The following is a 115,343-nucleotide window of genomic DNA, read 5'->3' as shown; positions in this document are numbered from 1 at the left end:
TTTTATTATACGGCGGTTTACAATTCGGTGAAGGTGCACCACAAGGGGTTGCGGTAACACAATCAGCATTGAACGAACATTTAGGCAGTGCAGGCGGTATTTTCTTATCTGTCGCAATTACATTGTTCGCATTCTCATCTGTTATCGGTAACTACTATTATGGTCAATCTAACATTGAATTCTTATCTTACAATAAAACGGTGTTATTTATTTTCAGATGTTTAGTTGTATTATTAGTCTTCTTTGGTGCAGTCGTGAAAACAGAAACAGTATGGAGTACTGCGGATGTCTTCATGGGCTTAATGGCAATCGTCAATATTATTTCTATCATTGCCTTGTCTAACATTGCACTGGCTGTGATGAAAGATTACCATGACCAACGTAAAGCTGGTAAGAAACCGATCTTCAAGCCAGAGAACTTGGAAATCAATTTATTTGGTATTGAATGTTGGGGCGATCCAGCTAAACAATTATCACGTAAAAAATAATAAATAGAGTATGAGTTGAATAAGAGATTCAACCATTTGCTTCCCTTATCACACACATCATGTGTTGTTGATAAGGGATTTTATTTTTTTAGAAGTATAAAAAATGACAAATTATTGTATTTCTAGAGAAGAAAAACATGAAATAATAAAAAATAATCCAAGTATGTACAAGGATATGGTAAAATAATTTCTAATTCAGCGCTATCAATAGTGAAATGGGCTATAATGAATAGGATAGAGTATTGAGGAGAAAAGGTGATCTTCATGAGCAGCTACGTGATAGAGAAAGCATTAAATAATAACGTCATCATCTGTAAAGATGAAACACAACAGCACGAAGTCGTTCTTATCGGAAAAGGTATCGGTTTTAATAAGAAAAAAGGGATGCGCTTATCTGACAAAGCAATGATTGATAAAGTTTATAAATTAGAACATAAATCTGAACAAGAACATTATAAAGCATTAGTAGAGATGGCTGATGATGATGTTTTACAATCAATTATTGAAGCGATTGATATCATCACGAAAGCGGATCGCTCAGTTGATGATAATGATTTAGTCGTCGCGTTAACGGATCATATCTTGTTTGCGTATAAACGTATCAAACAGCAGCAATTTATTAAAAATCCATTCTTAATTGAAACGAAACAGCTATACCCTGAATCATATCAAATTGCAGTTCAAGTGATAGAGCATTTAAACGGCTTGTTAGATATTGATTTTCCAGATGATGAAATCGGCTTTATCGCGTTACATATCGCAAGCAGTAAAGATGATTTAACTTTAAGCGAAGTAAGATTGACGAATGAGATTATCAATAAAAGTGTTCAAATTATGGAACATGATTTAGGTTATACAATTGATACAAGTTCGATTATCTATCAACGCTTTATCCGTCATATCCAATTCTTAATCAGACGCTTACAAAAAGGTGAAACTATTCAAGTCAATGAAGATTTCGGAAACATGTTGAAAGCGCATTATCCCGTGTGCTATAATATAGCTGTTAAAATCATTAAAATGATGCAGCAGCATCTTGAAGTTCCTGTCTATGAAGCGGAACTCTCGTATCTGACGTTGCATATTTATCATTTTGCGAATAAAAATCAAAATCATAACGTGTAACTAATTCGATTAGGCATGAGTCATGAAAGTTGGTCGTACTTCCAGCTTTTATTACTCATGCCTTTTTTCTTTGCTGCTATGTCGCTAGGTGATGTTTACAACTTTATAAATTTAGGAGGAAACTTTTATGTGGAAAAAGTTTTTCGGTCAATTGCAACGTATTGGTAAAGCGTTAATGCTTCCTGTTGCGATCTTACCGGCAGCGGGTTTACTTTTAGCATTAGGGAACGCCTTTCAAGGCGATGCGCTTCAAAGTTTACTGCCTTTTATTAAAGTAGAAGGTGTTCAAAACGTTGCGAAAATGATGGAAGGTGCCGGTGGGATTATCTTTGATAACTTGGCCATTATCTTCGCATTAGGTGTCGCAATCGGGTTGGCCGGCGGAGATGGTGTTGCAGCTATCGCAGCATTCGTCGGTTTTATTGTATTAAACAAAACAATGGGAATGTTCTTAAATGTAACACCTGAAAAAGCAGCAGATGCTGCAAAAGGTTTTGCGACAGTATTAGGAATTCCGACACTCCAAACGGGTGTGTTCGGCGGTATCATTATCGGGGCTTTAGCGGCCTGGTGTTATAACAAGTTCTATAATATCTCGCTGCCAAGTTATTTAGGATTCTTCGCAGGGAAACGTTTCGTACCAATTATGATGGCGACGTTATCATTTATTTTAGCGTTTCCAATGGCGATTGTTTGGCCATTTATCCAAGGCGGCTTAAACGCATTCAGTGAAGGTTTATTAGCATCAAATACAGGATTAGCTGTATTCTTATTCGGTTTCATTAAACGTTTATTGATTCCGTTTGGTCTACACCATATTTTCCATGCACCGTTCTGGTTTGAATTCGGTTCATATAAAAACTTAGCTGGTCAAATCATTCATGGTGACCAACGTATCTTTATCGAACAAATTCGTGATAACGTACCTTTAACTGCAGGTAAATTCATGCAAGGTGAATTCCCAGTTATGATGTTCGGTTTACCAGCAGCAGCACTTGCGATTTATCAAACAGCGAAAAAAGAAAATAAAAAAGTGGTTGCTGGTTTAATGTTATCTGGTGCTTTGACATCATTCTTAACAGGTATCACTGAACCTTTAGAATTCTCATTCTTATTCGTAGCACCATTATTATTCTTCATTCATGCAGTATTAGATGGTTTATCATTCTTAATTCTTTACTTATTAGATGTGCACTTAGGTTACACATTCTCTGGTGGATTTATTGACTTCTTCTTACTCGGTATCTTGCCGAATAAGACACAATGGTGGTTAGTTATTCCAGTTGGATTAATTTATGCGGTTATTTACTATGTTATCTTCCGCTTCGTCATCCAAAAAATGAACTACAAAACACCAGGTCGTGAAGACAAAGAGATGCAGACATCTACAGTTTCAACAAATGAATTGCCATTCAAAGTGTTAGACGCGATGGGCGGCGAATCTAACATCAAACACTTAGATGCATGTATTACACGTCTACGTGTAGAAGTAAATGATAAAGCAAAAGTAGATGTACAAGGTTTGAAAGATTTAGGTGCTTCAGGTGTGCTTGAAGTCGGTAACAACATGCAAGCGATCTTTGGTCCGAAATCAGATCAAATCAAACATAATATGCAACAGATTATGGATGGTAAAATCACATCTCCTGAAGAAACTACAGTGATTGATGAAGGCGATGCAACAACGAAAGTAGCGCAAACAGGTGACGCAGTGATTTATGCACCGATTACAGGTGAATTAGTAGATATTACAGAAGTACCAGATAAAGTATTCTCTGAAAAAATGATGGGCGACGGTATCGCAATCAAACCAGATAATGGTGATGTTTATGCACCATTCGACGGTACTGTGAAAATGGTCTTCCCAACAAAACATGCGATTGGTATCGAATCAGAAGATGGCGTAGAATTATTGATTCACTTCGGTTTAGAAACTGTTAAACTTGAAGGTCAAGGTTTCGACATCTTAGTTAAAGAAAACGATAAGTTCGTTTTAGGCCAACCTTTAATGAAAGTCGACTTAGATTACATTAAAGAACATGCTGAAAGTACGATTACACCAATCGTCGTTACAAATTTAAATGATCGCACATTAGAAGTGTTACAACATGGCCATGTTAACCATGGTGATAAAGCAGTCTTAATTAAATAGAAACAGCTACACAGAAACAACACCTCAGACACTTTAATCGATGCGTCATGCACATTGAGCACGAGCTATGAAACTCAAGGAGGTTTCTAGTTCGTGCTTTTTTTATACAAGGAGGTTATCTATGAAACAGTTATTCAAATTCTTTTTTGGACAATTACAACGTATTGGTAAAGCCTTAATGCTGCCAGTGGCGATTTTACCTGCAGCTGGGATCTTACTGGCGTTCGGTAATGCGATGCACAACGAACAAATCTTACACTACGCACCTTGGATGGAAAATCATTATATTCAGATGGTCAGTCAGATTATGGAAGTATCTGGTCAGGTCATCTTTGATAACTTGCCATTACTCTTTGCGATGGGAACAGCACTTGGTTTAGCAGGTGGTGATGGTGTTGCTGGTATTGCGGCACTAGTCGGTTATTTAATTATGAATGCGACCATGGGTAAAGTCGTAGGTATTACAATTGATGATATTTATTCTTATGCTGAAGGGGCTAAAACGTTAGGACAATCAGCAAAAGACCCGGCACATGCTTTGATATTAGGCATACCGACCTTACAAACAGGTGTATTCGGCGGGATTATTATCGGGGCTTTAGCAGCAATATGTTATAACCGCTTCTACAACATTCAACTTCCTCAATTTTTAGGATTCTTTGCTGGGAAGCGATTTGTACCGATTATTACATCATTAGTCGCAATCGTGACAGGGATTGTTTTAAGTTTTGTATGGCCACCTGTTCAAGATGGCTTAAATAACTTATCTAATTTCTTATTAGGTAAAAACTTAGCTTTAACGACATTTATTTTCGGGATTATTGAACGTTCACTTATTCCATTTGGTTTACATCATATTTTCTATGCACCATTTTGGTTTGAGTTCGGACATTATACAAATGAAGCGGGTAACTTAATTCGTGGTGACCAACGTATTTGGATGGCACAATACCAAGATGGTGTACCGTTTACGGCAGGGGCTTTTACCACAGGTAAATATCCATTTATGATGTTCGGTTTGCCAGCAGCAGCGTTCGCGATTTATCGTCAAGCGAAACCAGAACGTAAAAAAGTAGTCGCAGGTTTAATGTTATCAGCAGGGCTTACAGCATTCTTAACAGGGATTACAGAACCATTAGAATTCTCATTCTTATTTGTAGCGCCGATTCTTTATGTTGCACATGTCATTTTAGCAGGTTCTTCATTCTTAATTATGCATTTATTAGGCGTTAAAATCGGTATGACCTTCTCAGGCGGTTTTATTGATTATATTTTATATGGCTTATTATCATGGGATCGTTCCAATGCGTTATTAGTGATTCCAGTCGGTATTTGTTATGCAGTTGTGTACTACTTCTTATTCACATTCTTAATTAAGAAAATGAACTTGAAAACACCAGGTCGAGAAGATCAAGAAGTGACACAAACGAACGTGTCAGTGAGTGAATTACCATTTAAAGTATTAGATGCGATGGGTGGTAAAAACAACATTAAACATTTAGATGCATGTATTACACGCTTACGTGTAGAAGTGAATGATAAGTCTCAAGTGGATGTTCAAGAATTAAAAGATTTAGGAGCATCAGGTGTCCTTGAAGTCGGCAATAATATGCAGGCGATTTTCGGACCGAAGTCAGATCAAATCAAACATGATATGCAACAGATTATGGATGGCAAGATTACGTCTCCGTTAGAAACGACAGTAACAGAAGATGGAGATACAGAAACAGCAGAAGTTGTAGCTGAGGGCGGTGCAGTAATTTATGCGCCGATTACAGGTAAAGTCGTTTCGCTTTCAGAGGTACCTGACCAAGTATTCTCTGGCAAAATGATGGGAGATGGTTTTGCGATTCAACCATCTAAAGGTGAAGTCTACGCACCATTTGATGGTACAGTGAAGATGATCTTCCCAACCAAACATGCACTGGGTTTAGAATCTAAAGACGGCGTAGAATTATTAATTCATTTCGGTTTAGAAACCGTTAAATTGGAAGGTCAAGGCTTTGATATTTTAGTTGAAGCAGGGGATAAAATTGTACTGGGCCAACCGTTGATGAAAGTAGATTTAGATTATATTGAGAAACATGCGGATAGTACTATCACACCGATTATCGTCACAAATCAAGAACAACCAGAAATAGAGTTGGTTCATGAAGGTGAAGTGACACATGGGGATAAAATCGCTATAGTCAAACCATAGTAAAACAAACACAAACTGGTGTCTAAATTCTTTTAGGCATCAGTTTTTATTTTTAGGGTTAGGGGTAAAGAGTAGCGTTGAAGGGAATGATAAATAAAAAGTTTCTTTTTTTACAAAATAGCGATAAAATATGATTAATCAATAGCAAGGAATGGTGAAGTACATGGAAAATAATGATAAACCGAAGCGTTTTTCGCTGAGTGAAACACGGTTTATGAGATTTATCGGAGGCAAGAACTTGATGTTCGGTCTTCTGATGTTGATTATGATTGGATTAACAATATTTATATTTGATAAAGTATCGTACATATTCCACCCGTTTGTGATCATATTCAATACGATTGCAGCGCCGGTTATTTTAGGTTTGATCTTATTCTACTTGTTAAATCCAGTTATTCAATTTATGGAACGTTATAATATCCCAAGACTATGGGGGATTATTATTCTGTTTTGTTTCGCTGCAGCGGTGATTGCGTTAGTAGTTAATTTACTAATTCCAGTCATTAGCGACCAAATCAAAACGTTCGCGCATAACTTCCCACGTTATGTAGATAAATTTAATGAAATGGTTGATCAAGTAACCAGCTGGTCGCATTTTGCGGGTATGTCTGATTTCTATACGCAAATTCAAGATCAGCTTGATAAAATAGCGAAGAAAGTACCGACAATGGTTTCAGATTTCTTTGATGGTTTCGGAACGAAGATTATGTCAATCGCTGAAGCGGTTGTGAATATTGGTGTGGTTATCGTCACAACACCATTCGTACTCTTCTTCTTCTTAAAAGATGGTCATCGCTTCAAAGCAGGTTTAACAAAAGTGATGCCACCGAAATATCGTCAAGATGTGCATGAAGTAATTGAAAGCATGAGCTTACAAGTAGGTTCATATATCCAAGGTCAAATCATTGTATCATTTTGTATCGGTATCTTACTCTTTATCGGTTATTCGATTATCGGTTTAGATTACAGCTTAGTTTTAGCGAGTATTGCGGCAGTCACTAGTGTGGTTCCTTATTTAGGACCAACCATCGCAATTTCTCCAGCTATTATTATGGCATTGATTACATCACCGATTATGTTAGTAAAATTAATTGTTGTGTGGACAGCAGTTCAATTTATTGAAGGTCACTTTATTTCACCTAACGTCATGGGTAAAACATTAAAGATTCATCCTTTGACAATTATCTTTGTATTATTATGTGCAGGTAATTTACTTGGTATTGTGGGTGTCATTCTCGCAATTCCTGGTTATGCGGTCATTAAAGTGTTAGTCACACACTTATTCGGTATGTATAAACGTCGTTATAACCGTTATTATGGTCAAGATTCAGGACCTTATGAAGTTGCTGATGATGAGTGGGCAGATAATCCGAATAATCAATTGAAGTAAAGTAACGTATAAGGCATGACACTTTTGTTAGGTGTCATGTCTTATTTTTTTGGTGCTTTGACATATAGTTATGTGGTAACATTTTGGTATATTATAAATCATTTCATGAATTGCTTGAAATGGTGTGAGGAATTGAGGGAAACAATGTCAAAACAATTAAAAGGTCGATTAATCACCGGTGCGAAAATTGTGTTTGCGACTGTTCTTTTTATCTTAGTTGTGACGACTTTATACAAAGAACTCTCAACCATGAACTTTAAAAAATTATTTGTACTGTTTGAAAAATTGAATCGTGTTGAATTAACGAGTCTGTTAGTTGCTGGTGGCTTATCTATATTATTATTAAGCCTGTATGATGTGACGATGGTACGGACTTTAAAATTGAAAATGTCTTTATTTAAAGTATTACGTGTCAGCTATATTATCAATGCGTTGAATTCTATTATCGGATTTGGAGGCTTTATCGGTGCGGGTGCACGTCTATCAGTCTATAAACCTTACGTGAAAGATACGAAAACGTTATTGCATTATATTTCATTGGTTTTATTATCGATGTTGACTGGTTTAAGCATGCTGTCGATTCTAGTCGTGACCCATGTCTTTAATGCGAAACATTTACTGAATGATTATCCAGTAGTACATGTTTTACTCTATGTGGTCGCATGTTTCTTGCCTGTATTTATCTTTATCACAATTAAAAAACCAGTAGAACCGTCTCGCCGTTTTACAGGTGTCTATTTAACACTAGTGTCAGGTGTGGAATGGTTAGCCGCAAGTTTTGTACTCTATTTTGCATTACGAATTGTCAACTTAGATGTGTCATTCACATCATTTGTCGGTATCTTTATTATTGCGGCGATTGCCGGGTTAATCAGTTTTATTCCTGGTGGTTTCGGGGCTTTTGATGTCGTGATTTTAGTCGGCTTGAAGCACTTGAATTTACCAGAAGAAAAAATTGTCTTAGCGTTGATGTTATATCGTTTTGCGTATTATATCATTCCAGTGATTATTGCGTTAATCTTATCAATGTTTGAATTCGGTACTTCAGCTAAACGTTATATTGAACAATCGAAGTACTATACACCAGCAAAAGAAGTGACTTCATTTTTATTTTCATATCAAAAATCCATCACTTCTAAAATTCCATCGCTTTCTTTAGCGGTACTGGTCATGTTTACGAGTTTAGTCTTTATCTTAAATAACGTCAGTATTATTTATGAAGGCTTATATGATCCGAACCATATGTTTTATTATATTGTGGTGACGATTCATACGAGTGCTTGTTTAATTCTGATGTTGAATGTTCGCGGTATCTTTAAACAAAGCCGCAGAGCCATATTATTTGCGATGGTTTCTATCGTGTTGATCTTTGTGATTACAGTGTATACGAATACCTCATTTTTATTAATTACGTGGTTGCTTGTGGTATTTGGTTTATTGATTTATGCCTTTATGAAAGCACAAGTCCTAAAACGTCCGATTCGTTTACGCCATATAGTTTCAATGCTGATTATTAGTGTTGTTATGTTGACACTGAATCACTATATGATTGTCTTTGTATTAGATGCGGTAGATGCTTACCGTATTGAAGTAGATAACTCAATGTTACGTTATTACTTATGGTTGACCATTCTTGTGGTTATTATTATCGTGACGTTTATTGTCTGGTTATTTGAAAATGCGTATCGTAAAGATTATCCAGCCAATGATATCGAACAGTGTGAAGCGATTATCGAAAAATTCGGCGGCAACTATTTAAGCCATTTGCTTCATAGTGGAGATAAAACTGTGTATATGGATGAATCGAAAGAAGCGTTTGTGATGTATCGCTTTAAACTTAATTGTATTGTGGTATTAGGTGATCCGATTGGTAATCCTAAACGATTTAATGATTTGTTTGAATCGTTGTACCATTATGCTAGAGATTTGGGTTATGAAGTGATTTTCTATCAAGCGACAAATCGTCATATGCCGCTATATCATGATTTTGGTAACCAGTTCTTTAAATTGGGTGAAGAAGCGGTCATTGATTTAACAACATTTACAACTTCTGGTAAAAAACGCAGAGGATTCAGAGCAACGTTAAATAAACTAGAAGACCAAAATGTTCACTTTGAGATTATAGAACCGCCATATACAGATGAATTCCTTAAGGAGTTGGAAGATATTAGTGATCAATGGTTAGACGGCAAAAATGAAATGCATTTCTCAGTCGGCCGTTTCACACATGACTATTTATCAAAAGCACCGATTGGAATTCTAAAAGAAGAAAATGGCCGTGTCATCGCATTCTGCAGTTTAATGCCGACGTATTACAATGATTCCATTTCAGTAGATTTAATTCGTTGGTTGCCAGATGTAGATTTACCGTTGATGGATGCGCTCTATCTGCATATGTTGTTATGGAGCCAAGAAAAAGGCTACAAAGCATTTAACATGGGTATGGCGACCTTATCCAATGTCGGTCAAAATGAATACTCATATTGGAATGAACGTGTCGCAGGTAAAATCTTTGATAACTTTAATACGTTATATCGCTTCAGCGGTTTAAGACGTTATAAAGATAAATTCAAACCAGAGTGGGAACCACGATATTTAGTTTACTCAAGACACAGTTCCTTATGGCAAAGTATGATTAAAGTGTTGTTAGTGATTCGCTCTAAACACTAGTTGAACCGTTTCATACTGCAAGGTGCATATAAAGATCGAGGCCAAAAAAGGTCTCGGTCTTTTTTTAATGGTTTACGATTAAACGTATGTAAACTTTGTTATCCAAATATTTTATTTTAATCCAAAATTCAGAAAACTAAGAAAAGTCTATTGACATTGTCTGAATTTCAGTCTATACTCTGAATAAATTAATAAAAAAACTTATCAAGAATGGTGGAGGGACTGGCCCTACGATACCAGGCAACCTATTTAAGTTAGGTGCTAATTCCAGCAGGTGAAGACCTGAAAGATAAGCCCGTAGCGAGTCTATCTTTTTCAGGTAGGCTCGTTTTTTACATTTAAGGAGGAAATGAACATGACAAATGATTTTAAATTCGAAACGTTACAATTACACGCAGGACAAGAGGTAGATGAAGCATCGCATTCGAGAGCGGTACCGATTTATCAAACAACATCTTTCACATTTGATGATACACAACATGCGGCGAACTTATTCGGCTTAAAAGAATTAGGTAATATTTACTCACGTTTAACAAACCCGACAGTAGCAGTGTTTGAAACACGTGTAGCAGAACTTGAAGGCGGTGTCGCTGGGGTTGCGGTAGCTTCAGGTATGGCTGCAATCACATATGCGATTCAAACTGTTGCAGATGCAGGTGATCACATTGTCGCAAGCTCTACGTTATACGGTGGTACACATACATTATTTGCACATACGTTACCTAAATTCGGTATTGATGTTTCAATCGTAGACAGCAAAAACTTTGATGAAGTTAAAAATGCGATTAAAGAGAATACAAAAGCACTATATATCGAAACAATCGGTAACCCTGAAGGTAATGTTGAAGATATCGAAAAGTTAGCAGAAATTGCACATGAAGCGGGTATTCCATTAATTGTTGATAATACATTTGCTTCTCCATACTTAATCCAACCAATCAAATACGGTGCGAACATTGTGGTACATTCAGCGACTAAATTTATTGGTGGTCATGGTACTTCAATGGGTGGTGTTGTCGTTGATGGCGGTAACTTCGATTGGACACAAAACGATAAATTCCCAAGCTTAACAGAACCTGATCCATCTTATCATGATTTAGTGTTCACTGAAGCGTTCGGACCAGCTGCTTTAGCATTCAAAGTCAGAACAACATTATTACGTGATACAGGTGCAGCACTTTCTCCATTTAATGCTTTCTTATTACTACAAGGTTTAGAAACATTATCATTACGTGTTGAACGTCATGTTGAAAACGCAGAAAAAGTTGCGAAATTCTTAGAAAACCATGACAAAGTTGAATGGGTTAAATATGCAGGCTTACCATCAAGCGAATACTATGATTTAAAAGAAAAATATTTACCTAAAGGTGCAAGCTCTATTTTCACTTTCGGTGTCAAAGGCGGTTATGACGCAGGCATTAAATTTATCGAATCTTTAGAACTCTTCTCTTTACTTGCGAACGTCGGCGATGCGAAATCATTAGTGATTCATCCGGCTTCTACAACACACGCACAATTAAATGAAGAAGATCAATTGAAAGCAGGTATTACACCTGAAACAATCCGTGTGTCTATCGGTCTTGAACATATTGATGATATTATCGCTGACTTAGAAAAAGGATTAGACGCGATTTAAGATGTTGTTTATTGATAGCGTTCCGATTCTGCCTGTACTAAAAACAGAGCAAATCGAATTTAAAGAGAAGCGTATACCTGAAGGTTTGAATTTATTGATTGTTAATTTGATGCCGGTGAAACAAGATGCTGAAAGACAGTTGCTGAGACTGCTTGGTTTGACGAGCCACGCAATTAATGTTGACTTCATCTATCCGGTTACTCAAAAATCGCAGTCTGCTTCTTATAATCATGCAGAACAGTATTATAAAACGTTTGAAGCTGTCAAACATCGCCATTACGATGGCATGATTATGACAGGGGCTCCTGTAGAACATCTTGATTTCTCTGAAGTCTATTACATCGAGGAATTAAGAAAGATTTTTGATTGGTCGAATACACATGTGAAACAACGTTTGTTTATTTGCTGGGGTGCGCAATTTGCTTTGAATTATCGCTACGGTATTCATAAGCGAATGTTTAAAAAGAAACTCACTGGAATTTATCGCTATCATATTTTACAAGCACATCCTGCGTTATCTGAAATACCAGAATACATTATTCCACAATCTAGAGGTTCTTATATGGATCCAGGAGAAGTCATGGAAGAAGAAGACTTAAATGTGATTACGTATAGTCCGTATACGGGTATAGACTTTATCTCTAATCGCAATCAAACAGATTTATTTATCGGCGGTCATTTTGAATATGAGAATGATACGTTGTTAAATGAATTTAAACGTGATAGTGATAAGTCTAAAGAAACCGCAGTTAAACCTAAAAACTACTTCAGAGGAGATTCTCTAGACTTGTTGCCAGCCCATTGGATTTCTTATGCGCAACAATTATTCCAAAACTGGACGGATATGATGTATGCATCGCGTTGGTCAAATGCAGAGCAAACAGCAGAATCAATTCTAAAACAAAATAAAGCATAGAAAAAATGCGCAAGTCTGTCATCAATCACTATGATGAGCTTGCGCATTTTTATATGATAATCAGCTTATGAGTCTTTTCGTTGTTGTTTGATGGCTTCACGTTGTGCTTGTTCTTCTTGATAACGTTCTGGATTCTTTTTATAGAAGTCTTGATGATATGTTTCTGCTTCATAGAATGTCGCAACAGGTAAAACCTTCGTCGCAACAGCTTTATCTTTGTTGATAGTTGATTTTAATGACTCGATATATTGTTCAGCGGTTTCTTGTTGGTCTTCATTAGTATAGAATATAGCTGTACGGTACTGTGAGCCTCGATCTTGATATTGACCTTCAGCGTCGGTAGGATCGATGACTGAAAAGAAAATCTCAAGTAATTTATTGTATGAAATTAAGGCAACGTCGTACTCTATTTTAACGGTTTCTAAATGACCGGTTTGACCTGTTTTAACTTGTTCATACGTGGGATGATCAACAGTGCCTCCCATGTAGCCGGATGTAACTTTTTCAACACCATCAAAGGTATCGAAAGGTTTAGTCATGCACCAAAAGCATCCCCCGGCAAAATAAGCTGTATTGATATTCATTCAATCTATCCTTTCTTTTTATGGGACCTTAGTACCATTTGCTTAGAAAATACTTGATTTTTAAAAGAAAATTATATAACTTTAGTATGTATTAATTATATTACATAGGCTGTTAATTTTGAAGTATAAGGTTGGTTAAAATGACAAATGAAACGAATAATGACAATTATAAACGAAGCAGTGGCGAACAACCGCTTCCGAAACGCACCAAGAAACGCATGCGCAAACTTCCGTTTGTGATTTTAGGTATCTTAATTGTATTTATTATTATGGTTGTATATGCGGTGTCTGGGTATAGAAGCGGTATTAATTATGCGAAAAAACATAATTCAAATATGAAAGTAGAGAAGTTTAACGGTCCTGTTAAAAACGACGGTAAGATTTCTATTTTACTCTTAGGGGCAGACAAATCAGATGGCGGTAAATCTAGAACAGACTCTATCATGGTAGCACAATATGACTATATTCATAAAAAAATGAAAGTGGTCTCTGTGATGCGTGATACATACGCAAAAATTCCAGGATATAGAGACTATAAAATTAATGCAGCCTATTCATTAGGTGGTGCTGAGCTTTTAAGAAAAGCTTTGGTTGAAAACTATGGTATTAACCCTGAATACTATGCGGTCGTGGATTTCGAAGGTTTCGAGAAAATGGTCGATGAGTTAGCTCCTGATGGTGTTCCGATTGATGTAGAGAAAGATATGTCAGAATTAATTGGTGTCTCACTGAAAAAAGGGCATCATAATTTAAATGGTAAAGAGCTATTAGGTTATGCACGTTTTCGTCATGACCCTGAAGGTGACTTTGGTCGTGTCAGACGACAACAACAAGTGATTCAAGCGTTAAAACAAGAAATGACAAAACCAGGTGCGATTTTTAAATTACCTAAAGTCGCAGGTATTTTACGTGGTTATTTGAATACAGATATTCCAGACTCTGCGTTAATTCAAACGGGTATGAACTTCGGTATCCGCGGTGATAAAGACGTGAAGACATTAACGGTTCCGATGAAAGGGACTTATCAAGATATTCAAACACCTGAAAGCGGCAGTGCGTTAGAAGTAGATAAGCCTGCGAATAAAAAGGCAATTGAAGAATTTTTAAATGACAACAGCAATGATAACAGCAACAAGAAAAAAGAAGGACAAAATTAACAGCGCAGTACTTTGGTTCATATTGATGGAATATATGGATTGAGTAGAAAGCAGTCGGCATATAGATGTCGGCTGTTTTTTACGTTTAAAGCGGTGTGGGTGGTCTGTATGTGTATGTAAAGTGGATAGAGATGTGAAACGAAGGAAGTTAAGGTGAAGGAGAGGTAAGTAGTAAAGAGGATAGAAATAGATGAGAGGTAAAGGTGAAAGAGGAGATAGAGAGGTAAAATAAGAAAGGTGAGAAGCGGTTAGTGTTAATGATTAACTGCTGCTCACCTTTTTTTATTATTGGTCTGATTTTCTAACGCCGCCGACACCGTAATGTGTTGGTTTCATTTCTTCTAATACTACACTGATAGCGTTGCGATCAGCATTTGTAGTTTTTTCTACAGCATCTGTTACTTCTTTAACTAATGCTTTTAATTGTTCGTCTGTACGACCTTCGATTAATTTAATGTTTACTAATGGCATGAGAACGCCTCCCTTGTTTGATGTAAGTTTATTATACCACTAATGTATCGAAGAGATTAGGAATATAATAATTTTTAAAACAGAACATTTGTTCTCTTTAGTATTGAATAAGAACAAATGTTCGTATATACTAAAAGTATCAGAAGCGGGGGTGTTACAATGTATGATTACCATTTATTAGAGGATAGAGATATTTTATGTATTGACCAAAAAAGCTTCTTTGCGAGTGTATCGTGTATCTCAAAAGGTTTAGATCCTTTAAAGACAAAGCTTGCGGTGGTCGCTGATACAAAACGACAAGGTTCTGTTGTATTAGCAGCAACACCACCATTAAAAGCCATCGGTATAACCACAGGTTCAAGATTGTTTGAAATTCCGCACCGCAATGATATTTATATTATTAATCCCAGTATGCGTAAGTATCTGGACGTTTCGATTATGATTTCTAAAATTGCTTTGCAGTATGTACCACCTGAAGATTTGCATCAGTATAGTATTGATGAATTTTTTATGGATGTGACAGACAGTTATCATCGCTTCAGTAGTACCGTCCATTCATTTTGTATCAAATTGATGAAAGAAATTTATGAACAGACACAGATATACTGTACAATCGGTATCGGTTCAAATATGTTGCTGAGTAAACTTGCGATGGATATTGAAGCAAAACATAATGATAACCGTATTGTGGAATGGCGCTATCAAAATGTGCCAGAGAAGTTATGGAATATCCAACCCTTGCATAAGTTTTGGGGGATCAATACACGTACCGAAAAGAAATTGAATAAGCGTGGGATATTTACGATTGGTGATTTAGCACATTATCCTTATCAATACTTAAAACGAGATTTCGGAATTAAAGGGATTGATTTACATCTGCATGCACATGGGATTGATCAAAGTAAAATACGGGAGAAACATAAAATTACCAATCCATCGATTTGTAAGAGTCAGATATTAATGCACGACTATACGTATGAAGATGCGAAAGTCGTCATGCAAGAGTTAATTGAAGATGTAGCAATGCGCGTTAGATTACGTAAAATGCGTGCACGTACTATTCATTTTTCTTTTGGTTATAAAGATGGTGGAGGCGTGCATAAACAGTTCACATTAGACGAACCGACAAATTTGGAAAAAGAGATTTGGAAAGGCGTAGAAAAGTGGGCAAATCAATTATGCGAAAAAGAGCTGCTTTATCGCACGCTCAGTGTTTCATTAACACAATTTGTGCCTGAAGGTATTCAACAATTAAATCTATTTGTAGATGAGTATGAAAGAAAACGAAGTGAAGCTTTAGCGAAAGCAATTGATCAACTACAAGAAAAATATGGTAAAGGTATTGTTTCAAAAGCCATATCTTATACAGATGCTGGTACGAAATACGGACGCTTAGGTCTTATGGCAGGCCATAAAATGTAAAGAAAGCTCCCTATAAAGCTTGATGTATGCTTTGAAGGGAGCTTTTAATGATTTATAGACTGTAAGTATCGAATTCATTTAAGGCATTAATGCCAAGTTCACGATCTTCAGGTGTTTTAAAACTGATGCGTAATGCACCATAGATATCTTCTCTGACTTCCACAATATTAATGTTACTTATAGAAATATTATGTAAACTTAGTATAGATGTTACTTTGCTGATCATACCAGGTTCGTCAGGGATGTCGACGTATAATTCGTAAGAACTAGACACAGCACCTGGTTTTTTCGCTGGTAACTGATTACGGTACTCACGTGCTTGCTCGAAAAATTGATAAATACCTTCGTTATCGTCATTTTTGATTTGTGAAGCGAGTAGGGCGAGTTGTGTTTGCCATTCTTCGATACCAGATAAGATATATGCTTTATTCTCATGCATAATATCGCTCCACATTTCAGGACTGCTGCTGGCAATACGTGTGATATCTCGGAAACCACCAGCTGCTAACTGTTTAATTAATGGGGAATCTTGATCATGATTTAAACTTAAATTGACTAAAGATGCTGCAGCGATATGAGGAATATGACTGACAATACTCGTCACAAAATCATGTTCTTCAGGTGATGTAGCAATGACTTTTGCGCGTGTGGCTTGGAGTAACTGTTTAATTTCTTCTGAAGCTGCATCGTTGTCTTTTTCTGAATGCACCAGCATGTAGTAAGCATTTTCGAATAAATTCTTTTTAGCGTTTAAGATGCCTGATTTGTGGCTGCCGGCCATTGGATGTCCTCCGATCAAGTGAATGTTCTCTGCTAGTAATTGTTTTTCAAAGGCTTGAATTGTCCCTTTAGTGCTTCCGGTATCTGTAATGATCAACCCAGGTTTTGTAGACAAATTTGTAAGAGTCTTTAGATATTGAACGGTTTGTTGGACAGGTGTTGCATAAATGATAATGTCTGCTTTTGCTACTGCTGCTTCATAATCTAATACTTTTTCATCAATAATCCCAATAGATAGGGCTTTATCAAGTTGACTTGGATTAGAATCATAGGCGATGATATTGACATCATCATGAAAGTACTTGAAATTAGTAGCTAAACTGCCTCCGATTAAACCTAAACCAACAAATAAAATATTTTTAGTCAAAAGACTCACCTCTGTCTAAATTTTCAGAATAGCGATATTATAGTGTATATTTTCAAATGGTGCAAGGTCTTTCACTTATCTATTTCAATTTCTATTTGGAAAATTAATCGGTACAATAAGAGTAAGGAGGGGTCTTTTATGTCAAAAAATATTTTTGAAACTATTAAAACATTAACTGAAATTCCAAGCCCATCAGGTGATGCTTATCAAGCTATAGAGTATGTGCAATCTTTTGCGGAGGATTTAGGGTATCCGACTTATGTGACAAATAAAGGTGCATTGATGATTACAGTTAAAGGTGAAAATGATGTAGATCATCGTTGTATTACTGCACATGTAGATACTTTAGGCGCAATGGTCAAAGAAATTAAAGAAGATGGTCGCTTAGGTATTGAGTTGATTGGCGGTTATGCGTTCAACGCAATTGAAGGTGAATACTGTACGATTCATACAGATTCAGGTAAAAACTATACAGGCACGATTTGTTTACATGAAACTTCAGTTCATGTTTATAAAGACAACCATAATATTCCACGAGATAAAGAACATATGGAAATCAGAATTGATGCGGTAACACATAATGAAGAAGATACACGCCAATTAGGTATTGAAGTAGGGGACTTTGTAAGTTTAGATCCTAGAACAATCATTACAGAGAATGATTTTATTAAATCTCGTCATTTAGATGACAAGGCAAGTGTTGCGATGATTATGGATTTCTTAGAAGACTATAGCAAGAATGATAAAACATTGCCTTATACGACACACTTCTTTATTTCAAATAATGAAGAAATTGGTTATGGTGCGAATGCGTCAATTCCAGGTAAAGTGAATGAATACATCGCATTTGATATGGGTGCGTTAGGTGATGGTCAAACGTCAGACGAATATACAGTGTCGATTTGTGCTAAAGATGCATCAGGACCATATCATAAAAAATTACGCCAACATCTTACACAATTGGCGAAAGAAAATAATATTCCATACAAAGTTGATATTTATCCTTACTATGGCTCAGACGCTTCAGCTGCGTTACGCGCAGGAGCAGATATAAAACACGGTTTATTTGGTGCGGGTATCGAATCTTCACATGCGTTAGAGCGTACGCATCTTGATTCAATCAAAGCGACACAACGTTTACTTGAAGTCTATCTTTATTCAGAAATGGTTGGAGATTAATTCGAAATAGTTAGAAATTTTGAATTTATGTGTTGACATCTTAAAAAAGAGCGTGTATTATTCAAAGTACATTGCAAACGACGTTAGAAGTAAACGTAGCTTATATGATTTGTAGCACACAGAAAACTGATGGTTGATGTAAATCAGTACAACATATAATGTGAATTGGGCTTTTAATGTGCAAGATCAACAATTTAAATAATGAATAAGAACATGAAAATGTTGAACTAAGGTGGCACCACGGTAACGCGTCCTTATCGGAAGAGCGTTATTGTGGTGTTTTTATATTGAGTTAAAAAGAAAAAGAGAAATACAGTGAAGAGATAAAATGAAGTAGTTAAGCAGTTAGAGTAAATTCAGAAAGTTAGTGGTTGATGCAAACTAACCTCGCTGCCTAATGAATTGGGTTTTGTTGGAAGCTGACAATTCAATCAAGTATGAGTGGGTCATCAAACTGATGGCTAATAAAGGTGGTACCGCGCCAAAAGCGTCCTTGTTACAACAAACAAGGACGCTTTTTATTATGGGAGGAGAATTAACATAATGGATGTAGTATACAAGAGATTAAATGCTGATATTACCCCTGAAGCATTAGCACAATTAGCAAAGCGAAAAATTATTTTAGAAAGTGCAAGTCAAAATAAAACTAAAGGTCGTTATTCAGTCGTTGCCTTTGATATATACGGTGAGGTGATATTGACTGAAGATGAACTTACAATAAAAACACCAGAACAAACAATCACAGAGACGAAACAACCTTATCAAAGACTTAAAGAATATGTTCAAAGTTATTACGCAGAGATTGAAGAGGACTTATTAAAAGATCTACCATTTATTTCAGGATTTATCGGCTCATGTAGTTTTGATTTAGTCAGACATGAATTTCCAGTACTAAAGAAAAGACAAGTTGCTGATAAACCAAATCAAACTGACGTTCATTTATACATGATTGAAAATGTATATGTATTTGATCATTATAAAGAATACTTGTATGTGATATCTACAAACTTATTCTCGAATGAGCCGCCTGAAGCGATTGAAAAAAGAGTAAACCAACAAATAGATGCTTTACAAAATGTTAAATTGTATCAGCCGGATACTTCTTTTGTGCCAAGTCAAAAAGATATTATTCCGAATATTCAGGATAATCAATTTATTCGAAATATTTCAAAATTTAAACAGTTAATTACTGAGGGAGATATGTTCCAAGTTGTCCCTTCAAGAATTTATCGTTATAAACATGAGTTCGGCGATAAATTACATGACTTATCTTATCAACTGTATCGTAAGTTGAAACGTCAAAATCCAAGTCCATATATGTATTACTTAAATATCGATGAACCGATTATCGTCGGAAGTTCACCTGAAAGTTTCGTCAAAGTTAAAGGTAATGAAGTTGTTACTAATCCAATTGCCGGAACAATCAAAAGAGGACAAACACCTGAAGAAGACGAAGCTAATGCACAGCAATTGTTAAGTGATGAAAAAGAGTTAAGTGAACATCGTATGTTAGTAGATTTAGGAAGAAATGATATTCATCGTGTCAGTAAGACAGGAACATCTAAAATTGAACGTTTAATGGAAATTGAAAAATATGAACACGTGATGCATATCGTTAGTGTCGTAACTGGGCAGCTTAATGAAAAAATGTCACCTATGGACATTATCGCAAGCTTATTACCAACAGGCACGGTATCGGGTGCACCAAAACTCAGAGCAATTGAACGTATCTATGAAGCACATCCGTATAAACGTGGCGTTTACAGCGGTGGTGTCGGTTATATCAACTGCAATCACGATTTAGATTTCGCTTTAGCGATTCGTACGATGTTAATTGATGAGACGTATGTAGATGTAGAGGCAGGATGTGGTGTTGTATATGATTCAATACCTGAAAAAGAATTAGAAGAAACGAAACTTAAAGCGAAAAGCTTATTGGAGGTTACACCATGATATTAATCGTAGATAATTATGACTCATTTACTTATAACTTAGTGAATATCGTAGCAGGTTACACAGATGTCGTGGTGAAATACCCTGATGATCCGACAGTCTTTGACTTACAACCAGATGCGGTGATTATTTCACCGGGACCTGGTCATCCTGAAGATACAGACGACTTAAATCGTATTATTAAACATTTTGAAGACTTGCCGATTTTAGGTATCTGCTTAGGTGCACAGGCTTTGACATGTTACTACAAAGGCCATGTTATCCAAGGTGCCAGTGTCTTACATGGCAAGATTGATACGATGCACCAATTAAAACCGACAGTCTTATACGAAGGGTTGCCTGAAGCATTTAAAATCATGCGTTACCACTCGCTCATCAGCGATCCAGAAACATTCCCAGAATCATTAGTTATTACAGGAGAAACAACGGATTGTATTCAATCTTTCGAACATCAAGATAAACCACATTATGGTATCCAGTATCATCCAGAATCTTTTGCGACTGAACATGGTACTGAGATTATTCATAACTTTATTAAACTCGTTGAGAAAGGGGCTAGCAGCCATGACACTTATTCAAAAAATCCAAACACAACCGAACTTAACGCAACAAGACATTAATACATTTATCCAAACGTTAATAAACCCGGATATTGATAATGAAACAAAAGCAGAATTGTTACGTGATTATACTGCTCGCCCATTAAATCAAACAGAAGTCACTTATTTAGTAGCAGCAATGATTCAAACGATGTATCCTGTACAACCGGTTTACCCTGGTGCTATGTGTGTATGTGGTACAGGTGGCGATAAATCAAATAGCTTCAATATTTCAACAACCGCTTCTTTCATCGTCGCTGCAGCAGGTGTCAACGTACTAAAACACGGCAACCGCAGTATCACATCCGCTTCAGGCAGCAGTGACTTACTCAATAAAATGGGAATCGCTAGTTCGCAAGTCGCTGATGTTGAAACAAGAATGCAAGAAACAGGTTTAGCCTTTTTAAATGCGACAGACACGTATCCGGTCATGAAATATATCCAACCGATTCGCAAAATGTTAGAAGGTCCAACCATCTTTAACATCTTAGGACCTATGATTCATCCATACAAATTAGAGTATCAAGTCGTAGGGGTTTACAATCCAGAGTTTGTGAAACCAATGGCTGAAACACTCTATGACTTAGGTCGAAAACGTGCCATCGTGTTACACGGCGCAAACGGAATGGACGAAGCGACATTGTCTGGAGAAAACATTATTTATGAAGTGAACCAAGAAACAGGTATTACGTCTTATCATTTAAATGCTGAAGATGTGGGCTTAACACCAGCAAGTAATGAAACATTAAAAGGCGGGACACCTGCAGAAAACTTAGAAATTACCTTAAATATTTTAACTGGCAAAGATCATTCAAGTAAACGTGATGTCGTGGTATTAAATGCTGGTATCGCATTGTATGTCGCAGAAAAAGCAGATTCGATTCAAGAAGGTGTGACATTAGCACAACAATTAATCGATGAAGGTAAAGCTTTTGCTCAATATAAAAAAACAGGAGGGCAAGTGTATGACTATATTGGATGACATTGTTGAATATAAAAAATCGTTATTAGAAGAAGGGTACTATGATCGTTTATTACGTACACTTCCAGTAACCAATGTTAAATATAAAAAGAAATTAAGTGAACGTTTAAAAGAACGGAGTCATTTATCAGTCATCGCAGAAATTAAATCTAAAAGTCCTTCAGTTAAGAAATTACCTGATCGAGATTTGACACAACAAGTTAAAGATTATGAAGCATACGGTGCACAAGCAATTTCTATCCTGACTGATGAATATTATTTCGGCGGCAGTTATGAACGCTTAAATAAACTTACAAAAGAAACGACATTACCTGTATTATGTAAAGACTTTATGATAGAACCGATTCAAATTGATGTGGCATATCGTGCAGGTGCATCCATCATTTTACTCATCGTCAATATTTTAGATGATCAACAAATGCATGAACTTTATCAATATGCGAAGTCTTTAGATTTAGATGTGTTAGTAGAAGTACACAGTAAGCAAGAATTAGCGAGAGCTTATCAACTTGCGCCAGATATTATTGGTGTAAACAACCGTGATTTAACACGTTTTGTGACGAATGTCGAACATACTAATGAAATACTAGAGAATAAAAAAGATGGTTATTACTATATTTCAGAAAGTGGCATTCATACACAAGAAGACGTCGAAAAAATTGTGGGTTCAGGTATAGATGGCATCTTAGTTGGTGAATCACTTATGAAGTGTGATGATTTATCCCAATTCTTACCAAGCTTACAGCTAAAAAAGGAGCAGTAAGATGTTCTTAAAATATTGCGGCTTTCAATCAGAAGACGATGTTACACGAGCCATAGAGAATGATATAGATGCGATAGGCTTTATCCACTATCCCAAAAGTAAACGTCATCAAAGTATAGAAGACATTGCACAATTAACAAAACTTGTACCAGAAAAGATTCATAAAGTAGTAGTGGTCGTTAATCCAACAAAGGAAATTGTTGCAAAACTTATAGAAGAAACAAATATTGATACGATTCAATTTCACGGACATGAAGATGTTGCACTCTTACGATGGTGCAACTCACAATATCCTGACATTCAAATATACAAAGCACTTCCAGCAAGTTCTGAACTAGTTGAAGCCATTGAAACTTATCGAAACGAAGTAGATTTATTTATTATCGATACACCTTCCATCCATTATGGCGGCACTGGCCAATCATTTGATTGGCAATTACTGAAACAACTGTCAGATGTTCCATATATAGTGGCAGGCGGTATGGATTTAGAGAAGATTCAACAATTCGAACAACTCGATATTCAAACAACAGGATTCGACATCGCAAGTGGCATTGAAGTAGAAGGTCGAAAAGATCCACAAGCAATGAAACAAATTTCAAATTATATTAAGGAGAGAGATAAAAATGACGAACGAAACAACACAACCCATTCAAACTGAAGTAGATGAACTTGGATTCTTTGGTAATTATGGCGGACGCTATGTCCCAGAGACATTAATGCCAGCGATTCAAGAATTAAGACAGGCTTATGATGAAGCTAAAAATGATCCCGAATTCCAACAAGAATTAGATTACTATTTAAAAGATTATGTAGGACGTGAAACACCTTTAACTTATGCGAAATCCTATACAGAAGAGTTAGGTGGCGCAAAAATTTATTTAAAACGTGAAGACTTAAACCATACAGGCGCACATAAAATTAATAATGCTTTAGGTCAAGCCTTACTAGCTAAACGTATGGGCAAACGTAAATTGGTTGCTGAAACAGGTGCAGGCCAACATGGTGTAGCCAGTGCAACCGTAGCAGCACTCTTTGATATGGAACTTGTGGTTTTCATGGGTGAAGAAGATATCCAACGTCAAGCATTGAACGTATTCAGAATGGAATTATTAGGTGCCAAAGTAGTGTCTGTGACAGATGGTCAAGGTACATTATCGGATGCGGTGAACAAGGCGTTACAATATTGGGTCAGCCACGTTGACGATACACACTATTTATTAGGTTCAGCATTAGGACCAGATCCGTTCCCAACAATGGTTCGTGATTTCCAAAGTGTTATCGGCAATGAAATCAAATCACAAATTTTAAAAAAAGAAGGTCGTTTACCTGACGCAGTAGTTGCATGTGTAGGCGGCGGTTCTAACTCAATTGGTACGTTCTATCCTTTTGTACAAGATAAAGACGTAAAATTGTATGGTGTAGAAGCTGCAGGTGAAGGTGAAGACACAGAAAAACATGCTTTAGCAATCGGTAAAGGCTCTGTTGGTGTCTTACATGGTACGAAAATGTATCTATTACAAGATGACAACGGTCAAATCGGTTTAGCACACTCTATTTCAGCGGGTCTAGATTATCCAGGTATTGGACCTGAGCATAGTTACTATCATGATATTGGTCGTGCGGAATATCCAAGTGCATCAGATGAAGAAGCGATGGAAGCTTTAATCAGATTTACGAAAGCAGAAGGCATTATTCCAGCAATTGAAAGTGCACATGCCTTAAGTTATGTAGAAAAATTAGCACCGACAATGGGCAAAGATGAAATTATTGTTGTTACTGTTTCAGGTCGAGGAGATAAAGACATGGATACAATTCGTAAATATACACAAGAACGAGGTGAAGGTCATGAGTAAACTATTTATTCCTTATATTATGGGTAACAAAAAATTTATTGATAATTTAAAAGTCTTACAAGAAGAAGGGGCAGATATTGTTGAAATCGGCCTACCATTCTCAGATCCTGTCGCAGATGGTCCAACAATTATGGATGCAGGCAGTAAGGCAATTAAAGAAGGTATGAGTGCACGCGTGATTTTAGATGAGCTTAAAGCACATAAAGATGAATTACAAGGGTCTAAATATGTCTTAATGACTTACTATAATGTAATTTTACATTATGGAGAAGCAGCATTTTTAGAAGACTGTGAGGCAGCAGGTGTATACGGTTTAATTATTCCGGATTTACCATTTGAACTTGCAGAACAACTCAAAGCACGTTTCCCTGATCGCAAAGTCAATATCATCTCATTAATTGCTATGACCGCTTCAAACGAACGTATTGAACACATCGCAGCACATGCTGAAGGATTCATCTATACTGTAACAATGAATGCGACAACTGGAGATAATGGAGCGTTCCACCCAGAATTACAACAAAAAATTGCATTCATTCAAGAAAAAGCAAATGTACCTGTTGTAGCAGGATTCGGTATCAGAACACCAGAACAAGTCGCAGAAGTGACACGTTTCGCTGATGGTGCAGTCATTGGCAGTGAAATCGTCAAACGTTTCGCAAATGACGAAGAAGCAACAACAAGAGGCTACTTACAAAGTATTCGTAAAGCATTAGATGAAAATAAAACAACTGCACAATCATAAAATGTTTTTTTAAATCAGGGTCTGTCTCAGACTCTGATTTTCGCTTTATATATAGTGGTTTTGATAACGGTTTGACACGTGTGCGTGTTATGATAGATAAGCAAGGTTATTACACAAGGTACTTACTTAAAGGCGAACCAGAATAGTTGTAAGAAGTTGAATTCTTGCTTAACATACATAATAAAACAACAGAAATGAAAGGTTTCAATTTTAGTTTTCCTTTTGGGTATTGTATAATAATGAAGATTGAAAATTGATACCAATAAGAAATTAAAAGATAGAGAATACGAATTAGGAGTTATTGAAATTATGAAGTTTACCAATTTAACTACAGCTGAATTTGGAGATTTTACAGATAAAATGCCGTATAGCCATTTTACACAAATGGTAGGCAACTATGAGTTGAAAGTTGCAGAAGGTACAGAAACACATCTTGTCGGGGTGAAAGACAAAGATGACAATGTCATTGCAGCATGTTTACTTACAGCTGTGCCAGTAATGAAATTCTTTAAATATTTCTATTCAAACCGTGGGCCGGTCATTGACTATGATAATAAAGAATTAGTCCATTACTTCTTTAGAGAATTAAAGGCATATGTTAAACAATACAATGCATTATACTTAAGAGTAGATCCATATTTACCATATCAATACCGTAACCATGATGGTGAGATTATAGGAAATGCAGGTCATGATTGGATATTTGATAAAATGGAACAATTGGGTTATATCCATCAAGGCTTTACAACTGGCTTTGATCCGATTATTCAAATTCGTTTCCATTCTGTATTAGATTTAAAAAATAAAACACCACAAGATGTTTTAAAAGGTATGGATAGTCTACGTAAACGTAATACGAAAAAAGTAAAACGTAATGGTGTAAAAGTCCGCTTCTTAGGTGAAGATGAAATGCATATTTTCCGTAAATTTATGGAAGATACTGCAGAAGCGAAAGACTTTGATGATCGTGAAGACGACTTCTATTATTACAGACTAAAACACTATAAAGATCGTGTCTTAGTACCGATGGCTTACATTGATTTTGAAGAGTATATTAATGAATTGAACGCTGAACAAAAGAATTTAGAAAAAGAAATCAATAAAGCTGAGAAAGACTTGAATAAGAATCCTGAGAACCAAAAAGCTGCACGCAAAAAAGAAAACCTTGAACAACAATTAGAAGCACATCATCAAAAAGTTGCTGAAGCGCGCGACTTACAACAAAAACATGGTAATGAACTACCGATTTCAGCTGGATTCTTTATTATTAATCCATTTGAAGTTGTTTATTATGCAGGTGGTACTGCGAATGAATACCGTCACTTTGCGGGAAGTTATGCAGTGCAATGGGAAATGATCAACTATGCGATCAACCATGGTATCGATCGTTATAACTTCTATGGTATCAGCGGCCACTTTACTGAAGACGCTGAGGATGCAGGCGTTGTGAAGTTCAAAAAAGGATTTAACGCAGATGTAATTGAATATGTTGGAGACTTTATTGCACCGATTAATAAGCCGATGTATAAACTTTATACAACGCTTAAGAAAATCAAAGATAGATAAACATAAGGTAGAAGGGAAATAAAGAAATGAAATTTACAGAGTTGACAGTTAAAGAATATGACAATTTTGTGCAGAATCCATCGCTAGAAAGCCATTATTTTCAAACGAAAGAAAATATCGGCACAAGAGAAGCAGACGGTTTTGAAGTTGTATTATTAGGGATTAAAGACATCGACAACCGTGTGATTGCAGCAAGTTTATTCTCTAAAATTCCTACAATGGGAAGTTATGTTTATTATTCAAACCGTGGTCCGGTGATGGACTATAGCGATTTAGGTCTTGTAGAGTTTTATTTACGTGAGTTAGAGAAATACTTACGTCAGCATAATTGCTTATATGTGAAATTAGATCCATATTGGATTTACCAAATTTATGATAAAGACGTAAACCCATTCCCAAGTCGTGAACAAAATGATGCACTTGTGAACTTATTTAAATCACACGGTTACCATCACCACGGCTTCACAACAAAATACGACACTTCAAGCCAAGTGCGTTGGATGGGTGTCTTAGATCTTAAAGACGAAACACCAGCCTCTCTTAAAAAACAATTTGATAGCCAACGTAAACGTAATATCAATAAGTCAATTAATTATGGGGTAAAAGTTCGTTTCTTAGGTGAAGACGAACTAGATAAATTCTTCAAGTTATACCGTGAAACTGAAGAACGTGCTGGTTTCGTTTCAAAAACAGATGAGTACTTCAAAAACTTCATTGAGCACTATGGTGATAAAGTATTAATCCCATTAGCTTATATTGATTTAGATGAGTACATCACATCGCTACAAGAGTCATTAAATGATAAAGAAGGCCGTCGTGATCAAATGATGGCGAAAGAAAATAAATCTGATAAACAATTGAAGAAAATCTCAGAGTTGGATAAACAAATTGAACATGACCAAAAAGAATTGCTGAAAGCGAGCGAATTGCGACAAACAGATGGTTCAATTCTAGATTTAGCTGCAGGTGTTTATTTCGCAAATGCCTATGAAGTGAACTACTTCTCTGGTGGTTCTTCAGAGAAATATAATCAATATATGGGACCATATATGATGCATTGGTTCATGATTAACTATTGCTTCGAACATGGTTATGATCGTTATAATTTCTATGGTTTATCAGGTGATTTCACTGAAGATAGTGAAGACTACGGTGTGTACCGCTTCAAACGCGGCTTCAATGTACAAATTGAAGAATTAATCGGAGATTTCTATAAACCAATTCAAAAAGTGAAATATTGGATTTTCAATACGTTGAATAACATCCGTCAAAAAGTAAAAAAATAAAGGTTATGCTTTTAAGAAGTAACCTAACATAATAAAAAACGTGCTTTCCTCATCAAATTTTGAAGAAAGCACGTTTTTTTGATTTAATTAGTGCGCAAATGCGTCAAATACATAGTTTAAACCGATTAAAAGGAAAGTGAAACCAACAAAGAAAGCGATTAAAAATGCACCTATTAATGGATTGAACAATAAAATGATACCTGCGATAATACCAATGATATTAACGAGTAATGAGAAAAAGTGATATACCTTATTCGTACGCTCTACTGGTGTCACAGTAAAGACACCTAATGCAGATGAAAAGATAAACCAAAATGCAAGCATATAAATAATTGCGACTTGACCTACATTAGTAAAAACAATAAATAAAATACCGAAAATAATATTAAGAATACCAAGTATCATTAACCAGCCGCTAGCAATACCTACAAAAGCTTTTGTTAAACGTCTGAAGAATAATTCAGCAATACCATTAAATATGAAGAAAATCCCGAATAACCAAGTGATGACTGTTAAGTTTTCGACAGGGAAGCTCACGCTTAAAATTCCAATCAATGCGAATAATAAACCGATGATTAAACTTGACCATCTAATGTGATTAGTAGACAATTTTAACACCTCTTTCATGAATTATATACATTAGTATATACCCTTAAACGAAAAAATACATGTTAAAAAATTCATAAATAGTTAAAATAAGATGATAATCAACAAAAGAAGTAAATTGTATAATTAAATGGTATTTAAAGTGAAGTTAAATAGAATACTCCTTACTTAAATTGGTAAGAAGGTATGCAAATATACATAGATGCACATAGAGAGAAGGGATAAATAAGCGATACTAGGGAGGTTAAGTGACTTAAAATAAGCCTCAAAATATAAAAAAACGTTATATAAAGTAAGTCAATACACCAAGAACTATTAGAATCATGCTAAGCATAGTTGTCATTAACCATTTGAACTGAGTATTTGAGCTTTTTTGGAAATCGTCAAACTTTGTATCAAGTTTAACAATTCTACCATCTAATGCATTAAATTTATCATCAATTTTTTGATCCAGCATGTTAAAACGTTCATCGATTTTAGCATCAAGTGATTAATGTATACAGTTATTTAGCGATAAATAGCTAAAAATTAAGAGGTTTAGTTGTTTGGAAAGCTAAATGACTGTAAAAGATAGAATTAAATATATTTATGTTATGTAAACTAGTTAGTGTTATTGTATTTAAAATATTGCATATAAGGATTGACTGAGTATGTTTAGATATTGGTGTTTAAGCATTATAAATACTGTTATTAGAAAATTTGAATGCTGAGAGAGCTTCTGTATTGCATCGAGAATTAACATTACGGATAATCATACAGATGACGCAAAGTAGTTATAATTAAAATGGTATGATTAACGATGTTTAAACTGGATTGATTTAAGTAATGTCAAAGATGGATATTGTGAACATAAATAAGGTATTTATCATAAAATAAGATGCTGAGAGACGCTCTGAGCTGCAATGAGAATTAGATATGATGGATAAATACCAATGGCGTTTCATAATAGCAATTAGAAATGACTAAGCTGATTTATAATAATGAGATATGCGATTTGAACTTAGATTTGTAGTTTGAATAAATTAATATGAAGATCCACGGTAATTAAGATAAGTCAGTTCAGCTGACTGTATGCAGAAAATAACATAAGTTAGCAAAACTGAATATATGGTAAATATGACCATAAAAGCGAGGTAGCTGTATGTAACTATTCTTTTTGTTCTTTTAGTTTACATAATATATATTATAGGAAGTTATGTATTGAGCAGAAGAAGTGGTTTTACCTATACTCTATTGTGTATGTATTGATACTTTTGTTGTTATGTTTATGTTGCTTGGTCATGATTTGTAACTTGTGTTTGAGTCTTTGTTTGCTTTAGTTTGAACTTCCTCAAATTCTAAACCAAAAAAGCTGTTTTTATGTATTTTAATTTAGGTAAATTCGTACATATAGCAAGTTATGGATTTAAGTATGTAAAAAGCTTTGATTAAGGATTGGCCATTAATTGAATCAGCTGATCTGTCTCTAGTTTACATAATCTAAGATATTGCATAAATAGTATCCAGATACCTTTTTGTACCTGGATACTATATGAGTAATTTAATCTTCATTATAAGCAGCTATGAGTTCTTTAGTATATGAATGACGTGATTCATCAAATAATTGTTTTGTTTTGAAGTCATCTACAATTTGACCGTTTTGAATGACAATCATTCGTTCAACAATTTGATTTAACATTGCTATATCATGAGAAATAATGATCATTGTTGTTTGTTGTTGATTATGGATGGCTTTAAGCTTTTCGACTAATTTTTGTTCAGCAACAACATCTAAACTTGATGTGATTTCATCGCAAATTAAAACATCAGGCTGCAACATAACCGTTCTTAATACATTAAATCGTTGTAATTGCCCCCCACTGACTTGATCTGGATAACGCGTTAAGAGTTGGCTATCTAAGTCTAATTGTGACATTAAAGGTAATACAACTTGGTCAAATGAGTGTTCAGCATTCGCATAGTATTTTAAAGGTTCTTTTAGTGATGCTTTAATCGTTAACTTTGGATTAAAACTCTGTGTCGCTTGTTGAAAAATTGGTAAGATACGAGGCGAATTAATATCTATTGTGCCTTGAACAGGTGTTAATTCACCTAAAATCAAGTTCATTAATGTCGTTTTACCAGAGCCTGATTCACCGATAATCCCTACTAATTCGCCCTTTTGAATATTGAGGTTAATGTTATGAAGAATATCTGCTTTGTCATACGCAAAACTGAGATGTTTAATTTTAATCATGCGTATCTTCCTTTCGTATTAAGCGACTTCTCGCATTTAGCAAGTGCTTTGTATATCCAGCAATATTACCTTCTTTAAATTGCGATATAGGTCCACTTTCAATGATGGTTCCATCTTTAATAACATTGATTTCATCCGCATATTGAATCACATGTGTTAAGTTATGTGTGATTAACAGTAAAGTTGTATTGTGAGTTTCAGCTAAGTGCTTAATCAGCTTCATAATACGTTGGCCATTTAATACATCTAACGATGCGACAGGTTCATCCGCAATAATTAAATCGGGTTCTAACATTAAAACACTCGCGATGTACAATCGTTCTAACTGTCCACCTGATAACATGAAACGATATTTAGATAAGATATTATTGCTGTCTAAATTCACCCAATTCAAGGCGCGTTCAATAAATTCTAATGCTTCTTGTTTAGAAACAGCATAATGCGTACGATATATGGCACTTAATTGTTTGCCAAGACGGGTGTGATTATTAAAACTATGCGCATAATCTTGTGAGATATACCCAATTTGTTTACCTAATAATGGTTTAATAGATTGAATGGGTTGGTTCTCATAAAAGAATTGATCATATGATACTTTTAATTCTCTAGGGGTTTGACCGATTAATGTACTTGCGGTTAAGCTTTTGCCTGAACCACTTTCACCGATTAATACATTCACTTTACCTTCTATAATAGACAAGTTTAAATGCTGTATTAAGGGACGTTGCTGTTGATCGGTGATATTCAAATTATTCAATTGCATCAAGGTTTTAGTCATGAATATCCCTTCTTTCTGAGATACGGTCTCGCAATGCATCCCCTGCCAAATTAAAGAGCAAAATAGTAATGGAAATCAATGTTGCAGGTGCTAATAACATAATCGGATGTTCAGTAAAGAAATCTCTACCAGCCGCTAACATAGCACCCCATTCTGGTGAAGGTGGTTGTGCGCCCAATCCTAAGAATGAAAGTGATGAAATATATAGGATGATTTTACCAATATCTACAATCATCAAGACGATTAATGAAGGAAGCACTTGCGGTAATAAGTGTTTAAAGATAATTACATAGCCTGGCACATGGAAATAACGGGCTAGTTTAATATAATTTTTGTCCATCTCTGTATTCCCAATCGTACGCGTTACTCTCGTATAAGTCATCCAGTTAATGATTGTAATGGCAATGACTAAATTCCAAATACTTGGTTTAAAGAAACTCGCAAAAGCAATCATTAAGACAAAGTCAGGGATACCTAAACCAATATCAATGATTCTCATAATAATGGTGTCTAAGATACCCTTGCGATAACCCGCAATCAAACCTAGCGGTACACCTATTATTACGATTAAAGCAATTGTTAGCAGTGTAATCGCAAGTGTATAACGTGCGCCTATCACGAGTCGCGCAAATAAATCTCTGCCATAATCATCAGTCCCAAGCCAGTGTTGAGGACTTGGAGTTTGTAATGCATCGTTTAAATGTACCGTTAATGCTTGGTTACTTGTTACTGTAAATTGAAGAAGAATGAGTAAAAGCAAATAGATAGCGAAAATATAAAAAATGATATTATGTTTCGTCAGTTTCATCATTGTTTCACTCGCCCTTCTCTTCTGCGTGACCATAAAGATTTAGGTTTCAAATGTTTATAGCGTTGTGTCGGGTCTAAGAATAAGATAATGATATCCGCAATCGCATTTCCAATCACCACAAAGGCGCCTATCATTAATACAGCGCCTTGAACGACAGGATAATCTCTCGAACGAATGCTTTCAACTAAGAAATAACCGATACCCGGTATATCGAATAAATTCTCGATTACAACAGTACTTTCGATTAAACCGCCAATAGACATACCGATAATAGAAATCACGGGTATCAAAGCAGGTTTGAAGATGTCTTTAAATAGAATATAACTTTCTGACATGCCACGTGCACGTGACGCTTTCACTTCCCTGCTTCGATATAAATCGATTAAAGTCGAACGCATTAAGCGAATGTGATACGCACTTAAACCGATACTTAACGCGATAATAGGCAAAATATAACCAGCAGGCGTATCAATACCAGCTGCTGGTAATAGCTCTAATTTTTGTGCTACGAAATAAATCAGTAATATTCCTAAAAAGAATGAAGGAATTGAAACAAAAGCTGAAGTTAACACACGAATGGTACGATCAATCCAAGTGTGATAATAAACAGCAGCTAACGTTCCAAGTGTTAAAGATAATAACAACGTAATCAATAATGTACCAAATGCGATAGTGAGTGTGGATGGTGTGAAGAATAATAGTTCATTCAGTACTGGCTCCTGTGTTTGAATACTCGTGCCGAAGTCCAAACGTAAGATATGTGTAAACCACTCCCACCACTGCACAATTATCGGTTGATTTAATCCTAATTGTGCTCTGGCTTGTTCAATTTTGTCATGAGATACATTCGCAACATCTAAATGCAGCATTTTATTGACTGGATCACCAGGCGAAAGTTTCATCAATATAAATGTAATAGTAGAAAGGACAAATAATACTAAGATCATTTGTCCTATTCTAGAGAGTAAGTGTTTAATTATCATTTTCGTTTATCTACCTTTTCATCAATCAGGTAAATACCTTCTGGTGTCGTTTGAACATTTTCGACTTTTTGGTTCATCGCATTGATTTGGTCATTATAAAGGATATAACTATTTGGAATATCTTGCTTTGATACTTCTAATATTTCATTTGTTAAGTGATGACGCTCATTTTTATCTACAGTATGATTCAATTGTTCAATCAATTGATCTACTTTGTGATTATGATAAGCGCCCTTATTCACTGCACCATCTTTTTTATATGCCATATTAAAGAAGTAACCTGTATCTCCTCTAGGAATCGTACCGAAACTATACATAGAGGCATCCCAATCTTTTTTGTTTTTCAAGAAGCCTTCAATATCATCTACGTTTTGAATTTTAATTTGAATATGTGCTTTTTTCGCATCAGATTGAATGACTTGTAAGATTTTAGTCAGTTCAGGTCTGCCTGAATAAGATGAAACATTCAATTTTAATGGATGTTTCTCTGAATAGCCTGCTTTTTCCATTAGTGCTTTGGCTTTAGAGATATCTTGTTTCGGAATGGCTTTATCTTTAATAAAATCTAGTTTTGTATTGAACGGACCATTGGCTGGTGCTGCATAATGATCAGCGACTTTATCACTGATTTGTTGGCGATTAATCACAGCATCTAATGCTTCTCGCACGTCTTTAGTCATTTTAGGACTTGTGTGGTTGTAAAGTAATAGTGATGTTCTGAAACCTGAAGTATTTTCTAGTTTTGCTTTATCTGATTTTTTGACGCTGTTGATTTTATCTACAGGTACATTAGTAGTGACATCCGTACGGCCAGAGAGTACATGTTCTGTTCTTGAACTGCCATCTTCATTAAAGGTAACTTTCATAGATTTTAATTCTGGTTCACCATGCCAATAATCTTTATTTTGACTTAAATTGATTTGTTGTGTTCGTTTGAAATCTTTAATGGCATATGGGCCTGTGCCGACAGGTGTTTGTTTGATATCTGTTTTGGATTTTGTATCATAAATAGCGGTAAAAGGACTCGCAAGTTCGGAAATCAACTCTGGATACGCACCTTTAGTCTTAATCGTTACTTTTTGGCCTTCAGCTTTAATAGATTCAATAGGTAATGTTGCTTTCAGCAGGTCACTTTTTTTCAAACCTTGCTCTAAGCTATCTTTGACAGCTTGTCCTGTTAAGGCATGTCCATTTTGGAATTTAATGCCATCTTTTAAGGTGAAAGTTAATGTATCATCAGATGGTTGGTCGTATGATTTAACGAGGTGTGGTTTAATTTCACCTTTCGTTGTTGTTTTAAATAATGTTTCAGCCGCTCCAATTGTAACAGGAACATCTGTATCATACGGTGCAAGTGTTGTCGTTTTTAGAGGGAGTTCGACTTTTAATTGGTCATCAGCTGATGAGGAACCTCCGCTATTACTGCATCCAGCAAGTATGACTGCACCTGCAGCAAGTGATGTAAGTAATCGTTTCATGAAAGACATCTCAGTTAAAGTTATGTTATGTAAGTTTAAACATCATCTTTTGAGATGCTGTTCACTTCCTTTCTATCTATAGGCATTATTGTTTAATTATAATACGTAAATATTCATTTTAAAAGAAGAGTGCGTTGGCGCTATAGTATAAACAAAATAAAACAAGACTGCTTAGAAAACAGCCTTGTTTGTTATAAATATATTTATTTATTTCTGCGGAATCCATGTATGCGTGAACGTCTGCCTTCATGTTCATGCAGCTCTTTTTGAAGACGTTTTTCTAAACGGCGACGTCTGAAGTCGCGTGTGAAATACCAGACTAAGAAACTTTCAATTAAACTGATAATTGCCATAAACGCAGCATACCCTAATAATGGCTGATATGTGATATCAAAAAAGTTTGGCAAGAAGAATGCAAGCACGCCCAGTACTACAAATGTTAATACTGCAGGTGCTACCCATTTACTTAAAGCGAGTCCGAAAAAGACAGTTACGATTAATACTGCTACAATCGTAATCCATAAATAATTCGGCATATCAAAAATCGTCATATACTTACTCCTCTCATTTCTATGAGAATTTAATCGTTTGCTTTATACATATTGTACAGTAAAGTGATTAAAACATGAAATAAATCAAAGCTTGTGCTAGATGCTTTCGTGAATCGCTTGATGTATAATTTACTCATAACAATTATTAAGATTGCAGGAGGAATTCTATATGAGCCAAGGATTACCATTAAGAAAAGATATTCCTAAGCAAGAGAAATGGGACTTATCGGATTTATTTGAAAGTGATGAAGCATTTTATCAAACATTAGAAGAAGTACTAAGTGATACACTTGCATTCAATAAGACGTTTGAAAATCATTTAGATTCAGTAGAACAAGTGAAAGCAGCATTACCTCGATTTGTAGATTTATTAGTTCAAATTGATCGTTTAGGTAATTACGCGGAAATGTATCACAGCGTAGATACTACTGACCCAAACCGTCAAAAATTGAGTGCTAAACTTAGTACATCATACGGAAAAATTGCGAGTCAACTTGCTTTTGTTGAGTCAGAAATTCTCGCATTATCTGATGCGCAAATCGACGAATTGATTGCTGATACACCTTATCCGCATTATTTAAAACAATTGAAACGTCGTAAACCACACCAACTGTCATTCGAGGTGGAAAAAACATTAGCAGCTTTATCACCGACATTCAGTGCGGCTTATGATATGTACGGTATCACTAAAATGTTGGATATTCATTTTGAGCCATTTGAAGTAGATGGTAAAACATATCCATTAGACTACCCTACTTTCGAAAATGAATATGAAGATAATCCTGATACAACATTCAGACGTAAAAGCTTTAAACATTTCAGTGAAGCTTTACGTAAATATCAACATACGACAGCTGCGATTTATAATACGCATGTACAACAAGAGAAGATTGAAGCGGATTTAAGAGGCTATGATTCAGTCATTGACTACTTGTTGGAAGAACAAGAAGTGACAAGAGAAATGTATGACCGTCAAATTGATGTCATTATGAGTGAATTAGCACCTGTCATGCAACGATATGCGAAATTACTTCAAAAAGTACATGGTTTTGACCATATGAAATTTGAAGACTTGAAAGTCTCTATTGATCCATCATACGATCCAGAAATCTCAATTGAAGATTCTAAAAACTATATCTATAATGCATTAGGTATTTTAGGCGATGACTACTTGAACATGGTACAAGCTGCTTATGATGATCGTTGGATAGATTTTGCGCAAAATAAAGGTAAAGAAACAGGTGCTTATTGCGCAAGTCCATATGCTTCTCATAGCTATGTCTTTATTTCATGGACTGGTAAAATGAATGAAGCTTTTGTATTAGCACATGAATTAGGACATGCAGGTCATTTCAATCTTGCACAAAGTCATCAAAACTTCTTAGAATCAGAAGCGTCTATGTACTTTGTAGAAGCACCATCTACTACCAATGAAATGTTAATGTCGAACTATCTCTTTGAAAGCAGTAATGACCCTAAATTTAAACGTTGGGTAATCGGTTCTATTATTTCAAGAACATACTATCACAATATGGTGACGCACTTATTAGAAGCAACGTATCAAAGAGAAGTTTATCGCTTAGTAGATGCAGGTGAAACATTAACAGCCTCTACACTTAATGATATTACACGCAAAGTTTATCAAGACTTCTTTGGTGATGCAGTTGAAATTTCTGAAGGAGCAGAGTTGACTTGGATGCGTCAACCACACTACTATATGGGACTCTATTCTTATACGTATTCTGCTGGTTTAACAATAGGTACAGTGATGTCACAACGTATTAAAAACGAAGGACAACCTGCAGTAGAAGATTGGTTGAATACCTTGAAAGCTGGCGGCAGTTTATCACCTGTAGACTTAGCAAAAACAGCAGGTATTGATATTACAACAGATGCCCCACTGCGTGAGACAATCAGTTATATCAGCAGTCTTGTAGATGAACTTGAAGAATTAACAGAAGAAATTAACCAACAATCATAAGAAAAGTTCATATCAAGCTTTATATATTGTTGAAATACACAAATAAAACAGGGAGAACGCTCGCATTGAGTGTTCTCCCTGTTTTTATATTTTTAGACCATTGATTCGTAAGCTTCGCCAGTAATATAGTAGTAAATATTTTCAGCGATATTTGCGATATGGTCTCCCATACGTTCTAAATGTCTTGCGGCTAAATGGGCTTGCCCTGCCACAAATGGATCATTATCGATTAAATAAGTTGTATTTACGATGTCTTTATATAAATCGTCAATATCTTTATCTCGTTCGATAATTTCAAGAATTAAAGTTACGTCTTTATTTTTAAATGCTGTATCTAAATCTTTCAGCATAAGCAACCCTAAATCACCCATTGTTTTTAAACGCGTTAAAATGTAATGATCAGTGATTTTTACACGTTTACGGATTTTCGCAATGCTTGCGGCATTATCACCGATTCGTTCAAATTCTGATGCGATTTTTAATGCAGCAATCATCATACGTAAATCTGTCGCAATCGGTTGTTGTTTTGTGATTAACATCACAACTTTTTCATTGATTTCATCTTCTAATTGGTTAATATCCAAATCACCTTTAATGATTTGGCGAGCGAAATTTCGATCTTCTTTATTTAAAGATTGAACCGCTTTTTCGATACTGAAGTAGACTTTAATTCCCAAAGCACGTAAATCTTTGATTAAGTCTTTTAGTTGCTCTTCATAATGCTGACGGATAACAGTCATTAACCGAAACGTCCTGAAATGTAGTCTTCTGTTTGTTTGTCAGAAGGATTAGAGAAGAGCTTATCAGTATCATCGTACTCGTTTACGTAACCATTTAAGAAGAATGCTGTTTTGTCTGAAATACGTGCTGCCTGTTGCATGTTATGCGTTACCATGATGATAGAATATTTTTGTTTTAATTCTTGAACCAATTCTTCAACTTTTAATGTTGAAATCGGGTCAAGTGCTGATGTAGGTTCATCCATTAAGATTACATCAGGTTCGATTGCTAAACATCTAGCGATACATACACGCTGTTGCTGTCCACCTGATAAACCATATGCGTTTTGGTTTAATCTGTCTTTTAATTCATCCCAGATTGCTGCGCCGCGTAATGATTTTTCAACGATTTCATCTAAGACTTTCTTGTCTTTGATGCCGTGGATTTTTGGACCATATGTGATGTTATCATAAATTGATTTTGGGAATGGGTTCGGTTGTTGGAACACCATACCTACGTTTGTACGTAATTTTTCAACAGATTGTTTATTGCTGAAAATATCGTTGCCGCGGTAAAGAATTTTACCTGCTGTTTTAACACTTGGTACAAGTTCTACCATTCTGTTTAATGTTTTGATATACGTTGATTTACCGCAACCTGAAGGTCCGATAATCGCTGTGACATTGTTTTTTAAAATATCTAAGTTAATATTTTTTAATGCGTGGTTTTCACCGTACCATAAGTCTAAATTTTGAGTTGAGTAAACAATTTCTTTATTTGTATCTGTTTCAATTTTAGACGATTCATTAGAGTATGATTCTACTTTAATTGTACGTTCTGACGCGTGGCTTTGTAACTCTTCATTTAGCTTTGCCTTGTCTTGTCCTTGTTTTCTGTCTTGAACTTTTTCCATTCTGTCAAAACTCCTTTGATCAATTATTATTCGTGAGCTTCAATTTATCAATTAGTATTTTTTACTGAATTTATTTCTTAAGAATATCGCTAAACCATTCATCGCTAGTAACAATACAAGTAAAACGATGATGCCGGCTGATGCGACATGTTGGAATGCTTCTTGCGGCATTTTTGCCCAGTTGTAAATTTGAATCGGCATTGCTTGAAACATATCGAAGATACCAGTTGGTAAGCGTAATAAGATTGTTGGGATACCGATTAAGATTAATGGTGCTGTTTCACCTAATGCACGTGATAACGATAAGATGAATCCTGTTAAGATACCAGGTAATGCAGCTGGTAAAACAATTTTGTAAATTGTTTGCCATTTGTTGCCGCCTAATCCATAACTTGCTTCTCGTACTGATTTAGGTACAGCACGAATTGCTTCTTGGCTTGATACAATGATTACTGGCAAAATCAGTAATGACATTGTTAAAGCGGCTGCAATGACTGATTTACCTAGTGATAAAGATTCACTTCCCATACCACGAACGAAAATCGTAAGTCCTAATAAACCGAATACAACTGAAGGTACACCAGCTAAGTTTGAAATACTGATTTTAACGAAACTTGTGAATGCATTATCTTTCGCATATTCTTCAAGATAAATCGCTGTACCTACACCTAAAATAATTGAGATAGGAATGATTGTAATCATTAACCATAATGTACCAACTAATGCACCTTTAATCCCTGCCATTGAAGGCATTGAAGATGAGAAGTTCGTAAAGAATGATGGTTTTAAATAAGGAACCCCTTTGATTAATGTATCGATTAATAATGCTGCTAGCACAATAAGTCCGATTAAAGTACAAGCGAAGAATACCCACTTCAACACTTTGTTTTTAGTTAAACGAGATGATAATTTCTTTTCAACTTGTTGTTGGTTAACCAGCGCTCTGCTGCTGCCACTTTGGTTTGTAGTTGTTGTAGTCGCCATCTTAATACTCCTCTCTGAAACGTTTTGCAATCCATTGAGAGATTAAATTCATTACAAGTGTGAAAAGGAAAAGCGTAAATCCTACAGCGTAAATACTGTAATACGCATCAGATCCGAATGTTGCATCACCTGTTGCAACTTGTACGATATAACCTGTCATAGTCTGAATTGAACCAGTTAAATTAAATGTTGCATCTGGTGTACTACCTGCTGCTAAAGATACAATCATTGTTTCACCGATGGCTCTTGAGATTGCTAAAACAATTGAAGCAACAATCCCTGAAATGGCTGCTGGTAAAACAACTTTTGTCGCAACTTCAAATTTTGTTGCGCCTAATCCTAATGCACCTTCACGAATTTTGTTCGGTACTGATGCCATCGCATCTTCACTTAAACTTGTGATTAATGGGATGATCATAACCCCTACGACTAAACCTGGTGAAATTGAGTTGAAGCTTCCTAATTCAGGGAAGATACTACGTAACATTGGTGTTACGAATGTTAATGCGAAGAAACCAAACACAATTGTTGGGATCCCTGCTAAAATTTCAAGTACAGGTTTAATAATTTTACGCATTCTGTCTGATGCATATTCGCTCAAATAAATCGCTGCGCCTAATCCGATAGGTACCGCAAAGAGTGTCGCAATGACAGTAACTTTCAACGTACCAAATATTAATGCCCAAATACCGTATTTCGGGTCGCTAGAGAATGGGTTCCACTCTCTTGTAAACAAGAATTCTACGATAGATACACGTGTGAAGAATGTAATAGTTTCTGTTAATAGAGTAAATAAGATACCAATTGTTGTAAGAATCGATATCACTGCGATAACCGCTAGAACAATAGGAACAAGTTTGTCACTGACACCTTTTTTGTTTCTTTGGTTATGAGCAATCATTTCTCTAACGTTGTGTTGAGATTTCATAATTCCCTTCTTCCTTCCCTTGGAAAAATAATAAGTGTTAAACAATTTGATTGTGTGAATAAGTCTTAAAACAAGCGCACCCGAGACACAGCTCGGGTGGACAAGTGCTTATGAGATGCGAAACTTAAGTTGAAAGTTTCATTGCTAATGGAAGTTTAACTTGAGTACTGCTGTGATTATTTAGTTGAATCTTCTAGTTTTTTAAGTTGATCTTTGTAGTCTTTTTCAGGTAATGCTACATAGCCAGCTTTTTCTGCTGATTTACCTTTATCTTCTAAGATAAATTTGATGAATGTGTTAAAACCTTTATTGTCTTTAAGTTTTTTGTCGTTAGTGTATACATATAAGTCACGGCTTAATGCGTAAGAACCATCTTGGATAGATTTCTTAGTTGGTTCGATTGCTTTACCGTCTTTACCTTTGATTTTAACTTCTTTTAATGAATCTTTGTTTTGCTCGTAGAAGTTGTAACCAAAGTAACCTACACCGTTTTTGTTATTTTTAACTGATTGTACGATAACGTTTGTATCTGCGTTTTTCTCAGCTTTGATATCTTCTTTGTTCATAACTTCTTCACTGAAGAAATCGTAAGTACCATGTGATTGGTCTGGTGAGAATGCTTTGATTTCTTTAGCTGGGAATTTAGGGTTAACATCTTTCCAAGTTTTAGCTTGACCAGAGTAGATTTTTTTCAACTCATCAACTGTTAACTCTTTAACGAAATCGTTGTCTTTGTTGACTGCGATTGTTACACCGTCTTTAGCGATCTTCCATTCAGAGTATTTGATGCCTTTTTCTTCTAATTTCTTTTTCTCTTCATCTTTGATTGGACGTGAAGCGTTTGAGAAATCAGTTTCGTTATTGATGAATTTTTCAAAACCGCCACCTGTACCAGAAGTACCTGATGAAACCGTAACGTTCGGATATTTTTGAGCAAATTTCTCATTTAAAATTTCAATAATTGGTCCTACAGTTGAAGAACCGTCACCTTTAACTTCGCCTTTGACTTCTTTATCCTTGCTATCTCCGCTGTCGCTGCTACCGCCGCCGCTGTTTCCACATGCGCCTAATAATAATGAAGCACCAATTACTGTAGTTCCTAAAACTTGCCATTTTTTCATGATAAGAAATCCTCCTAAAATAAACATTTGAGCGTTATGATTTTTTTGTTTGCTCAAGCTGTATGTAATCACTTTCAACACCTATATTACAGACGGATTGTTAATTACAAATAGAGGAATTGTAAATATACAGTGAATGAGAAATCAGATTAAATTTACAATCTTTACAAAGTTTACAATCGCACAATAAACCGCGTCATATCAACGTTTTAATATTGTGTTAATATGATCTTCATAATTGCTCAATGGAAATTAGATTGAAAATTTCTGTAAAAAAATTTGAAAAAAGGAGAAATAAATTGCGTGGCTTTGATTTTGAATGTAAAAATCGCTCTTTTAGGTGCTTATTTTACAGTGAGATTACAAAAAATAGAAAAAACTAGGATGCAGTGCACCCTAGTTTCAATGTTTTTCATATTATTAAGATTGGTTTTCTGATTCAGCAATCGCTTCCCCTTTTTTGGTTAAGCTGATTTTGCCTGTTTCAATGTTAATGATTTTCTTCTTATATAAATGACCGATTGCACGTTTGAATGACCCTTTACTCATATTGAACACTTCTTTGATTGCTTCTGGACTTGATTTATCCCAAAACGGCAGTTCTCCATCATATTCTACAAGTAAATCAAAAATCACTTGGCCATCATCATCAAGACGTTCATGAGCCAATGGTAAGAATGAACCATTCAACTCGCCTTTTTCATTATGACCAATAATTCTCACATTGACTGCTTCCCCTAGTCTAGGTTCTGATTTTCTTTCGCTTTCATGTACAAAGATTTTATAACCATCTTTAGATAGTAAGAAACTTCCAATCTTTAATACACGATAGGCACGTGCTTCGATAATATTGTTTTGAAGTGAATCATCATGTACAGGTGTGTACATTTGACTGACGATTGTTTCTGAAGCGAGACGCGCAAACATTTGTCTCTCACTATCGATTCTTAATGTCGCAAGCACTTCATCGCCGTTTTGCGGCCATAATGATTTAACTTTTGGTAAATCTTCCCATGGGATTAAAACTTCACGAGGAAGTCCTGCATCTACTTTCGCACCATCGCGATCTGTTTTTAGTACTTTAACATAGTCATATTTGGTTGTTGTGATGTCTGGCATGTTTTGAGTCGCAAATAATTCGCCAGAACGGTTTGGGTAAATAAAGAAACTATATTCTTCACCTATTTCCAGGTCATCCTCTTCATTTACTTCTGATTGATTGAGTTTCACTTCTTCGCCATTTGGGCCTGCTAATTGGTATGTTGAACCATTCAAACCGACTACTTTGAGAAATTCAATTGTACCGATAATATCGTTATCTTTTAAGGCCATAATAACTCCTTCCACTTTCTGTATTAGGCATATTATAACACGGTTAACATTTTTATAGACAGAACTTCTATTGATTCTTTCTATAATATAGGTGAATTATGTTTGTTTAACCGCCATATATCGAAAGAAACGTATTTGTGTGGTATAATTCATGCGTTAGAAATATCAATTAATGGAGGAAATTCATGTTACAAGTTACTGATGTAAGTTTGCGATTTGGCGATCGTAAATTGTTTGAAGATGTAAATATCAAATTTACAGAAGGTAATTGCTATGGTTTGATTGGCGCAAACGGTGCAGGTAAATCTACTTTCTTAAAAATACTTTCTGGTGAATTAGATTCACAAACAGGTCATGTTTCAATGGGTAAAAACGAAAGACTTGCGATTTTAAAACAGGATCACTTTGCTTATGAAGACGAGCGCGTATTAGATGTTGTGATTCAAGGTCACGAGCGTTTATATGAAGTGATGAAAGAAAAAGACGAAATCTATATGAAACCAGACTTCAGTGATGAAGATGGTATTCGTGCTGCAGAATTAGAAGGCGAATTCGCAGAAATGAATGGTTGGAATGCTGAAGCAGATGCAGCAACATTATTATCAGGTCTAGGCATCCCTACTGATTTACATGATAAAAAGATGTCTGAATTAGAAAACAACCAAAAAGTAAAAGTATTATTAGCTCAAAGTTTATTCGGTGAACCTGATGTTCTTTTACTTGATGAGCCTACCAACGGTTTAGATATCCCTGCAATCAGCTGGTTAGAAGATTTCTTAATCAACTTTGAAAATACAGTTATTGTAGTTTCCCATGACCGTCACTTCTTAAATAACGTATGTACACATATTGCTGATTTAGACTTCGGTAAAATCAAAGTGTATGTCGGAAACTATGACTTCTGGTATCAATCAAGTCAACTTGCTCAAAAAATGGCGCAAGAACAAAACAAGAAAAAAGAAGAAAAAATTAAAGAATTACAAGACTTCATTGCACGTTTCTCTGCGAACGCTTCTAAATCTAAACAAGCAACAAGCCGTAAGAAACAATTGGAAAAAATCGAGTTAGATGATATTCAACCATCATCTCGTCGTTATCCTTTCGTGAAGTTTTCACCAGAACGTGAAATCGGTAATGACTTATTATTTGTAGAAAACGTATCAAAAACAATTGACGGTGAAAAAGTCTTAGATAACATTTCATTTACAATGTTCCCTAACGATAAAGCTGTACTTGTTGGAGATAGCGAAATTGCGAAAACAACATTACTTAAAATTTTAGCTGGAGAAATGGAACCAGATGAAGGTACAGTTAAATGGGGTGTGACAACTTCACGTACGTACTTCCCTAAAGATAACTCAGAATTCTTCGATGGTGTGAATATGACATTAGTCGACTGGTTAAGACAATATGCACCTGAAGATGAACAAACTGAGACATTCTTACGTGGTTTCTTAGGTCGTATGTTATTCAGCGGTGAAGAAGTGAAGAAGAAAGCAAGTGTCCTTTCAGGTGGAGAGAAAGTACGTTGCATGTTAAGTAAAATGATGCTTTCAAGTGCGAATGTTCTCTTAATGGATGAACCAACAAACCACTTAGACTTAGAAAGTATTACTGCAGTCAACGATGGATTGAAATCATTCAAAGGTTCAATCATCTTCACATCACATGACTTTGAGTTTATTAACACAATCGCAAACCGTGTGATCGACTTAAACCCACAAGGTGCCCTTTCTAAAGAAATCAGTTACGAAGAGTACCTAAAAGAAACTGGTGTATTAAGCTAGAAATTATGCAGAGGTTAGGTGAAAAATCCTAACCTCTTTTTCTATGTTTAATCCCTACAGTTCCGTCTATATAGAGTATATAGCTAAAAAATTGATAATAGACGATGAAAAAAACAAAGTATAAATTACACTTAATTAGTAAATACTTTCGGAATTTAGGCTTTTTTCAGTAAATTTCCAAAAATCATATATTTCTGGTTTACATCTCAATGGTAACTATGTATAATGTGATACATACTAATTAATTGAATAGTTTTTTTGATGAGGCGCATCAATCATAAGTACTTGCCACGCCTACTGTCTGTTGCAGTTGGTAAGGAAAGGGTGAGATGCCGAAATAATCATAAATGCAGAGTTATGATTGTTGGACTTTCAGGTTAAGAGCTAAGGGTCTGTCATTATTATCAAATAATGGAGTGCATCACTTGTATATAAATTTACGAGCAAGTTCGCATTCCGGACTTGCTCTTTTTATATATGTGATTCTCCCCTACTATCGAGGAGGATATGTAAAGCAATGAAGAGAAGTGTTTTAAAATTCGGCGGTTCGTCTGTCAGCGATTTTACGAAAATTAGGAATATTGCTGAAATGCTAAAAATAGAATTGAAAATGACGAACAACTTATTGTCGTGGTCAGTGCAATGGGAAAAACAACTGACCAATTAATGGAAAATGTAGCTGCGCTGACCAGCGAACCAAAACAACAAGAGCTTGCCCTCTTATTAACAACTGGTGAACAGCAAACTGTTTCCTACTTGTCTATGGTGCTAAACGATATAGGCGTTCAAGCAAGAGCCATGACAGGATATCAAGCCGGAATTAAAACAGTTGGACATCATCTCAAAAGCAGGATTGCAGAAATCAACCCTGATACTTTTGATAAAGCATTTGAAACGCGCATGATGTACTTGTTGTAGCCGGGTTCCAAGGTATCAATGATGAACTTGAATTGACTACGCTTGGCCGAGGTGGTTCGGATACGACAGCAGTTGCATTAGCAGCAGCCAATCAAACACCATGTGAAATTTATACAGACGTTGACGGTGTCTATGCGACTGACCCTCGTATTTATAAAGATGCCAAACGTTTAAGTGTAGTTTCTTACGAAGAAATGATGGAAATGAGCGCACTGGGTGCTGGGGTTTTAGAAACACGCAGTGTCGAACTCGCAAATAACTATAACATTCCATTGTATTTAGGAAGAACGTTATCAAATGTGGAAGGAACGTGGATTATGTCACAAACAGAAATACTAGAGAAAAAAGCAGTAACGGGCGTAGCTTTAGATAGCAAAATGATGCATGTCACTATCAGCTATCCCCTATCTGATAATAAACTCTTAACAGATTTATTTACTTTACTTGAAGAAGGACAAGTCAATGTTGATATGATTTCTCAAATCGTCAACCTTGAAGGGTTACAGCTCTCATTTACAATTAAAGATACTGATTTGACACAAATCAAAGGTATTTTTAACAAATTGTCAGAAAGTTATCAAGCTTTAGATTATAATTTAAATGATGCCTACGCAAAGATTTCCTTGATTGGATCAGGTATGAGAGATATGTCAGGTGTCGCATCGAAAGCTTTCATCAGTTTAATTAATGCAGGTATTCCGTTCTATCAAACAACGACATCTGAAATCAGTATCTCTTATGTTATCGATGCTGATAACGGAGAACGTGCAGTCAAACAACTTTATGAAACATTTGATATTTAAAAGTTGGAAAGCAGCAAGAATCAGAAACTCAAGAAAGAATTAACGACTTTCTTAAATAATAATATGGAGTGAATTGAATATGACAAAATTAGCAATCGCAGGTGCAACAGGTTTAGTAGGAAGCAAAATGTTAGAGACAATCGATCGTAAAAATATTCCATTTGATGAGCTTGTATTATTTTCTTCAGCAAGATCAGCAGGAAAAGAAATCGAGTTTCAAGGTAAAACATATACAGTTCAAGAACTAACAGAAGACGCTGCAAGCGAACATTTTGATTATGTATTGATGAGTGCTGGGGGCGCTACAAGTGAACACTTCTCACCTATTTTTGAAGAAGCGGGAGCCATTGTTATCGACAACTCAAGTCAATGGAGAATGCACGATGATATCGATTTAGTCGTACCGGAAGTCAATGAACCTAAATTTACAAGAGGTATCATCGCAAACCCTAACTGTTCAACAATCCAATCAGTGGTACCTTTAAAACCATTACAAGATAAATATGGTTTAAAACGTGTTGCTTATACAACATATCAAGCAGTATCAGGTTCAGGTTACGCCGGCCGTGAAGATTTATTAAATGGAGAAAAAGGAGAAGAACCAAAAACTTATCCTCATCCTATTTATAACAACGTGTTACCTCACATTGATGTCTTCTTAGAAAATGGTTATACAAAAGAAGAACAAAAAATGATTGATGAGACACGTAAAATCTTAAACTTACCAGACTTAAAAGTAACAGCAACTTGTGTGCGTGTACCTGTACAAGACAGCCACAGTGTTGAAATGGACGTTACTTTAGATAGACCAGCGACAGTAAAAGAAATTCAAGAACTATTTGAAAATGATGATCGTGTTGTCTTAGTAGACAATCCAGAAAATAATGAATATCCATTGGCTGTTTATTCTACTGGTAAAGATGAAGTCTTTGTCGGTCGTATCCGTAAAGATGATTCATTAGATAATACATTCCATATTTGGGTAACATCAGATAACTTACTTAAAGGCGCAGCATTGAATACAGTCCAAATTTTAGAACAAGTTTTATCAATGAAAGGAGTTTCTTAATATGAGTCGTTTATTTGAAGGAGTTGGGGTAGCTCTTACGACCCCATTCACAAATAATGAAGTCGATTATCAAGCATTAGAGAAACATGTTAATTATTTATTAGACAATAATATCCAAGCGATTATTGTAAATGGTACAACTGCAGAGAACCCTACTTTAACTGAAGATGAAAAAGAAAAAGTATTAGAAGCAGTTATTAAACAAGTGAATGGCAGAGCAACTGTTATTGCTGGTACAGGTACAAACTCAACTAAAAAATCTTTAGATGCTTCATTACGTGCTAAAGAATTAGGTGCAGATGCAATTATGCTGATTACACCTTACTACAATAAAACAAGCCAACGTGGTTTAATCGCCCACTTCACTACAGTGGCAGATGCAGTAGAACTACCTGTTGTTTTATATGATGTACCATCAAGAACAAATATGAGAATTGATGTAGAAACAATGGTTGAGTTAGCGAAAAATCCTTATATTGTAGCATTGAAAGATGCGACTAATGATTTTGAACATCACCGTGCGTTAAAAGAACGCTTAGACTTATCTGAGTTCTCATTATATAGCGGTAACGATGACAATGTTGTACGTTATTATGCTGAAGGCGGCCATGGTGTAATTTCAGTTGTCGCAAACGCGATTCCTGGTGATTTCCAAGCACTTTATGAAAAAGCAAAACGTGGCGAATCTATTGATAAAGATTTCGAACCAATTAACCGTTTGTTAAATGCGTTATCAGTAGATGTTAACCCTATCCCAATCAAAGCACTTACTGCTGTTGAAGGATTCGGTAACTACGAAGTACGTTTACCGTTAGTGACTTTAGAAGAATCAGACCGTAAACAACTTGAAGAAGCATATGCCAAATATAAAGCAGGTGAACTTTAATGAAAATTTTGTTAATCGGATATGGTGCAATGAACAAACGTGTGGCACGTTTGGCTGAAGAGCAAGGACATGAAATTGTAGGTGTTATCGTTCCAGATCCTGAAAATGACTATCCCTACCCTACTTATTCACAAATCAGTGAAGCAAAAGATGCTGAAGTAGCGATTGATTTCTCTAATCCGGAATTATTATTACCGTTATTAGACCAAGATTTCAAATTACCAGTTGTTGTAGCTACAACGGGTGAAAAAGAAAAAATTCAAGAAAAACTACAAGCATTAAGTAAAGACATGCCAGTCTTCTTTAGTGCAAATATGAGTTATGGTATCCATGTCATGACAAAATTATTAGAAGTTGCCGTACCACTTTTACAAGGTTACGATATCGAATTAATCGAAGCACATCATAATAAAAAAGTAGATGCACCAAGTGGTACATTGATTAAATTGTTAGATGTTATCAAAGATATTAAAGAAGTAAATCCTGTCTATGATCGCTCACAAACAACTGAACGTAGAAAAACTGAAGATATCGGAATTAGTGCTGTTCGTGGCGGTACAATTGTTGGTGAACATGAAGTATTGTTTGCTGGTGTCGATGAAACGATTGAATTAACACATCGGGCACAATCAAAAGATATCTTTGCGAACGGTGCAATTACAGCCGCTGAGCGATTGGTTTCTAAACCAAATGGGTATTATACATTTGATAATTTAAATAATTAATTAAACAAAGGAGAGGTTTTTACCATGGCAAAAGATTTAACAGCTGAGGAGATTATTCAATATATTAGTGATGCGAAAAAATCAACACCACTAAAAGTTTATATTAACGGAGCGTTCAAAAACGTAGAATTCCCTGAATCATTTAAAGTATTCGGCGGAGAAGATTCTAAAGTGATTTTCTGTGAAGCAGATGACTGGGATAAATTCTATGACGAATATCAAAACTACATTGAAGATGTAGAAATTGAAATGGATCGTCGCAACTCTGCGATTCCACTAAAAGATTTACGTCATACAAACGCGCGTATTGAACCAGGTTCATTCATTCGTGAACAAGCGATTATCGAAGATGGTGCAGTTGTGATGATGGGCGCAACAATCAATATCGGTGCGGTAGTCGGCGAAGGTACAATGATCGACATGGGTGCGACATTAGGTGGTCGTGCAACAACAGGTAAAAATGTACATGTCGGTGCAGGTGCTGTATTAGCAGGTGTTATCGAACCACCAAGTGCATCCCCTGTTGTAATTGAAGATGATGTATTAATCGGTGCCAATGCAGTTATCTTAGAAGGCGTTCGTGTTGGTAAAGGCGCAATTGTTGCTGCAGGTGCAATTGTGACACAAGACGTTCCAGCCGGTACTGTAGTTGCAGGTACACCAGCGAAAGTAATCAAACAAACTTCTGAAGTTGAAGATTCTAAACGCGAAATCGTATCTGCTTTACGTAAATTAAATGACTAATCAAAAACCAGACGTTAACAACTATTAAATAAATCAAAAAAGGCGTATCGTGTGCGTTTTGCAGAGCCTCACATACGCCTTTTATACATATTATTAAGTAAGACAAAAGGAAGGATATTATGACACAAACTGAATTAGAATTTGTAACACAACATCGTCGCCATTTACATCAAAACCCAGAACTAAGTTTGGAAGAATACGAAACAACGAATCATATCATTGCTTTTTTAGAATCTATCGGCGTACCTTATGAACGTCCTTTAGAAACAGGTGTCGTTGCACACTTAAAAGGTAACGGTAATCATACAATTGCGTTTAGAGCTGATATTGATGCTTTACCGATTGATGAAGAAAATGACATCGACTTTAAAAGTTCAAAAGCAAATGTGATGCATGCGTGTGGACATGATGGCCATACAACTGCCCTACTCTTATTTGTCAGACGATGCAAAGCTTTATTTGACAAAGGCGAATTACCGCAAAATGTAGTGTTTATTTTCCAACCTGCTGAAGAAACAGGCGCAGGTGCTAACCGTTTGATCAAAGCTGGTGCATTTGATCATCATCCAATCGAAGCGGTTTTTGGTATCCATGTTATGCCGTTTAATGATGAAGGCACTGTAACAATTATGAATGAAGAAATTACTGCGAGCGCTACAGAATATCGCTTCTTCTTAAAAGGACAATCTAGCCACGTTGCGAATAAAGAACAAGGACGCTCATGTGGTGAAGGTTTAATCCATGTATTAAACCAAGTGAGTCAAATTCAACAATATCATTTGAATGGTTTACAAAGAAATATAGTTCATATTGGTCGTTTTAATGCTGGTGAAGCGATTAACACAGTCCCTAGTCAAGGTTACTTAGAAGGTACAATTCGTACGTATGACACAAATGATCTACAAGCAGTAAAAGACCAAATGTCTAAAATTGCGCAAAGTGTACAATTATTATTTGGTGTTAATTGCGAAGTGAAGTTTGAAGAAGGTTACCCACCTACTTATAATGACCCTACTTTACATGATGGTGTCGTTAAAGCTTTAAAAGATGCGGACTTTAATGTAGTAGAATTAGAAAAACCTTATTTATTCGGTGAAGATTTCAGTTTCTATAGCCAAATTGCGCCAAGTTACTTTGCTTTTGTCGGTATTCGTAATGAAGCAAATGACTGGGTACATGGTTTGCATACACCGAAACTTAACTTCGACGAAGCACAATTAATCCGTATTGCGGATTATTATGAAAATCTATTATTCCAATATGGCAAGGAGGTTTCTTCATGACAGCGATTTGGTCGGTAAACCGTCAACAATTTATAGATAATGCGAAAAAAGTACGTCATAACCAAAATTTAATGGCCGTTGTGAAGAACAATGCTTATAACTATGGGTTAGAATTTTCTGTAGAAGCCTTTTTAGAAGCTGGCATTGATACATTCAGCACAACTTCACTTGCTGAAGCTATTCGTGTCAGAAAAATTGCGCCAAATGCGACGATTTTTTTAATGAACGCTGTTTATGATTTTGATGCGGTAAGAGATAATCATATTCACATGACCCTGCCCTCTTTAACTTATTACTATCAATATAAAGAAGAGTTACAAGGTATCCATGTTCACTTAGAATTTGAGAACTTACTTCATCGTTCTGGGCTTAAAACCATACAAGAAATTAAAGAAGTACTTGAAGATCATGCGAATAACCAAAATGAAGATCAGATGATTATCAGTGGTTTATGGACACATTTTGGTTACGCAGATGAATTTGATGTTCCTGAATATGGTATTGAAAAACAAGCGTGGGTTGACGTTGTCGATGCATTACTTTCTGAGGGATATCATTTTGATTTAATTCATGCACAAAACAGTGCTTCATTTTATCGAGAAGAACAACAACTTTTACCGCATCACACGCATGCACGTATCGGTATTGCTTTATATGGCTCAAGACCTTACAGTAGCTTATCAGAAGACGTTATCAGTCAATCACTTACTGTTAAAGGTAATGTGATTCAAGTCAGAGATGTAAATAAAGGTGACTATTGCGGCTATAGCTTTGCGTATGAAGTCGAACAAGATCATACAAAACTTGCGGTTGTTGATATGGGTTACGGTGACGGTATTTTAAGAACCAGAGCTAAACACGAAGCCATTATTAATGGTAAACGTTACCCTATCAAAGCTTTGATGATGAGTCATATGTTCGTTGCGGTTGATGAAACCGTTACTGCACAAGATGAAGTGATACTATATAATGAAGATATGCGTATTGATGAATATACGTTTAAAGGTGTCGGCGCGAACTCTGAACAATTAAGTGCGCTAAATCATGATTCTTTGATAAAGGAGATTCGATAAAATGGTTGTAGAATATAAAAATGGTAAATTAACAATGGGTGGCACAAGTTTAGAAATGATTGCTCAAAGCTTCGGTACCCCACTGATTGTTTATGATGAGGACCAAATCCGTAATCAAATGCGCAGATATAAAGAAGCATTTGAAGCTAGCGGCCTTGATTATAATATTTCATATGCATCAAAAGCATTTACTTGCCTACAAATGGTTAAGCTTGTACAAGAAGAAGGATTAAGCTTAGATGTTGTATCTGAAGGTGAACTTTATACTGCTTTAGAAGCCGGTTACGACCCAGCAAACATCCACTTCCATGGTAATAACAAAACAAAACACGAAATTCGTTATGCATTAGAAAGTAAAATCGGTTATTTCGTGATTGATTCTTTAGATGAAATCGAATTAATTAATAGATATGCATCAGAAACAGCTGATGTTGTACTACGTGTAAATCCTGGTGTAGAAGCACATACCCATGAATTTATTCAAACGGGCCAAGAAGATAGTAAATTTGGTTTATCTATTCGCTATGGTTTAGCAGATCAAGCGATTGAAAAAATTCAAAATAGCGATAAATTAAACTTAAAAGGTATCCATTTCCATATTGGTTCTCAAATTGAAGGCACAGAAGCAATGATTGAAACAGCTAAAATTGTGATTAAATGGTTAAAAGATTTGAATTTAGAAGTGGATTTACTAAATATTGGTGGCGGCTTCGGTATCCGTTATGTTGAAGGTGATGTCAGCTTCCCTATCGAGTCAGGTATCAAAGAAATTACAGATGCTTTAAAAGATATTGCGAAAGAAGCAGATTATCCACTACCAACAATTGGTATTGAACCAGGACGTTCTATTGTGGGAGAAGCTGGTGTAACGCTTTATGAAGTCGGTACAATTAAAGAAATTCCTGGTATTAACAAATATGTATCTATTGATGGTGGTATGAGCGATCACATCCGTACAGCATTATATGGTGCAAAGTATGATGCCTTATTAGTTAATCGTGATGAAGAAGCGGACGATACAGTCACTATCTCTGGTAAATTATGTGAGTCTGGCGATATTATTGCGCGAGATGTGAAATTACCTTCATCTGTTCATCGTGGCGATTACCTTGCGATATTATCAACAGGTGCATATCACTACTCTATGTCATCTAACTATAACCAAATGCAGAAACCTGCAGTGTTATTTGTGAAAGATGGTAAAGCAAGAGAAGTTATCAAACGTCAATCACTACGTCAATTAATTATTAATGATACAAAAGTAAAATAAATCATAAATGTAAAAAACGAACTGAGATAAGATCAGTTCGTTTTTTTGTATTATACGAGATTTAATAAATTAACAGAAGAAAAATCACTCTTTTCCAAGAAACAACAATATATCATTATCTTAATTTTCTCTTCTATTTTATATTGGGGATAAAGCCAAAAAAGGAAAAAGACAAAGAAAAAAACACTTTACAAAGTGTAAAGTGTTTAATAATCAATAAAAGCCATCTATTAATTATAGTTTAACAACGTTTGCAGCTTGAGGACCGCGGTCGCCTTCAACTACTTCAAATTCTACTGATTGACCTTCTTCTAATGATTTGTAACCTTCTTGGTTAATTGCTGAGAAGTGTACGAATACATCGTTTTCTCCTTCAACTTCGATAAAACCGAATCCTTTTTCAGCGTTGAACCATTTAACTGTACCTTGTTTCATAATTTGTGAAACCTCCAAGACTAAAATTCAATATGCTTATTCGCATATTACAAAAAATACTTACGATAATTAGAGTATTGTAAAACCACAAAAGTAAATCTTGATATCTATATCATTCTAATCACTTTTCAACAGTCTTATGTATATGCTGCAGGTGGATTAATAACTGTTCATGACTCAATATAAATCTTACGATACCACCCTTAGTTGCAGATCACGCAAAAGCAATGTTATCGGTATGTTCTATATGTGTTTGAGCTAAATATTCTTTGCAATATGGAATAAAACTATTGCTTAAAACCCATTATAGTGCATTCCCCATATCATTGCAATACAAATAGTAAAAAATAATTAGTCAATAATTGGGAGGTCGTAATATACTTCGTTATTATATAATACGATAAAGCTATAAAATATTTGCATATCTTCATCGCAATCTTCACAAAACCCCATATCACAATTATTGTAGAATGCATAAATGTTGTACTTACCTTTTATGAAATTATCAAACTTCATTTTAGACAAACAAATCAGTTCTCTGTATTTTTTAAGCATATCCTCATATTGTTCAAATTGAAATTGTTCATAGATATTATCGCGCCAATCATCGAACAACCACCATCCCTCATAGTCAGCTCTGATTATATTGACTGTCCACACTTTAAAATCCCCTTTTTAGAAAATCATTTCTCTTTATATTCTTAACTATTGAAGAGATAATTTCAAGAAATGTGTTTGTATTTTTAGATATTGGGTTGTGTAGTAAATATTAGTTTTTTGCCCTGAAAATTCGTATAATAAAACAAAGAGGTGATCTTATGCAACGTAGAAAAATTCAAGTATTTGGACAAGTACAAGGTGTCGGATTCCGTTATTTTACTGAACGCCTTGCACAAAAATATCATATTACAGGAACAGTACAAAATGTTGAGCAATATGTAGAAATATATGCCCAAGGTGAAGAACAAGAACTCGAACAATTCACACAAGCGATAATCGAGGGTGCTTCCCCTGCTTCCAATGTCACAGACTACAACATTGAACATCTAGATACAGATTCATCTTTAGAAAGATTTAGAACTATTTAAAAAGGAAGATGTAAATTGAGATATTATATTTCTCGAATTTATGGAACACTTGTAGGTGTTCCAGCTGCTATTGTCGCTTGGCTCACAAGTATTTATGCATTCGATATATTATTTGTATATGATTTAGGAATCGGTATTGCAGCATTCTTTGCTTTTTACCTTCCTACTCAATTTTTCACATCCAAAAAATATTTAAATGAAATAGGATTAACACGAAGAGACTTTAGATTTGTGCGTCACCATTTAAATAATGCGCAAACAAAAGTTAGAAAACTACTAAAATCCTTTATCAACGTGCGATCAATAAAAGATTTCAAGCAAGTTAACGAAATTCATAGGTTAGCACGAACGATATATTTTACGGTGAGACAGCAACCACAAAAGTTCTTTATTGTTGATAGCTTTTTCTATTCGCACTTAGACAATGCGTTGAACTTGATTGAAAGCTATACAAGATTGGCAAAAATGCCAGCAAAATCTAAAGAAGAAAAACAAAAGTTAGAACAAACACGTATTACCTTAGATGAAGTTAAAAGAACTTTAGTTGCAGATTTAAAGCGATTAAATGAAGAAGACTATACACGTCTTGATGTTGAAATGGAAATGAATAAAATAGAGCAACAACGTCACTTACAAAGAAAGGAGCATGATTAATGGCTAACGAAAATGAAATGCCGACACATCCAGAGTTACAGAGCCAGATTTCAAATGACCAGACACTCATGGAGGCTAATAAAGATTTCACGCCAGAACAACAAAAGAAAATTCAAGAGTTGGCAAATCAGATTGAACCGATGAATTATGACTCACTGATGAAATTCGGTTCTAATGCACAATCTAGTATGTCGACTTTCGCACATAAAATGCTGACTGAAGTAAAGTCTAAAGATACAGGCCCTATCGGAGATACATTAAATCAATTAATGGTAAAACTTAAAGAAGTACAACCCGATGACTTTAAACAAGAAAAAGATTCTTTCATAAAGAAAATTTTTAAACGCGCTAAAGCTTCTGCGAATGAAATTTTCTCAAGAATGCAATCAGTTGGCTCTCAAGTAGACCGTATTTCTGTTGAATTAAAAAATCATAAAGATGGATTGAACAGAGATATTCAATTATTAAACGGTCTATATGATCAAAATAAAGACTACTTTGAAGAACTTAACCTTTATATTGCAGCGGCACAAGAAAAGAAACAAGCAATCTTAGAACAAGAATTACCTGAGAAAAGACAAAAGGCATATGAATCAGGCAATCAAATGGATATTCAAGAAGTAGCTGATTTAGAACAATTTGCGGATCGTTTAGATAAACGTATCTACGATTTACAGTTATCTAGACAAATATCACTACAAACTGCACCACAAATTCGTATGATTCAAAATGTGAACCAAACACTTGCCGAAAAAATTCAAAGCTCCATTTTGACAAGTATTCCATTGTGGAAAAACCAAATGGCTATTGCGTTAACATTGATGCGTCAACGACAAGCAATGTCAGCACAACGTGCAGTTACTGATACTACCAATGACCTGTTAACTGCGAACTCAGAGTTGTTAAAACAAAATGCAGTGGATACAGCTGTTGAAAATGAACGTGGAATTGTTGATATTGAAACATTAAAATCAACACACGAGAATATTATTGAAACAGTTGAACAAACATTGCAAATTCAAGCTGAAGGTCGTGAAAAACGTCAACAAGCTGAACAAGAATTGCAACATTTAGAAGCGGATATGAAAGAACGCTTATTAACAATGAAAGAAAATAAAGTACAATAACAAACAAAAACGATTATCTCCCCTACCGTTTTGGTGAAAGATAATCGTTTTTTCTTTTGTATGATTGAACAATATTAATTTTTGGGTAAGTATAACGAGATAAGTTCAAAGGAGTCTGGTAACTAATGACACAACACTTCAATAAAGGTGTTTTGTTTTATCATCAAGCCGCAGGTCAAGGCAACCTGTATAAATCTATTGGACAAGTAACAGAAAGCTTAGTTCAAATGTGTGATGATTTAACAATTAAATTAAGTAAAGAAGAAGGAGATATTAAAAGGTTTTGTGATACTGTAGCACAAAATGATGACCATTCATATGATATCTTCTTTATCTTAGGCGGCGATGGTACAGTTAATGAGTTAGTAAACGGCGTCGTAAAAAATGAGTTGAATATTCCTATCGGCATTATTCCAGGCGGAACGTTTAATGATTTTGCTAAAACATTAAATTTGGCTGCTAGACCTGTACAAGCAGCACAACAATTGCTTGAAGCTAAAGTGAAATCTTTTGATGTATTAGATATTAATGGTCATATTGCGTTAAACTTTGCCGGAATCGGTATGATGGTAGAAAATGCAGAAAATGTAGATTCAAACAGTAAGAAAGTTTTTGGTAAGTTAAGTTATATCTTTACTACTTTAAAAGTAATTGCTGATCCTGAAACCTATAAATATGAAGTTAAAGCAAATGGTGAAAGTTATTCAGGAGAAACATCCATGATCCTCATCGCAAATGGTAATTTTGTCGGTGGAAGCAGAATTCCTTTAGAAGACTTATCCCCTTGCGATGGTAAAATGAATATCTTCCTATTCAAAAATCATAATATGAGTTTAATTAAGGATTTCTTCCATGTGAAAGACAGTATGAATTGGAATGATATCACTGAGAATATCACATTAGTATCCACTGATGAAGCAACTTTAGAAACGACTCCAAATACTAAAATGGACATTGATGGAAAAATATTATTTGATACGCCTGCTGAAATTAAATTGTTAAAAGATAAAGTAAAACTATTGTATGTAGATATAGAAAACGAATAAGCATAGAAAACGGGAGTGTACGTATGATTTGTACACTCCCGTTCTAGATTTATAGAATTATTCTTTTTCGTAAACGATTGGTTTTTGATTTTTTGCGCCTAAGCTGATTAAGTAGCCGATAATTACAGCTACAATCGCAATTGGGAACCATTCTAGGCTGTTGCTAGCAAGTGGTAATTTGCTCCAAGCTCCAAAATGAATCCATTCTTTAGCAACCGCTACACTAATTAATGATGTAATTGTAATCACAATAATCGTAAATTGTTGGACGATTGGTTTCATTGGAACAAATCGTGCCATCAAAATTAATAATACAGTTGTAATTCCGATTGGATATAAAATCATCAATACTGGAATTGAAAGTTGAATAACTTGGTTTAAACCTAAGTTAGCAAGTACTAAACTGATACCAGTAAAGCCTAATACATAAGCTTTGTAAGAGATTTTAGGGAAAATACTATTAAAGTATTGACTTACTGATACTACAAGTCCACATGCTGTTGTTAAACAAGCAAGTGCAACGATGATACCTAATAAGTATTTACCAAATTCACCATAACCAGTTCCGGCAATTGTAGTCAGTAAGTATGTACCGATGTTTTGGTCATGTGCTGCTAAATCTTTTAATTTCTCTGGAGATACAACCATATGGTTACCGATATAACCTAGAGAAATATAAATGAACATTAAACCAGCTGCTGCAATTACGCCTGCCATTGCTGTTTGTTTGAAGATTGTATCAGCATGTGTCACTCCTGTTGCTTTAACTGCATTTACTACAATCATAGAGAAAGCAATTGCGGCAATTGCATCCATTGTAAGGTAACCTTGTGTAAAACCTTGAGAGAAACCTGTTAATGTTGATGTATATGCTTCTGTACCATGGCTAGATGGATTACCACCGAAGTCCATAAATCCTTTGATAATCATAGCAATGATTGTAATCAACAATGCTGGCGTTAATAATGAACCGATACGGTCTACCATTTTACCAGGGCTCAAACAAAGATATAATACTACTGCGAAATAAATAACTGAGAAAATAAATAACGCAATTGGGCTGCTTGTATTAATGATCGGTGTAACAGTCATTTCAAATGATGTTGACGCTGTACGCGGAATTGCGAACAACGGTCCGATTGTTAAATAAATAGCCACTAGGAATACTACTGAGAAAATAGGTGATATTTTATTAAATGATCCGATATAACCTTGTTTATCTAAAGCACCTACTACCACACCTAATAACGGAAGCCCGATTCCCGTTAATACAAATGCGAGAATAGCTGGCCAGAAATAATGACCGCTATCTAGTCCTAAGTTTGGTGGGAAGATAAGGTTTCCGGCGCCAAAGAAGATGGCAAACAAGGTAAACCCGATAATCCATGTGTTTTTATTCATTTTGATGTGCTCCTTCTGTTACTATAAATCTTAAATATTGCTTTATTTTAGCATAATGCACTAGGAATTGCCATATAAACTTTCAGAAAATTTAAAAAGTATCACGCGAAATTTGTTACATAATCAGTGAAATATGTCATTTTACTAATTTTAAAACAAAATAATACGCATACAATCAACAAGATAATGTCTTATTGTGTTTTGTATGCGTATTGTATAAGGTCTTTAGACAGACTTCAATAATAGTTTTTTCAATAGAGGTGAAAGTTGACTCGGTAAGTTCTCAACACCTTCTACAAATAAAGCGTATTGCCCATAAATATTATGGATGGTACGTTCAATATCTTCGGTAATTTCTTCTTGACTTAAGAATACGTTAAATATCTCAACACCATATTTTCTAGCTTCTTCAACAGCTTCGTACGTGTCAATAATACCATCTTGATCGTAATTATATGCTGAAGGTTCACCATCAGAAAAGATGATTAAAAATTGTTGGTGATGCGGTCTGCTTAATAAGCGTTCACTTGCAATTCTGATTGCGACACCATCCCTATTATCATCTTGTGGCGTTAATTCCATTATTCTAGCGCTGTCTTTTGAACCGATAGAATAATTATAATTGATAATTTCATCAATAATATTAGGTTGCGATTTGTCATCAGCATCAAATGCATCCTCATTAAATGCTAAAACTTCATGTTTTACATTCAGTTTTTTCAAGGTTTCATGGAATAATACGACACCTTTGATTGTTTCTTCCATTTTATCAATCATACTTGCTGATGCATCAACAAGTAATGTGAATGTCGCATCGAAGGAACGACTTAAATCTTGTTTTTTATAGAACATTTTATATTGGTCATCAATAAACCAATTGATTAAGTCTCTTTGTAAACGTCCTTTAGTAAGGTTATGACGTTCATCAACTTGTTCACGTTCTATCGTTTTTTCAATGATTTGTGTTAAATCCTTGATTTCGTATTGTACTTCTCGTTCTACTTCGTGATATGCTGCACGATCCTCAGCTGTTATTTCCGGCACATTCCATTTAATTTCCACATTTTCATTGATACCTTTTAAGGCAAAAGGTTGTGATGAAGCACCTGTTTGGCCACCCGACTCATTATCTAAGGTCTCATTTGATCCTTTACCCTTTTTAGTCATCATATCTGTCATATCATCAGAAGCATCACCTTCACGTGCGTTGTCATTATCACTGACAGCTTCACTGTTCTCGCCTTCATGGAGTTTCATTTCTAGGTAAGAACCACCTTGCGATTTAGAGTCTTGTGCTTTGGTGTCAGCTTCAGCTGTCTCGATGTCATCATCTTCATCTGTGTCATCTTTACCGTCAACATTTGCTGCATCCACACGTTTAAGGTCATCGAAAGTTTCAGCTTGGATTTCTTTATAAACTTTACGTGGAATGTAATAATACTCATTTAGCATGTCTTCATCTAATAAGTCATCAAGCTGATACATAATACGTTCAGCTAAGAACTTATTGTCTTCTGATGTGTAGTTCATAAAGAAATTAGGCAGATACATATACATACTTTGTAAGATTGGATCTAAATCAGGTCTAATACTAGGCACTTCATAAAAGTCTTCAGTTAATAGTGATTTCTCTAAATATAAGAAGATTAAATCAGTATAAGTTGTTTTTGTGCGATAAACACTGATTTGTGACTCAGTATAGTTAAGACGAATTTGTTTGCGCAAAGCGATTGCATCTTTCATACTTGGGCGAATTTTAACAATCGCATTTAGCACACGCATATCTTCTAATAGCTTGAAGACTTGTTTAAAGAAGCTTGGATGTTTAAATTCTTGATTATCTAGTACTTCATTCACAATAAATTCATCCATTAATCGATAACCATAGGTCGCAAGTAAAACATCTGTCTTTAGTCCAGTAATTTCAATATGACTTGGACGGTGTGTCCAGAAGACACTAGCGATTAATTCATTTTCGATCGGATCATAATAAGGGAATTTTTGAATTTTGACATGCGTTTGATTATTTTCCAAAAGTAAACGTGCAAGGTCTTGCAACATCATCACTTTTTTAGCGTCTAAGATTTCATCATTAAACTTGATAAATCGATTGGTCATAAAAATCCCTCACTAAAAGTTCAATTCTATTGCATTAATAATCGCTTGTTGTTCACGTTCATCTTCTAACTTGTCAATAATCGCACGTTGGATTGCACGTTCAATCGGCATGACTGTTGCTAAATCACTCATATCAATCAATGCACGGATACTTGCAGCTTCTTCAGAAATTTGCCCTTGTTTTGTCATAGTACGTAAGTCTTCATTAAATGCGACAATTTTTGAAATAAGTGCATCATCGTCTAAGCGGCTTTGTTCTTTAATAACTGTTTTTAATGTTTCGCCATCAATATAGTCGACGTGAATAACAACGAAACGGTTTTTTAATGCTTCGTTCATCGGTAATGTACCTACATAACCTTCGTTAATTGCTGCAATGACATTAAAACCAGGTTTTGCTTTAATAATTTCACCAGTAAACGGATTTGTAAGACTGCGACGATAGTCTAGCACACCGTTTAAGATAGGAAGTGTTTCAGGTTTCGCCATATTGATTTCATCAATGTATAGAATGTGTCCTTCTTTCATCGCTTGGATAACAGGTCCATCAATAAAGACAATTTCTTGATTGCCATCTGGACTTGTTTGGATAGTTTTGAAACCTAGTAAACTTTCAGCGTCTAAATCAACAGAACAATTGACTTGATGCATTGGAATATTAATATCTTCACTTAATGATTCTGCGAGTTTCGTTTTACCTGACCCTGTTGGTCCTTTTAATAAAATGTTTTTATTTAAGCGCATCATTGCATATGCGTCACCAAATACTGTTTTATCGGCATTAATATACTGATGTTGTGCCATTTAAAATTTCTCCTTTTCATACATCAAAAAATAGACCGAGGCACATCATTGTGCCCAAGTCCCTAATCGAATATTTAATTCAAATTGCTTATTAAACTTCTTTAAAATACTCTTTATAATAACCGCCAACTTTACCTGAGTTATCAATGATTTGATAATATTCTTCAGTTTCGTTAACGACATCGTATTGTTTTCCAATAGTCAACATATCAGATACTGTAAATTTTTTAGCGTCTGTATGTAGTACTTCTACCTTTTTAATTGGTTGTTTGTCTTTCCATTCTTCGTGTAACATATGTTCACAATCCTTTCTGTGCAGGTTAGCTTTTTCTAAAGTTAAGATGAATGACAATCCACTATTTTCTGTAATACGAACTGATTCTGAATCTTGTTGTTCAAGCGTTTGATATGGAATGCCAATTGTTTCTAGCTGTTGGACCGCATTGCGGTATTCTTGTTTAGATTGCGTACTAAATTCGATTTGTTCGACCGAACCATATTCTGGTAAATTAATTGGTTCTGTAGCTTGGAAGATGTGTAATTCTCCACCTAAGCCGCCTTCTCCAATTCGAAATACTTGTACTTTAAAGTCATCATCTGTAGTCGGTGTGTATTCAGCAAAATGATCAAGGCCGAATACTTTAGATAAAATCGATGAAGTCAGCAACATTTCGTTAACTTGAACAATCACTGGTCCAAGTCCTTGGATTTGGTGAAGCGGATTCACCGTACCTTCATCGGTAGGCATACCTAATGGTACACCACTATTATTTTCATTAGAATAGATATCAAAGAATTGTCCGTTACCGTCTTTAAATTCAAAATGTTTATTATTATTCATTTCAGTAACGTCACCATATTTGATTTCATTTTGGTCTAAAATTGATTGATACTCTTCTAATCCTAAATCTGATGGTGTTCTTAAACCGACACTTAAGACATGATTATTTTCTGTCGAATAGTTTGGTACTTCAATAAAGTGTATTCTTGTACCCGGACTTAAAAATGCATCACCAAAACGTACTGCATTTTTTGAACCTTGTCTTTCATAATTCAATCCTAAAATATCATGAAATAAATAAATTGATTGTTCTAGATTTCGAGTACCTATTGTGACACTTCGTAAACCTGCCATTTTACCCACACCTTCTTTTGTGATTTCTCATTCATTATAACTTAAATGAAGTGGTTTTTGTATGATGAAGTGTTCAATGAATGAATTCAGTCAAAATAAGGTATAGTAATAGTATATAGGATTAGAAAAGGCATGTTTGATCTGAAAATTTGGATCAAAGGAGATGATTAATAATGCTTACTTTCTGGATATTATTCGCTTTAACGATACTTGTAGCAGCGTACTCCGGTATTAGCTACTTCACAGGTCGAATTAAAGAAAATGCGAAGTTTAAAAAGCAACATTTCGGAGTTTTATGTATCGTATTTGTCATCCTTGCAATTATAGAACTTGTCGTTTTCAATATGTTATAGAATTAAAAGCAGCGGTGATTGATTTTAATGAGTTAAATCAATCACGCTGCTTATTTTTGTTTCTAAATTCAAAATCAACATTAAAATACGACGGCAAAACTGCCGTCGTATCAAGGTTTGTAATATGATTTACTTTATAGATTAAGATTCTAATAATAAATCTTCAGGGCTTTCGATAAGCTCTTTGATTGTTTTCAAGAATCCTACTCCCTCTTTACCATCAATAATTCTGTGGTCGTAGCTTAAAGCAAGGTACATCATAGGACGGTTCTCAATTGTATCTTTATCAATCGCGATTGGACGCGTGATGATTGAGTGCATACCTAAAATAGCTGCTTGGCTTCCGTTAATGATTGGTGTAGACATCATTGAACCGAAGATACCACCGTTTGTGATAGTGAATGAACCGTTCATTAAATCACCAAGTGATAATTTGTTGTCGCGTGCTTTAACTGCTAAGTCTGCGATTGAACTTTCGATTTCTGCGAAGTTTTTCTTATCACAGTCACGTACGAATGGCACGATTAAACCATTATCTGTAGATACCGCAATACCGATATCATAGAATTGTTTAGTAATCATGTCTTGTCCATCAATTTCAGCATTCACTGCAGGGTATTTTTTCAATGCTGCAACGGCTGCTTTTGTGAAGAATGACATGAAACCTAATTTTGTTCCGTCATGATCTTTGATAAATTGTTCTTTTTTACGTTTACGTAAGTTCATCACATTTGTCATGTCAACTTCGTTGAATGTAGTCAGCATTGCTGTGTTATTAGATACTTCTAATAATTTCTTAGCTGCTGTTTGTTTACGACGAGACATTTTTTCGCGAATCACTGGTTTGTTTGGTGTGCTGCTTTGTGGTTTAGCTGGTGCTTCTGATTTTGCTGGCTCAGCTTGTTTTTGGTTACCTTGTTGTTGACGATCAATGTCATCTTTACGTACAACATCGTTACCTTTAGAAGCAACTTCTGCTAAGTCGATACCTTTTTCACGCGCATATTTACGTGCAGATGGTGTTGCATTGACGCGTTGGTCACTAGAAGCACTTTCTTTTTCTTCTGATTTGTCAGCTTCTGCTGGTTCAGATTTTGATTCTGATTTGTCTTCAGATTTTGGTGCTTCTTCTTTTTTGTCATCAGATGAAGCTGAAGATGATGAACTGCCGCTGCCTTCCCCTACAGTTGCGATTGCTTGTCCTACTTCAACAGTATCACCAGGTTCTGCTAAGTGTTCTTGTAAAACACCTGCTTCTTCAGATACAACTTCAACGTTGACTTTATCTGTTTCTAATTCGACAACAGCTTCACCTTTGTCTACTGAATCACCTGGATTCTTCAACCATTCAGCTATTGTACCTTCTGTAATAGATTCTGCTAACTCTGGAACTACGATCTCAGACATACTAATTTCCCCCTAATTTTTGTTAATACTCTCTTCGATAATAGATTTTTGAACGAGTTTATGATTTTCTCCGTCACCTTCAGCTGGCGCAGAACGTTTAATACGACCGCTATATTGCAATTCGTATTGATCGCTAGCGATATCACTTAAGTAAGGATATACGAACAACCAAGCACCTTGGTTTTGCGGTTCTTCTTGAACCCATGCAATTGTTTCAAGGTTTGGCAACTGATCAATAACTGCTTTGATTTCGTCAGCTGGGAATGGATATAAGCGTTCTACCGCAATCAATAAAATCGATTCATCCGGTTCTTTTTGCAGACGTTCCTTCAAATCAATAAACATTTTACCTGAAGTTAAAATCACTTTTTTGACTTTGCTTGCTTCATGCTCTTCTGGCAAGATAGGTTCGAAATGGCCTTGTGTAAATTTATCGATTGTGTCAGCTACAGTTTTATTTCTTAATAAACTTTTCGGTGACATGACAACTAGTGGACGCATTGCATCAGTATCCAAGCTTGCTGCTTGTGCACGTAATAAGTGGAAATAGTTACTAGAGCTAGATAAATTTACGACAGTCGCGTTATTCTCAGCTGAGAGTTGTAAGAAACGCTCTAATCTTGCTGATGAGTGCTCTGGACCTTGTCCTTCATATGAATGTGGTAAGAACAATGTTAGACCTGAGCGTTCGCCCCACTTCGCATAACTGCTGAATAAGAAGTTATCGAACATCATTTGTGCCATATTCGCAAAGTCGCCGTATTGAGCTTCCCAGATATTCATAGTACCCTTGTTTTCAACATTGTAACCGTATTCGAAGCCTACAACAGCTGCTTCAGATAGCGGTGAGTTATGAACATCGAAGGATGCACGTTGATTTGGTACATGTTGTAAAGGCACATATTCTTCGCCAGTATCAGGGTTATGCAATACCGCATGTCTGTGACTGAAAGTACCACGTTCACTGTCTTGACCTGTTAAACGAATTGGTGTGCCATCTTGCATGATTGTCGCAAATGCAAGTTGTTCAGCTTGTGCCCAATCTACTAAACCATCTTCTTTTTCAAATGGTTCTCTACGTTTTTCTAAAACTTTTTTCAGTTTTTTCAAGACTTCAAAACCTGTTGGATATGTTAATAATGCATCATTGATTGATTTCAATTCTTCGAAATCAAATTGACGATCATCAGGTTGAAGCGGTAAGTCAACATTGTCTGGTTTAGACATATCTTGTGTTGTTGTTTTATCATTTTTATCGATTTTATCATGTGCTGCACGTAGTTCTTTTTGAACATCATCTAAGATGTCATTCTTTTCATCCTCAGAGATAATGCCTTCTTCAACCAATTGGTCACCATAAATGTGATCTACAGTTGGATGCTTACGGATGGCATGATAAGGAATTGGGTTTGTAATAGATGGTTCATCCATTTCGTTATGACCATAACGACGGTAACCGACTAAATCGATAACAACATCTTTGTTGAACTCTTTTCTGAAGTCCATTGCAATATCAATTGCTTCAATTGTTGCTTCAACATTGTCTGCATTAACATGCATAATCGGTACATCATAACCTTTAGCAACATCTGTAGAATATGTTGTTGAGCGACCATCTTGTGGCTCTGTAGTGAAACCGATTCTGTTGTTAGTAATCAGATGCAATGAACCGCCTGTTGAATACCCCTCTAAGTTGCCTAAGTTCATTGTTTCAAAGTTGATACCTTGTCCTGGATAAGCAGCATCACCATGAATTAAAATCGGCATAGATTTGCTGAAATCTGTTTGTACTTTGCCGCTTTGATGACGGTCATCTTGTACAGAACGTGTTTTACCTAATACAACCGGTGACACGATTTCTAAGTGACTTGGGTTGTTTGCTAATGAAATGCGTTGTTCTATACCATAAGTGTCTGTTGTTTTCGTACCGCCTAAGTGATATTTAACGTCACTTGTCCATGCTGAACCTGAAGTTAATTCTAGACTGCCGTCTTGTGGTAGGAACTTCATTGGATCAGTATGCATGAATTCAGAAATCATCATTTCATAAGGTTTTTCTAACACATGTGTTAAAACGTTGAGGCGTCCACGGTGTGCCATACCTATTTGAATATTTTGAATTTCTTCTTTAGCTGCACGACTTAAGATTTGTTGCAGCATTGGCACAAGGGTATCTACACCTTCAATAGAGAATCGCTTTGCCCCTACAAAGTTTTTATGAAGATATTTTTCGAAACCTTCAACATGTGCTAATGTCTTGAATAATTCTAGCTTTTGGCTTTTATTTAAGTTTGCTTTATATGGCGTTTCAATACGTCGCTTGAGCCAAGCGCGTTCTTTATTGTTGTTAATGTGTGTGTATTCAAAAGCAATCGGCCCTTTATAACGCTTTTCCATGCGTTGGATTGCTTCATAGGCATTGTCATAAATATCAGAAAAATGATCTGACACAATGCCTGAAGAAATTTGCTCTAAATCTTCTTTTGTTAAATTGAAATCTTCAAGTGTCAATCTAGGAACATTTTTACGTTCTGGTCGATTGACTGGATAAATATCTGCCTGCAGATGCCCATATTGTCTGATGTTATCGATTAAACGCATAACTTGTTTAATTGTCATATCATCAGAACTTGATGAAGGTGCTGCAGCCACCTCTCTGTTGTCATTGTTAATTGTACTAAATAGAATTTGTAAATCTTCAGAGACAGAAGTTGGATCTTGTAGATATTGATCGTATAAATCAATAATTACCCCTAAGTTAGCTCCGAAATTTACAGGTGCTTCACTAACCTGTGTATATTTCGTCATATTACTCCCTCCACAATATATTGAAACGCTTACAAATAAATAATATCATTAAATGTTCACAAATTAAAGGGAGAATGACGATTTGATGGCATGAAAAAGAGCCGATATGACGGCTCTTTATACACATATATAACCTTAAATATAATATTGTACAATAATAGACGAATTATCATTAAAATGTAATTATACGTTGAAGGTAATTTTGAATGTAGTAAACGTATCAACTTCACTTTCAACTTGAATCGTACCGCCATGTAAATTCACTATATTTTGAGCAATCGATAATCCTAAACCATTACCTCCACGTTGTCTAGAACGTGATTTGTCTACGCGATAAAAACGGTCAAAGATAAAGTCTAAGTCTTTTTTAGGAATGCCTGAACCATGATCGGTAATCTCAATAGTTGCTTGTCTATTTTTAAGTGCAGTACAAATTTCTATTCTTTTCTCTCTTGTATCATATTTAATCGCATTATCCAAAAAGATAAGCAATACTTGTTCAAGTTGATAACGATTAATATTCAGCCATATTGGTTTCACTGATGGTGTAAATGTAAAACTATAATCAGGATGTAATTGTTTGAGAGATTTTAGTCTAGATTTAATCTCGTCATTCACATCAACAGGTTCTACATCTAAAGCATCCTTATAGGTTGATTCTTTCGTTAATAGTAACAGCTCTTCTACTAACTTGGTAATACGATTCATTTCTTCGATTGTTATATCTAATGATTCTTCTAAAATTGCTGGGTCTTTCTTACCCCATCGTTGGATAAGATTTAAGTGACCTTGAATGATTTGAAGCGGTGTTCTCAGTTCGTGTGAAGCATCTTCTACGAACTGGCGTTGTTGATCAAATAGTTCTTCAATTTGAATCATCATATCGTTGAATGTATCAATCAAGTCAGTTGTTTCATCGTATTCAGTCGGTAGTTCTAACTTTTCCTGGAAACCATCTCTACGGATTTTACGCATTTTGTTAGCCATAATTGTAATAGGTTTTGCGATTTGTGCAGAAAAGATATAACTGATAGTGGCAGTAATAATAATGGCAATAATACCAAATAACACCGATAAGATGATTAATGAATGCATAACACTATCATAACTTGCGAGCGAATGGATAATCACAGAATAACCATGAAACTTTTCAGTTTCGACTGGATGAGAAACGATTAAAAAGTTTGCATCTTTAATACGTTGCACGTAAACACTGTGATACTGAGAAGGTTCAATCCCTTTTGTGCTATTAATAAAATCACTCATAGTCGATGTTTCGGTTATCTTTTGTTTGTCATTATCAAACAGAATCACTTTTTGGAAATTACCAAGTGATGCGTTTAAATCTAAAGGTTTAATATCAACCAAAGATTTCGTCGCAAGTAAAGCTGAAACGTTATCAGCACTTTTTTCTGCATCATTAATTTCACTGTCTCTTAAAGTGATGCTCAAAAAGTAAATGATGACTAAGCTGAAAATGAAAACAATTAAAAACGTAATACTCGTAGTAATTAGCATCCATTGAGTTTTTAATTTTCGTTGCTTCATTTGCGTATCACATAACCGACACCACGTACTGTTTCGATTACCTTTTCTTTACCAAACGGTTTCAATTTATTTCTCAGATAACGAATATAAACATCCACTACATTGGTTTCTACTTTGCTGTCATAACCCCAAACATGATTTAATATTTGTTCACGTTGTAAGACATGATTTAAGTTTTCAGAAAGCAATTGCAACAAGTCATATTCGGTTTTAGTTAATTCAACCTCTTGACCATCAATCGTAACACGAAAGGCTTCTTTATTAATTTGAATGCCTTTAATATCGATGATGTCTTTAGCTGGTTGGCGTCTTAATGTTGCACGAATACGTGCTAATAGTTCTTCGATATCGAATGGCTTTACGATATAATCATCTGCACCATAATCTAAACCTGCTACTTTATCATATGTATCACCTTTTGCTGTGATGATAATAATTGGAGTAGATTTGACTTCACGTATTCTCTTACATATTTCTAAACCATCCATATGTGGCAACATCAAATCGAGTAAGTACAGATCATATTCTTTTTTTAATGCTGTTTCTAATCCTTCTGCACCATCATTTTCAATATCAACTTCATAATTCTCATGTACTAATTCTAATTCAATGAATCGAGCTAAGTTTTGCTCATCTTCTACGATTAATATTTTTGTCATTGAAAGCACCTCAATCATGATTTTATCATAATCAAAACGTTTAAGAACGAATGAAACGAATCAAATGATTAATTGTGACAAAAATATGGAGTTGAATAAAAAAGTGAAATTATTTTTGATTTCTAATTGACAACCATTCTCACTAATGTATAATAGTAATTGAAAATGATTATCAATCACAAATGAGACATCCCCCCCACATTTCGTTCTTAATTGGATTGGTCATTTTCGATTTATCCCCTTTTATATATGCCCGTAAATACTGACGTTACACTAAAAGTAACGTGACATACTTAACCGATTCTCAATTAAGCAGAATCGGTTTTTTTCTATTATAAATTAAAAAAGTGAGATTAAGCAGCACTTAATCTCACTTTAATTCTCATTTAGCAAAGGCTTTGAATTTACCTTTGAACAATAATGATACAGATAAAATACATACAGCACCTGCAAGCACGCCTGCAATGACATCAGTAGGATAATGTACACCTAAATAAATTCTAGACATACAAATCATCGCAATCATGAAGATGCAGAATGAAGTCATCATCACACGTGGTGTCCCGTGTAAGTAATGGCTTGAAATTGCAATCAAGCTACCGAAGAAAGATGTAGAACCTTGCGCGTGGCCACTTGGGAAACTATAGCCGCCAATTTCTACAAGTCTTAATTTAGTAGGACGCTCTCTATCAATTGTGTTTTTCATAATTGGATTAGAGATACTTGAAACTGCCATCACAATCGCAAAGAATAAAGCTTCTATTTGCATTTTACGCATTAATAAAAATGCGACAACACAAAGTGAAAGGCAGATCATTGACCATACTTCGCCTATCCAAGTTGCACCCATAAAAATACTAGTTGTAATGATGCTGTGTGAGGCATAAATAAAATCATAGACTTCTGTATCAATCCAATTACCGATTCTATTTTGATGGAACACAGCAATCGCGCTGAATATCAATGTAAATACTAGAATCAGTGAAATTCTTTTAGCTCGACTCAACTCAGCTTTCCCTCGTTTCCTTTTGGTTTGTATCTTTAAGAATCTTGTCTAATAAATCTTCTTTAGTAAATAGCTGGTGATAGTTCGACATTTGTTGTTCAATAGTTGAACGATTATTTTCAATCTCTTTTAACGCATCCATGAATTTTTGTTGAGAAGCTTCATCTTCTGGTAATGTTTGCGCATACCCTTTAGATTGGAAATATTTTGCATTATCAATCTGATCGCCACGAGACTGGTCTAATCCTAATGGAATCAGCAACATAGGAATGTTTAATGTTAAGAATTCATAGATTGCATTAGCACCTGCTCGGCTGACTACCATGTCTGTAATCGCGAGTAAATCTGTTAATTCACTCGTCACAAATTCAAATTGACGATAACCTTCTTTTTGAATAGATGAATCAAGTAGTCCTTTACCAGTTAGATGAATGATTTGATAATCTTTTAATAATTCGTCAAGATTGCGTCGAATTAAATCATTAATCGTTTTACTGCCTAAACTGCCGCCCATGACTAATAACACTTTTTTCTCAGCGTTAAATCCTGTCAGTTGATAACCTTTTTCTTTGTTACCCTGTTTTAAATCATCTCTAACAGTTGCACCGACAAAATCTGCTTTTGCTTTTGGCAGATATTTTAATGTATCTTCAAATGTTGTATAGATTTTATTTGCGAATTTTAGAGAAATTTTATTCGCAAGACCTGGAGTGATATCTGATTCGTGAATAATCACCGGGATATTTAATGAACGTGCCGCGATGACTACAGGTACAGATACAAATCCTCCCTTAGAAAAAAGTAAATCTGGTTTTTGTTTCTTTAAGATTTTACGTGCGTCTAAAATTCCTTTGAGTACTTTAAATACATCCTTGATATTTTCAAATGATAAATATCTGCGTAACTTCCCGCTGGATATCGGGAAGTACGGTGTATTTGGTAATTGTGATGAAATCATATCTTTTTCAATTCCATTTTTAGAACCTACATAAAAAGTTTGGTAACCTCTTTCATTCGCAATTGGAATCAAACTTAAATTGACTGAAACATGTCCGACTGTTCCGCCGCCAGTAAATGCAATTTTCGTCATGATAAATACCTCTATTCTTATTTTAAAATTCTATAATAGGCATAGAATGATTCTTCCTTATCGTAAGGAGGATAATTTAAATTGGCTTCGCCTGCTTTATGAAAACCAAATTTTTCAAATAAGTTTTGCGCGCGTTGATTCGCAGCATACGTATCAGTGAGTAACACATCAACGCCGTGATCTAACGCGCGTTCAACAGCAAAGTTAAATAATGCTGTTGCTGCGCCTTTATAATTAGCAGAACCTGCAAGTCTATGAATGACATAAGCATTGGTTCTATCTATCGGCCATTCTAGTTCATCATACCATTTTGATTGATTTTGGTCGATAACAATATAACCATAAATTGTATTCTCCTCTTCTAATACAAATAATGATTTATTTGTAATATCTTCCTCAAAATGCTCTAGTAATGGATAGGCTTCATCCCATTGTGGATTATTATCTTCTGCCATAATTTTTTTGGCTTCTTCTGTCAATGCGGCTACCGCATTTAAATCTTCTTGTGATGCGTTTCTGATCATAAATTGTGCCCCTTTATTTTAATTTTTTGATTAAAGTATCTAACATTTCATCATCTTTATTCGCTTTATCTACTAACTTTTCTGCGAATTTTTGATTCGTTTCTTTATCAAATTTGCCTGTTACTGGTAATTGATTATCTTTTTGGAAATCTTCAACTGCAGATTTGAGTTTTGCATCATAGTCATTGTTTTCTTTTCCAACTTGATAATTCAAAGCTTTTAAGCCGATTTTTATAGATTTGACATTTTTATCTTGATCGCCTTCTTTAAACACTTTGTCATCAGGAATCATTGATAATGATTGATACTTAGGAGATGCAATTTCGACATCTGGTTTGATTCCTTTACCATGGATATAAGTACCGTGTGGTGTTAACCATTTCATTTCAGTATATTTTAATAACGAACCATCTGAGTATTCTTGTGTGGTTTGTACAATACCTTTACCAAATGTCTTTTCACCATAAACCTTCGCTTTATTATAGTCTTTCATTGCACCAGTAAAGACTTCAGAAGCACTGGCTGAACCTTCATTGACAAGGATAGATACTTTCATATCTTTTACTTCTTTTAATGGATCGGTCGGAGTATTCACCGATTCTATTTCTTTCCCTTTTTGCAACTTCACAACCGGTTTATTTTTATCGATGAAGATATTCGACATTTTAACTGCTTCATTTAATAATCCGCCTGGATTATTACGTAAATCTAATACAATTTTTCGTACGCCTTGTTTGTGTGCTTTCATAATATTAGTTTTCAATTCAGCGGCTGTATCTTCTTGGAATTTATTAATCGTGAAGACACCAACATCGCCTTCTTTTTTGTATTCAACACTTTTAACGTGGATTTTTTCTCTTTTGATTTTAATGTTTTGTTCTTGGTTGGCACGCTTAATAGTTAACGTAACTTCAGTACCTTCTTTACCACGTACCATTTTGACTACTTCTGTCAGTGACTTACCTTTAATAGATTTCCCATCTACTTTAGTTAAAACATCTTTGGGTTGTACACCTGCTTTTTCTGCAGGAGATCCTTTCATGGGGCTGGTTACACTGATTTCTTTATTACGTTGCTGCATTTCAGCCCCGATACCTACGAAATCACCTGAAACGTCTTCATTAAATGATTTGGTTTCATCTTTTGTCATATATTGTGAATAAGGATCTTTTAATGATTTAACCATACCGTTAATGGCAGATTCAGATAATTTTTCTGAATCTTGTTTTTTATAGTAATCATTGGCTAATGTTTGATATGTACTTTCAACTTTACTGAATGATTTTCTTTGTGAGTCGTCTAGCCCTGAAAATTTGTGTGCTATCGCGATTGTCGCAAAGACTGTAAGGATAATCGTTAACAACAATGCGAGTATACTAAATGTGATGAATTTCCATCTTTTAATTTTAAAAAACTTAGGTGCCTTTTTTGAGTCTTGTTCATCTGAAGGTTGATTAGTTTCATCATTATGTTGTGTCACTCGGATATGCCCCTTTCTTAAATTACGTTGATGTGCATAAATAAGTTCTAGTTTGAATGGATAATTCATTTTACCAAATTCAGCACGTTCATCAACTTATATATGGCTATATAAAAAATAAAAGGGCTGGTGCCTCACACCAACCCTACGTCAAAAATTTAAAATTTTAACCATTCCTGATATTCATCAAATAAGTCATCAAATACATACATTGGTGAACTGATAGAAGCTTCAGTCTCTATATAGTCTGACAATGTATGAAAGTCTGACTCATGTTTTGGAAAAGCTAAATCATCAAAAATCTGTTCTGCTAATTGACCTTTTTCATCAGGTCTGCCTCGCACAGTAAGCGCAAATTGATAAAATGAATAATCTTTCATTAACTCATTGTCACATCAATTACTTTTGTTTCACTTTTAACTAATTGATCTTGCGGGTGGATATCGATTTTATCTGCTTGATCTGTATTAGTAATAATAATTGGTGAAATGACTGATTTAGCGTTATTTCCAATATAGTCTACATCAAATTCAACTAGTGGATCTCCAACTTTTACTGTATCGCCGCTTTCAACTAATACATTGAATCCTTCACCATCTAATTGAACTGTATCTAGACCGATGTGAATTAATAATTCTAAACCGTTATCAGCTTTTAAACCTAACGCATGTTTAGTTGGGAAGATATTGTCAACTTTACCTTCAATTGGTGAAACAACGTCACCTTCGCTTGGATTAACACCGAAGCCATCACCCATCATTTTTTGCGCAAATACTGGGTCTGGAATATCTTCGATTTTAACGTATTCACCAGAAATCGGTGCATAAACCTCGATTGACTTATCTACTTTATCCTCTTTGCCAAATAATTTTTTAAACATATTATTTCTCTCCTTGGTTCTTGAAATGTGGAATCAAATCACCATATCCAAGTTCTTCTAATTTATCATAAGGAATAAATTGTACAGCAGCTGAATTGATACAATATCTTAATCCGCCTGTTTCTTTTGGTCCATCATTGAAAACGTGACCTAAATGACTGTTTTCAGAACGTACTTCAGTTCTTACCATACCAAATGACTTATCTACAAGTTCAATGATATCATCGTCACTTAGAGCTTTAGAGAAGCTTGGCCAACCACAATCAGAATGAAATTTTTCTTCTGAAGTGAATAGTGGTTTGCCTGAAAGTTTATCGATATAGATACCTTTTTCGAAATGATTCCAATATTCATTTTGGAAAGGAGGTTCTGTACCATTTTCTTGAGTAACAAGATATTCCATATCTGTTAATTCATTTTTACTTTTTTTAAGCATTTTGCTCCCCCCAATGTCTTTCTATAAAGTCTTTTCTTCCTGAACCTTTTTGATACTGTTCATAATGCATTGGATTCTTTTTATAATAATCTTGATGATAAGATTCTGCCGGGTAAAAGTTTTTATATGGTTTTACCGGTGTGATCACAGGTTTATTAAAAATCATTTGTTCGTTTAACTGCTGGATTTTAGATTGTGCAGCTTTTTCTTGTTCTTCGTCATGGTAGAAAATGACCGGTTGGTAACTTTCACCGCGATCGAAGAATTGTCCACCATTATCTGTTGGATCGAACGTCTTGAAATAAACATCTAATATATTTTCAAATGAAGTGATTTCAGGATCATATTCAATTTGTACTGCTTCAACATGTCCTGTTGTGTTCGTACATACTTCTTCATAAGTTGGATTTTCTACGTGGCCGCCACTGTATCCTGATACAATATTCTTAATACCAGGATATGATGTGAATGGTTTTACCATACACCAGAAACAACCGCCAGCTAATGTTGCATATGCCAAAATATTACCTCCATTCGGCGTTTAGTCAATTCTAAATTTATCATGACTGCACTTTATTTTCTATTAGTTTGCTTTAACCTGATGATTTTCATGAGAATTATCGATTATTGACGCAAGACAACGAATCCTACTGCACCTTGTCCAGTATGTGTTGAAATAACTGGTGTTGTCGTATTGATTTCAACTTCAGTATTATTTTCTTCAATCGCAAATTGTTGTTTAAACTTATCTACAAAATCTAATGCATTTGCATGAGCTAAGCCGATTTTTTTAATCGAATGATTTTCAATGAACTGAGCAAGCTCTTTTTTAATAATTTGAATACTCGACTTTTGCGTACGTGCATTATGAAGGATTTTAATTTGTCCATCATCAAGAATGCCCACTGGTTTTAAACGCATCATATTACCAATCATACCTTTAGCTTTACCGATACGTCCGCCTTTAATCAGTTGGTTTAATTGGCCAATCACTACAAAGAGTTTGATATTGCTTTGTAAATGTTTTAATTTTTTAAGAATTTCTTCTGTTGATAACCCTTCGTTATTCCATTCAACAATATGTTCCAGTTGGAAACCAAGGCCGAATGAAATGGATTTTGAATCAATAACTGTAACTTTTGAATCAGTCATTTGACTAGCTTGATACGCAGTTTGATACGTACCGCTTAATCCAGATGTCATATGAATACTAATGATTTCTGAGCCGTCTTTTCCTAATTCATCGTACATTTCAATAAATTTACCAATAGGAGGTTGGCTGGTTTTGATATCTACATCTTCTTCTATTAACTCAATTACACGTTCAGAAGAAATGTCTTGTTGGTCGATATAAGATTTGCCTTCAATCGTTAAATTAAGAGGAATCACATGAACATCGTGCTCTTTTAGATATGATTGAGGTAAATCTGTTGTTGAGTCTGTGACAATTTTTTTACGCATTTCCATACCTCCTATTACTTTTTACGAACAAGATGTAAGAACGTGTGCGGAATTTTATTGCGTTCATCTTGTTCTCCTTTAACTGAAGATTCAACTTCCCAATCTTCAAAGGTATAAGGTGGGAAGAACGTATCTCCTTGGTATTTATCTTCAATGACAGTGATGTACATGTCATCTACTTTATCGATAAATTCTTCAAACAATGCTTGGCCGCCGAAAATGAAGACATGGCCAGGCAAATCATAAATATCCTCAAAATTGTGTATGACATCTACACCTTCAGGATGAAAAGATTCATCACGTGTTAAAACGACGTTACGTCTGTTTGGAAGCGGTTTGCCGATAGATTCATATGTTTTACGGCCCATTACGAGTGTATTGCCAGTACTTAATTTTTTGACATGTTTTAAATCATTAGGCAAATGCCATGGTAGTTGGTTATCCTTACCGATTACTCTGTTTTGATCATGCGCAACAAGAATAGAAAGCGTCATATTCTTATCCCCTTTCAAAAATTCTAATTGTTTTTATACAGCGATAGGTGCTTTAATACCTGGGTGTGATTGATAATTTACAATCTCCAAGTCTTCATATTGAATATCAAAAATTGAACGATCTGTATTGATTTTTAATTGAGGTGGTTCGTAACTTGAACGACTTAATTGTTTTTTGACCGCATCGATATGATTAGAATAGATATGTGCATCACCAATCGTATGCACAAACTCACCGACTTCTAAGCCGCATTCTTTTGCTACTAAATGTGTTAGTAAACTATAACTTGCGATATTAAATGGAACTCCTAAAAATACATCTGCACTACGTTGATATAATTGGCAACTTAGTTTGCCGTCTTGTACATAAAACTGGAACATCGTATGACATGGCGGTAATGCCATCGTATCAATTTCTGCTGGGTTCCATGCAGATACGATGTGACGTCTAGATGTAGGGTAAGTTTTGATTTGTTCGATGACTGTAGCAAGTTGATCATAATGTTGACCATCTGCACCAACCCAATCTCGCCATTGCTTACCATATACATTCCCTAAATTGCCGTGTTTTTGCGCAAAATCATCATCGTTTAGAATGCGTGATTTAAATTTTTCCATTTCATGTTGGTAAACTTCGTTGAATGCTTCATCTTGTAATGCTCGATGTGCGAAATTCGTCATGTCCGGACCATGATAATCTTCTGATTCAACATAGTTTTCAAATGCCCATTCATTCCAAATATTATTGTTGTATTCTAGTAAATATTTGATATTTGTGTCGCCTTTCATAAACCAAATCAGCTCAGTCGCAATCAACTTAAAGAATACTTTTTTAGTTGTTAATAAAGGGAAGCCTTTACTTAAGTCATAGCGTGATTGATGACCGAATTTTGAAATGGTACCAGTACGTGTACGATCATCGCGTTCGTTCCCGATAGCTAAAATTTCCTTACATAGGTCATGATATGCTTCGTCGAATGAATTCATACCTATCTCCTCCTCAAATCGTATGTATCTCCAATTATAAAAAATGGGACAATTGATGGACTGATTCAGCCATCAAATATTGTCCCGTACCTTCGATTATGAAATCAATTCAAATTGATTAACAGTTTTCATCAAACATATCTTTGATATCCATACAGATATCTTGAATATCGCGTCCCTCAATATATTCACGAGGCATAAAATGTTTTAATTCTGTACCTTTAAATAAAGCGAAAGAAGGACTTGAAGGTACTTGTTGTATGAACTCTCTCATTTCTTGTGTTGCTTCTTTATCTTGACCTGCAAAGACAGTTACTTTGTGATCAGGCTTTTTATCATTTTGCTCAGCAACTGCTACAGCTGCTGGACGAGCTAATCCAGCTGCACAACCACATACTGAATTAATAACAACAAATGTAGTCTCTTCAGCACCTACATTGTCCATATATTGATCAACTGCTTCTGCAGTTTCTAAACTTTCAAAACCATTTTGTGTTAACTCGCTACGCATACCTTGTGCGAGTTCTTGCATATATACTTCATACGGATTCATAATATACACTCCTTGTTCATTTATAGTTTATTTTACATGAAATAATCAGAAATGTAATCTAATTAATTTGTTGATTCATCCTAATTCCGCTTATTTATTACGGTTAGCAATTTGTTTCCAAACAGATCCTAGTGCTTCGTCACCTTTTTCAATACGAGAGATGGCCATTTGAATCTGTAACTTCACTTCGTAAGCGTCATCATCTTCATGTGCTTTCAAAGCTGGTAATTGTGCTTCGCCACCTTCATCAAAAATAAACATCGCGGCACGCCAACGCACAATCTTTTGTGGATCATCTAAAGCTTTCTCCATTTCTGGTAAAGCTACTTTAAATCCTAAATCACTTATTCCATCTCCGGCAGTTCGGCGTACACCAGGATTTTTATCCTGTAAACCTTGGTACATATATGGAAGAACTGACTCATCTTCTACCATACTTGCTAGCACAATAGCTTCGCGTCGAATTGGAATTTTAGGATGATTTAATGCAGCTTCGATGAGAGGATAATCTTCTTTGGTTGGTGTTGGGAAAGATTTCAACATTCTAAGTTGTGCTTTCCAATCTTCTGCCGCATTAAATTCATCAACTGTCACATGTTGATAGTGTGCTGTTGGAACCACAATATCCGTATTTAATGCTTCTTGTTTTAATTCATTAAGTTTATTTTCAGGATATAGTGCGACAAGTTCTTCTTCAACATTATCCATAACTTCTTCTAGTTCGCCATAACGCGTACCTAAATCTTCCCACTTACGCATAAATACTACATTGTCATCATCTTTTTGTGCTGCTAGCATTGTATCGACAAAGTAGTCTGGTAATTGTCTGCGTTCTTCATCCTTAGTGGTAGTGAGTTTAATCTGATACGGGATACCTTTAAATTTGAGCACTTCCGCTTTAATTTCGCCGAAATGTTCATCAGGTGCAGGTGTATCATTTGTTTCAGTTTCAGATTCATTACTAATTGCAGCTGTAATATTAGGCAATAATGCTTCCCAATCTGCTTTTGGTGCTTTATCCACAGCTAAAAAGTCGATGACATGGAAAATGGATTTAACACCATCAACCTCTAAAAGTCTATTGATAAAATCAGGTTGGCCTTCTTTTACTTTTGTATAGGTGGAGGATTGATTGTCCTCTCTTTTCTTATTCAATACCACTTTCATGGTATTCGGACTTGGTGTCGGTTCAATACGAACGATTTCCATCAAAATAACCCCCAATTATTGTAGTTCGTTACCAAATTGCTTGATTTGTTTACCTACTGAACATTCGTATATACAAAAATGATGTGCATGTGTTTTCCCTTTTGTTTTACGATTATATGTTTTTAATTCACAATTTTTGCAGTAAGTGCTTAATAAATCATCTATGGAATCAAGCGCTCTTTTTTCGGATTTTGAAAAAATAATCGTCACTCCCTTTACATAATTAATAACACCTTAAATGGTTTAAGGACGATTAATTTAGCCTCATTATATCATGCGACACGGTTAACTTCATCTCTCTACTTTGTAGTTGTAACTAAATGGCTATTGCATTTAATGTACGATTTCTATAGAATATATGAGTTGAGTTGCGGTTTCTAAACACCCGCATTAACAAAATTTAGGAGGTTAATTATGTTTTACAATGAAATATTAGGTATTATTGCCTTTCTAGTGACCTTTACATTAATGGTCGCAATGTATCGTTTGTTCGGTAAGCAAGGTTTGATTGCTTGGGTAGCTATCGGAACTGTAATTGCTAACATTCAAGTAATTAAAACTGTAGACATCTTTACGATTTCTGCGACTTTAGGAAATGTAATGTTTGCGTCTATTTATTTAGCGACGGATATTTTAAACGATATCTATGGACGTAAAGTAGCTAAAAGAGCAGTATGGATGGGCTTTAGTTCATCATTAGTGATGATAATTTTAATGCAACTATCATTACATTTTATTCCCGCTCCAGAAGATATGGCACAAAAAGCGCTAAGTACAATTTTCAATATAGTACCTAGAATCGCGTTAGGTTCGATTATCGCTTATATCATCGGACAACATATCGATGTCTTTATCTTCAATGCGATTAAAAAAGTATTCAAGTCAGATCGCACATTTGCAATTCGTGCATATGGGAGTACGACATTAAGTTCTATTATTGATACTGCCCTTTTTGTAAGTATCGCGTTTATTGGTTTGCTGCCAGCAGGTGCAGTCTTTGAAATCTTTATTACGACTTACTTCTTAAAACTACTTGCTACAATCTTTAATGTGCCATTTGGTTACTGGGCTAAATCAATGTACCGAAAAGGTAAAATTCAATCCAAAGATGAAGGTTACTGATTAAGGGTATAGATAATATAATATTTTGATTAAGGATGGAATGATGTATGGCTAAAATATTTTTTGATGCAGCAGTTAAAGGTAATCCAGGACCAGCATCTATTGCAGCAACAATTATTGAAGAGAGTAACCATCAAACTTTCACGCAAGATATCGCACCTACTGACAATCATTCAGCAGAATGGCAAGCTTTTAATTTTGCCTTAGACTGTGCATTAGAATTAAATGTATCTACAGCATTAATTTATACCGATTCTAAGCTGATCACTGACAGTTTAGATAAAGGCTTTGCTAAGAATGAGAAGTTTAAAGGTTATTTAGTTGAAGCAGCGAAGAAAATGAAAGCATTTGATTTATGTCTGATTGATTGGATTCCTAGAGCACAAAATAAAGAAGCCAATCATCATGCGCAACAAGCGCTCTATCAGCAATTAAAATAAAAGAAGCGGGAGGACGTCTCCACAGTTATTAACTGTGAAACGCCCTCCCGCTTTTGTTTTGAATGATTAAAATGGTAAGAATTCTCTTTCAATAAATTTCTTAGACACTTTCAAATCGTGAGTATCTAAGACATTGAAAATATCAATGAAATCCAGATGATACTGCATTTGATTAAATAATGCTGTTACATCTAATGGTACATTAGTGTGGATTTCTGCAAGTTGTTTTGAAAGTTTCAAATCATCTAATTGGCTGATGATTTTCTTTTGTTGTGCCGGTGTCAATTCGTCAATGTGATTGATAACATTTTCTACAGACTGATATTTTAAGATTAATTTATGTGCTGTTTTTTCACCAATTCCTTTGACGCCAGGATAACCATCAGCGGTATCCCCCATAAACGCTTTGATATCGATGAGTTGAAGCGGATGTAATTGATATTCTTCTTGATAGCGTGTTAAATCATAACGGTTATAAATATTAAATCCTTTTTTAGTCAACCAAACTTCAACATTAGGATTTATACATTGTAAGATATCTTTATCTCCTGTAACGATATAAACTTCGTTATCCTCTGATAAATTTCTGCTTAACGTTCCGATAACATCATCGGCTTCATAATTTTTAACTCCAATATTAACAAACCCAAGTGCGTTTGAAATATCTTGAACTAAATCGAATTGTGGTATCAATTCATCAGGCGGTGCTGGTCTATGTTGTTTATAATCTGCAAACATTTCATTTCGAAACGTTTGTTGCCCCATGTCCCAACATACAGCGATATGTGTCGGCTGAATATCATCTATCGCTGAAAAGATGTGACGAACAAATCCTTGTACGCCATTAGTCGGAACTCCGTTTGAATTTCTCATGAATTGATGATGAATGCTTGTAGCATAGAAATGGCGGAATAATAACGCCATTCCATCTACCAGCAATACTTTGTTTGTCATACTACTTCCTCTTTCTAAGTTAAATAATTTCTTTTAATTGACGGTTAGCCGCATCAATTTGTTGAATCAAGCTATTATCAATTTTAACGCTTAATAATGCGCTTGCTTGTTCATGTATTTCATTTGAAATCTCATTTAATTGTTGATCTGCAATCTTGCCCATCTTAGACACTTGTTGTTCTAACTCTTGTCGTAATTGGTTAATGTTGTTTTGCAACAAGTCAACCGTTTCCATTGTGATTTGCTCTTGTAGTTCTTTTTGTGCTTTCAGTTGCAACAAACGCTTTTTCGTCAATTTTTTCGGAAGATGTTCGAACATTTCATTAAAATCAATATGCATCGTTGTAATTTTATCTTTATCCATTTCAATCTCAAAGTGTGGCTGTAATAAAATATGCAATTGATTCAATTGCTTAACAATAGGTGCAAGTTGATCTTCCAGTTGCTTATTAAAGAATTTTTTAATACGTTCAGCAATTAAAGTTTGTTCCATATACAATCTGCCATGGATTTGTTCAAGATATGTTTTAACTGCATCACGTTTTTCAGCATCAAAGTCATTGTTTTTAGTCATTTGCCCGTTGAATACTGTACGAACTTCATCAAACAATTGAATTTTTAAGCGTTCATTCAAGTGATATACTTGATCTTCAACTTCGTTATAAACATGTTGTTTAGTCGTTTTTAAAGTCGTATTTGGAATCGCACCTTTTTGTTCAATCTTTCTTACTTCTTGTTGACGCGTTTCCATTTCTTCACGGTTGTTTTGATAGTCTTCTGACATTTGTGTATAAGAGGCACTAATTTGTTCAAGTTGCGCTTTCATTTGTTGTTGTAAAACAACCTTAGATTCGACCTCCGCAAAGTAATCTAGACTATCTTTTAGTTTATTTAGCCCTTCATCGCCCTCTTTTAATGCACGTCGACTAGAAACACTATAAATATCAGCAGGCATATTTACTTGTTGTAATGCATCGCTGACATAATCTTCCACAGCTTCTAAATCTTCTGTTGATTCTGCTAAATCTACTGCATTAATAATCATCTTGAATGTTTGATTTTCATTGAGTTGATTCATCTCTTTCATATACTCAATAAATGCTTTGTCGTTATCAGTAAATGAATGATTGAAGTAACTTACGTATAAAATCAAATCAGATGATGTTAATATTTTTTCCGTTTCATTAGAATGACGTTGGTTATTTGAATAAAGACCTAAAGAGTCTACAATAATTTTATTTTTCAACCAGTCTATCGGTAAGTTTAAATGAACAGTTTCCACAAACGCAGCATACTCATCTTGAGCACTCCATTTTTTCACTTCATCCTGACTGATATCGTGATGGTAACCATCTTGAATCATATTTTGGTATAAATCTAATTGTTCTTTAACCGCATTAACAAAAGCAAGTTGTTCTTTCTTCAATGAATGTTTTAATTCTGTTGTATCTGTTGCTTTAAAGTCCTCTAAACTCTCAAAATGGAATTTTTGAGATTCAACTAATTGATTTAATTCCGCGAGTAATTGAGGTGCTTGTTTTAAAGTGATTGCACTTGAATTACCATATGAGAGCTCTGTTGTTGCTGCTGTAGTAGGATTTGGTGAACTTACTAAATAATTTTCACCTAGTAACGCATTGATTAAGCTGCTTTTACCAGCACTGAATGTACCGAAGACGCCGATTTTCACAATTTGTTGATCCATTCGTTCAATAGCAGCCTTTAAATCAGATTTGGTTTGTTCAAATAAAGGAACAGGATCAATGATAGCGATACCTTGCTTAATTGTTTCAATATCGATATCAGATTTTAACTCAGTTTTTTGTTTAGTTTGGTTCAGTTGTTTTTTCGGTGTTTCTAGCTCTTCTTTTGTATATGTGATTTCTGTACGGTCAATCAATTTATCTAATGAATCATCTAAGTGAATATAATAATGTTGATAATTTCTTGTGATGAGTGATTCACGCAGCTTACGTAACTCAATATATTTTTCATAATCATTTTGATCCGTCTCTTCTTCATCGTCGACATGTTGTGTTTCAGCATTTTCAATAGCACGTTTTAATAGAGGTTCAGATTCTTTTTTAATAAATCGATGAATAGCTTTAACGACATCGTCACAGAAGTTTAATACATAAGCATTACTGATACTCATTTGTTCTTGGTATAAATCTGTGACAAGTGAGGATGGTATTTCATAATGCTGATTTAAAATAGATTGGTTGACGTCTGTTTGGTTGATGAAGCGGGTTAAGAATGACATATCTTCTCGCATTGGCTGTCTGATTTGTTGATTTACAATATCTTGTAACGCTGTCATTACATTTTGTAAACGCTCTTCCCTAGCTTCTTCAGTTTTCTTTTTCTTATTAAAGAATCCGCCAACTTTGAATGTTTTTACTTGGCTCTCTAAGTAGAGACGAATCTTTTCACGCATTTCATGCGGCATTAAGTATGCGTTTTCTAAAATGTTTTTGCGTTGATAATTTAAATATTTATAGAGATTATCTGGATCATTTAACAACTGTGCTTCTTCACTAACAGATTGATTCTGTTGGAAATTTAAATAAGCTTGGTCAAATTGTGAAGCATCAATATCTAAATTTGCTAAAATATCCTGCATTTCAGCTTGAATATATGATTTTTGGTCTTCGGTAATAAACTGTGTGATTCTTTCAATATAGTCTTCCATAGACTCGCGATGTGTATCTTGTTCGATTAAGAAATCAGACAGTGCATTAATTTGATTTTCTGGGTGGTCATACTTAGAAACATAAAATGTTTTCAGAAGTTCTAAGTCCCATTCATCTACCGCGTGCTGAATATTTTGTTTGAAAGCATCGAATGAAAGCTCTTCATCATTATGTTTATCGATTTGATTTATTACGAATACTACTGGGATGCCTGCATGATTCAAACGTTTCATAAATTGGAAGTTCATTGCGGATTGAACATGGTTATAATCTACTGTATAAAAAATAATATTGCTGGTAAACATGAATTGTTCTGTTGATGCTTGGTGTAATGAAACGTTTGAGTCTACACCTGGTGTATCTTGTAAGGTGAATCCTTTTTTGAATTTATCAGATTCAAAACGAATTTCTACAGACTCTACATCCCCATTTTGTCTGTTTAATTGCTTCACTTCATCATAATTATTCAAGCGTGTATATTTTTGACCTTCTAAGTTTGCGATAATTTCACTTTTATCAGCGACACTGACGATTGCTGTGTTGCTGGTTGTCGGTACAGGTGAACTTGGTAAGATTTCTTGTTCTAGTAGTAAGTTGATTAATGTAGATTTGCCTGCTGAAAAGTGACCGACAAATGTTAATGTGTATTGATCTAGATAAACTTTTTTAATGACTTGGTTGATAATATGGACCAAATCTTGATGGTTTGATTTTTCGACTTCTTTTTTTAATTTATATAAAATATCTAATTGGTTGTTACTCGTCATAGATTATGTACCCCTTTATAAATAACATTGCTTTAATTGTATACTAAAAGCGCTTTACTCTAAAGGATTAAAATCGATGTTGCGGAGAATAAAAAAGATGCATCTGACTGATATTTAGTCAAATGCATCATAATTTTAAAGATCTGGATTATTCGCATGCTTAATTTGTAAGTAGCGAGATAAGCTGTAAACGATAATTCCAGCCCAAATAAAGATAAAGGTAACGAATTGATTTGTATCAAAAGGTTCTCTGTAAATAAAAATACCTAAAATAAAAATTAATGTCGGACCGATATATTGAATGAATCCCATTAATGATAAAGGAATACGTCTTGCACCTGCAGAGAACGAAATTAATGGAATCGCTGTAATAGCCCCTGAGAACAATAGCCAGAATGTCGGCATGTTGATACCAATGGTTGTTTGATGTGAGATCCATAAATAAACGATATAAATCAAAGCTGCTGGCGTTGTAACGATACATTCAAATGTAATACTGCTTAAAGCATCAATCGGTACAATTTTCTTAAGCAGGCCATAAAATCCGAATGACACTGCTAAAATAATCGAAACAACCGGGAACTCGCCGATTTTTAACGTCATGTATAGCACACCAATAAAAGCAAGGAAAATTGCTAACCATTCTAACTTATTGAATTTTTCTTTCATAAAGATCATCGCAAGTAAAATGCTGACGAGTGGATTAATATAATAACCTAAACTCGCTTGGAGTACGTGATTATTATTAACCGCCCAGATAAATGTGCCCCAGTTTACTGTAATGATATAGCCGGCTAGAATAATAGCCCAAAGCTGTTTGGTTGTTAAGGCTTTAATGCCACTTATAAATTGTGAACTCTTTCCCATTGCCATGATTAATACAACCATAAAAATCATGGATAAAATAATACGATAAGCGAGAATTTCAAACGGACTGATATCATTGAGCAACGACCAATAAATTGGTAATGTTCCCCAAAGGATATAGGCAATTATGGAGTATACTATGCCGCGTTTAAATTCTTGATTCATCCTAGTCACCCCAATTTTTCAAACTATTTACTTTTTCTTAGCCCAATATTGATAATACGTACATTCTATATAACCATTGAAGAGCTTTCTACGTTTTGTTGCTTTTTGTTGTGTTAAAAATTCAAATTCTTTATTACTTGTTAAAATGTACTCTGATAAGTTTTTGTGCTGACGCATCAACTTACCAAGATAGCGATACATTTCTTCAACTTCTTCTCTATCACCAATACGCTCACCGTATGGCGGGTTACCGATTAATGCGATAGGTTGATCGGTATGGATATCTAAAGTATTCACATCTTTGACACCGAATTGAATGACTTCACTCAATCCTACTTCTTCAGCATTACGTATCGCAATGTCTACCATTTCAGGATCAATATCATACGCATAGACTTCAACTTCTTTGTCGTAATCTGCTTGTTGATCTGCTTCGTCACGCAATTGTTCGTATAGATCATCAGGCATGATATCCCATTGTTCTGAAACGAATGAGCGGTTAAAGCCAGGCGCAATATTTTGTGCAATTAAGCATGCTTCAATTGCGATTGTTCCTGAACCACAGAATGGATCGATTAAAGGTGTGTTGCCATCCCAGTTAGCTAAGCGAATCAACGCAGCAGCTAATGTTTCTTTAATTGGCGCTTCACCTTGTGCGAGTCTGTATCCGCGTTTGTTTAAACCTGAACCAGAAGTATCAATTGTTAAAAGTACTTCGTCTTTATGAATTGCGACTTCCAAAGGATACTTACTTCCTGTTTCATCTAACCATCCTTTATGTGCGTAGGCATCTTTTAAGCGTTCAACAATTGCTTTTTTCACGATTGCTTGAACATCAGGTACACTATGAAGCGTTGATTTAACACTTCGACCCTGTACTGGGAAATTACCATCTTCTGTAATGATTGTTTCCCAAGGTAATGCTTTGGTTTGTTCGAATAATTCTTCGAATGTTGTAGCTTTAAAGCGTCCCATGACTAATCGGACTCTGTCAGCAGTACGCAGCCATAAATTACTTTTGGCAATTGCAGTTTCATCGCCTTCGAAAAATATTCTTCCGTTTTCCACTGTTGTTTCGTAGCCTAATGCGTTAACTTCTTTTGCAACGACAGCTTCAAGACCCATTGGACATACGGCTAATAATTGATACATATGCATTGACCTTCCTTCTATTTTTGTTGATTTACTTTATTATTGTAGCAAATTTTGAAGCGGTAATATATGTGTAGTAAGCGAGATATCAAATAAAAAAGCTCTCCAATCTTGGAGAGCTGAACTAGTGAGGATATTTCTATAAGCCATGTTCTGTACCTTAGTACTGATAACGTGCACTAGTAGTCACTCGTACGCCGGTGGTAACCATCTGTCTGGAATAAGTATTTACGCACACTTATTCCCTCATTTATACGTTGAATTCCGCTAAATAAGTGCTCCTACCAAATTTGGATTGCTCACTCGAGGGGTTTACCGCGTTCCACCCTTTACATTTCTGTAAAGGCTCCGTCACTGTGGCACTTTCAAGCTACTTTAATCATATCCAAAAGACTTAGATTATTTCACTGCCGTCTATTAGCCTTGACTTATTGTTTCATCAAGCACGAACACTACAATCATCTCAGATTGTGTGAGCATGGACTTTCCTCTATATTGCTATAGCGATTACCCGAAATATCACTTCTTAAAATTATAGCATGGTTCTTTGTCTATGGTAAAGCTAATCCGAAAAAGCACAACTTTTCAGACTTCGAGCCATAAACTAAGAATAACTATTTTCCAAATACTGCTTTTTCTAAATTAGAGATACGTTTAAGAATATCTACATTACTAGAATTTGTGTTTGAAGAAAAACTTTTGTTTTCTTGTGGTCTAGAAGTAGCTACACGTAAACGTAACTCTTCAAGTTCTTTTTTCAACTTATGATTTTCTTCATTTAATTTAATTACTTCATTATTCATGTCTGCCATTTTTTGATAGTCTGCGATGATGTCATCTAAAAATGCATCTACTTCTTCCCTTCTATATCCACGTGCAAGGGTTTTTTCGAAGTCTTTCTCATAAATATCTTTTGCTGATAATTTTAAAGATACATCTGCCATTTTTTCTCCACCTCATTCGAAACTTTCTTCAGACCACTGTATATCACTGATGAATGTATTGATTTCATCAAACGTTACAACATCATAAGTATAGTTTGTTTGTTCTGCAAAATCAACTAACATCCGCTTAAAGAACTTTGGACTCGCTTCTTGTTCTTCATCATAAATTAGAACAGTCATATCAGTATGGTCTAGGATAAATTGATCTGTTTGTTTGAATTGAAAGGGTCCTTCGTAGGGTGCGTGATGCACTGAATCATGAAAATCAGCTTTTTCAATAATTTGTTGATACTTCAACTGATTTTGTTCATTCCAACGTTCTGTATGATTTTGAAAAGGTGTAATCACACCGAGCTTTAATTCAGGATACTCTTGTTGCAAGTCAAGCACCACTTCAGCTGTCCACATTTCAATTCCTAATTGTCCTTGTATCAATACCCATTCTAAACCTTCCTCAACCAGATTTTGCAATTTATTTTTTAAAAATAATTTAAGGTATTTTACTTCAGGTGCATCATCTTTAAATATATTTAATTCATAGGATTTATAGCCGGTAACATATGCTGTTTTAACCATATTGCGTTTCACTTTCCTTTAAATAGTTTAAATCATAGTTCACACTTTTCAGTTTATCCATAAAGAGTTTCCGGCTTGCTGAAGCATAATGACATTCGACAGAAAGGCGTTCTAAATTTTCTTTGAGTATTTGATACTTCAACTGATTCATGTATGAAAGCGCAATGATATTTTCTGCATAACCATCCAATTGGTTCAACAAATCATCGATGTGATAAGCAAAAGGCATCACCTCGTTTTTGAAATCATATGCCTTACCTGATCTAGCTTCTTCATATCTTTGTTTCATAATATAGGTTTGTTCTATTAATGTTGAGATAATGGTATACAATCACATTTCGCCTCCCTCACAATTAAATTATCATATATTGATAAGTACGTCATTTCAGAAAACCTTTAAATCCCTATGATAAAAGGGTTCAATATTGTTAAATGGCCTGATTAACGTTAAAATAAGTGACATATACACAAACCAATGTTTGCTTAAATACTAAAGGAAGGTTTTTAAGTAAGCTTTGTATTGAAATAAGTTTCGAGAGTTTGCATCTCACTGTAAGTTGTGTATAATTATTACGGTTTAAAAACCTGTTGGTGTGGTGAAACAAATGAATTATCCAAATGGTAAACCATTTAATAGAAATAAGACTAAAGTTGGACGCACAAACCCATTTAATTCAAGTAAAATCAAGTATGGCGGACGTGGGATGACTTTAGAAAAGGAAATCGAATTATCAAACGATTACTACCTTTCTACAGGTAAAGCAGTAATACACAAGAAACCGACACCCGTTCAAATCGTAAATGTTTCTTATCCTAAACGCAGTAAAGCTGTGATTAAAGAAGCATATTTCCGCACCCCATCTACAACTGACTATAACGGTATTTATAATGGCCGTTATATTGATTTTGAAGCAAAAGAAACACAGAGCAAGACGTCTTTTCCATTACAAAATATTCATGAACACCAAGTTGCGCATATGAAATCATGCTATGAACAAAACGGAATTGTATTTTTACTAATTCGTTTTAAAGCATTAGATGAAGTTTATATGTTGCCTTATCGTTCCTTTGAAAACTTTTGGCAAAGACATCAAAATAACATCAGAAAATCAATTACAGTTGAAGAAATAAGAAAAAATGGTTACCATATTCCTTATCAGTATCAACCACGATTGAATTACCTCAAAGCCGTTGATAAGTTGATATTAGATGAAAGTGAGGACCGCGTATGACGGAAAGAAAGAAGACTTCTCATTCTAAGAATGGAAAGTCTGGTAAAAAACAGAATAGGAATATTAAGAGGACAATTATTAAGATTATTGGCTTCATTTTAATTGCGTTTATTGTCTTAGCCTTAGTTGGTGTTCTTTTATTCGCTTACTACGCATGGAAAGCGCCAGCGTTTTCTGATGCAAAATTAAAAGATCCTATACCAGCAAAGATTTATGATAAAGACGGTAAATTAATCAAGACACTTGATAACGGTCAAAGACGTGCGCACGTGGACTTAAAAGATGTTCCGCAAAATATGAAAGATGCCGTTCTAGCTACTGAAGATAATCGTTTCTATAAGCATGGTGCTTTAGACTATAAACGTTTATTCGGTGCGGTCGGTAAAAACATTACTGGCGGATTCGGTTCACAAGGTGCATCAACATTAACACAACAAGTTGTTAAACGTTCATTCTTAACCGATCGAAAGTCGATTGGCCGTAAAGCACAAGAAGCATACTTATCGTATCGTTTAGAACAAGAGTACAGTAAAGATGAGATTTTCCAAATCTACTTAAACAAAATTTACTACTCTGACGGTGTTTATGGGATTAAAGCAGCAGCTAAATATTACTTCGACAAGGATTTGAAAGATTTAAATTTAGCTGAGGAAGCGTACTTAGCAGGTTTACCTCAAGTACCTAACTTATACAATGTATATGATAATCCTAAAGAAGCGGAATCTCGTAAAGATACTGTATTATACTTAATGCATTATCATAAACGTATTTCTGAACAAGATATGAAAAAAGCGCAAGATACACCAATTGAGAAAAACTTAGTTAAACGTAGTGCTGATGATCGTGCAATTAAGCCAGATAATAAAGATCCTGAGTATAACTCATATGTGAACTTTGTGAAGTCTGAATTAATGGCACATCCTGAGTTCCAAGACAAAAATCTTGGCGACTTAATGAATAGTGGTATTAAGATTTATACTAATATGGACTCTAGCGTTCAAAAAGCATTGCAGAACCGTATTGATAACGGCAATTACTATAAGAACGAAGATCAACAAGTTGGTTCAACAATTGTTGACAGTAAGAGCGGTGGATTAGTCGCAATTTCTGGTGGCAGACACTTCAAAGATGTTGTCGACCGTAACCAAGCAACTGACCCTCACCCTACTGGTTCTTCATTAAAACCATTCTTATCTTACGGACCAGCAATTGAGAATATGCAATGGGCAACAAACCATGAACTTCAAGACGAATCAGAATACATGGTAGATGGTACTACATTCAGAAACTATGATACGAAGAGTCATGGTAATGTCACACTTTATGATGCATTACGTCAAAGTTTCAACATTCCAGCATTGAAAGCTTGGCAACAAACGAAACAAGATGCTGGGCAAGACGCACCTAAGAAATTTGCAGACAAAGTTGGCTTGAAATATGAAGGTGAAATTGGTCCTTCAGAAGTACTTGGTGGTTCATCATCTGAATTCTCACCTACTGATTTAGCTTCTGCTTTCGCAGCGTTAGCTAATGGCGGTGAATACAACCAAGCACACGGTATTACTAAAGTTGTTGATCAAGAAGGTAATACTACAGAGTTTGATCACAAACACCACAGAGCTATGCATGATTACACAGCATACATGCTTTCAGAAGTACTAAAAGGTACATTTGAAGCTTGGGGTTCTGCTTATGGTCATGGCGTATCTGGTGTTAACTTAGCAGCCAAAACTGGTACAGGTACTTATGGTTCAGAAACTTACCAACAATACAACTTACCTGATAACGCAGCGAAAGATGTATGGATTAACGGTTTCACACCTAAATACTCAATGTCAGTTTGGATGGGCTTCAATAAAGTTAAAGAATATGGTCAAAACTCATTCGTTGGTCATAACGAACAAGAGTATCCACAATACTTGCTTGAAGATGTGATGTCAGACATCAGTCCTAGAGACGGACAAGACTTCCAACGTCCAGCTTCAGTTAATGGTTCAAGCAAATCTGACTTATACGTTGCTAGCAACCCTGACCACAATACTACAAACCGTAAAGTAAACGGTAATGGTACTACTCAAGGCGGCAGCAGTAATAGCAACAACAGTCAACAACAAGGTTCAAATAACAGAAGTCAAAACTTTGGTAACAATAACCAACAAGGACAAAGCAATAATCAACAACAAGGCAACAACAACCAGCAAGGCGATAATCAAAATGGCAATGCATTATCAAGATTCTTTAATCTACATGCCATTTTCAATAATAAAGCTTCATAAATAATAAAGGTGCAGTGACTCAAACTTCTGAGCACTGCACTTTTTTCTATACTTAATAATATGAAAAGACATGTTTGAACAAGAAATTCAAACATGTCTTTTATCATTTTCATTTAAATTATTAGCGTTTTTGATGTGCTTGTCTTGCTTTATACGCTGCGTTCATTTTAATGAGTTCACTGATGAGTGTTTTCATCTGACGATAACCCATAAAGTGATGTTTTCGTTGATGAATATAATCAAATCGTTCTTGGAAATTAATGGGCACAACTGGATAAGTTTCTAATTTATCGTAATCAATTGTTTCAACATTGTTAATCTGACAAAAATAGTGTTCGATTAAAGTTAAATATTCATCAAGTAACGCTTTTCCTTGGTCTGATGTTAATTGTTTCTTTTTCGCAAAGACATCAATTTGGGCTTCTAAAGCTTCAAAATCAGATTTTGTAATCAAAAAATCACCTCTTATGCTTTAGCTTCTTTTCTTAGTTTTTCACGATATCGTTTCTGCCCTTCTCTACAATCATCGAATAAAGGACAAATATCACATTTCGGTGCACGTGCCAAACAGTGATAACGTCCAAAGAAAATCAGTTGATGATGACTTTGATTCCATCTTTCTTTTGGAATAATTGAACACAGGCGTTCTTCTACCTCTTTGACGCTGTCTTTCCATCGATTAATACCTAATCTTTTAGAAACACGTTCTACATGTGTATCAACTGCTAACGCTGGAACACCGAATGCGACACTTAATACAACATTCGCAGTTTTTCGACCAACACCTGCAAGACTTTCTAAATCTGTACGATTATTAGGTATTTTGCCATCAAATTTATCGATAAGTGATCGGCATAGCTTTTGAATGTTTTTGGCTTTATTACGATATAACCCTATTGAGCGAATATCTTGTTCCAGTTCTTCTAAACTGACATCCAAATAATCTTGTGGTGTTTTATACTTTTTAAATAACTCACGTGTTACTTTATTAACTAATACGTCTGTACACTGTGCAGATAGCAACACCGCAATGGTTAATTCAAATGGATTATCATGTTTAAGCTCACATTCTGCATCTGGAAACATTTCATCAATGACATCTATCATACTTAATGCCTTTTTCTTACTTAACATTATGATTCCTCCTGATTCAACCAGTCAAATTTCGGAATGCTTTTGACTGTATGTTTCATTTGCGGTGTATGGTATTGACTACTGATCTTTTTAGAGTCCTCCACTGTTTTAACGTTGTTTTTCTTCCAATTTAATAGGATTCTATCAATGTATTTAAAGCTCATTTTTTCTTGACTCAATGCTTCATTCACCGCAGCTTGAATCACTGAAATATCATGGTGATCAACGTCAATCCACTGATTTAATGTATCAATTTCAATGGGTGATAAAGGACGGCCAAATGCGCTTTCAATCATTTGGAATAATGACTTAAAGGACTCTTGGTTATTCATTTCACGTTGTTGTGTTTCTTGGGATTTTAAAATTTTACTGAAAGATTGATAAAAACCATCTAGATTCATAAATTCCGCAAAACGTCCTTCTTCATCTTTTTGTACTGTTAAATCTAATAAATCTAATTGAATTAGACGCTGAATAACACCTGTCACTTCACGTTCCTTCATCGTTGTACCTTTACTAAGATATGAAATAGAAGGTTGTTTATTTGAATGCTCATATTCATAAATTAATTTTAATAAGATGATTAAATCAGTTTCTGATAATCCCATGTCAGCATAGTGATCGAGTAATTCTCTTCTAATAACAACGGGGCGTTTTCTAAGTAATTCTATATCCAAAGTGACCCTCCTTTTTTGATATTTTACCTATTGAAATGGTCCAGTCATCGTTTACACACATGACTGGACCCATTTATTTTTCATTCAAATCATAGAATTGTTTATGGATATAAACGGTTTAATAAGCGTGGGAATGGTGCTGTTTCTCTAACGTGTTCTACGCCAGAAATCCATGCCACTGTTCTTTCTAAACCTAAACCGAAGCCGCTGTGAGGTACTGAACCATAACGACGTAAGTCTAAATAGTACTCATAGCTTTCTTTATCTAAACCATGTTCTTCGATACGTGACTCTAATAATTCTAAGTCATTAATACGTTCAGAGCCACCGATAATTTCACCATAACCTTCAGGTGCGATTAAGTCAGCACATAAGACTGTGTCTTCATTGTCTGGATTTGGCTGCATATAGAATGGTTTGATTTTTGTAGGATAATTTGTAATAAATACTGGTAAATCATAATGGTTTGCGATCGCTGTTTCATGCGGTGCACCAAAGTCTTCACCCCACTCGATGTCATCAAATCCTTCTTGTTTTAAGTATTCGATTGCATCATCATATGTGATACGTGGGAATGGTGTTTTAACTTTCTCAAGTTTAGAAGTGTCTCTGTCTAAGATTTTAAGTTCTAAGGCGCAATTCTTAAGTACAGATTGAACAACATGAGCAACGTATTGCTCTTGTGCTTCTAAACTGTCGTCGTGGTTATAGAAAGCCATTTCGCCTTCAATCATCCAGAATTCGATTAAATGACGGCGTGTTTTAGATTTCTCAGCACGGAATGTCGGACCGAATGAGAAAACTTTACCATATGCCATTGCTGCTGCTTCTAAATAAAGCTGACCACTTTGTGATAAGAAGGCATCTTCATCGAAATATTTAGTGTGGAATAATTCACTTGTACCTTCTGGTGCACTTGCTGTTAAAATTGGTGGATCAATTTTAACGTATCCGTTATCGTGGAAGAATTCGTATGTTGCACGAATAATTTCATTACGGATTTTCATCACTGCATGTTGTTTTTTAGAACGTAACCATAAATGACGGTGATCCATTAAGAATTCTGTACCGTGATTTTTTGGTGTGATTGGATAATCATGTGCTTCATGAATAATCTCAATAGATTTAACTTGCATTTCATAACCTAAATCTGAACGATTATCTTCTGTAATTGTACCTGTAATGTACATTGATGATTCTTGATTTAAGTTTTTAGCTGTCGCAAATGTTTCTTCATCTACTTCAGATTTCACTACGACACCTTGCATGAATCCAGTTCCATCACGTAATTGCAAGAATGCAATTTTACCGCTAGAACGTTTGTTTTGAAGCCAAGCGCCAATTGTGACTTCTTGACCAATGTAGTTCTTTGCTTCTTTGATTGTAGTCTTCATTATTCAAACTCCTATACTTCTTTTTGACATTTATTAGAGAATTAATGATTGCTCGAAACTTCTAATTTTATCAAGTTGCTTTGAGCATTTGATTAACTTTTAACCCGTATATATTTTATCAAATAAATGCGTTTTCTTCTAGTTGATAAACTCTATTGTGCGGTTAATCGCTTTAATATTTTACTGAACTTTTGCAGATTACCGATTTGCTGATTGAATGCTTTTAACGTATGCATAAAGAAATGCTGATAATTACTTTTGATTAAGCGGTCATCAAAGGAAACAATGATGCCTTTATCATTTTCGTTTCGAATTAAACGACCTAATCCTTGTCTGAAACGAATGACTGCATCAGGCAGCACATAGTCTTTAAACGTGGAGACAAACTCTGAATCCATCAACCAGTATTTCGTATTGTTCTGATTCATAAACGGCAGTTTTGCAATCATGACACATTTAATACCGTCACCTTGGAAATCAAAGCCTTCAAAGAATGTTCCTGTTCCTAATAAGATTGCTTTATCAAAGCTGTTGAATTGTTGCGCTATTTTATAGTTTTGACTATTGTTTTGCTGTGACAAGATAATGTAATCTTCAAAATCAGGTAAGTCATTTAATAATTCTTGAACATGATACATCATTTTGTAACTTGTAAAGAGCACTAAACATTTAGATTCAGTCATATTTACATATTCAGTAATATAACTGACAATCGCGTGCTCATATTTTTCTACATCACGATAATGATAAGGCTCAACATCATTTGGAATAAAGATAGTTGCTTTATTTTGGTTATCAACTACATCGTCAATAATATACGTGTTGAATTCAGCATCTTGGTTGAACCACTTTTTATAAGCTTCAAAGGATCCATTAAAAGTTAACGTGCCTGAAATAAAAGTTAAGGCATTAAACTTATCTAAAATTTGATGTGAAAGTATATCTTTCACCTTATAATCCTTCACATAAATCGTAATCGTTGATTTCTGTTCTAAATTTTTAATGGATAAAAAGCATGTGTGATCTGCTTTTAAACTTTGTTCAATCGCACGGAAGTGGTCATTGATGTACAGTAAATGTTTACGAATTGATTTGATAGTTTTATGACTCATGCCATTAAAGTATTCTAACGTTAAGTTCAATTTATGGATAATCTCATGGATATCTTTTAATATCGGCGCTTTATCAAATTGATTTACAAAATGAATCTTATGATTATCATCATCATGAATCGTAGAATCATGGATAATATCGAAGATTGTCGTAAATAATTGTTCATTCAATTCATGAATATCATTTACTGCGGTTTTAAGTCCAAAAACATCAATCGGTGGAATATCTAATCTTTCTAAGATACGTTTTTGTTCAAGACGATCTACTGCCTTTAATAGTTTTTCATTTTCTGTCTTACCGATTAAACCTAGTTGATATTTAATATCTGAATAGCTGAGTTCATTTGTGACTTGGTCTAATGCATAATCTGGTAAGCGATGTGCTTCATCGATAATACAGTCTTCAAATAATTGATAAATACTATTTTCTTGAGAAGCATGTATTAAATGCGCATGATTTGTTATACCAATTTGGATATTTTGTGCATTACGTTTTAAGAAATTATAGTAATGAATATCATGACGGACCGGCACATAAGTTTCAGCTTTTTGCTCTAAATACATCTTTTGTCCGCCTTTAAGATTAAGCTCTTGAATGTCCCCTGTTTCTGTGTGGGTAATCCATATCAATAATTGCATTTTAAGTAAAGTTACATCGTAGTTTTGTGTTTCGTCTTTAAGGATTTGACTGATGAGTCCTAAAGAAATATATTCACGTTTACTTTTGATAATCGCCGCATTGATACGGTAACCAAGTACTTTTTCTAGTGTAGGTATTTCATGTTCTAATAACTGATTTTGCAATAACTTAGTATTTGTTGAAATCATGACATGTTGTTTAGTTTCAATATTATACATCAGTGCTGCAATTAAATACGCAATAGATTTACCTGAACCTAAGGGTGCTTCAATCAATGCTTTATCATTATGCATGAGTTGATCTAAAATAATTTCTGTTAAATAAAGTTGCTTTGGTCGATATGTGAACCCCAAAGCGTCAATGACCTTTTTATAAAAGTCTTCAGTTGAACCTTCAAAATCAATGGAAGGTGCTTTGAAATCGACTTGTTTTCTGTAAATGATTTGTTCAAATTGAGCGTATTGATTATCTAATGGCTGATCGCCATGATGTCTAACCATTTCAAACAATACATCATGTAACTGATATTTTAAATCTTTGCTTAAGTAATAAAGTTGTTTCAATGTATCAGTCGGTAATGCGTTCAATACATTAAAAGCTTTAACCATTAATTTTGCTGTAGTAGCCGCATCTTCATCAGCGCGATGAGCATTATTCAGTGGAATATTATGATTTTCTGCTAATTCACTCAGCTGATAGCTTTTATCCGTTGGAAATGCAATTTTAAACAATTCTACAGTATCAATCGTTTTTCTTGGATGATAAGTAATATTACATTTTCTAAATGCATTTTTTAAGAAGTTCAAATCAAAAGAGACATTATGTGCAACAAACACACAATCCTTCAAGACTTCATAAACTTCATCTGCAATTTCATGAAAGTATGGCGCTTGTGTTAACATAGCGTCTTCGATTGACGTGAGTGCCTGAATGAAAGGCGGAATTTCTAAGTCTGTCTTTATTAAAGAGTGGTATGAGCCGACAATTTCATAATTACGTACAAATGTAATACCGATTTGGATGATTTCATCATAATCCTTCTGGTTACCTGTCGTTTCTAAATCTACCACTGCATAAGTAGTTTGACTCACACGATCGCCTCCTTTCTATAAATCTATATCTGCACTCATTAAACGGTGGTTTGTACCTGCTTCATCTACGACTAATAAGAAACCATCTTTATCGATATCTATCGCTTGACCACTGAATTGTTCATCATTTTCTGTGAATTTCAATGTTCTATGCCAGATATTCGAGTGTGTTCTATATTCGTCTCTAATAGATTCAAATGGTACGGTTAAGAATTGAATATAACGTTTTTTCATATTTTTTAATAATGTATCTAAAAATGCATAACGGTCTACTTTTTGATCGGCATGTTCAAAAATACTTGTGGCACGATGTGCAATCTCTTCTGGGAATTCGTCTGCATGTTGATTCATATTGATACCGATACCACATATAACAGCTTCTATACCATCACTGTTTGCGGACATTTCCGTTAAAAAACCACATACTTTTTTCGAACCGATATAAATATCATTCGGCCATTTGATTTCAACTTTATCGTTTGAAAATGGTTGGATAGATTCGCGAATTGCTAAAGCCATAAATAAATTAAATGTAGTGATTAAAGAAAAAGGAACTTTAGGACGAAATACTGCACTCATCCATAGACCTTTCCCTTTTGCTGAGTCCCAAAAACGGTTGAAACGGCCACGCCCTTTCGTTTGTTCATTACTCAACACTAACATTGCGTTTTGATGGCCAACCATTTTTTGTTTCGCAGCAAGCTGTGTCGAATCAATCGTATCATAAACATAGACATCATCGAAAAAACCTTGTGCATCCACAATTTGCTCTACAATTCCAGGATACCAAGTATCCGCAAGCTGTTCTAATTGATGGCCTCTATGATTAACAGAGTGAATAACACACCCTTCTGCTTTTAATTGATCTATAATTTTTTTAACAGCAGTTCTCGAAATTTGTAACTGTTCTGCTATCATTTGACCAGATATATATTCTGGTTGATTATCATATAACATTTTAACGACATCTTGACTATATTTAGACATTTGCTTTCACCCATTTTATGATTTCACTTTGTTCATTTTGCAACTCATGATTGATAATCGCGCATTCTATTTTTCTTAGTATATCTTTTAACCATGGGCCGCCTTTTCGATTTAATGTTTCTAATATGATTTTACCATTGATAGCGATATCACTTCTTTTAGAAATCACTAAGCCCTTGTCAATCTCTCTAATTGATTCTTGATTTATTATTAAAGGATGACCTAAATAAATCCTGTTTTCATTCAGTGTTTCATGCATCGACAATATATAAGATAATACAGGCAAGCCGTAGTCGTAAACTAAAAGACGTAATGCTTTTTTATCTGAAAGTGTTTCTAGCTTTTCAAAAATACTACAATACATTTTTACCTTCTTTTTCATATCGTTACTAATTTTTAGTTTTGCTAAAGCACCATTATTTTCAGGTTGTTTAAACATCATTACCGCAAGCATTAATTCTAATGAAATTGGTTCGCAAATATGAATGTGTGACATCTTATAATTTTTGAAAAATGGCACATAATCAAAGAAATTCAGTTCAAGTAATAATGGATAAACGTGTGCGACATCTTTACCATTTAGTAGTTTCGTTAACTCCACTATGATTCTTTCGATGGACAAATAGGCAGTATCAGCCATACGGTTTTTCATCGCGTTGTATGTGTCATCTTCTATGTCAAACCCTAATTGCGATTTAAAGCGTAAGCCTCGTAATATGCGCAAAGCATCTTCAGTAAAACGCTCTTCTGCAGGCCCTACTGTAACAATTCGTTTTTGTTTAATATCTTCATATCCGCCGAAATAGTCTCTAATGGTAAAATCAGTATCCATCGCAATCGCATTCATTGTGAAGTCTCTACGCTCTACATCTTTATATAAATCACGTACAAAATAAACTTCATCTGGCCGTCTATGGTCTTTGTATTCACCTTCGGCACGATATGTGGTTACTTCATAATTTTCATGTCGATAAACCACGTTAATCGTTCCATGTTCTTTACCAATTGGAATCGTATGATCAAATATGGATTCGATTTCATCGGGAGAAGCGCTAGTAGTAATATCAATATCGTGAATAGGACGGTTCATTAAATAATCACGGACCGATCCACCAATATAATAGGCTTCAAATCCATTCTCTTGTATTTGGTTTAAAATAGGTGCAGCTTTTAAAAATAAGTCTTTATTCATGATTTTCCTCTAACATTTGGTTGTAATAATATTCATATTGATCTGCGATTAACTCAGAGTTGAAACGTTCTGTCACATCTTTCAGCATTTGTTCGCGAACACGTTGATACAACGTATCATCCGTTAATAACTTAATCGCATATTCACTCGCTTTATCGCTATCTCCAATATCAACAATAAAGCCTGTTTCTTCATGTTTAATCACTTCTTTAATACCGCCAGCCGTTGAACCGATGGGTACAACACCTGTTTTCATCGCTTCTAATAATGTTAAACCAAAACTTTCCTTTTCACTTAACAAGAGTACTAAATCAGACATTTGATAGAATTGATTCACAAATTCTTGTTTACCTAAAAACATGACATCATCTTCAATATCTAGTTCACGTACTAAACGTTTCATTTCCATTAACTCTGGTCCATCACCTAGTAATAGTAATTTCGATGGTATTTGATCATGCACTTTTTTGAAAGTCTCAATAATCGTATCAATACGTTTGACTTGTCTAAAGTTCGAAACATGAATCAATACTTTCTCATCAGGTTTGATACCATAAACTTTTTTCAATACATCGTTTCGTTTTGTCGGAAAATCAATTTCTCTGACAAAGTTATAAATCGGTATGATTTCTTTATCAGTACCGATGATTTCTTGCGTTTGATGTGCTAATGATTTACTTACACTTGTTACAACGTCACTATTTTCAATACCGAATTTAATCGCATCTTTAAGAGAATGATCAAAACCAAGCACTGTAATATCTGTACCATGCAAAGTCGTCATGATTTTGACGTCTTTACCAGACATTTGACGTCCTAATATGCCGCAAATCGCATGAGGCACTGCATAATGCATATGTAGGATATCTAAATCATATTCACGAATTACAGATGCGATTTTTGTACTTAAACTGATATCATAAGGTGGATATTGAAAAACTGCATATTGGTTTACTTCTACTTGGTGGAAAGTAATATTTGGAAGTGGTTTTCTAATACGAAACGGTAAGTTTGAAGTGATAAAGTGGACATCATGTCCTCTTTCAGCAAGTGTTATCCCAAGTTCAGTTGCGATAATACCTGAACCTCCCATAGAAGGATAACATGTAATTCCTATCTTCATTTCAAACCGACTCTCCTTTATCTCTCTATATAATTTTATTTACGTTCAAAACGATCTTTATCTCGTGTATTAAATTTATGCATTGTTTCATCAAAACTTTCGGTCATATCGATATCTAAAGAATTTGCGATACATAATAAAACGAACAGGTTGTCTCCGAGTTCAGCTTTAATCGTATTTTCCTCTTCAGTATCTTTCTTTTTCTTTTCTCCATATACATGGTTGATTTCTCTAGCAAGCTCCCCGACTTCTTCTGTTAAACGTGCTAAATTCGCAAGGGGTGAGAAATAACCAGCTTTAAATTGGCCGATATATGCATCGACTTCTTTTTGCATTTCTGACATAGTTTTCATGCATTTCATCTCCTTACATCTTAACTCCTAGTATATCTTATATTTTTTTATTATGCATTTTAAGTGCAATCTCAACAAAATAAAAAACCTTGCTGCGAGAGCAAGGTTTCATTACTTTATTAAATTAATCGCTTGAGCGTGCAATTAAGATAAATCTTAATAATTCTGCAACTGCAACAGCTGTTGAAGCTACATATGTCATTGCTGCAGCACTCAATACTTTGCGTGCATGTTTATATTCTTTGTCATTAACGATATGCAATGATTTGATATTATTCATCGCACGTTTACTTGCATCAAATTCTACAGGTAATGTGATGATTGAGAACAACACTGCAAATGCCATTAAGAAAATCCCAATCCATAACGCTGTAGAACCGATTGCCATTTGCATCGAAGTTAATACGATACCTGCCATAATTAAAATGTATGACAAGCTGCTACCGATATTAGCTAATGGGAACAATGCGTGTCTGAATCTCAAGTAGAAATAACCTTGAGCGTCTTGAATCGCATGCCCTACTTCGTGTGCCGCAATCGCTGTTGCAGCAACACTTGGACGATTGTAGTTCGCAGGAGATAAACTAATTACTTTTTTAGTCGGGTCATAGTGGTCTGATAAGAAACCTTGACCTTCTAGTACTTCAACATCATTGATACCATTGGCGTGTAATATTTCTTCAGCCACTTCTCGTCCAGTTTTACCACTTGTCGATCTGACTTGTGAATATTTTTCGTAGTTAGATTTAACTTTATGTTGTGCCCAAAGCGGCAAAATCATTAATATTGCAAAATAAATTATCATACTTACTAAAGACAAAATGCTCACTCCTTTATAACATTATTTTACTGAGAACGTAAACTTTGGTCAATTAATTTGCGTCGTATCAAAGGTTTTAAATAAAAATATAAAATGATGCATAGCGTACTTAATATAAACGCAATATATGCAACAAGTTCTAAATGCGTATCGATAAACGGATAGTATGGAAACTGCATAAAGACATAGTCTATTAAGTCATTATGGAATATCCAAATAATCGCAATGAGACCTGCATCTAAAGTGATTTTGAAGCGTGGATAAAATAATATGGCCTCAAATGCCATGATGCCATGTGACACTAATAACATCATCCCGCTGATTGTAATTTCATCGTATTGATAAAATAAAATCAAATTCATGATAACAGCCCATACACCATACTTGATGAGCGTCATAAATGCTAATGCTTCTATGATAGAACATTGTTTATTCAACAAGAACAACAAAATGACAATACACAAAAAGAGCGAAGCTGTGGGACTATCTGGAATAAATATCCAATAATACCATGCAGCTTCTTTTAACTGACTGCCATACCATATGTAACCGTAAATTGTACCTAAAATATTACAAACTAAAACTAATAAAAGAAATGGGCGTGCATATAACGCCCATCTCCACCACTGCAAGATACTCATCGCTTTCATTCCTTTGTTGGGAAATTATAAGATTTCGCTTTAATCGTATTTAATAAGTGAGACAGTCGATAGAAGTATTCAGGATCATTGATTTGCAAGCTTAAATCTATTGTATTTTGTAGACGGTGAATCAATGATAATTCAGCTTGCGGTGTCATTGTGACCGCATGCAGATCGCTCAAATGAGACGTATATTCTGGTGAAGTTAACAATTGTGCTAATAAAATTTCATCAATACGTATATCTCTTTTAGGGATATGAATTTTGATATCCAACACAGGCTTATCGTATGCGACAAGACGGAAGATTTCATTGGTATTATGATACTGCTTCTGATCAAGCGTAAGTTTAATTCCAATACTTGAGGTTTCATTCACCGCAAGTTCAAGTGTATTACGATGTGATAATGGTTCATCTACAAAATATACGCTCTCTAAACGCTGAATATCAGACTTGATTAAATTCAATACCCATACGCTGATCCTAGATTTAAATTCATATTGAAAGAGTAAATAATCAATCAAGTTTTTCTTCTGCAGATTTAAACTTTCATAATCTCTCATTAAAATTCACCAACACCTTAATCGTATTGCAGTCGTTCAGCTTCTTGTTGCCATTCATCATTGTTTGGATCAAGTTCTAATAATTTAGGTAATAATTGTTTAGCTTGTGCAATTTGTCCTGTTTCAATTAAGAAGAAGTAATAATCTCCTAAGAAATCAGGATTATTTTCAAATGTAGGATAAGCGAGATCGAAGAAATGCTGCGCTTCTTTATCACGTTCTTCTGCCCCTAACGCATAAGCTAAGTTCCACATAAAGCGAGGATCTAAATCGTCTTCGCTCGCATATTGTAAGAGCGCGATAATCGATTCATTATCTTCTTTAGTACGATAATAGCTGCTAAGTTCAATTAAAGGTTCTTGATAAGCGTTATCTACTTCTAATGCGTTAAGTAAGAGTTTTACCCCTTTTTCAGCATCTCCTTGATCTAATTCGAGTTTACCTGTTGATAACATTAACTCTTTGTAGAAAGCATTAAGTCGTAAACCTTCATGACCGACTTCAATGGCTGACTTATAATCTCTTTGATGTAAATAAAGCTGTTGGAGATAAAAATAGCCTTGAATGTAATCAGGGTCTTTTTCCATTAATGTGCTCATAATTTTAATGGCTTCTTGAACTAATTCATTTTTTTCATATGCTAATGCTTTCTTCATATAGTCTTCTGGGGTCATGTCTTGCTCATGAATGTCGTCATATAATTTAATTGCGTCGTCATAGTTACCGCTTTGTAAAGCACTATCTGCAAGTCGCGCATACAAGTTGACCCCGTTTACCATATATTCACCAGTTTCTAGAACTGTTTCATATTCTGCAGACGCACGTAAATATTGCCCATCGAAGTACATCAATTCAGCAAGAGCGAAATGCAGAACGGGATCATTCGGTTCTAACTCAATCGCTTCTTGAACTTTATCAATGGCTACTTCAAGCATATTAATTTGTTGATATAAATCTGCTTCTAACATTAAACGTTCTGTAGTCAGGTCTGCTTGGCTCAAATATTCTAAAGCTTCATCTGTCTTATCCTCAGAAATCAATCCATCAATGAAATAAATCAATAATTCTGGTTCGTTTGGATATTTATTATATAAGGCTCTAAATACTTCTAAACCTTGAGGAGTTAAACCATAGTTATAGAGTGTTTCTCCTAACATGAATAATGTATCGTCATCAGCTGTTGAAATTGCTTGCTCAACTCTGCTGTCTAAGTTATCTATTTTTTGCAGATGAATATCATCAATTAATTTTTGTGTATCTTCCATACTTTCAAATTATCCTTTCTGTGCTATCGATTTAAGTAAAGGTAAGAATTCTGGGAATGAAGTGTTGACTGAATCGAATCGTTTGATGTGAAGCGGTTCAGTTCCTAATAGTGACGCAATTGCCAAGGTCATTCCAATGCGATGATCAGTGTAAGAACTTACCTCTGCTGCATGTTCGAATGTAGATGGATGAATCACAAAACCATCATTGGTTGGATGAACTTCAAAGCCGAGTAAGCCGAGTTCATCTGAAGTTGTTTCAATTCGATTCGTTTCTTTGTATTTTAACTCTTCTGCATCTTTAATCACGCTTGAACCTTGTGCTTGTGTACATAACAAAGCAACGATTGGAATTTCATCGATTGCGCGTGTAATTAATTCGCCTGATATGTCGAGTGGTTTTAAATCGGGTGTGTATTTGATGCGTAAAGAAGCTGTAGGTTCCGCCCCTTCTGTCACATTGAAAATTTCAATGTTCGCATTCATTTTCTGTACTATATCTATAATACCAGAACGTGTCTCATTCATTCCTACATTATGAATTGTAATATCGCTGTCTGGTGTAATTAATGCTGCAACAATAAAGAAAGCAGCTGATGAAATATCACCCGGCACTTTAAAATCTCTTGCTTGAATAGAATCAATCGCACGTGGTGTTGTTTCGATTGTCATACCATCAGTTTTAATCGGTATTTGATAATGTGCAAACATGGTTTCCGTGTGGTTGCGTGTAATGCCTATCTCGTGGATTATAGAGGACGCATCAGAAAATAAGCTCGCAAATAGAATAGCACTTTTAACCTGTGCACTTGCTACTGGCATTTTATAATCGATGCCTTTAATTTTTCCTTTACTGATAATTAAAGGTGTATAATTGCCATCAATACCGCGAATTGCAGCGCCCATCTCAGTTAAAGGATCAATGACTCTGTTCATAGGTCGTTTGCCGATAGATTCGTCACCAGATAATACAGAATCAATTCCTAATCCACTAAGTAATCCAGCCATGATACGTGTCGTCGTACCTGAATTACCCGTATACAAAGTTTGATGCGGTGTAACGAATTTTTGATAACCTGGAGAATTTACAATTACTTTATCATCTTCAACTTTAAACTCAACACCAAGTTGGCGAAATATTTGAATTGTACGTAGGCAGTCTTCTGCCAATAAAGGTTTATAAATAGTTGATTGTCCTTCTGCTAATGAACTTAACATAATCGCACGGTGTGTCATAGATTTATCACCAGGTACTTCTATTTCACCGCGTAAAGGACCTTGAACATTGATTTCTTCAGTTTTACTCATTAGTTTCACTCACTTTAACAGGTTTTGTAGTTGTTCAAATGCATTTTTGAGCACAGTATTATCAACATGTGTCACCACTGGTTTGCCAATTTCAGACAAGAGCACCATCTGAACGCCATTTTGATCGTTTTTCTTATCTTTTAACATTAAATTTAATAAAGGTTGGAATTCAGCATTTAAAACAACATCAAGCGGATATTCCAATTTTTGCATATAATCTACGAAGTGTTGGACATCATAATTTGTGTCTAAAATGAGATTAGAAACAATGAATTGATAAATGATACCAATCATTACTGCGTGACCATGTGGTATTTTCTCATGATATTCAACCGCATGTCCAAAGGTATGACCAAGATTTAAGAATTTGCGTTTCCCTTGTTCATGTTCATCAGCAACAACGATATTCAGTTTTGTTTCAATACCTTTAAGTAAGAAATCATCTAATTGGTTAAGTTCTGATAATGCAGTTTTATTTGGATAAGCTGCTTCAATTTCACTTAGCGCACTTTCGCCGTTCAATAATGCGTGTTTATATACTTCAGCATAGCCACTGCTGATTTCAACATAAGGTAATGATGTTAAAAAGTCTAAGTCATATATAACAGCTTTAGGACGATGGAAAGCACCTACTAAGTTTTTACCTTGAGACGTATTAATACCTACTTTACCGCCAACGCTTGAATCATGTGCAAGAATGGTTGTTGGTACTTGTATAAAATCTACGCCACGTAATAATGTTGCAGCTACAAATCCGGCAAAGTCTCCAACCACGCCGCCCCCGATAGCGACTATACACGTATTACGCGTGATTCCCGTTTCTAAAAGTTGTTCGAGCACAGACTCATAAACAGAAAAGGACTTCGTTTGTTCGTTGCCTTCTACTGAAATCATATGTGAAATCTGATTTGATTTGATAGCTGAAGTTGCTTGCTCTATTTTGGTTGGATGAAAACTTGCTACATTTTTATCAACAATGAAAGCGACATCTCTGTATTGTGACAAAAAAGTACTTAAATGAGTCATTGCATCATGCTGAATAATAATAGGATAGTTATTGTCTTGATATGTTGTCATCAGTTGCATCTTAATCACCTTTGATTTTAAAATTCAATGTTACGTTGTCTGCGTTCTTCTACTTGTGCTTGAAGTTGTTCCATATAGTTTGATTGGAATTCTTCTAATAATGATTTCGTAATTTCAAATGCTACTGCATGTTCACAAACGATACTTGCTGCTGGTACGGCGCAGCTGTCTGAACGTTCAATTGTAGCTTTGAATGGCTCTTTTGTTTCAATATCTACAGAAGCTAATGGTTTATAAAGAGTTGGGATAGGCTTCATCACACCGTTGACTACAATCGGCATACCATTGCTCATTCCGCCTTCTAAACCGCCGAGATGGTTCGAAGCACGTGTATAGCCTGTTTCTTCATTATAAAGAATTGGATCTTGGATTTGACTGCCTGGTTTTTCGGCTGCTTTAAATCCTTCGCCGAAGCTTACACCTTTAAAGGCATTGATACCGACTACTCCTTGAGCAATTCTGCCGTCTAATTTACGATCGTAATGAACATAACTGCCGACACCGACTGGCATATGATCAACGATTACTTGTACGACACCACCAAGTGAATCGCCGTCTTTTTTAGCTTGATCGATTTTATCTCTGATTGCTTGTGCTTTTTCTTCATTGATAACACGAACATCATTACTATCTTCATGAGATTTAATTGTTTCCAAATCATATTCAGCGTCATCTTTGATACCACCGATTTCAACGACACGGCTGTATATATCAATACCTAATTGTTTTAATAAAATTTTACATAAGGCACCGACAGCTACACGCGCAGCTGTTTCTCTTGCAGATGAACGCTCTAAGACGTTTCTTAAATCACGATGATTGTATTTAATACCGCCGACAAGGTCTGCATGACCAGGTCTTGGTTTTGAAATTTTACGTTTCATTTGTTCTTGTTCTTCTTCAGAAATAGGAGCAACACCCATAATATTTCTCCAATGTGTAAAGTCGTCGTTTGTCACTACAAAAGTAATTGGGCTTCCTAATGTATAACCATTACGCACACCAGAAACAATTTCTACTGCATCTTTTTCAATTTTCATTCGACGACCACGACCATAACCGCCTTGACGTTTAAACATTTCTACGTTGATATCTTCAGCTGTTACAGCTAAATTAGCTGGAACGCCCTCAACAATTACAGTCAGTTGCGGTCCATGGGATTCTCCAGAAGTTAAAAATCTCATTATGCAATCACTCCATTTCAAATTAGTAATAATAAGTATACCTACTATCATAGCACACGTGAAATATGGACAGAAACAATTAAAATGATTTAATTGTAAAATTTTTCTGACTATTGTAGCGGGTAAAAAATAAAACCAGACTGAATAAGTAATTCAATCTGGTTTACATTGGATAAAATGAATTTAATTTGTATACTCTATATTATTATTCGTATAACCATTCTTCATTGTTGGCTGTGTAAACACTTAGTTCATTAGGTTCGAACCATAAGCTGATTTCTCTTTTCGCAGATTCTGGAGAATCTGAACCATGAATAACATTTCTGCCTACAGTTAAGCCTAGGTCACCTCTGATAGTACCTGGTGCTGCTTCAGTTGGATTTGTTTTACCAATCATATTTCTTGTTACTTCTACTACATTTTCACCTTCAACTACCATCGCAAATACTGGTGCTGAAGTAATAAATGAAACAAGACCTTCGTAGAATGGTTTATCAGCATGTTCACCGTAATGTGTTTCTGCTAATTCTTTGGAAACAGTCATAAATTTACCGCCAACGAGTTTTAATCCTTTTTTCTCTAAACGAGTGATGATTTCTCCAACGATATTACGTTGAACACCATCTGGTTTAATCATTAGAAAAGTTCTTTCCATTTCGCAAATCCTCCTGAAAATAGATGTGTATTTTTATGAATCTAAATAAATACATTTTTAGTTTAACAGTTTATTTAAGCGCTTTCAATATTTTGTGATTGTTTTTTATACATTTCTAGATTCCATACGCTTAATTAGCTTTTTAAACCATGTTGTAGCTGTGTTTTCTTCTAATTCATCTAACAAACGTACTGCTTTTTGTAAATAATGACGACTCACTTGCTTAGATTGGTCGATGCTGTCAGATTGTCTAATATAATTAACACAATAAATAAAATCTTCTTTTGGGCTATTTTGTTGTAATGCATCAATCTTTTGTTTGAATGATGGATTATTTCTGATTTCTAATAGCACTGGTAACGTTATATGACCATTCATTAAGTCGCTGCCAACTGGTTTACCTAGTTGTTTCTCAGTACTTGTAAAGTCTAGAATATCATCGACAATCTGAAAACTCATTCCAATATAATGTCCGATTCTTTTCATTTTATTAGCCGTTTTAGTATCTGCATGTGCAGATAATGCACCTAGTTCTGTCGCTAATTGAATCAACAAAGCTGTTTTGCGGTTAATTCGACGTAAATAATTTGTAACAGGTTGGTTTGAGTTGAATTGATCTTGGAATTGGAAGAGTTCCCCACGACATACATCTACAATAGCATGTGATAAAATTGTATGTATTCTTTTGTCTTCAATTGATGCAATGTGTTTTAAAGCTAAAGCTAATAAGTAATTCCCTGTTAATATCGCTGTATCTTGATCCCATTTTTTACTGATAGTCAAACGGCCTCTGCGTTTATCACTTTTATCAATCACATCGTCATGCACTAAAGTTGCCATATGAATCAATTCTAACGAAACAGCAATTTTATAAGTATCTTTGTTTCTAGGTGAATCCCCATATTCACTGCTTAAAATAACAAAAGACGGACGCACACGTTTACCGCCTGATGAAAGTAAATGGTGTGCCGCCTCTTCTAATACAACATTATTGCTTTTTATTGTGTCCTTCAGTTGTCTTTCAATTTTTTTAACTTCTCTATTAATGTTCAGCTTATCCACATTAATCACCTTTTGCTGTTTCTTTTTCCTTATACCCTAAATGCATTGCGGCAACTCCGCCAGTGAAACTTTTAACTTCAATATCTCTGAAGCCTGCTAATTGGAACAGCGCTTTAAGTTCATCACGATCTGGGAAGTTGAAAGCTGACTGTTGAAGCCATTCATATTCTTCTTTAGATTTAGCGAAAAACTTACCGAAAATCGGCATAACAAATTTAAAGTATAATTGATAAAGTTGTTTGAAAACTGGGATTGTAGGTTGGCTTGTTTCTAAGCAGACCACCATGCCACCTGGTTTTAAAACACGGTTCATTTCTTTAAGTGCAATGACATAATCAGGGATATTTCTTAATCCGAAACCAATTGTTACGTAATCAAATTCATTATCATCAAAAGGTAATTCCATGGCATCGCCTTGTACAAGTTGAATGTTAGCCATATTTTTAGTCTTTTCTTCTCCAACTTTTAACATGTTTTCACTGAAATCTAGACCAATGACTTCACCTGTAGGACCGACAGCCTTGCTTAATGAAATTGTCCAGTCCGCTGTACCGCAACAAACATCTAATGCTTTGCTGCCAGGTTTAACTTGCATTGATTTCATGACGCGTTTACGCCATACTTTGTGCTGTTCAAAACTGATAATATTATTGAGTCGATCATACTTAGTGGAAATGTTTTGAAAGACTTTGTGCACTTTTTCTTTATCTGCTTTATTTTTAGCCATATATATTACCTCTACTTTATTTTATATTACTGCGCAATTCATTAAAAATAGCTTCGAGTTCTGTTTCACTATAATCTTTAAGATACGCTGGATAATTTTCTGAAGCGTATTGAATTAAACTATCTTTTGCGTTGCTTAATTCAACATTTGGATTGAAATGCTGGATGGTAATTGCAGGGAAAATAGTTTCAATATATCGAACTGCGTCTTTTATCGCGTCATGAGAAAGCGTTTTGTAATGCAAAGCGGTTTTTAATTCGTTTACTTTAATGATTGCATTGCTCATAGCTTCTAGATATTCTGAATCATTGATAGATGCTGTCAACGTATAAAAATGTGCACTGATCAAATCCCCTATCAGAATCGCATTTTTAGAAAGATGACTACTCGTGATTGAATCAAGATGACTCATGGATGTATCAATTGCGAGGCATGCTAATTTTGCGTCAGGCAAAATATCTTGCGCATCAAGTACATGAGCCAATTGATGATTATACTGAATTGGTTCATGACTATGTATACCATTAAGCTTACGATCTATTTGGTTTTTTAATGTACTTAATGTTGAATCCATGTCTGCACCTCACGTTATTAATCAATAATCATCTTAACATTATATATAGAAAAATAAAATCACTTTTGTTCAACTGCTTGCAATATCTAGCAATTTCAGTCGTAAAAGTAATTCAATGAAAAAGTATGTAATAAAAAGAAAAGCCCCGAAAAGGGCTTTTCTGTTAAGTATTGAATTCATTATTTAACTGCATCTTTTAAAGCTTTACCAGCTTTGAATGCTGGAACTTTGCTTGCTGGGATGTCGATTTCTTTACCAGTTTGCGGGTTGCGACCTTTACGGGCTGCACGTTCGCGAACTTCAAAGTTACCGAAACCAATCAATTGTACTTTTTCACCGTTTGATAGTGAGTTTTGAATTGATTCGAATACAGCATCAACTGCTAAACCAGCTTCTTTTTTAGTTAATTCAGCTTGTTCTGCAACAGCATTAATTAAGTCTGTTTTGTTCATTATGAGTCACCTCCCAAGGGTTTGCTAATGATAACTTAATATCATTATGCTATGACTTTAACACAACGGCTCTTACTATCGCAATTATTTATAAGCATAAAACCGCGATTTATAAGGTTTTTTAGCCACCTATGTGTAAATATACAATAATAGTAAATTAATTTAATTTCTATTCTGACTTTTTGTCTCTATCCATTAATAATTTTAAACTTTTCTCTAATGGCACATTTTCAAACAATACGCCATATAATGCAGATGTTATCGGCATATCAATGTGTTTTTCTTTAGCTAAATTATGCACAGATTCAGTTGTATAGAACCCTTCAGCAACCATGTTCATTTCTGAAAGTGCTTCTTCTACTGTTTTACCTTGGCCGATTTTATACCCAAGTGTATAGTTTCTTGAATGCGTTGAAGTACAAGTTACAATTAGGTCCCCGATACCGCCGAGACCTAAAAACGTCATCGGATCTGCGCCAAGTGCTTCCCCTAATCTGCTGATTTCAGCTAATCCACGTGTCATTAAGGCTGCTTTAGCATTATCGCCGAACCCCATACCAGCTACAATACCACTAGCCACGGCAATAATGTTTTTTAAAGCGCCTCCTAATTCTACGCCGACCAAATCGTTATTCGTGTATACACGCAGGTATTCATTCATAAATAAATCTTGTGTTAATTTACTGATTTCTGGGTCTTTAGAAGAAGCTGCAACAGTTGTTGGTTGTTGAATAACTACCTCTTCCGCGTGACTTGGTCCAGATAATACAGCAACACCGCCATTATGTTCTGGCGCAACAGAATCTTCAATCATTTCTGATACACGTTCGAATGTTGAGTTTTCAATTCCTTTTGCGACATGGATAAACACTTTTTTCGAATCTAATTTCTCATCGATTTGTTTAACTACTTCTCTAATAGCTTTTGTTGGTAACGCAATCAGATACGTATCTGAAAAATTGACAGCTTCTTCTAAATCAGAAGTGGCTTTAATTGTCTCTTCTAATTTAGCTTCGTTTAGATAGCGTGAATTTGTATGATAAGTATTGATTTCCTCAATGCTTTGTTTATTTTTACCCCACATTAAGACCTCGTGACCGTTTTGTGCGAGTACATTCGCTAATGCTGTACCAAAACTGCCCATA

Annotated in this window: 107 protein-coding genes, 1 other RNA gene, 3 pseudogenes and 2 riboswitches (2 of these 113 cut by a window edge); of the genes and pseudogenes, 39 read left to right on the top strand and 72 right to left on the bottom strand. The window is 35.0% G+C overall.

The annotated features are described in order from the left end of the window. The 8 genes from HMPREF2603_RS08310 to HMPREF2603_RS08275 all read left to right on the top strand — a co-directional run. Positions 1-488: the end of a glutamine transporter AlsT gene (locus HMPREF2603_RS08310; RefSeq protein WP_002480867.1), read on the top strand. The gene continues 976 nt to the left of window position 1, outside the view; the window shows 488 of its 1,464 coding nt (coding positions 977-1,464); its start codon lies beyond the left edge, outside the window; its stop codon occupies positions 486-488. Between the two features lie 264 nt (positions 489-752). Beyond that, entirely contained in the window at positions 753-1,613 is an 861-nt protein-coding gene (glcT, locus tag HMPREF2603_RS08305) for a glucose PTS transporter transcription antiterminator GlcT (protein WP_037556387.1), read from the top strand. Positions 1,614-1,740: 127 nt separating this feature from the next. Then, complete coding sequence (ptsG, locus tag HMPREF2603_RS08300) at positions 1,741-3,765, top strand: glucose-specific PTS transporter subunit IIBC (RefSeq protein ID WP_070463559.1); 2,025 nt, start codon at positions 1,741-1,743, stop codon at positions 3,763-3,765. 121 nt (positions 3,766-3,886) lie between these two features. Next, positions 3,887-5,965, top strand: coding sequence for a glucose-specific PTS transporter subunit IIBC (gene ptsG / locus HMPREF2603_RS08295; RefSeq protein ID WP_057510540.1), 2,079 nt, complete (start codon positions 3,887-3,889; stop codon positions 5,963-5,965). A gap of 163 nt (positions 5,966-6,128) precedes the next feature. Then, positions 6,129-7,355, top strand: a complete 1,227-nt coding sequence (locus HMPREF2603_RS08290) for an AI-2E family transporter (protein WP_031262556.1) — start codon at positions 6,129-6,131, stop codon at positions 7,353-7,355. Between the two features lie 144 nt (positions 7,356-7,499). Then, the gene (gene mprF, locus HMPREF2603_RS08285; protein WP_060804257.1) at positions 7,500-10,025 is read left to right on the top strand and encodes a bifunctional lysylphosphatidylglycerol flippase/synthetase MprF; all 2,526 of its coding nucleotides are present in this window, start codon (positions 7,500-7,502) and stop codon (positions 10,023-10,025) included. Positions 10,026-10,223: 198 nt separating this feature from the next. Beyond that, positions 10,224-10,321: riboswitch (SAM riboswitch) on the top strand. Positions 10,322-10,380: 59 nt separating this feature from the next. Beyond that, positions 10,381-11,661 carry an O-acetylhomoserine aminocarboxypropyltransferase/cysteine synthase family protein gene (locus HMPREF2603_RS08280; protein WP_002480873.1) on the top strand — a complete coding sequence of 427 codons (1,281 nt, stop codon included), beginning with the start codon at positions 10,381-10,383 and terminating at the stop codon, positions 11,659-11,661. 1 nt (position 11,662) lies between these two features. Continuing rightward, on the top strand, positions 11,663-12,577 hold the full coding sequence (locus tag HMPREF2603_RS08275; RefSeq protein WP_060804258.1) for a homoserine O-acetyltransferase/O-succinyltransferase family protein: 915 nt from the start codon (positions 11,663-11,665) through the stop codon (positions 12,575-12,577). Positions 12,578-12,642: 65 nt separating this feature from the next. Here the strand turns inward: HMPREF2603_RS08275 and msrA (HMPREF2603_RS08270) are convergent, their stop codons facing one another. Beyond that, positions 12,643-13,161, bottom strand: a complete 519-nt coding sequence (gene msrA / locus HMPREF2603_RS08270; RefSeq protein ID WP_002480875.1) for a peptide-methionine (S)-S-oxide reductase MsrA — start codon at positions 13,159-13,161, stop codon at positions 12,643-12,645. 140 nt (positions 13,162-13,301) lie between these two features. Between msrA (HMPREF2603_RS08270) and HMPREF2603_RS08265 the strand changes: the two genes are divergently transcribed. Then, entirely contained in the window at positions 13,302-14,318 is a 1,017-nt protein-coding gene (locus tag HMPREF2603_RS08265) for an LCP family protein (RefSeq protein WP_002480876.1), read from the top strand. 285 nt (positions 14,319-14,603) lie between these two features. Here HMPREF2603_RS08265 and HMPREF2603_RS08260 read toward each other — a convergent pair whose 3' ends face one another. Beyond that, positions 14,604-14,789, bottom strand: a complete 186-nt coding sequence (locus HMPREF2603_RS08260) for a 2-hydroxymuconate tautomerase (RefSeq protein WP_002480877.1) — start codon at positions 14,787-14,789, stop codon at positions 14,604-14,606. Between the two features lie 159 nt (positions 14,790-14,948). Here HMPREF2603_RS08260 and HMPREF2603_RS08255 point away from each other — a divergent pair, with 159 nt between their 5' ends. Next, on the top strand, positions 14,949-16,211 hold the full coding sequence (locus tag HMPREF2603_RS08255) for a Y-family DNA polymerase (protein ID WP_060804259.1): 1,263 nt from the start codon (positions 14,949-14,951) through the stop codon (positions 16,209-16,211). A gap of 52 nt (positions 16,212-16,263) precedes the next feature. On the opposite strand, the gene HMPREF2603_RS08250 is transcribed toward HMPREF2603_RS08255, so the two are convergent. Next, complete coding sequence (locus HMPREF2603_RS08250; protein ID WP_060804260.1) at positions 16,264-17,358, bottom strand: prephenate dehydrogenase; 1,095 nt, start codon at positions 17,356-17,358, stop codon at positions 16,264-16,266. A gap of 138 nt (positions 17,359-17,496) precedes the next feature. Here HMPREF2603_RS08250 and HMPREF2603_RS08245 point away from each other — a divergent pair, with 138 nt between their 5' ends. The 10 genes from HMPREF2603_RS08245 (at position 17,497) to HMPREF2603_RS08200 (ending at position 28,287) form a co-directional block, all read left to right on the top strand. Then, complete coding sequence (locus HMPREF2603_RS08245) at positions 17,497-18,537, top strand: M42 family metallopeptidase (protein WP_060804261.1); 1,041 nt, start codon at positions 17,497-17,499, stop codon at positions 18,535-18,537. A 543-nt stretch (positions 18,538-19,080) separates the two neighbouring features. Further along, a complete protein-coding gene (locus tag HMPREF2603_RS08240) occupies positions 19,081-20,490 on the top strand; it encodes an anthranilate synthase component I (RefSeq protein WP_060804262.1) in 1,410 nt (469 codons plus the stop codon). After that, a complete protein-coding gene (locus HMPREF2603_RS08235; RefSeq protein ID WP_002480883.1) occupies positions 20,487-21,110 on the top strand; it encodes an anthranilate synthase component II in 624 nt (207 codons plus the stop codon). Before HMPREF2603_RS08240 ends, HMPREF2603_RS08235 begins: the two co-directional genes overlap by 4 nt. Beyond that, positions 21,055-22,071: an anthranilate phosphoribosyltransferase gene (trpD, locus tag HMPREF2603_RS08230; RefSeq protein WP_060804263.1), complete on the top strand. Its 1,017-nt coding sequence runs from the start codon at positions 21,055-21,057 to the stop codon at positions 22,069-22,071. Before HMPREF2603_RS08235 ends, trpD begins: the two co-directional genes overlap by 56 nt. Continuing rightward, a complete protein-coding gene (gene trpC, locus HMPREF2603_RS08225) occupies positions 22,055-22,834 on the top strand; it encodes an indole-3-glycerol phosphate synthase TrpC (RefSeq protein ID WP_002480885.1) in 780 nt (259 codons plus the stop codon). Before trpD ends, trpC begins: the two co-directional genes overlap by 17 nt. Position 22,835: 1 nt before the next feature. After that, positions 22,836-23,495: a phosphoribosylanthranilate isomerase gene (locus HMPREF2603_RS08220; protein ID WP_060804264.1), complete on the top strand. Its 660-nt coding sequence runs from the start codon at positions 22,836-22,838 to the stop codon at positions 23,493-23,495. Then, positions 23,461-24,690 (top strand): tryptophan synthase subunit beta, encoded by a 1,230-nt coding sequence (gene trpB, locus HMPREF2603_RS08215; protein ID WP_060804265.1) that lies wholly within the window; start codon positions 23,461-23,463, stop codon positions 24,688-24,690. Before HMPREF2603_RS08220 ends, trpB begins: the two co-directional genes overlap by 35 nt. Next, positions 24,683-25,435: a tryptophan synthase subunit alpha gene (gene trpA / locus HMPREF2603_RS08210; protein WP_023015234.1), complete on the top strand. Its 753-nt coding sequence runs from the start codon at positions 24,683-24,685 to the stop codon at positions 25,433-25,435. The genes trpB and trpA overlap by 8 nt, the downstream gene beginning before the upstream one ends. A 309-nt stretch (positions 25,436-25,744) precedes the next feature. Continuing rightward, a complete protein-coding gene (locus tag HMPREF2603_RS08205; protein ID WP_060804266.1) occupies positions 25,745-27,001 on the top strand; it encodes an aminoacyltransferase in 1,257 nt (418 codons plus the stop codon). A gap of 26 nt (positions 27,002-27,027) precedes the next feature. Further along, entirely contained in the window at positions 27,028-28,287 is a 1,260-nt protein-coding gene (locus tag HMPREF2603_RS08200) for an aminoacyltransferase (RefSeq protein ID WP_002480890.1), read from the top strand. Positions 28,288-28,374: 87 nt separating this feature from the next. On the opposite strand, the gene HMPREF2603_RS08195 is transcribed toward HMPREF2603_RS08200, so the two are convergent. From HMPREF2603_RS08195 to HMPREF2603_RS08165, 7 genes are all read right to left on the bottom strand, one after another. Further along, positions 28,375-28,905 carry an HdeD family acid-resistance protein gene (locus HMPREF2603_RS08195; RefSeq protein WP_233650834.1) on the bottom strand — a complete coding sequence of 177 codons (531 nt, stop codon included), beginning with the start codon at positions 28,903-28,905 and terminating at the stop codon, positions 28,375-28,377. Between the two features lie 1,528 nt (positions 28,906-30,433). After that, complete coding sequence (locus HMPREF2603_RS08190; protein WP_060804267.1) at positions 30,434-31,129, bottom strand: ABC transporter ATP-binding protein; 696 nt, start codon at positions 31,127-31,129, stop codon at positions 30,434-30,436. Beyond that, complete coding sequence (locus tag HMPREF2603_RS08185; RefSeq protein WP_060804268.1) at positions 31,122-31,907, bottom strand: ATP-binding cassette domain-containing protein; 786 nt, start codon at positions 31,905-31,907, stop codon at positions 31,122-31,124. Before HMPREF2603_RS08185 ends, HMPREF2603_RS08190 begins: the two co-directional genes overlap by 8 nt. Then, positions 31,900-32,718, bottom strand: coding sequence for a nickel transporter permease (nikC, locus tag HMPREF2603_RS08180; protein ID WP_060804269.1), 819 nt, complete (start codon positions 32,716-32,718; stop codon positions 31,900-31,902). Before nikC ends, HMPREF2603_RS08185 begins: the two co-directional genes overlap by 8 nt. Continuing rightward, positions 32,715-33,698 (bottom strand): nickel ABC transporter permease, encoded by a 984-nt coding sequence (gene nikB / locus HMPREF2603_RS08175; RefSeq protein WP_373879042.1) that lies wholly within the window; start codon positions 33,696-33,698, stop codon positions 32,715-32,717. Before nikB ends, nikC begins: the two co-directional genes overlap by 4 nt. Next, a complete protein-coding gene (gene nikA, locus HMPREF2603_RS08170; RefSeq protein ID WP_060804271.1) occupies positions 33,698-35,179 on the bottom strand; it encodes a nickel ABC transporter substrate-binding protein in 1,482 nt (493 codons plus the stop codon). The genes nikB and nikA overlap by 1 nt, the downstream gene beginning before the upstream one ends. Positions 35,180-35,382: 203 nt before the next feature. Then, positions 35,383-35,730 carry a hypothetical protein gene (locus HMPREF2603_RS08165; RefSeq protein ID WP_002480897.1) on the bottom strand — a complete coding sequence of 116 codons (348 nt, stop codon included), beginning with the start codon at positions 35,728-35,730 and terminating at the stop codon, positions 35,383-35,385. A gap of 169 nt (positions 35,731-35,899) precedes the next feature. Here HMPREF2603_RS08165 and pepF point away from each other — a divergent pair, with 169 nt between their 5' ends. Continuing rightward, positions 35,900-37,711, top strand: coding sequence for an oligoendopeptidase F (gene pepF, locus HMPREF2603_RS08160; protein ID WP_002480898.1), 1,812 nt, complete (start codon positions 35,900-35,902; stop codon positions 37,709-37,711). Positions 37,712-37,803: 92 nt separating this feature from the next. Here the strand turns inward: pepF and phoU are convergent, their stop codons facing one another. The 6 genes from phoU to cvfB form a co-directional block, all read right to left on the bottom strand. Next, a complete protein-coding gene (gene phoU, locus HMPREF2603_RS08155) occupies positions 37,804-38,451 on the bottom strand; it encodes a phosphate signaling complex protein PhoU (RefSeq protein ID WP_002480899.1) in 648 nt (215 codons plus the stop codon). Then, entirely contained in the window at positions 38,451-39,344 is an 894-nt protein-coding gene (gene pstB / locus HMPREF2603_RS08150; protein ID WP_060804272.1) for a phosphate ABC transporter ATP-binding protein PstB, read from the bottom strand. Before pstB ends, phoU begins: the two co-directional genes overlap by 1 nt. 51 nt (positions 39,345-39,395) lie before the next feature. Then, positions 39,396-40,328 carry a phosphate ABC transporter permease PstA gene (gene pstA, locus HMPREF2603_RS08145; protein WP_060804273.1) on the bottom strand — a complete coding sequence of 311 codons (933 nt, stop codon included), beginning with the start codon at positions 40,326-40,328 and terminating at the stop codon, positions 39,396-39,398. 1 nt (position 40,329) lies between these two features. Beyond that, on the bottom strand, positions 40,330-41,256 hold the full coding sequence (pstC, locus tag HMPREF2603_RS08140; protein WP_060804274.1) for a phosphate ABC transporter permease subunit PstC: 927 nt from the start codon (positions 41,254-41,256) through the stop codon (positions 40,330-40,332). A gap of 176 nt (positions 41,257-41,432) precedes the next feature. Next, the gene (locus tag HMPREF2603_RS08135; RefSeq protein WP_060804275.1) at positions 41,433-42,377 is read right to left on the bottom strand and encodes a phosphate ABC transporter substrate-binding protein PstS family protein; all 945 of its coding nucleotides are present in this window, start codon (positions 42,375-42,377) and stop codon (positions 41,433-41,435) included. Between the two features lie 420 nt (positions 42,378-42,797). Further along, positions 42,798-43,709, bottom strand: coding sequence for an RNA-binding virulence regulatory protein CvfB (gene cvfB / locus HMPREF2603_RS08130; protein ID WP_023015224.1), 912 nt, complete (start codon positions 43,707-43,709; stop codon positions 42,798-42,800). A gap of 185 nt (positions 43,710-43,894) precedes the next feature. Here cvfB and HMPREF2603_RS08125 point away from each other — a divergent pair, with 185 nt between their 5' ends. From HMPREF2603_RS08125 to lysA, 9 genes and pseudogenes are all read left to right on the top strand, one after another. Beyond that, positions 43,895-45,496 carry an ABC-F family ATP-binding cassette domain-containing protein gene (locus HMPREF2603_RS08125; protein WP_060804276.1) on the top strand — a complete coding sequence of 534 codons (1,602 nt, stop codon included), beginning with the start codon at positions 43,895-43,897 and terminating at the stop codon, positions 45,494-45,496. A 253-nt stretch (positions 45,497-45,749) separates the two neighbouring features. After that, positions 45,750-45,926: riboswitch (Lysine riboswitch) on the top strand. Positions 45,927-46,013: 87 nt separating this feature from the next. Continuing rightward, positions 46,014-47,217: pseudogene (locus HMPREF2603_RS08120) on the top strand (aspartate kinase). Positions 47,218-47,296: 79 nt separating this feature from the next. After that, positions 47,297-48,286, top strand: a complete 990-nt coding sequence (locus tag HMPREF2603_RS08115; RefSeq protein WP_060804277.1) for an aspartate-semialdehyde dehydrogenase — start codon at positions 47,297-47,299, stop codon at positions 48,284-48,286. A gap of 1 nt (position 48,287) precedes the next feature. Beyond that, entirely contained in the window at positions 48,288-49,172 is an 885-nt protein-coding gene (gene dapA / locus HMPREF2603_RS08110) for a 4-hydroxy-tetrahydrodipicolinate synthase (protein WP_023015222.1), read from the top strand. Continuing rightward, positions 49,172-49,897 (top strand): 4-hydroxy-tetrahydrodipicolinate reductase, encoded by a 726-nt coding sequence (gene dapB, locus HMPREF2603_RS08105; RefSeq protein WP_060804278.1) that lies wholly within the window; start codon positions 49,172-49,174, stop codon positions 49,895-49,897. The genes dapA and dapB overlap by 1 nt, the downstream gene beginning before the upstream one ends. Before the next feature lie 24 nt (positions 49,898-49,921). Further along, on the top strand, positions 49,922-50,641 hold the full coding sequence (dapD, locus tag HMPREF2603_RS08100; RefSeq protein ID WP_002480910.1) for a 2,3,4,5-tetrahydropyridine-2,6-dicarboxylate N-acetyltransferase: 720 nt from the start codon (positions 49,922-49,924) through the stop codon (positions 50,639-50,641). A 119-nt stretch (positions 50,642-50,760) separates the two neighbouring features. Beyond that, entirely contained in the window at positions 50,761-51,924 is a 1,164-nt protein-coding gene (locus HMPREF2603_RS08095) for a M20 metallopeptidase family protein (protein WP_060804279.1), read from the top strand. Next, positions 51,921-52,997, top strand: coding sequence for an alanine racemase (locus HMPREF2603_RS08090; RefSeq protein ID WP_060804280.1), 1,077 nt, complete (start codon positions 51,921-51,923; stop codon positions 52,995-52,997). Before HMPREF2603_RS08095 ends, HMPREF2603_RS08090 begins: the two co-directional genes overlap by 4 nt. A gap of 1 nt (position 52,998) precedes the next feature. Then, positions 52,999-54,267, top strand: a complete 1,269-nt coding sequence (gene lysA, locus HMPREF2603_RS08085; protein ID WP_002480913.1) for a diaminopimelate decarboxylase — start codon at positions 52,999-53,001, stop codon at positions 54,265-54,267. Positions 54,268-54,501: 234 nt separating this feature from the next. On the opposite strand, the gene cspA is transcribed toward lysA, so the two are convergent. Continuing rightward, positions 54,502-54,702, bottom strand: coding sequence for a cold shock protein CspA (gene cspA, locus HMPREF2603_RS08080; protein ID WP_001831260.1), 201 nt, complete (start codon positions 54,700-54,702; stop codon positions 54,502-54,504). A 351-nt stretch (positions 54,703-55,053) separates the two neighbouring features. Then, positions 55,054-55,362, bottom strand: a complete 309-nt coding sequence (msaA, locus tag HMPREF2603_RS08075; protein WP_023015218.1) for a regulatory protein MsaA — start codon at positions 55,360-55,362, stop codon at positions 55,054-55,056. Positions 55,363-55,520: 158 nt separating this feature from the next. Here msaA and HMPREF2603_RS08070 point away from each other — a divergent pair, with 158 nt between their 5' ends. From HMPREF2603_RS08070 to HMPREF2603_RS08055, 4 genes are all read left to right on the top strand, one after another. Further along, on the top strand, positions 55,521-55,790 hold the full coding sequence (locus HMPREF2603_RS08070; protein ID WP_002480918.1) for an acylphosphatase: 270 nt from the start codon (positions 55,521-55,523) through the stop codon (positions 55,788-55,790). Between the two features lie 15 nt (positions 55,791-55,805). Then, positions 55,806-56,444 carry a 5-bromo-4-chloroindolyl phosphate hydrolysis family protein gene (locus HMPREF2603_RS08065; protein ID WP_002480919.1) on the top strand — a complete coding sequence of 213 codons (639 nt, stop codon included), beginning with the start codon at positions 55,806-55,808 and terminating at the stop codon, positions 56,442-56,444. Beyond that, positions 56,444-57,571 (top strand): toxic anion resistance protein, encoded by a 1,128-nt coding sequence (locus HMPREF2603_RS08060; RefSeq protein WP_002480920.1) that lies wholly within the window; start codon positions 56,444-56,446, stop codon positions 57,569-57,571. The genes HMPREF2603_RS08065 and HMPREF2603_RS08060 overlap by 1 nt, the downstream gene beginning before the upstream one ends. 125 nt (positions 57,572-57,696) lie before the next feature. Then, positions 57,697-58,617: a diacylglycerol/lipid kinase family protein gene (locus HMPREF2603_RS08055; RefSeq protein ID WP_070502048.1), complete on the top strand. Its 921-nt coding sequence runs from the start codon at positions 57,697-57,699 to the stop codon at positions 58,615-58,617. A 57-nt stretch (positions 58,618-58,674) separates the two neighbouring features. On the opposite strand, the gene brnQ3 is transcribed toward HMPREF2603_RS08055, so the two are convergent. The 5 genes and pseudogenes from brnQ3 to HMPREF2603_RS08035 form a co-directional block, all read right to left on the bottom strand. Next, a complete protein-coding gene (brnQ3, locus tag HMPREF2603_RS08050; RefSeq protein ID WP_060804282.1) occupies positions 58,675-60,018 on the bottom strand; it encodes a branched-chain amino acid-like transporter carrier protein BrnQ3 in 1,344 nt (447 codons plus the stop codon). Between the two features lie 225 nt (positions 60,019-60,243). Continuing rightward, entirely contained in the window at positions 60,244-62,136 is a 1,893-nt protein-coding gene (locus HMPREF2603_RS08045; protein ID WP_060804283.1) for a vWA domain-containing protein, read from the bottom strand. A 12-nt stretch (positions 62,137-62,148) separates the two neighbouring features. Beyond that, a complete protein-coding gene (locus tag HMPREF2603_RS08040; protein WP_002480924.1) occupies positions 62,149-62,940 on the bottom strand; it encodes an ATP-binding protein in 792 nt (263 codons plus the stop codon). A gap of 91 nt (positions 62,941-63,031) precedes the next feature. Further along, on the bottom strand, positions 63,032-63,235 hold the full coding sequence (locus HMPREF2603_RS13030) for a DUF6501 family protein (RefSeq protein WP_002480925.1): 204 nt from the start codon (positions 63,233-63,235) through the stop codon (positions 63,032-63,034). Positions 63,236-63,265: 30 nt separating this feature from the next. After that, positions 63,266-64,075 (bottom strand): annotated as a pseudogene (locus tag HMPREF2603_RS08035) (VOC family protein); the annotation flags it as partial. Between the two features lie 173 nt (positions 64,076-64,248). Between HMPREF2603_RS08035 and HMPREF2603_RS08030 the strand changes: the two are divergent. Beyond that, on the top strand, positions 64,249-64,428 hold the full coding sequence (locus HMPREF2603_RS08030) for a hypothetical protein (RefSeq protein WP_060804284.1): 180 nt from the start codon (positions 64,249-64,251) through the stop codon (positions 64,426-64,428). Positions 64,429-64,569: 141 nt separating this feature from the next. On the opposite strand, the gene sucB is transcribed toward HMPREF2603_RS08030, so the two are convergent. The 19 genes and pseudogenes from sucB to HMPREF2603_RS13025 form a co-directional block, all read right to left on the bottom strand. Further along, positions 64,570-65,835: a dihydrolipoyllysine-residue succinyltransferase gene (gene sucB / locus HMPREF2603_RS08025; protein ID WP_070502046.1), complete on the bottom strand. Its 1,266-nt coding sequence runs from the start codon at positions 65,833-65,835 to the stop codon at positions 64,570-64,572. A gap of 12 nt (positions 65,836-65,847) precedes the next feature. Beyond that, positions 65,848-68,643 carry a 2-oxoglutarate dehydrogenase E1 component gene (locus tag HMPREF2603_RS08020; protein ID WP_060804285.1) on the bottom strand — a complete coding sequence of 932 codons (2,796 nt, stop codon included), beginning with the start codon at positions 68,641-68,643 and terminating at the stop codon, positions 65,848-65,850. A 183-nt stretch (positions 68,644-68,826) separates the two neighbouring features. Next, positions 68,827-70,191 carry a HAMP domain-containing histidine kinase gene (locus HMPREF2603_RS08015; RefSeq protein ID WP_023015211.1) on the bottom strand — a complete coding sequence of 455 codons (1,365 nt, stop codon included), beginning with the start codon at positions 70,189-70,191 and terminating at the stop codon, positions 68,827-68,829. After that, positions 70,188-70,850: a response regulator transcription factor gene (locus HMPREF2603_RS08010; protein WP_060804286.1), complete on the bottom strand. Its 663-nt coding sequence runs from the start codon at positions 70,848-70,850 to the stop codon at positions 70,188-70,190. The genes HMPREF2603_RS08015 and HMPREF2603_RS08010 overlap by 4 nt, the downstream gene beginning before the upstream one ends. Before the next feature lie 60 nt (positions 70,851-70,910). Further along, a pseudogene (locus HMPREF2603_RS13630) lies at positions 70,911-71,076 on the bottom strand (hypothetical protein). 156 nt (positions 71,077-71,232) lie between these two features. Further along, entirely contained in the window at positions 71,233-71,856 is a 624-nt protein-coding gene (locus HMPREF2603_RS08005; protein ID WP_002480932.1) for a phosphatase PAP2 family protein, read from the bottom strand. A 1-nt stretch (position 71,857) separates the two neighbouring features. Beyond that, positions 71,858-72,946 carry an undecaprenyldiphospho-muramoylpentapeptide beta-N-acetylglucosaminyltransferase gene (locus tag HMPREF2603_RS08000; protein WP_023015209.1) on the bottom strand — a complete coding sequence of 363 codons (1,089 nt, stop codon included), beginning with the start codon at positions 72,944-72,946 and terminating at the stop codon, positions 71,858-71,860. A 17-nt stretch (positions 72,947-72,963) separates the two neighbouring features. After that, positions 72,964-73,470 carry a GNAT family N-acetyltransferase gene (locus tag HMPREF2603_RS07995; protein WP_002480934.1) on the bottom strand — a complete coding sequence of 169 codons (507 nt, stop codon included), beginning with the start codon at positions 73,468-73,470 and terminating at the stop codon, positions 72,964-72,966. A 13-nt stretch (positions 73,471-73,483) separates the two neighbouring features. Next, positions 73,484-75,019: a S41 family peptidase gene (locus HMPREF2603_RS07990; RefSeq protein WP_148130472.1), complete on the bottom strand. Its 1,536-nt coding sequence runs from the start codon at positions 75,017-75,019 to the stop codon at positions 73,484-73,486. 89 nt (positions 75,020-75,108) lie between these two features. Next, positions 75,109-75,330 carry a YozE family protein gene (locus tag HMPREF2603_RS07985; RefSeq protein ID WP_002480936.1) on the bottom strand — a complete coding sequence of 74 codons (222 nt, stop codon included), beginning with the start codon at positions 75,328-75,330 and terminating at the stop codon, positions 75,109-75,111. Beyond that, complete coding sequence (locus HMPREF2603_RS07980; protein WP_060804287.1) at positions 75,330-75,830, bottom strand: PTS sugar transporter subunit IIA; 501 nt, start codon at positions 75,828-75,830, stop codon at positions 75,330-75,332. The genes HMPREF2603_RS07985 and HMPREF2603_RS07980 overlap by 1 nt, the downstream gene beginning before the upstream one ends. A 1-nt stretch (position 75,831) precedes the next feature. Continuing rightward, positions 75,832-76,266, bottom strand: a complete 435-nt coding sequence (gene msrB, locus HMPREF2603_RS07975; protein ID WP_002480938.1) for a peptide-methionine (R)-S-oxide reductase MsrB — start codon at positions 76,264-76,266, stop codon at positions 75,832-75,834. Beyond that, positions 76,259-76,786: a peptide-methionine (S)-S-oxide reductase MsrA gene (gene msrA / locus HMPREF2603_RS07970; RefSeq protein WP_002480939.1), complete on the bottom strand. Its 528-nt coding sequence runs from the start codon at positions 76,784-76,786 to the stop codon at positions 76,259-76,261. Before msrA (HMPREF2603_RS07970) ends, msrB begins: the two co-directional genes overlap by 8 nt. Before the next feature lie 104 nt (positions 76,787-76,890). Further along, positions 76,891-77,727, bottom strand: coding sequence for a DegV family protein (locus HMPREF2603_RS07965; RefSeq protein WP_002480940.1), 837 nt, complete (start codon positions 77,725-77,727; stop codon positions 76,891-76,893). 14 nt (positions 77,728-77,741) lie between these two features. Beyond that, positions 77,742-78,221 carry a dihydrofolate reductase gene (locus tag HMPREF2603_RS07960; protein ID WP_002480941.1) on the bottom strand — a complete coding sequence of 160 codons (480 nt, stop codon included), beginning with the start codon at positions 78,219-78,221 and terminating at the stop codon, positions 77,742-77,744. Between the two features lie 33 nt (positions 78,222-78,254). After that, complete coding sequence (locus HMPREF2603_RS07955) at positions 78,255-79,208, bottom strand: thymidylate synthase (protein ID WP_060804288.1); 954 nt, start codon at positions 79,206-79,208, stop codon at positions 78,255-78,257. A gap of 118 nt (positions 79,209-79,326) precedes the next feature. After that, positions 79,327-79,761, bottom strand: a complete 435-nt coding sequence (brxA, locus tag HMPREF2603_RS07950) for a bacilliredoxin BrxA (protein ID WP_060804289.1) — start codon at positions 79,759-79,761, stop codon at positions 79,327-79,329. 90 nt (positions 79,762-79,851) lie between these two features. Further along, positions 79,852-80,970, bottom strand: a complete 1,119-nt coding sequence (locus HMPREF2603_RS07945; protein ID WP_060804290.1) for a conserved virulence factor C family protein — start codon at positions 80,968-80,970, stop codon at positions 79,852-79,854. Positions 80,971-80,985: 15 nt separating this feature from the next. Continuing rightward, a complete protein-coding gene (locus tag HMPREF2603_RS13025; RefSeq protein WP_082709474.1) occupies positions 80,986-81,180 on the bottom strand; it encodes a zinc-finger domain-containing protein in 195 nt (64 codons plus the stop codon). 204 nt (positions 81,181-81,384) lie between these two features. On the opposite strand from HMPREF2603_RS13025, the gene HMPREF2603_RS07940 reads away from it, so the two are divergent. Both HMPREF2603_RS07940 and HMPREF2603_RS07935 read left to right on the top strand, forming a co-directional pair. After that, positions 81,385-82,092, top strand: coding sequence for a queuosine precursor transporter (locus HMPREF2603_RS07940; protein WP_002480945.1), 708 nt, complete (start codon positions 81,385-81,387; stop codon positions 82,090-82,092). Between the two features lie 47 nt (positions 82,093-82,139). Further along, on the top strand, positions 82,140-82,532 hold the full coding sequence (locus tag HMPREF2603_RS07935; RefSeq protein ID WP_023015205.1) for a ribonuclease HI family protein: 393 nt from the start codon (positions 82,140-82,142) through the stop codon (positions 82,530-82,532). Between the two features lie 66 nt (positions 82,533-82,598). Here HMPREF2603_RS07935 and HMPREF2603_RS07930 read toward each other — a convergent pair whose 3' ends face one another. From HMPREF2603_RS07930 to HMPREF2603_RS07895, 8 genes are all read right to left on the bottom strand, one after another. Continuing rightward, positions 82,599-83,486: a 5'-3' exonuclease gene (locus HMPREF2603_RS07930; protein ID WP_023015204.1), complete on the bottom strand. Its 888-nt coding sequence runs from the start codon at positions 83,484-83,486 to the stop codon at positions 82,599-82,601. A gap of 19 nt (positions 83,487-83,505) precedes the next feature. Further along, complete coding sequence (locus tag HMPREF2603_RS07925; protein ID WP_070502044.1) at positions 83,506-86,946, bottom strand: dynamin family protein; 3,441 nt, start codon at positions 86,944-86,946, stop codon at positions 83,506-83,508. Between the two features lie 135 nt (positions 86,947-87,081). Beyond that, positions 87,082-87,978 carry an EamA family transporter RarD gene (gene rarD / locus HMPREF2603_RS07920; protein WP_060804292.1) on the bottom strand — a complete coding sequence of 299 codons (897 nt, stop codon included), beginning with the start codon at positions 87,976-87,978 and terminating at the stop codon, positions 87,082-87,084. A 27-nt stretch (positions 87,979-88,005) separates the two neighbouring features. Continuing rightward, complete coding sequence (locus HMPREF2603_RS07915; protein ID WP_002480950.1) at positions 88,006-89,130, bottom strand: THUMP domain-containing class I SAM-dependent RNA methyltransferase; 1,125 nt, start codon at positions 89,128-89,130, stop codon at positions 88,006-88,008. A 137-nt stretch (positions 89,131-89,267) separates the two neighbouring features. Continuing rightward, positions 89,268-89,649: RNase P RNA component class B (rnpB, locus tag HMPREF2603_RS07910), an RNA gene on the bottom strand. Positions 89,650-89,744: 95 nt separating this feature from the next. After that, positions 89,745-90,074 (bottom strand): cell division regulator GpsB, encoded by a 330-nt coding sequence (gene gpsB, locus HMPREF2603_RS07905; RefSeq protein WP_002480951.1) that lies wholly within the window; start codon positions 90,072-90,074, stop codon positions 89,745-89,747. 12 nt (positions 90,075-90,086) lie between these two features. Next, a complete protein-coding gene (locus HMPREF2603_RS07900; RefSeq protein ID WP_057510508.1) occupies positions 90,087-90,650 on the bottom strand; it encodes an SLOG family protein in 564 nt (187 codons plus the stop codon). Next, positions 90,643-90,981, bottom strand: coding sequence for a DUF1798 family protein (locus HMPREF2603_RS07895; RefSeq protein ID WP_002480953.1), 339 nt, complete (start codon positions 90,979-90,981; stop codon positions 90,643-90,645). The genes HMPREF2603_RS07900 and HMPREF2603_RS07895 overlap by 8 nt, the downstream gene beginning before the upstream one ends. A gap of 274 nt (positions 90,982-91,255) precedes the next feature. On the opposite strand from HMPREF2603_RS07895, the gene recU reads away from it, so the two are divergent. Together recU and HMPREF2603_RS07885 are read left to right on the top strand one after the other, a co-directional pair. Further along, positions 91,256-91,882, top strand: coding sequence for a Holliday junction resolvase RecU (gene recU / locus HMPREF2603_RS07890; RefSeq protein ID WP_023015200.1), 627 nt, complete (start codon positions 91,256-91,258; stop codon positions 91,880-91,882). After that, positions 91,879-94,158, top strand: coding sequence for a transglycosylase domain-containing protein (locus tag HMPREF2603_RS07885; RefSeq protein ID WP_060804293.1), 2,280 nt, complete (start codon positions 91,879-91,881; stop codon positions 94,156-94,158). Before recU ends, HMPREF2603_RS07885 begins: the two co-directional genes overlap by 4 nt. A 121-nt stretch (positions 94,159-94,279) precedes the next feature. Here the strand turns inward: HMPREF2603_RS07885 and HMPREF2603_RS07880 are convergent, their stop codons facing one another. From HMPREF2603_RS07880 to HMPREF2603_RS07775, 22 genes are all read right to left on the bottom strand, one after another. Continuing rightward, positions 94,280-94,612 carry a YpoC family protein gene (locus tag HMPREF2603_RS07880; protein ID WP_002480956.1) on the bottom strand — a complete coding sequence of 111 codons (333 nt, stop codon included), beginning with the start codon at positions 94,610-94,612 and terminating at the stop codon, positions 94,280-94,282. A gap of 11 nt (positions 94,613-94,623) precedes the next feature. Continuing rightward, positions 94,624-95,292: an endonuclease III gene (gene nth, locus HMPREF2603_RS07875; RefSeq protein ID WP_002480957.1), complete on the bottom strand. Its 669-nt coding sequence runs from the start codon at positions 95,290-95,292 to the stop codon at positions 94,624-94,626. Next, on the bottom strand, positions 95,292-95,969 hold the full coding sequence (locus HMPREF2603_RS07870; protein ID WP_002480958.1) for a DnaD domain-containing protein: 678 nt from the start codon (positions 95,967-95,969) through the stop codon (positions 95,292-95,294). Before HMPREF2603_RS07870 ends, nth begins: the two co-directional genes overlap by 1 nt. Before the next feature lie 101 nt (positions 95,970-96,070). Then, on the bottom strand, positions 96,071-97,363 hold the full coding sequence (gene asnS / locus HMPREF2603_RS07865) for an asparagine--tRNA ligase (protein WP_060804294.1): 1,293 nt from the start codon (positions 97,361-97,363) through the stop codon (positions 96,071-96,073). A gap of 152 nt (positions 97,364-97,515) precedes the next feature. Further along, positions 97,516-100,206: a helicase C-terminal domain-containing protein gene (locus tag HMPREF2603_RS07860; RefSeq protein ID WP_023015198.1), complete on the bottom strand. Its 2,691-nt coding sequence runs from the start codon at positions 100,204-100,206 to the stop codon at positions 97,516-97,518. A 15-nt stretch (positions 100,207-100,221) separates the two neighbouring features. Further along, on the bottom strand, positions 100,222-101,193 hold the full coding sequence (locus HMPREF2603_RS07855; RefSeq protein ID WP_023015197.1) for a biotin--[acetyl-CoA-carboxylase] ligase: 972 nt from the start codon (positions 101,191-101,193) through the stop codon (positions 100,222-100,224). Then, positions 101,186-102,385, bottom strand: a complete 1,200-nt coding sequence (locus HMPREF2603_RS07850) for a CCA tRNA nucleotidyltransferase (protein ID WP_060804295.1) — start codon at positions 102,383-102,385, stop codon at positions 101,186-101,188. The genes HMPREF2603_RS07855 and HMPREF2603_RS07850 overlap by 8 nt, the downstream gene beginning before the upstream one ends. Further along, the gene (bshA, locus tag HMPREF2603_RS07845) at positions 102,378-103,508 is read right to left on the bottom strand and encodes an N-acetyl-alpha-D-glucosaminyl L-malate synthase BshA (RefSeq protein ID WP_060804296.1); all 1,131 of its coding nucleotides are present in this window, start codon (positions 103,506-103,508) and stop codon (positions 102,378-102,380) included. The genes HMPREF2603_RS07850 and bshA overlap by 8 nt, the downstream gene beginning before the upstream one ends. Before the next feature lie 35 nt (positions 103,509-103,543). After that, entirely contained in the window at positions 103,544-103,861 is a 318-nt protein-coding gene (locus tag HMPREF2603_RS07840) for a nucleotide pyrophosphohydrolase (RefSeq protein ID WP_002480964.1), read from the bottom strand. Positions 103,862-103,985: 124 nt separating this feature from the next. Further along, on the bottom strand, positions 103,986-104,666 hold the full coding sequence (locus HMPREF2603_RS07835) for a zinc metallopeptidase (RefSeq protein ID WP_142351468.1): 681 nt from the start codon (positions 104,664-104,666) through the stop codon (positions 103,986-103,988). Between the two features lie 41 nt (positions 104,667-104,707). Further along, positions 104,708-105,322 carry a DUF1405 domain-containing protein gene (locus tag HMPREF2603_RS07830; RefSeq protein WP_060804298.1) on the bottom strand — a complete coding sequence of 205 codons (615 nt, stop codon included), beginning with the start codon at positions 105,320-105,322 and terminating at the stop codon, positions 104,708-104,710. A 5-nt stretch (positions 105,323-105,327) separates the two neighbouring features. Continuing rightward, on the bottom strand, positions 105,328-105,885 hold the full coding sequence (locus HMPREF2603_RS07825) for a YpiB family protein (protein ID WP_057510503.1): 558 nt from the start codon (positions 105,883-105,885) through the stop codon (positions 105,328-105,330). A 17-nt stretch (positions 105,886-105,902) separates the two neighbouring features. Then, a complete protein-coding gene (locus HMPREF2603_RS07820; protein WP_060804299.1) occupies positions 105,903-107,150 on the bottom strand; it encodes a tetratricopeptide repeat protein in 1,248 nt (415 codons plus the stop codon). 9 nt (positions 107,151-107,159) lie between these two features. Then, complete coding sequence (gene aroA, locus HMPREF2603_RS07815; protein ID WP_060804300.1) at positions 107,160-108,458, bottom strand: 3-phosphoshikimate 1-carboxyvinyltransferase; 1,299 nt, start codon at positions 108,456-108,458, stop codon at positions 107,160-107,162. A gap of 9 nt (positions 108,459-108,467) precedes the next feature. Next, positions 108,468-109,544 carry a 3-dehydroquinate synthase gene (aroB, locus tag HMPREF2603_RS07810; protein ID WP_023015192.1) on the bottom strand — a complete coding sequence of 359 codons (1,077 nt, stop codon included), beginning with the start codon at positions 109,542-109,544 and terminating at the stop codon, positions 108,468-108,470. A 17-nt stretch (positions 109,545-109,561) separates the two neighbouring features. Beyond that, the gene (aroC, locus tag HMPREF2603_RS07805) at positions 109,562-110,728 is read right to left on the bottom strand and encodes a chorismate synthase (RefSeq protein WP_023015191.1); all 1,167 of its coding nucleotides are present in this window, start codon (positions 110,726-110,728) and stop codon (positions 109,562-109,564) included. Between the two features lie 205 nt (positions 110,729-110,933). After that, positions 110,934-111,383: a nucleoside-diphosphate kinase gene (gene ndk / locus HMPREF2603_RS07800; protein ID WP_002480972.1), complete on the bottom strand. Its 450-nt coding sequence runs from the start codon at positions 111,381-111,383 to the stop codon at positions 110,934-110,936. Between the two features lie 105 nt (positions 111,384-111,488). Continuing rightward, entirely contained in the window at positions 111,489-112,445 is a 957-nt protein-coding gene (locus HMPREF2603_RS07795) for a polyprenyl synthetase family protein (RefSeq protein ID WP_060804301.1), read from the bottom strand. Position 112,446: 1 nt separating this feature from the next. Beyond that, the gene (locus tag HMPREF2603_RS07790) at positions 112,447-113,172 is read right to left on the bottom strand and encodes a demethylmenaquinone methyltransferase (RefSeq protein ID WP_023015189.1); all 726 of its coding nucleotides are present in this window, start codon (positions 113,170-113,172) and stop codon (positions 112,447-112,449) included. Positions 113,173-113,188: 16 nt separating this feature from the next. After that, positions 113,189-113,746: a hypothetical protein gene (locus tag HMPREF2603_RS07785; protein WP_002480975.1), complete on the bottom strand. Its 558-nt coding sequence runs from the start codon at positions 113,744-113,746 to the stop codon at positions 113,189-113,191. Between the two features lie 179 nt (positions 113,747-113,925). Then, a complete protein-coding gene (locus tag HMPREF2603_RS07780) occupies positions 113,926-114,198 on the bottom strand; it encodes an HU family DNA-binding protein (RefSeq protein WP_002480978.1) in 273 nt (90 codons plus the stop codon). 169 nt (positions 114,199-114,367) lie between these two features. Further along, positions 114,368-115,343 carry the 3' portion of an NAD(P)H-dependent glycerol-3-phosphate dehydrogenase gene (locus HMPREF2603_RS07775; RefSeq protein WP_023015188.1) on the bottom strand. Its footprint extends 23 nt past the window's final position, so only the last 976 of its 999 coding nucleotides appear in the window; its start codon lies off the right edge, out of view; the stop codon is at positions 114,368-114,370.

The sequence above is a fragment of the Staphylococcus sp. HMSC055C03 genome, assembly GCF_001809385.1.
In the GTDB taxonomy this organism is placed as follows: Bacteria; Bacillota; Bacilli; order Staphylococcales; family Staphylococcaceae; genus Staphylococcus; species Staphylococcus simulans.
This window is presented reverse-complemented; position numbering and strand designations above follow the sequence as displayed.

Excerpts from the sequence above, each read along its gene's own strand:
- HMPREF2603_RS08015 (WP_023015211.1), bottom strand. The coding sequence starts at position 70,191 with ATGAAGCAACGAAAATTAAAAACTCAATGGATGCTAATTACTACGAGT.
- trpC (WP_002480885.1), top strand. The coding sequence starts at position 22,055 with ATGACTATATTGGATGACATTGTTGAATATAAAAAATCGTTATTAGAA.
- HMPREF2603_RS13030 (WP_002480925.1), bottom strand. The coding sequence starts at position 63,235 with ATGTTACACGAAGAATGGAAAGACAAACAACCAATTAAAAAGGTAGAA.
- HMPREF2603_RS07835 (WP_142351468.1), bottom strand. The coding sequence starts at position 104,666 with ATGATAATTTATTTTGCAATATTAATGATTTTGCCGCTTTGGGCACAA.
- HMPREF2603_RS07925 (WP_070502044.1), bottom strand. The coding sequence starts at position 86,946 with ATGACGAGTAACAACCAATTAGATATTTTATATAAATTAAAAAAAGAA.
- HMPREF2603_RS08235 (WP_002480883.1), top strand. The coding sequence starts at position 20,487 with ATGATATTAATCGTAGATAATTATGACTCATTTACTTATAACTTAGTG.
- HMPREF2603_RS07785 (WP_002480975.1), bottom strand. The coding sequence starts at position 113,746 with ATGGATTCAACATTAAGTACATTAAAAAACCAAATAGATCGTAAGCTT.
- sucB (WP_070502046.1), bottom strand. The coding sequence starts at position 65,835 with ATGTCTGAGATCGTAGTTCCAGAGTTAGCAGAATCTATTACAGAAGGT.
- pstA (WP_060804273.1), bottom strand. The coding sequence starts at position 40,328 with ATGGCGACTACAACAACTACAAACCAAAGTGGCAGCAGCAGAGCGCTG.
- HMPREF2603_RS08090 (WP_060804280.1), top strand. The coding sequence starts at position 51,921 with ATGACAGCGATTTGGTCGGTAAACCGTCAACAATTTATAGATAATGCG.
- HMPREF2603_RS08190 (WP_060804267.1), bottom strand. The coding sequence starts at position 31,129 with ATGATTAAAATTAAACATCTCAGTTTTGCGTATGACAAAGCAGATATT.
- HMPREF2603_RS07790 (WP_023015189.1), bottom strand. The coding sequence starts at position 113,172 with ATGGCTAAAAATAAAGCAGATAAAGAAAAAGTGCACAAAGTCTTTCAA.
- HMPREF2603_RS07995 (WP_002480934.1), bottom strand. The coding sequence starts at position 73,470 with ATGATCAGAAACGCATCACAAGAAGATTTAAATGCGGTAGCCGCATTG.
- HMPREF2603_RS08125 (WP_060804276.1), top strand. The coding sequence starts at position 43,895 with ATGTTACAAGTTACTGATGTAAGTTTGCGATTTGGCGATCGTAAATTG.
- HMPREF2603_RS08115 (WP_060804277.1), top strand. The coding sequence starts at position 47,297 with ATGACAAAATTAGCAATCGCAGGTGCAACAGGTTTAGTAGGAAGCAAA.
- HMPREF2603_RS08060 (WP_002480920.1), top strand. The coding sequence starts at position 56,444 with ATGGCTAACGAAAATGAAATGCCGACACATCCAGAGTTACAGAGCCAG.
- HMPREF2603_RS07855 (WP_023015197.1), bottom strand. The coding sequence starts at position 101,193 with ATGTCTAAATATAGTCAAGATGTCGTTAAAATGTTATATGATAATCAA.
- bshA (WP_060804296.1), bottom strand. The coding sequence starts at position 103,508 with ATGAAGATAGGAATTACATGTTATCCTTCTATGGGAGGTTCAGGTATT.
- recU (WP_023015200.1), top strand. The coding sequence starts at position 91,256 with ATGAATTATCCAAATGGTAAACCATTTAATAGAAATAAGACTAAAGTT.
- HMPREF2603_RS07840 (WP_002480964.1), bottom strand. The coding sequence starts at position 103,861 with ATGAAAACTATGTCAGAAATGCAAAAAGAAGTCGATGCATATATCGGC.
- pepF (WP_002480898.1), top strand. The coding sequence starts at position 35,900 with ATGAGCCAAGGATTACCATTAAGAAAAGATATTCCTAAGCAAGAGAAA.
- mprF (WP_060804257.1), top strand. The coding sequence starts at position 7,500 with ATGTCAAAACAATTAAAAGGTCGATTAATCACCGGTGCGAAAATTGTG.
- HMPREF2603_RS07935 (WP_023015205.1), top strand. The coding sequence starts at position 82,140 with ATGGCTAAAATATTTTTTGATGCAGCAGTTAAAGGTAATCCAGGACCA.
- HMPREF2603_RS08240 (WP_060804262.1), top strand. The coding sequence starts at position 19,081 with ATGGATGTAGTATACAAGAGATTAAATGCTGATATTACCCCTGAAGCA.
- HMPREF2603_RS08220 (WP_060804264.1), top strand. The coding sequence starts at position 22,836 with ATGTTCTTAAAATATTGCGGCTTTCAATCAGAAGACGATGTTACACGA.
- trpB (WP_060804265.1), top strand. The coding sequence starts at position 23,461 with ATGACGAACGAAACAACACAACCCATTCAAACTGAAGTAGATGAACTT.
- dapA (WP_023015222.1), top strand. The coding sequence starts at position 48,288 with ATGAGTCGTTTATTTGAAGGAGTTGGGGTAGCTCTTACGACCCCATTC.
- brnQ3 (WP_060804282.1), bottom strand. The coding sequence starts at position 60,018 with ATGAATAAAAACACATGGATTATCGGGTTTACCTTGTTTGCCATCTTC.
- HMPREF2603_RS08000 (WP_023015209.1), bottom strand. The coding sequence starts at position 72,946 with ATGACGAAAATTGCATTTACTGGCGGCGGAACAGTCGGACATGTTTCA.
- HMPREF2603_RS07850 (WP_060804295.1), bottom strand. The coding sequence starts at position 102,385 with ATGAATAAAGACTTATTTTTAAAAGCTGCACCTATTTTAAACCAAATA.
- HMPREF2603_RS08020 (WP_060804285.1), bottom strand. The coding sequence starts at position 68,643 with ATGACGAAATATACACAGGTTAGTGAAGCACCTGTAAATTTCGGAGCT.
- HMPREF2603_RS08275 (WP_060804258.1), top strand. The coding sequence starts at position 11,663 with ATGTTGTTTATTGATAGCGTTCCGATTCTGCCTGTACTAAAAACAGAG.
- cvfB (WP_023015224.1), bottom strand. The coding sequence starts at position 43,709 with ATGGCCTTAAAAGATAACGATATTATCGGTACAATTGAATTTCTCAAA.
- HMPREF2603_RS07780 (WP_002480978.1), bottom strand. The coding sequence starts at position 114,198 with ATGAACAAAACAGACTTAATTAATGCTGTTGCAGAACAAGCTGAATTA.
- brxA (WP_060804289.1), bottom strand. The coding sequence starts at position 79,761 with ATGAATCCGTATGAAGTATATATGCAAGAACTCGCACAAGGTATGCGT.
- lysA (WP_002480913.1), top strand. The coding sequence starts at position 52,999 with ATGGTTGTAGAATATAAAAATGGTAAATTAACAATGGGTGGCACAAGT.
- HMPREF2603_RS08040 (WP_002480924.1), bottom strand. The coding sequence starts at position 62,940 with ATGGCACAACATCAGTATATTAATGCCGATAAAACAGTATTTGGTGAC.
- HMPREF2603_RS07965 (WP_002480940.1), bottom strand. The coding sequence starts at position 77,727 with ATGCGTAAAAAAATTGTCACAGACTCAACAACAGATTTACCTCAATCA.
- HMPREF2603_RS07900 (WP_057510508.1), bottom strand. The coding sequence starts at position 90,650 with ATGGTTAAAACAGCATATGTTACCGGCTATAAATCCTATGAATTAAAT.
- HMPREF2603_RS08265 (WP_002480876.1), top strand. The coding sequence starts at position 13,302 with ATGACAAATGAAACGAATAATGACAATTATAAACGAAGCAGTGGCGAA.
- HMPREF2603_RS08185 (WP_060804268.1), bottom strand. The coding sequence starts at position 31,907 with ATGACTAAAACCTTGATGCAATTGAATAATTTGAATATCACCGATCAA.
- glcT (WP_037556387.1), top strand. The coding sequence starts at position 753 with ATGAGCAGCTACGTGATAGAGAAAGCATTAAATAATAACGTCATCATC.
- pstC (WP_060804274.1), bottom strand. The coding sequence starts at position 41,256 with ATGAAATCTCAACACAACGTTAGAGAAATGATTGCTCATAACCAAAGA.
- HMPREF2603_RS07830 (WP_060804298.1), bottom strand. The coding sequence starts at position 105,322 with ATGAGTATCTTGCAGTGGTGGAGATGGGCGTTATATGCACGCCCATTT.
- cspA (WP_001831260.1), bottom strand. The coding sequence starts at position 54,702 with ATGAAACAAGGTACAGTTAAATGGTTCAACGCTGAAAAAGGATTCGGT.
- aroA (WP_060804300.1), bottom strand. The coding sequence starts at position 108,458 with ATGAGTAAAACTGAAGAAATCAATGTTCAAGGTCCTTTACGCGGTGAA.
- rarD (WP_060804292.1), bottom strand. The coding sequence starts at position 87,978 with ATGAATCAAGAATTTAAACGCGGCATAGTATACTCCATAATTGCCTAT.
- HMPREF2603_RS08260 (WP_002480877.1), bottom strand. The coding sequence starts at position 14,789 with ATGCCATTAGTAAACATTAAATTAATCGAAGGTCGTACAGACGAACAA.
- pstB (WP_060804272.1), bottom strand. The coding sequence starts at position 39,344 with ATGGAAAAAGTTCAAGACAGAAAACAAGGACAAGACAAGGCAAAGCTA.
- HMPREF2603_RS07945 (WP_060804290.1), bottom strand. The coding sequence starts at position 80,970 with ATGGAAATCGTTCGTATTGAACCGACACCAAGTCCGAATACCATGAAA.
- msrA (WP_002480875.1), bottom strand. The coding sequence starts at position 13,161 with ATGAATATCAATACAGCTTATTTTGCCGGGGGATGCTTTTGGTGCATG.
- trpA (WP_023015234.1), top strand. The coding sequence starts at position 24,683 with ATGAGTAAACTATTTATTCCTTATATTATGGGTAACAAAAAATTTATT.
- HMPREF2603_RS08280 (WP_002480873.1), top strand. The coding sequence starts at position 10,381 with ATGACAAATGATTTTAAATTCGAAACGTTACAATTACACGCAGGACAA.
- HMPREF2603_RS07885 (WP_060804293.1), top strand. The coding sequence starts at position 91,879 with ATGACGGAAAGAAAGAAGACTTCTCATTCTAAGAATGGAAAGTCTGGT.
- HMPREF2603_RS08070 (WP_002480918.1), top strand. The coding sequence starts at position 55,521 with ATGCAACGTAGAAAAATTCAAGTATTTGGACAAGTACAAGGTGTCGGA.
- dapD (WP_002480910.1), top strand. The coding sequence starts at position 49,922 with ATGGCAAAAGATTTAACAGCTGAGGAGATTATTCAATATATTAGTGAT.
- gpsB (WP_002480951.1), bottom strand. The coding sequence starts at position 90,074 with ATGGCAGATGTATCTTTAAAATTATCAGCAAAAGATATTTATGAGAAA.
- HMPREF2603_RS08135 (WP_060804275.1), bottom strand. The coding sequence starts at position 42,377 with ATGAAAAAATGGCAAGTTTTAGGAACTACAGTAATTGGTGCTTCATTA.
- HMPREF2603_RS07930 (WP_023015204.1), bottom strand. The coding sequence starts at position 83,486 with ATGACAAACAAAGTATTGCTGGTAGATGGAATGGCGTTATTATTCCGC.
- HMPREF2603_RS08030 (WP_060804284.1), top strand. The coding sequence starts at position 64,249 with ATGCTTACTTTCTGGATATTATTCGCTTTAACGATACTTGTAGCAGCG.
- HMPREF2603_RS07960 (WP_002480941.1), bottom strand. The coding sequence starts at position 78,221 with ATGACGCTTTCTATTCTTGTTGCGCATGATCAAAACAGAGTAATCGGT.
- asnS (WP_060804294.1), bottom strand. The coding sequence starts at position 97,363 with ATGAAGACTACAATCAAAGAAGCAAAGAACTACATTGGTCAAGAAGTC.
- nikC (WP_060804269.1), bottom strand. The coding sequence starts at position 32,718 with ATGATGAAACTGACGAAACATAATATCATTTTTTATATTTTCGCTATC.
- HMPREF2603_RS07985 (WP_002480936.1), bottom strand. The coding sequence starts at position 75,330 with ATGAAAGATTATTCATTTTATCAATTTGCGCTTACTGTGCGAGGCAGA.
- HMPREF2603_RS07990 (WP_148130472.1), bottom strand. The coding sequence starts at position 75,019 with ATGAATTATCCATTCAAACTAGAACTTATTTATGCACATCAACGTAAT.
- HMPREF2603_RS08095 (WP_060804279.1), top strand. The coding sequence starts at position 50,761 with ATGACACAAACTGAATTAGAATTTGTAACACAACATCGTCGCCATTTA.
- HMPREF2603_RS07955 (WP_060804288.1), bottom strand. The coding sequence starts at position 79,208 with ATGAATTCATTCGACGAAGCATATCATGACCTATGTAAGGAAATTTTA.
- ptsG (WP_057510540.1), top strand. The coding sequence starts at position 3,887 with ATGAAACAGTTATTCAAATTCTTTTTTGGACAATTACAACGTATTGGT.
- HMPREF2603_RS08290 (WP_031262556.1), top strand. The coding sequence starts at position 6,129 with ATGGAAAATAATGATAAACCGAAGCGTTTTTCGCTGAGTGAAACACGG.
- HMPREF2603_RS08010 (WP_060804286.1), bottom strand. The coding sequence starts at position 70,850 with ATGACAAAAATATTAATCGTAGAAGATGAGCAAAACTTAGCTCGATTC.
- nikA (WP_060804271.1), bottom strand. The coding sequence starts at position 35,179 with ATGAAACGATTACTTACATCACTTGCTGCAGGTGCAGTCATACTTGCT.
- msrB (WP_002480938.1), bottom strand. The coding sequence starts at position 76,266 with ATGCTTAAAAAAAGTAAAAATGAATTAACAGATATGGAATATCTTGTT.
- HMPREF2603_RS07980 (WP_060804287.1), bottom strand. The coding sequence starts at position 75,830 with ATGTTTAAAAAATTATTTGGCAAAGAGGATAAAGTAGATAAGTCAATC.
- HMPREF2603_RS07820 (WP_060804299.1), bottom strand. The coding sequence starts at position 107,150 with ATGGAAGATACACAAAAATTAATTGATGATATTCATCTGCAAAAAATA.
- trpD (WP_060804263.1), top strand. The coding sequence starts at position 21,055 with ATGACACTTATTCAAAAAATCCAAACACAACCGAACTTAACGCAACAA.
- HMPREF2603_RS08255 (WP_060804259.1), top strand. The coding sequence starts at position 14,949 with ATGTATGATTACCATTTATTAGAGGATAGAGATATTTTATGTATTGAC.
- dapB (WP_060804278.1), top strand. The coding sequence starts at position 49,172 with ATGAAAATTTTGTTAATCGGATATGGTGCAATGAACAAACGTGTGGCA.
- HMPREF2603_RS08245 (WP_060804261.1), top strand. The coding sequence starts at position 17,497 with ATGTCAAAAAATATTTTTGAAACTATTAAAACATTAACTGAAATTCCA.
- HMPREF2603_RS07825 (WP_057510503.1), bottom strand. The coding sequence starts at position 105,885 with ATGAGAGATTATGAAAGTTTAAATCTGCAGAAGAAAAACTTGATTGAT.
- HMPREF2603_RS07915 (WP_002480950.1), bottom strand. The coding sequence starts at position 89,130 with ATGTATCAATTATTAGCCGTATGTCCAATGGGTCTTGAAGCTGTCGTT.
- ptsG (WP_070463559.1), top strand. The coding sequence starts at position 1,741 with ATGTGGAAAAAGTTTTTCGGTCAATTGCAACGTATTGGTAAAGCGTTA.
- HMPREF2603_RS07940 (WP_002480945.1), top strand. The coding sequence starts at position 81,385 with ATGTTTTACAATGAAATATTAGGTATTATTGCCTTTCTAGTGACCTTT.
- HMPREF2603_RS08165 (WP_002480897.1), bottom strand. The coding sequence starts at position 35,730 with ATGACGATTTTTGATATGCCGAATTATTTATGGATTACGATTGTAGCA.
- HMPREF2603_RS08205 (WP_060804266.1), top strand. The coding sequence starts at position 25,745 with ATGAAGTTTACCAATTTAACTACAGCTGAATTTGGAGATTTTACAGAT.
- ndk (WP_002480972.1), bottom strand. The coding sequence starts at position 111,383 with ATGGAAAGAACTTTTCTAATGATTAAACCAGATGGTGTTCAACGTAAT.
- HMPREF2603_RS08055 (WP_070502048.1), top strand. The coding sequence starts at position 57,697 with ATGACACAACACTTCAATAAAGGTGTTTTGTTTTATCATCAAGCCGCA.
- HMPREF2603_RS08200 (WP_002480890.1), top strand. The coding sequence starts at position 27,028 with ATGAAATTTACAGAGTTGACAGTTAAAGAATATGACAATTTTGTGCAG.
- HMPREF2603_RS08045 (WP_060804283.1), bottom strand. The coding sequence starts at position 62,136 with ATGACCAATCGATTTATCAAGTTTAATGATGAAATCTTAGACGCTAAA.
- nth (WP_002480957.1), bottom strand. The coding sequence starts at position 95,292 with ATGTTAAGTAAGAAAAAGGCATTAAGTATGATAGATGTCATTGATGAA.
- aroB (WP_023015192.1), bottom strand. The coding sequence starts at position 109,544 with ATGCAACTGATGACAACATATCAAGACAATAACTATCCTATTATTATT.
- aroC (WP_023015191.1), bottom strand. The coding sequence starts at position 110,728 with ATGAGATTTTTAACTTCTGGAGAATCCCATGGACCGCAACTGACTGTA.
- phoU (WP_002480899.1), bottom strand. The coding sequence starts at position 38,451 with ATGACTGTTATCCGTCAGCATTATGAAGAGCAACTAAAAGACTTAATC.